The sequence below is a fragment of the Anderseniella sp. Alg231-50 genome (assembly GCF_900149695.1).
Classification (GTDB): Bacteria; Pseudomonadota; Alphaproteobacteria; order Rhizobiales; family Aestuariivirgaceae; genus Anderseniella.
Map to the genome: position 1 here is coordinate 57,321 of NZ_LT703007.1, position 115,343 is coordinate 172,663.

A 115,343-nucleotide genomic window follows, 5' to 3' on the forward strand; every position below is an offset into this window, starting at 1 on the left:
CAACGCCTTGAAGAAGGCATGCGTGAACAGGTGGAAGATCGCCACGCCATAAGCACCCACGCCCAGCGCCACGAACATGTAGCCAAGCTGCGAACACGTGGAATAGGCAATGACCCGCTTGATATCGTTCTGTACGAGGCCGACCGTAGCGGCAAAGAATGCCGTGATTGCGCCGATCACCGTGACTACCGTCAGCGCCGTCGGTGACAATTCGAACATCGGCGACATGCGGGCCACCAGGAAAACACCGGCTGTCACCATGGTCGCTGCATGGATCAGCGCGGACACAGGTGTCGGGCCCTCCATCGCGTCCGGCAGCCAGGTGTGCAGCAGGAACTGGGCGGACTTGCCCATGGCGCCCATGAACAACAACAGGCAGATCACGGTCATCACGTCCAGCTCCCATGACAGGAACTGCATCGTCTTGCCGGTTTGCCCGCCGGCAGCAGCAAAAATGGTATCAAACTCGATGGACTGGAATATCGCGAATGTCGCGAAAATACCCAGTGCGAAGCCAAAGTCACCAACGCGGTTGACGACGAAAGCCTTGATGGCAGCGGCGTTGGCCGACGGTTTCTTGTACCAGAAACCGATCAGGAGATAAGATGCGAGGCCAACACCTTCCCAGCCAAAAAACATCTGCAGCAGGTTGTCGGACGTCACCAGCATCAACATGGCGAAAGTGAAGAACGACAGGTAGGAGAAAAACCGCGGCTGGTTGTCGTCGTGGCTCATATAGCCAATCGAATATACATGAACGAGCGACGATACCGTGGTGACGACAACAAGCATTACCGCCGTCAGCGTATCAATCCGCAGCATCCAGTCCGCAGCCAAGCCGCCGGAACGAATCCAGGTCAGCACTTCAACCTTGTAGGAATTCTCATTTACGGCAACATCAAAAAACGCAATCCACGACAAGGCCGCCGATATCAGCAGCAATGCAGTCGGCAGGAGCTGCGGCCAGGCGGGGCCGTGATGGTGCCCGTCATGACCTGAGGGTTCCTGGGTTCCGCGTAACAGTTTCGTGCCGAAGACACCCGATATCAGGGCGCCGATCAACGGCAGGAAAACGATGAGGAGGAAGATGGTGTTCATGGCGTCAAACTTTCCCCGTCAGCCCTTCATCATGTTGATGTCTTCAACCGCGATCGAGCCACGGTTGCGGAAGTAGGTAACCAGAATGGCCAGCCCGATGGCCGCTTCGCCGGCCGCCACGGTCAGCACCAGAAGTGCAAACACCTGCCCGACCATGTCGTTCAGGAACGAGGAGAATGCCACGAGGTTGATGTTGACCGACAGCAGCATCAGTTCGATCGACATCAAGATGATGATCACGTTCTTGCGGTTCAGGAAGATGCCGAAAATCCCGATCGTAAAGATGATCGCCGCAACTGTGAGGTAGTGTCCCAGTCCGATTGTCATGATCTAAATCCCCTGCCCCGGCTTGACCTTGCGCACTTCAACGGCCGTTGCCGGTCCGCGTGCAACCTGATCAGAAATGTTCTGGCGCTTGACGCCTTCCTTGTGGCGCAGCGTCAGCACGATGGCACCAATCATGGCGACCAGAAGCACCAGGCCTGCTGCCTGGAAATAATAGATATAGCGTGTGTACAGCAGCTGTCCGAGCGCCTCGGTATTGGTGGCAACACTGGCGGCCGGTGCCGGAGCTGCAAGTGCGCCGGCGGCTTCGGGCGAGAATGCCCAGACGCCCAGTACCAGGGCCAGTTCGGTAAACAGGATCAGCCCCACAACCATGCCAAACGGTGCATAGGTCAGCATGCCTTCGCGAAGTTCGGAAAAGTCGATGTCCAGCATCATGACGACGAACAGGAACAGAACCGCTACCGCGCCCACATAAACCACCACCAGTATCATGGCCAGGAACTCGGCTCCCAGCAGGATGAACAGTCCTGAGGCGTTGAAGAACGTCAGGATCAGAAACAGCACTGAGTGAACCGGATTGCGTGAGGCAATCACCATCACTGCCGATGCTATTGCAACGGCGGCAAATAGATAGAAAAACGCGGCAGTTACTGCCATCTCTTCAACCCCTGTCTTGCCGGATCAACCGGCCCTTATCCTCATTCACCGCACGCAGGATCAGCGATACGGTGCATCCGCTGCCATATTCGACGCAATTTCACGTTCCCACCGGTCGCCATTGGCCAGCAGCTTGTCCTTGTCGAACAACAGTTCTTCGCGCGTCTCGGTGGCAAATTCAAAATTCGGGCCTTCCACGATGGCGTCCACCGGGCAGGCTTCCTGGCAAAATCCGCAATAGATACACTTGACCATATCGATGTCGTAGCGCGTGGTGCGCCTGGTGCCGTCATTGCGGCGCGGACCAGCTTCGATGGTAATCGCCTGGGCCGGGCAGATAGCCTCGCACAGTTTGCAGGCGATGCAGCGTTCTTCGCCGTTTGGATAACGCCGCAGCGCGTGCTCACCGCGAAACCGCGGGCTTACCGGTCCCTTTTCAAACGGATAGTTGATGGTTGCCTTGGGCGCAAAGAAATACCGCATCGACATGAAGAACGCGTCGATAAACTCCTTCAGGAACAGCGATTTGGCAGCTTGAGCAAGTTTCATGGGTTCAACTTTCCATTCATCCTCAAGGGGCCACGCCAAAGGCGGTTATGACACCTGCGGTGACCACAACCCAGCCAAGTGAAATCGGCAAAAACACTTTCCAGCCCAGACGCATCAGCTGATCATAGCGATAGCGCGGCACGAACGCCTTGACCATGGCAAACATGAAGAAAACCAGGAACACCTTGGCCATGAACCAGAACACGCCGGGCACCCAGGTAAACGGCACCACGTCTATCGGCGGCAGCCAGCCACCGAGAAACAGGATAGCCGTCATGGCGCACATCAGCGAAATCGATACATACTCGCCCAGCATGAACAGCATGTACGGTGTCGACGAGTACTCGACCATGAATCCGGCGACCAGTTCAGATTCAGCTTCCGGCAAATCAAACGGCGGACGGTTTGTCTCCGCCAGGGCGGAAATGAAAAACACCACGAACATCGGCAACAGCGGCAGCCAGTACCAGTCCAGGAACGATCCCGGCAGTCCCAGCCAGGTACCGATGCCGGTCGACTGGCTCATGACGATACCGGACAGGTTCAAGGTACCGGCACACAACAAGACGGTAATGATGACAAAGCCGATGGAGACTTCATAAGACACCATTTGCGCAGCCGAGCGCAGGGCGCCCAGGAACGGATACTTGGAGTTGGACGCCCAGCCGCCCATGATGACGCCGTAAACACCCAGTGATGAAATAGCGAACAGGAACAGAATGCCGACATTGATGTCTGCAACCACCCATCCGGCGTTCACCGGCACCACAACCCAGGCGGAAAGCGCCAGGATACAGGTCACCAGCGGCGCAATCAGGAACACACCCTTGTTGGCGCCATCTGGAATGACGACTTCCTTGAACACGAATTTCAGCATGTCGGCGAACGACTGGAACAAACCCCACGGCCCGACCACATTGGGACCTCGGCGCATCTGAACCGCCGCCCAGATCTTGCGGTCGGCGTAAACCAGATAGGCGACGATGACCAGCACTGCGATCAGCAGGGCCAGAGACTGCAGCACGATGAAACCGATTGTGAGGAGTATTTCGTTCATGAGACTGTCCTACTCCGCCGCCGCCAGCTTGTGCTGGCCGGCTCGCAATGACGAACATTCCGCCATGATACCGGACGCACGTGCAATCGGGTTGGTCATGTAAAAATCGGTTACCGGAGACACAAACCCTTTCGATGTCATCTTGCCCTTGACCTTGGCCAGTTCATCCAGGGGACCGCTGTCTGCCGGTTGGATACTGTCCAGCGCCGCAAGCTGGGGCGCCGCCTTGTACATTGCAGCGCGCAGATGTTCCAGATTGTCGAACCCGAGTGTCACGTCCATCTTTCCGGCCAGGGCGCGTATGATCGCCCAGTCTTCGCGCGCGTCGCCGGGCGGGAAGTTGGCTCGGCGCGCCATTTGCGCCCGTCCTTCGGTATTCACGTAAGTCGCTGATTTTTCGGTGTAGGTGGCCCCTGGCAGGATCACATCGGCGCGATGCGCACCGGCATCGCCATGCGTGCCCTGATAGACAACAAAGGCATCGCCAAGCGCGTCCATGTCGATCTCATCGACACCAAGCAGGTAAACTGCTTCGATGCTTCCGGCCTTTGCAGCCTTCAGGATGGCGGCCGTATCCTTTCCGCCGGGAAGCGTCGGTAATGCGCAGACATCCAGCGCGCCCACCCTGCCCGCTGCGGTGTGCAGCACGTTTAAGCCGTTCCAGTCGCCCTTGATGACGCCAATAGATTGCGCTGCCTGCATGGCGCTTGCCAGCACGGCTGCACCATCAGGGCGGGACAATGCGCCCTGGCCAATGATGAACATCGGGCGTTTCGCCCGGGATTTCTTGTGCTTGGCCAGATCAGCCAGCGCAGCAGGCCCGTCTCCCAGATAGGTGTAGGGGTAAGTCAGATCAGCACGCTCGCCGATGACACCGATGGTGCAGTCGCCCGCCAGGTAGCGCTTGCGGATGCGGGCATTGAGCACAGGTGCTTCAAGTCTTGGATTGGTGCCGATCAGCATGATGGCATCAGCGTCTTCGATACCGGCAATCGTCGAATTGAAAATATACCCGGCGCGCCCGCCTGCTGCTCCCAGCGGCGACCCGGCTTCGCGGCAATCAAGGTTCTTGACCTCCAGCGCCTCCATCAGCTTTTTCAGTGCGAACACTTCTTCGGTGCCACACAGATCACCCACCAGTGCCGCGGTCTTGTCCGGCCCGGCCGCCTTCAGCTTCGACGCGATCAGCTCAAAAGCTTCATCCCAGCCAGCGGCGCGGAGCTTGCCGTTTTCGCGGACATAGGGTTTGTCGAGACGCTGCGAACGCAGGCCGTCCCAGATGAAGCGCGACTTGTCGGAAATCCACTCCTCGTTGACCTCCTCGTTCAGCCGCGGCAGCACGCGCATGACTTCGCGGCCACGCACGTCCACCCGGATGGCCGAACCGACGGCGTCCATCACGTCAATGGTTTCGGTTTTACGCAGTTCCCACGGACGCGCCTTGAATTCGTACGGCGCCGAGGTCAATGCTCCGACCGGGCACAGGTCAATCACATTGCCCTGCATCTCCGACGTCATGGCCTGCTCAAGATAGGTGGTGATCTCCATGTCCTCACCGCGGCCAATCGCACCGAGTTCCTCGATGCCGGCAACTTCGGTGGTGAACCGCACACAGCGGGTGCATTGAATGCACCGGGTCATGGTGGTCTTTACCAGCGGCCCGATATACTTGTCCTCAACCGCGCGCTTGTTCTCGTCAAACCGGTTCTTGTCGATGCCATAGGCCATCGCCTGGTCCTGCAGGTCGCATTCGCCGCCCTGGTCACAGATCGGGCAATCCAGCGGGTGGTTGATGAGCAGGAATTCCATCACACCTTCGCGGGCTTTCTTGACCAATGGCGAATTGGTGCGGACTTCCGGTGGCTGGCCTTCCGGTCCCGGACGCAGGTCGTTGACGGACATGGCACACGAGGCCTGCGGCTTGGGCGCGCCTTTCACCTCTACCAGGCACATGCGGCAATTGCCGGCAATCGACAATCGCTCATGATAACAAAACCTCGGAATCTCGGCGCCGGCGGCCTCACACGCCTGGATAAGCGTGGTGCCGCTTTCAACTTCGATCTCTGTTCCATCGACTATGAGTTTAGGCATGTGTGCTTTACTCCGCCGCCACGCGCGTCACTGCCCCTTCGGGGTCAGGCCGAGCTGAAAATTCATCAATACGCGCCTCGATCTCGTGCCGGAAATGCCGGATCAGGCCCTGTACGGGCCAGGCAGCGGCATCTCCCAGTGCGCAAATCGTGTGTCCTTCGATCTGGTAGGACACATCGAGCAGCATGTCGATCTCGCGCTTTTCCGCGCGGCCTTCGACCATGCGTGTCAGCACCCGCCACATCCAGCCGGTGCCTTCGCGGCAAGGTGTGCACTGACCGCAGCTTTCATGCTTGTAGAAATAGGCCAGCCGCGCGATCGCCTTGATCATGTCGGTGGAGTTGTCCATCACGATAACCGCAGCCGTTCCCAGCCCGGACTTCAGGTCGCGCAGGCTGTCGAAATCCATATGGCAGTCGCGAATGTCATCGCACGGCACGCACGGCACCGAGGATCCGCCGGGAATAACCGCTTTCAGGTTATCCCAGCCGCCGCGAATACCACCACAGTGCCGGTCAATCAGTTCGCGGAACGGAATACCCATTTCCTCTTCAACCGTGCATGGCCTGTTCACATGTCCGGAAATGCAAAACAGCTTGGTGCCGACATTGTTTGGCCTGCCGATACCGGAAAACCAGTCCGGCCCGCGCCGCAAAATCGTCGGCACAACCGCGATTGATTCCACATTGTTGACCGTGGTCGGCGCACCGTACAAACCGACATTGGCCGGAAACGGCGGCTTCATGCGCGGCTGGCCCTTCTTGCCTTCGAGGCTTTCCAGGAGTGCGGTTTCCTCGCCGCAGATGTAGGCGCCTGCGCCATGGTGCACATAGAGGTCGAAATCCCAGCCATGCTTGTTGTTCTTGCCGATCAGCTTGGCGTCATAGGCTTCGTCAATGGCCCGCTGCAGCGCCTCGCGCTCACGAATAAACTCACCGCGCACGTAAATATAGCCGGCGTTCGCGCCCATGGCGAAACCGGCAATCAGACAGCCTTCCACAAGCGTGTGCGGATCGTGGCGCATGATATCCCGGTCTTTACAGGTGCCCGGCTCCGACTCATCGGCATTGACCACCAGATAGTGCGGCCGCCCGTCGGACTGCTTGGGCATGAATGACCATTTCAGACCCGTGGGAAAACCCGCACCGCCGCGACCGCGCAGACCGGAGGCTTTCACCTGGTCGATGACACCATCTCGACCCAGCTGGATCATCTTTTTGGTGCCGTCCCATGCGCCACGTTTCATGGCGCCCTTCAGGCCCACATCATGCTGGCCGTAGATATTTGTGAATATGCGGTCTTTGTCCTGCAGCATGGTGTCCTACCTCGGCTTCTTGCCGAATACCTTGATGTATTCAGCTTCGCCGCCTTTTGCCAAGGCTTTGGCCTGCCTTACCCAGTCATCGCGCTCAATGCGCCCCTTGAAGGACAATTCGTCATCGACAATGCCGATATCCTTTTTTGTCCATTTGCTGATTTGTGCGAAATGCCAGAAGCCGAGCTTGTTCAGCGTCTGCTCCAGTTTGGGTCCAACGCCTGAAATCAGTTTGAGATCGTCAGCCTTGCCTTTCGGTTTGGCAAGACGCGCGGGCCCGGCTTTCTTTGCAGCGGCGGCCTTGGCCGGTTTTGCCGGGGCCTTCTTGGCAGCCTTTTTCACAGCAGCGGCTTTGGCCGGAGCTTTCTTTGCAGGGGTTGCTTTGGCCGGTGCAGCTTTCTTCGCTGCTTTTGCCGCCAGCTTTCCTGGAGCAGCCTTCTTGGCCGGAACGATTTCCCCGTCAAGCGATGTCAAGCCGCCTTCAGGAGCCGACATGATGCGATCAATCTGCGGACCAGGCTGAACCTTCTGCCCCTTGGCAATCTTGTCGAGCAGTTCTTCCATCGCTTCAGGCGTCAAATCTTCATAGGTATCGGCGAAAATCTGGATCATGGGCGCGTTCACACAGGCGCCAAGGCACTCAACCTCTTCCCACGAAAAATCACCGTCTTCAGACAGCGTGTGCGGCTGTTCGGAAATTTTCCGCTTGCACACGTCCATCAGGCCTTCCGACCCGCGCAACATGCACGGCGTTGTTCCACACACCTGGATGTGTGCTTTTTTGCCAACCGGTGCGAGCTGGAACATGGTGTAGAAAGTAGCGATCTCGTAGACACGGATAAACGGCATGTCCAGCATGCGGCCGACTTCTTCCATGGCCGCTCGCGAAACCCATCCGTCATGCTGTTCCTGCGCCCGCCACAGCACCGGAATGACAGCAGACACCTGCTTGCCCTTGGGGTATTTCTTGATGGTCTGCTTGGCCCAGCTCAAATTCTTCGCCGTGAAGGCGAAGGATGCGGGCTGAACACTATCATCTGCTAAGCGGCGTACACTCACCGGTCGACCTCACCAAACACAATATCGAGAGAACCGAGTACCGCCGACACGTCTGCCAGCATGTGACCACGGCATATGAAATCCATCGCCTGCAGATGCGCAAACCCAGGCGCGCGCAACTTGCAGCGGTACGGCTTGTTGGACCCGTCCGACACCAGGTAGACGCCAAACTCGCCCTTCGGTGCCTCGACACAGGCATATACATCGCCTTCGGGCACTTTGAAGCCTTCGGTGTAAAGCTTGAAATGATGGATCAATGCTTCCATCGATCGTTTCATCTCGCCGCGCGAAGGCGGCACAACCTTGCCGTCAATCGACGACACAGGCCCCTGGCCTTCCGGCGAGTTCATCATCTTGATGCACTGCTTCATGATCTTCAGCGACTGGCGCATCTCTTCCATACGGATGAGGTAACGATCATAGCAGTCGCCGTTCTTGCCGATCGGGATGTCGAAATCCAGGTCCGAATAGCACTCATAGGGCTGCGACTTGCGCAGGTCCCAGGCGGCACCGGAGCCGCGCACCATGACGCCGGAGAAGCCCCAGGCAAAACATTCTTCCAGCGTCACCACGCCGATGTCGACATTACGCTGCTTGAAAATCCGGTTCTCGGTGAGAAGACCTTCGATATCGTCGAGCACTTTCGGGTGATAATCACAAAACGCGTCGATGTCGTCGATCAGATCCTGCGGCAGGTCCTGATGTACACCACCCGGGCGAACAAAAGCCGCATGCATGCGCGAGCCCGATGCACGTTCATAAAACACCATCAGCTTTTCGCGCTCCTCAAAGCCCCACAGCGGCGGGGTCAATGCGCCGACGTCCATGGCCTGGGTGGTCACGTTCAACAGGTGCGACAGAATCCTGCCGATCTCGGAGTAGAGAACGCGGATGAGTTGCCCGCGAATGGGCACGGTAATTCCCATCAGCTTCTCGATGGCCAGCGCATAGGCATGCTCCTGGTTCATCGGGGCGACATAGTCCAGGCGATCGAAATACGGCACCGCCTGCAAATAGGTCTTGGCCTCGATCAGCTTCTCGGTGCCGCGATGCAACAGGCCGATGTGCGGATCGACCCGTTCCACCACCTCACCATCCAGTTCCAGCACAAGGCGAAGAACGCCGTGCGCCGCAGGATGCTGCGGACCAAAGTTGATGTGGAAATTTCTGACTTGTGCCTCAGCCATCAGTTCTTCGCCTTCTCGTCGCCGGGAAGCTCATAGTCTGTGCCTTCCCACGGACTGAGATAGTCAAAGTTGCGGAATTCCTGAACCAGCTTCACCGGCTCATACACAACCTTCTTCTTCTCGTCATCATAGCGCACCTCGACATGTCCCGTCATCGGGAAGTCCTTGCGCAATGGATGACCGGCAAACCCGTAATCCGTCAGGATGCGGCGCAGGTCCGGATGGCCGGAAAACAGGATGCCGTACAGATCAAACGCTTCACGCTCAAACCAGTTGGCGGCCGGGAAAACCTCTACAGCACTTGGTACGGGGGTATCTTCATCAGTCTGCACTTTCACACGGACGCGGGTATTCTGATACGGGCTGAGCAGGTGATACACGACGTCAAAGCGTTTCTCGCGTGCCGGATAATCAACCCCGCAAATGTCGATGAAGCAGACAAACTGGCAACTGGGATCATCGCGCAGGAACCGCAGGACATCGATAATGTTGTCGCCTTCGGTGTGCAGGGTCAGTTCGTCATGGGACATGTCATATTTGACCCCCAGCTGCTGCAGCTCGGAGGCGACATGCTCGCCAAGATCAATCAGGTTTTCATCCATTGGTCAGCGCAGGCCCCTAGCGTTCTATCGTGCCGGTTCGGCGGATTTTTTTCTGCAGTTGCAGGATACCGTAAACCAGCGCTTCTGCGGTCGGCGGACAACCTGGAACATAGATGTCCACCGGCACAATGCGATCGCAACCCCGCACGACCGAATAGGAATAATGATAGTAACCGCCGCCATTGGCACATGAGCCCATGGAGATCACGTAACGCGGTTCGGGCATCTGGTCGTAGACCTTGCGCAAGGCAGGCGCCATCTTGTTGGTCAGTGTCCCCGCCACAATCATCACATCGGACTGGCGCGGGCTGGCGCGCGGTGCAAATCCGAAGCGCTCGACATCATATCGCGGCATGGACGCCTGCATCATTTCAACGGCACAACAGGCCAGACCGAAAGTCATCCACATCAGTGAACCGGTGCGGGCCCAGTTGATCAGGTCATCGCTTGTCGTAACCAGGAAACCCTTGTCGGCAAGCTGGTCGTTGACCGATGAGTAGAATGCTTCCTGTTCCGGTGTCAGCACCGCAGGCGCGGCAGCACCCTTCAATGGCTGGCCGTTCTTGTCGATCAATCCCATTCCAGAGCCCCCTTGCGCCATTCATAGACGAAACCGATGGTCAGGATGGCGAGGAATATCATCATGGACCAGAATCCGAACACGCCGACTTCCTTGAGCGATATCGCCCACGGAAACAGGAAGGCCACTTCAAGGTCGAAGATAATGAACAAAATGGCCACCAGGTAAAACCGGATGTCGAATTTCATGCGCGCATCGTCAAATGCATCGAACCCGCATTCGTAAGCCGACATCTTCTCAGGGTCAGGCCGACGGATGGCGATAACGAACGCCGATGCCATCAGGGCAATACCCAGACCAATGCATATTCCCATGAATATGACGATTGGCAGATAATCCTGCAGTAATTCCGTCATGGTTCAGCACCTGTTGCATGGTGGCCGTTGAGCCACCGCAGCCCCTCTATTCGACTCTGATTGCCTGTTGGGTTGGTACCGCAGTGCAACAAGCGACGCAAGTCTGAATCCCGGCATCAGTATATGGTGGAAAACTGTTTTGTCAGCCGGAGTTTCTGCCATACATCCTGTTTACCGGATTTCCGGGTCGAATGCATCAAAATCAGGAATTTTCAGGAGCGGTAAAATGGCGCGAGTGACGGGGCTCGAACCCGCGACCTCCGGCGTGACAGGCCGGCACTCTAACCAACTGAGCTACACCCGCGCGATGTAAGGCAAACCGGGTCACGACCCGAAGGTTTGCGTTGGTTGGGGTGGATTACTCAGTTCGCTGTCGCAAGTCAAGCGGCCATCGACCGATTATGCCCCTGGCCGAAAAGAAATTGCTCTCTTTGCCATCTTCAGGGGTCATTCGGCTTTTTCCGCTTGATGGCCAGTTTGGGCCCCTCTCCCAGTATACGCACCTCGCGTTGCGGGAACGGAATGGAGATCTTGTTGGCTTTCAGGGTATCCCAGATAACCAGGAGGATGTCGGCGGTGAACTTGTTCCTGCCGTCATCCAGGCCTTCCGACCAGAACTCGACGGCCATATCGACACCGGAATCGCCGAAACCGCGCAATTCAGTGTCCGGGGGCTCCGGGTCGCTGAGCACCGACTTGTGCTTGGCCACGGCCTCGTTCACCAGCCGCATGACCTCGCGGAGGTCACTCTCATAGGCCACGGAGAATTCCACCTCAAAGCGCTGGCGCGGATCGTCGCGGGTCCAGTTGATGAAAGCGGTGGTGATGAACTTTTCATTCGGCACCATGATTTCCTTGCCGTCGAAAGTCTCCAGCGTCGAAGAGCGCATGTTCAGCTCTTTCAGTATGCCGGCCTTGCCATCTTCCATCTCGATGAAATCGCCGACGCCCAGCGAGCGCTCCAGCAGGATGATGATGCCTGAAATGAAATTGGAGGCGATCTGCTGTAGCCCGAATCCGAGCCCGACACCCAGGGCACCGCCGAATACCGTCAGCGCGGTCAGGTCAAGCCCGAGGATCTGCAGCAGCAGGATGAATACAACGATGAACAGCACGATTTCGAACAGCTTGGCAAACAGCTCCCTGGTCGCCTTGTCGAGGTCTTTCTGGTTGCGGATCGCCTTTTGACCCGCTGTCGTCGACAACCTGCCCAGCCAGAACAGCAAGCCACCGAACACCGCTGCCTTGGCGAGGAAGTAAAGCGATATGCGAATATTGCCGACTTCCAGCGAGACGCCATCCAGGAAGGCGCTGGTCTCGTCCCACCAGCCAAACACCTGCAAGGTGGCGATGGGGATACCGATATAAATTGCGGCAGCACGTATGAGCGAGTGAGAGATGAAGCGGTTGATGGCCGCGTACAAGACGCCCACAACCCCGACCGACTGGGCAATCCGCACCAGCCAGGCACTGCCGACCATCGCCAGGCATATCTGTATGGCGATGGCGAGAAACAGCACCGCCAGCACAGGAAACAACAGATCACGCAATGAATGGGCAAAATTCAGCCAGCGGGCAAACCGATGGTCATCGGCGACCGGCTCGCGCAGCAGCCCGACGCGCTTGCGCAACTGGGCAGCAACAATGCGAGCCACGATAACCGCTGTGACAATGGCGCCGATCTGGGCGTAGAATTGGGGGGACGTTGCCCACCCGGCAAGCTTGTCCAGTATCTCCAACCCGGAGGCCTTCAACTCTTCAATTGAAAGCATGGACGAACGCGCCTTCTGACTGGTGGGATGGTGGGCGATGACAGGCTCGAACTGCCGACCCTCTCGGTGTAAACGAGATGCTCTACCAACTGAGCTAATCGCCCCCACTAATCTGAGCGATGTATTAGCGCTCCGCGCCGGTTTGAGCAAGCGCCGTTTTAAATAAATTTGGCCCTGCGTCTTTTCTGAAGAGCACGCAGGGCCTGATATATGCCTGCGACCCGTTTGGGGCCGCGGCTGGATAGTCGGTCGGGTCTAGCCGTTAACAGCCTCCTTGAGGATTTTACCAGCTTTGAACTTGGCGTTCTTGGATGCCGGAATGTCGATGGCACGACCGGTGCGCGGATCGCGACCCGTAGATGCTGCACGTTGGCCCACTGAAAATGTGCCAAAGCCGACAAGGCGCACATCGTCACCCTGCATCAGGGCCTTCTGGATGTTCGCCAGGGTAGCTTCAATTGCCTCGCCTGCTTCACCCTTGGTGAGCTTGGCGTCTTCAGCAACTTTTGAGATGAGATCATTTTTGTTCATGTGAATGAATCCTTTCACCAGATTTCCGACAATAGATACTCAAGTACGAACGCCTCGTGTATTGAAAGTCGCGGATTTCAGCCAATTAATGCAAGGGCCATGCGCAATTGCCTGAAAAACCATCATGTTTACATGCACTTATTGACGCGCAGTTTTATGGCTGGATTTGGCCAAAAACTGGGATTTGCGCATTTTTGACAAATTTGATTCGCGGAACTCCTTGATTTAAAAACACTTTGAAGAACACCAACCGGGCTTTTCCCCGGCAATCCGACCCCCTCTGCAACACCGGTTCATGGCACCTGTCACCAACCGACAATCATGCCGAGTAGTCGACTCGATACCAACAACCAAAAGGCGCGACCAGATGAACTGATCGCGCCCTGAAGTGCATTCTGGTGTTTGAAAGTCGCGGATCAAACAACCCGCGACCGTCAATCAGTGAGCCGTCACGCTTTCTCCGGCAGCCTTGGCGGCATCTGCTGCAGCCTTGGCAGCGGCCTCTTCAGCGGCTTCGTCCCATTCGATGGCCTCTGGTGCCGTTACAAGTGCATGCTTGAGGACTTCGTCTGCATGCGACACCGGGACGATTTCCAGACCGTTCTTAACGTTGTCTGGAATGTCAGCCAGATCCTTGGCGTTTTCTTCCGGGATGAGCACCTTGGTGATGCCGCCGCGCAGGGCTGCAAGCAACTTCTCCTTCAGCCCGCCGATCGGCAAGACCCTGCCACGAAGCGTGATTTCGCCGGTCATGGCCACTTCGCGCCGGATCGGAATGCCGGTCAGCACAGAGGTAATAGCCGTCACCATGGCGACACCGGCGGACGGACCGTCTTTCGGCGTAGCCCCTTCCGGCACGTGCACGTGGATGTCCTTCTTGTCGAACAGAGGTGGCTTGACGCCGATCTCCGTCGACCGCGAACGGACATAGGATGATGCAGCCGAAATCGACTCCTTCATGACATCGCGCAGATTGCCGGTGACGGTCATCTTGCCCTTGCCCGGCATCATCACGGCCTCGATGGTCAGCAATTCGCCACCCACCTCAGTCCATGCAAGCCCGGTAACGACACCGACCTGATCCTCCATCTCGGCCATGCCATAGCGGAATTTCTGGACGCCAAGGAAATCGGCCATATTCTTGGCAGTGACCTTGACCTTCTTTTTCGCACCCTTGGCGAGAACGATCTCCTTCACCGCCTTGCGGCACAGCGTATTCAGTTCACGCTCCAGGTTACGCACCCCGGCTTCGCGGGTGTAGCGGCGCACGACTTCGGTCAGCCCGTCATCGGTAAGCTCGAATTCACCCTTGCCGAGGCCATGGTTTTCAAGCGCTTTCGACAACAGATGCCGGCGGGCGATCTCGAATTTTTCGTCCTCGGTGTACCCGGCGATGCGAATGATTTCCATGCGATCCATCAGCGGACCTGGAATGTTCAGTGAATTGGCCGTGGTCACGAACATGACGTTGGACAGGTCGTATTCAACTTCCAGGTAATGGTCCATGAAGGTTGAGTTCTGCTCTGGGTCCAATACTTCCAGAAGTGCCGACGACGGATCACCGCGGAAATCCATGCCCATCTTGTCGATCTCGTCGAGCAGGAAGAGCGGGTTGGATTTCTTGGCCTTCTTCATAGACTGGATGACCTTGCCGGGCATCGACCCGATATAGGTGCGCCGATGACCGCGGATTTCCGCTTCATCACGCACACCACCAAGCGACATGCGGACGTATTCGCGACCGGTTGCCTTGGCGATCGACTTGGCCAGTGAGGTCTTGCCGACCCCGGGAGGACCCACCAGACACAAGATCGGCCCGCGCAGCTTGTTGGCACGCGCCTGCACCGCAAGGTATTCCACGATGCGTTCCTTGACCTTCTCCAGGCCATAGTGATCCGACTCAAGCACCGCTTCGGCCTGGGCCAGGTCGTTTTTCACACGGGATTTCTTGCCCCATGGTATGGACAGCAACCAGTCCAGGTAATTGCGGACAACCGTGGCCTCGGCAGACATCGGAGACATCTGCTTGAGCTTCTTCATTTCCGCGTTGGCCTTTTCACGGGCCTCCTTGGACAACTTGGTCTTGGTGATGCGCTGTTCCAGTTCGGCCATCTCGTCATGGTCATCGCCATCACCGAGTTCCTTCTGGATCGCCTTCATCTGTTCGTTGAGATAATACTCGCGCTGGGTCTTCTCCATCTGGCGCTTGACCCGTGAACGAATGCGCTTTTCGACCTGCAGTACCGAAATCTCGCTTTCCATCAGGCCGTATACCTTCTCAAGGCGACGGGCGACGGATGCGGTTTCCAGCAACTCCTGCTTTTCGGAGATCTTGATGGCAAGGTGTGCTGCGATGCTGTCGGCGAGTTTGGCGTAGTCGTCGATCTGGGTGATCGATGACACGGCTTCCTGCGGCACCTTCTTGTTAAGCTTCACATAGCTCTCGAACTGCGTCACAGCGGTACGGGCAAGAGCCTCGGTTTCCCCGCCATCGGCATCGGACCCGTCAATCGTGCTGGCTTTTGCCTCAAAGAAATCGGCACGGTCCGTATATGACACGATCTGAGCCCGTTCCAGGCCTTCAACCAGGACCTTCACGGTGCCGTCGGGCAGCTTCAGCAGCTGCAGGATTGAGCCGATTGTGCCCACGTCGTACATCTGATCCGACGCAGGGTCGTCATCGGATGCATTCTTCTGTGCGACCAGCAAAATCCGCTTGTCCTCGCGCATCACTTCTTCAAGTGCGGCGATTGACTTTTCGCGCCCGACAAACAGGGGCACGATCATGTGTGGAAACACGACAATGTCGCGCAGTGGCAAGACTGCGAAAACGTCCTCGATCGTGGCTGTTTTCTTTTTAGTCATTCAATATCCTTTCGGTGGAACCCGAAGCGGCCGAGAGGCCATTTTTCAATTGTGTGCTGGATGTTGTTAACGCCGAACCAAGGCTGCCGGACCAGTCAATCGCCCGTAGCTGCACCGGATACGCCGCATTCCAGCAAATACTGACGTTACTTAGGCACGATTCTATACATGCTTGCAGCACCGTCGATGTCTGTTGGTAAATGGCTGTGGACAGCGCCAGATTCAAGTGTGAATTTATCAACACCCCCCGACAAAACCGAACACGACGACATGCATCGACTGCAACAGGTCAAAAAGAGCCCCGACCTGCATGTTTCCCGGCCAAATCAACCGAGACGGATAAATCAGTTTACCTACACCGGTGTAAGAGCAACGTCATGGAATAAAGCGAACCCATGTTGCCCCGGGCATCAGCCGACCTGAGCAGGCAGCCGTTGACCATTGCGGTCTTCCACGAACAGCTGGCTGCCGTCCTGGACAAAGCTGTCACACCTTGTCAGTCCGGTCGTGAACTGCACGCACACCGAAACATCGCGAATTTGATAGGTGCCCACCGCAATCGCCTGTCCGTTGCGGGTTTCCTGGTATGATCCGGAAGGGCCGTATTCGAGCCGGCGGCCATCTGCCACCACAATGGCTTTTCCGGCCAACATCGAGCGCAGCTCTGTTTCAGACAGTCTCCGCCCGGCCGGGGACGGTGAATATGAACCGGTTGCCAGACCGCCTGCCCCGGGTTTCGGAGCCGGTGCAAACGTCGCCTGTCCCGGAGGTGGTATCCGTGGCGGCTGACCGTATTGCGGCTGATTGGTTGCAACCTGTTGTTGTGGAACCGTTGAAGCTGTCGTTACCGGCGCAGGGTCACTCGATGTGAAACTGCCGATATCCGTTGCGCAGCCACTAGCAAGTGACAGCATGGCGATAGCCGCCAATGTTGTTAATTTACGCAACCCGATTACCCCACATTTTTCAAACCCACTGATCTGAACGCAAAAAGATTCGCCCAGATACGTTCTGGTTTGCCACAGGAATAAGGCCAATGGAAGGCCATTCTGGCCCCCATAACCAGGTTTTTTGGCCCCCAAAACCGGAAACACGGCCTGTTATTCGTTCAACGACCAGTCATAGTGGGAGTCGGAAATACGCCCTGCCCTGGTCAGTTTTTCCGCCAGATCAGGGTTTGCATATTTCAGAAGATGCTGCATCACGCCGTCTTCCGAATTGCCGAAATCATGGGCAAACCAGGAATAGATCGACGAAACCGATATCTTGCCGCGCCCGCTGATTTCGATACCGCGGGTTGAGTTGACGAAGGCTTTTGCACCGGCGTCCAGCTGTGCGGAGGCGGTTTTCCCGGTAAATGCCGACGTCTGCAGGTTGGGGCAACCGACCGATGCACAATTGACGCCATAGTGTATCCGCGGATCCTTCCAGATCGGGCGCAGGATGGCATGTTCAATGTCATCAAGTGTCAGTGGCGTTTCTTCAACGGTGACAAGCTCCTTCTGCCATGGACCGTTCTTGAGAAACCCGGAAATATCAATGTCACGGATTGTCTTCACCGGATAATGATCCAGTACGACCTTTATCGTCACCGCATTGTAGAGATTGATCCAGTATGCCAGTTGCTCGTTCTTGTTGTAACCGGTCACCTCGACCGCCTCGAGAGAGCGGATGTAGTTTTGCAGCGTGGCCTTGTCCGACGCCGACACTTTCCCATAGGCAAAAGTGTTCAGACCTGCCTTGCCCGGCTTGATGTATTTTTTCAGCAACGCAGTCCATTGGCCATGGTCAATCACCCTGGCGTCCTTCGGATTACTCTGCGCCCAGTCGTCCCAGGCTTGCGGCGCTCTTGAGGAAAAACCAAACCCGGACACCACCAGCCAGACGGTTAGAAGGGCAATGATCCGGGTGATGGTTCTGGCACTTGGGGACATGGGACAACGGCTCCTGAACATGGAATGAAACTGGATAAGAGATTAACTGGCCGTCCCGGCATACTTCCAATCACAAGGTTCAAACGATAGCTGAACTTCGTGAGAGCAAAATGGCAGCCCCGCTGATGCGTTTGTGAACCAAGTTGAATTTTGAATTTCGGCGAATTTGGTAGTCTGTGTGCAAGACGGGATGACGAAAATTCATCAAGTCAGCCACGCTTAAAGGAGTTCCTGATGCGCAATATCAAAAATGCCAATGCCGCTTTCGGCGCAATGGCCATTGCCCTTATCGGTGCAATTGCAATTGTCGCGACACCAGTTGCCGCCGCGGTGTCGGCAAAGTCCGGTTTCAGCGAGCAGAAAGTCGAAACACCTGCGGCCACAACTAAAGTTGCGGCCAAGAAGAAGAAAAAGAAAAAGAAGACGCGGACCCGTTATCCTGCGGGCCAGGGCAGCTAGGGCAATCGCAATCAGGGTTTTGAGTGTATCAAAACCTTGCTCTGTCCGATTGTTGCGGGAAACAAGGCAATGACAAGCCAAGGCCGGTTGCAGAAGATCGATAACCGGCCCCCGTTTTTCCTCTGGATTGTTTCAGGCGCGGCACTTTTGTGCTGCGCCTTTGTTCTGGCCAGCGGCAGCGCACACTTCGCTTATGAGCTTGAAGTGGCTGACCGGCCCATCTTCCTGTTTGTAACGGGCTACATGTTTGCCGGCAGCGTCTTCCTGGCAATGGCCTTGTTTCTGATACCTCGCAGCCTGGCTGTACAAAACCCGCTGCCACTGCTGATGCTGATGATGGTTTTCGGCCTTGCCATGCGTGTCGTGCTGTTCGGATCGGTGCCCGTCCAGGAAAACGACTATTATCGATACCTCTGGGACGGCGCCCTCACCGCCCACGGAATCAATCCCTGGAAGTACAGCCCGCAGACAATTTTGTCCGGCAGCGCTGCCGACCCCACCATTGTCATGTTGAAGGCACAGGCCGGCCCGGTACTTGAACGGATCAATTACGGCGAGCTTCGTTCAATCTACCCTTCAGTTTCGCAGGCGGCTTTTGCGGTGGCATACATGATAAAGCCATTTTCCCTGGAGGCATGGCGAGGTGTGCTGCTGTTGCTGGACCTGGTCACGTTCGGCCTGATCCTGTGGCTCCTGTCGGCACTCAACAGACCGCTTATCTGGTCCTGCCTGTACTGGTGGAACCCGGTCGTCATCAAGGAAGTCATGAACTCTGCGCATATGGAACCGGTTCTGCTTGTGCCGTTGCTGGCTGCCCTGGTTCTCTGCATCAAGGCGAGACCCGTAGCTGCAAGTGGTGTTGCGGCACTTGCGGTTGCGGCAAAGGTCTGGCCGGTTTTGATCCTGCCGGCCATCTGGCGGCCGCTGCTGCGACAGCCGGCGAGGCTGGCTGCAGCCATGGGCTCTGCCGGCCTGCTGGTGCTGGCTCTCTACTGGCCGGTAGTCGCTACTCAATTGGACCAGTCATCCGGCTTTGTGGCATTCTCAACCGGCTGGGAGCGGATTTCAGCCGCTTTCCTTGTTCTCACCGCAGCAGCAAACCTGATACCTTCAGCCCTCGTCGAACCAGGCACGCTGGCCCGGCTTCTGACAGCCGCTGTGATCGCGGCAATAGTGTTGTTCAGCAATCGGAAGCCAGCCACAGAGCCCGCGGATACAGTGCATCGCTTTCTAATAGCCGCGGCGGCCATGCTGTTGCTTTCACCGGTGCAACTGCCATGGTACTTCATCTGGATCGCACCTTTCCTGTGCGTCTTCCCCTATCGCGGCCTGCTGCTCATAACAGTGACATTTCCGCTCTACTATGCGTTCTTCAAACTGACGGCGCTAAAGGTTGATGAGAGCTGGCTGCTGGCTCTGGTCTGGGTCATGTGGCTGCCTGTGTGGGCGTTGCTGTTTTACGACTGGTGGACCGGCAAAGAGCTCAAGCCGGACGCCCGTTGTATGGAAAAGGCCACCTGATGCGCCACGGAAGCCAAGTAGCTGTTATCATTCCCGCGTTCGACGAAGCAGACGCCATAGGAAAGGTCATTGATGGAATTCCCGGTTGGGTGGACACCATCATTGTTGCGGACAACGCCTCCAGGGACGGCACGGGCGCAATTGCCGAAGCCCATGGCGCACATGTGGTGCACGAACCTGAACCCGGTTATGGCGCAGCCTGCCTGCGCGGCATTGAAGCGACGTCCGGACATGACATCATCGTCTTCATGGATGGTGACTATTCCGACCGCGGTTATGAAATGCACCTGCTGGTGGACCCGATCGCCGGTGACCTGGCCGACATGGTAATCGGGTCCCGGACCCTGGGCGCAGCCGAAGCAGGTTCGCTTACACCGCAACAGCGCTGGGGAAACTGGCTGGCCTGCAGTCTCATCAGGCTGTTCTGGGGTGCCCGGTATACTGATCTGGGACCATACCGCGCCATTGCCGCTGACAGCCTGACAGCAATTTGCATGCAGGACCGCGCCTTTGGGTGGACCGTGGAAATGCAGCTGAAGGCCATTCTTTACGAGCTGCGCTGGCGCGAAGTGCCTGTCAGTTATTTCAACCGTATCGGTGTGTCGAAAATCTCCGGTACAGTGCGCGGCACCATTCTGGCGGGACATGCAATCATCGGCACAATCGTGCGCACTGCACTGACCGCCAGGCGAGAAAAAACCCGGCCAGAAGCAAGCTGACCGGGTTTTGTAATTCCGTGTATGTGAAAGTCCTGAGATCAGGCGCTGCCAGGGCCGCTTGCAACCTTTGACTTGGATTTTGCGCTCTTGTCCTTGTCCGAATAGATCATCAGCGGCTTGGCTTCTCCGGTTACGACTTCCGCGGAGATAACGACCTCTTCAACACCATCCATTCCCGGCAGGTCATACATGGTATCAAGCAGGATGCCCTCCATGATGGAGCGCAGGCCACGAGCACCGGTCTTGCGTTCGATCGCCTTCACCGCGATTGCGGACAGGGCATCGTCTGTGATGTTGAGATTGACATCTTCCATTTCAAATAGACGCTGGTACTGCTTCACCAACGCATTTTTCGGCTGCGACAGGATTTCGACCAATGCTGCCTCGTCCAGATCCTCAAGCGTCGCGATAACCGGCAAACGGCCGACGAACTCGGGAATCAGGCCAAACTTCAGCAGATCTTCCGGCTCCAGTTCGCGCAACAGTTCGCCGGTCTTCTTGTCGTCTTCTTCCTTCACTTCAGCGCCGAAGCCGATGCCCGCGCCCTTGCCACGTGATGCGATGATCTTGTCCAGTCCGGCAAATGCGCCGCCGCAAATGAACAATATGTTGGCGGTGTCTACCTGCAGGAACTCCTGCTGCGGGTGCTTGCGGCCACCTTGCGGCGGAACCGAGGCAACGGTGCCCTCCATGATTTTCAACAAGGCTTGCTGCACGCCCTCGCCTGACACGTCGCGTGTGATGGACGGGTTGTCAGACTTGCGTGAAATCTTGTCGATCTCGTCGATATAGACGATGCCGCGCTGCGCACGATCAACATTGTAGTCGGCAGACTGCAACAGCTTGAGAATGATGTTCTCGACATCCTCGCCCACATAACCGGCTTCGGTCAGCGTGGTCGCATCAGCCATGGTGAAAGGCACATCAATGATGCGGGCCAGCGTCTGGGCCAGCAATGTCTTGCCGCACCCGGTCGGACCGACCAGCAGGATGTTGGACTTTGCCAGTTCCACATCATTGTTCTTGGCAGCGTGCGCCAGACGCTTGTAGTGGTTGTGAACAGCAACCGACAGCACACGTTTTGCCTGGAACTGCCCGATTACATAATCATCCAGTACCGTGCAGATTTCAGTCGGCGTCGGGACACCGTCACGGGACTTCACCAGCGAAGTCTTGTTTTCCTCGCGAATGATATCCATGCACAACTCAACGCATTCATCGCAGATGAACACGGTTGGTCCCGCAATCAGCTTGCGGACCTCATGCTGACTTTTGCCACAGAATGAGCAATACAGCGTATTCTTCGACTCACCGTCGCCGGACTTTGTCATCTGTACTCCTTCGGTCCACCGTTGAACCGTTGCCTGACGCTTTCAGGCCAAGTTGAAACTCAAACAGTCTGGAACAATTGAGTTCGAGACCGGCAATCTTCGAATCTTTGTATTTCACCATGCTCGACGATGAACAATCAACAAATGATTAACAATCCGCGTCAGTATGAACCGCTTTGTGAACTGCTTACATTAAAAATACGTCGAAAACCGCTATGCTACACAAATGCTGTTCCCGTCATATGCAACTGTCGTTGTATGCAATTCACGTGCCCAATCTGCACCCGAGCGTTCAACAGTCACCGATTGTCACTTCTTGCCATCATCCCCGCCCGTATCGGGCCGCTTTTCGATAACCTCGTCCACAAGGCCGAAATCCTTCGCTTCCACCGCCGTCAGGAAATGGTCACGGTCCAGCGTGTTTTCAATCGTCTCGTAGCTCTGTCCCGTGTGGTTCACGTAAATTTCGTTGAGACGTTTCTTGATCTTGATAATGTCCTGAGCATGGCGCTCGATATCCGATGCCTGGCCCTGGAAGCCGCCGGACGGCTGATGAACCATGACCCGCGAATTCGGCAATGCGAAGCGCATGCCCTTCTCGCCGGCGGTCAGCAGGAGCGATCCCATGGACGCGGCCTGCCCGATCACAGTCGTGGAAACAGCGGGTTTGATGAACTGCATCGTATCATAAATCGACAGGCCGGAGGTGACCACGCCACCGGGTGAATTGATGTACATGGCTATTTCTTTCTTGGGGTTTTCAGCCTCAAGATACAGCAATTGCGCCACGACCAGCGTCGCCATGTGGTCTTCAACCGGACCGGTTATGAAGATGATGCGTTCCTTGAGCATCCGCGAAAAAATATCGTAAGAGCGTTCGCCGCGGTTTGTCTGCTCCACCACCATGGGAACGAGTTGGGCATAGGTTTCAATAGGATCGCGCATCTGTAAGCTGGCCTTGTTTTGAGAACAGGTGAGTGGAAGCCGTCACATAGACAAACGAATCTGTGACGCTTGAATGATGCACAATAGATAGGCGAATTGCCACCGCAGTCAAAGGGGCATGCGGCAACAAATCTCCATATTGGCAAAGAACGAGGTTTCTGGTCTGATAATGCCGGGCCCGGCGGCTCGCGCCGAAACGGTCCAAAACAAAAACGATAAATCATTTTGGGAGGATTTTTGGATGGAACGCCGTAAATTCATCAAGGGAGCCGCACTTGCCGGCACGGCCGCAGCTGCCGCCACGCTTGCCACGCCGGCAATTGCGCAAGCCAAGAAAGAGCTGGTGATCGTTTCCACCTGGCCACGGGACTTTCCGGGACTCGGCATCAGTGCCCAGCGCCTGGCAGCCCGCATTACCGAACTGAGTGAAGGGGCAATCACCACCACATACTTCGCCGCAGGTGAACGTGTGGGCGCATTCGACGTATTTGACGACGTGGCATCGGGCAATTCGCAAGCCTATATCGCGGCTGATTATTACTGGGTCGGCAAACACCCGGCATTTGCCTATTTCACGTCGGTGCCGTTCGGCATGACCTCACCGGAGTGGAATGCCTGGATCAAGTTCAAGGGCGGCCAAGCCCTGTGGGACGAACTGTCCGGCTCATTCGGCCTGAAGGCGTTGCCGTGCGGGGGAACCGGCACCCAGATGGGCGGCTGGTTCAACAAGGAAATCAACTCAGCCGACGATCTCAAGGGCCTGAAAATGCGTATCCCGGGTCTCGGCGGCACGGTGATGTCCAAGCTTGGAGTTTCCACTGTGTCCCTGCCCGGCGGCCAGATTTATGAAAACCTGGTGTCCGGAGCCATCGAAGCAACCGAATGGGTTGGCCCTTACAACGATTATTTCATGAAGTTCTACGAGGCGGCCAAGTTCTATTACACTGCCGGCATGCATGAACCCGGCGGTGGTCTGGCATTCGGCATGAACCAGAAGTTCTGGGAAAGCCTGTCGGATACAGAGAAAGCCATCATCACAGCGGCCTGCAACGAGGAACACGCAGCCCAGCATGAGGAAGCCTCGGCCAACAATGGCGAATATCTCGCCAAGCTGATCAATGATCACGGCGTAGAGCTTCGCTCGTTCAACGAGGATGTCTGGGACACATTCGGCACTGCAGCCAAGGAAGTGTTTGAAGAAACCCGCAACCATTCAGCGCTTGCAGCCAAAATCAACGATGATTTCCAGGCCAAGTTGCGCGAACTTGGCGGGTTCCGCAAAATTGCCGAAATCGAGTTCTCAAACCAGCGCAACCGGGTACTCGGCATATAAGGCCGACCAATCCACCTGGAATGCGGGGAGTTGCGACTCCCCGCTATTCAGGGTCCGGAGCTCAGCGTTAGAACCAATTGGTCAAAATGACACCGTGACCGCTTCGAGCCCTTTGCCGGCGTGAAAACCTATCGGATAAATCGCTCTTCAAACAGGTTGAGCACGCCCGCAAGCCGTTCATCAAGACGATTGCGAACCTCTTGATCTATATCGGTTGGCACAGACTTATAATACGCCTCTGCGATTGAACCCGTCATGCACGCAATTGTATCGCTGTCTCCGCCAATCGAGATCGCTGACCTGACAGCGTCCTCAAAATCGGTACTTTCCCGAAAGGCTACGAGCGCCTGCGGTACAGAACCCTGGCACGTCGTGTCAAAAAAATACTCATCTCGAATGTCGTCGAGCGAAAAATCCAGATCGTAACCGGACAGGTCAATAACAGCGCTCAGTATCGCGTCCTTGCTATGCTCTTTGCGAGCAAGAAAGGTTGCAAGGGCGATGGCTTCCGCCCCTTTGATGCCTTCAGGATGGTTATGTGTGACGGCAGCGCTTTCCGCGGCGTTTGCGAGAACCTCTTCAGCAGTATCAAAAGCATATGCTGCGGCAGTGACACGCATAGCAGAGCCGTTTCCGAAGCTGTTGTAAGCCTCGCGAGAGGTATCCAATGCCCATGCCTTGAACATGTTCCCATAACCGGCGCGGGGATACCACGCATAGAAGCGACGAAAATTCTCGGCTATATCCCGCCCGTGCAAAAGAGCATCGGCCAAAGCCAGGGCCATTACAGTGTCATCGGTGAACACACATTGTTTTTGAAAAAGCGGGAAGTCCTTGGTTTTGATGTTGGCCTGCTCATAGACCGAGCCGATAACATCACCTGCAATTGCTCCAATCATCCTAATTGTCCTGTGTTCCGAAAAATGCCTGCGCATTAGCATTAGTTGAGCGTTTGCCCAATTACACTATAAGAATTTTTAAGATTAATAGGATTGAGCACTACCGAGTTCACCACTGAACTGACGGCAACATTGTCCTGATTGCTGTCCTGCCCCGTATCGAAAGACATTTTCCGTTCAGCAGGCTATCTCGCCTGAACCGTCATCTTCCGGTTATGTATCTTGAACCTTGATCCCGGATTGTTTGGCTATCAGGCCGCCGGCGCGCCAGCCGATCATCATGGCGGCTGCATTGGTGTTGGCAGATATGATCCGGGGCATCACTGATGCATCCGCCACACGCAAACCGTCAACACCGTTTACCTTCAGGTCGGGTCCGACGACACTCATCGCCTCTTCGGCTCCGCCCATCCGGCAGGTTCCGACCGGATGGTACAGGGTATCGGCGCGCTTCCTGATCCAGTTGATGATTTCAGCATCGCCGGTGACTCCGTCCGTATGCAGCTCCTTGCGCCGGATCGATGCAAACGCCTCATGCCGAAACAGCTCCCTGACCCGCTTGAAACCTGCAACCATGCGGTCAACGTCGTCGGTGTGGGTCAGATATTGCGGGTTGATCAGCGGCGCCTGGAGCGGGTTTGCCGAGTGCAGGGAAACCCGGCCTCTGGAATTCGGTTTCAGCAGCGACAGATGGATCGACATGCCATGCCCGGCGTGCATCTTGCGGCCGTGATTGTCGACAATGCCGGGTGCGAAATGCAATTGCAGATCCGGTGTCTCCAGGTCGTCCCGGCTCTTGATAAAGGCGCCTGCCTCGGCAATCGGTGATGTTAGTTTGCCCGTGCGATTTTTACGCCACTGTTTCACGGCATCCATGATTGCCCTGCCACCACCGGCGGACGCGCCGAGTGTCTGCGGACCCGGTTTGGTCTTGTAGGTCATGACGTAGTCGACGTGATCCTGAAGGTTGGCCCCTACTCCCGGCCTGTCGAGCAGCACCCGAATATCATGTGCCAGCAATTCGCGAGACGGGCCGATGCCGGACAACATCAGCAGTTGCGGGGTCTGAAAAACGCCCGCGCACAGGATCACCTCGTGGGTTGCGAGCGCTTCGCGCCATGCCCTGTCCTTGTAATAGCGCACGCCAACTGCATGGCCCTCAGAAATCAGAACAGCGCCGGCCCTCGCCTTGGTCAGTACAGTCAGGTTCTTGCGCTGACTGACGGGCCGCAGGAATGCATCGGCAGATGAGCACCTTTCTCCATCCCTGATCGTGGCGCGATACAGGCCGGACGCCTCTGCATCCAACTCGTCAAATCGTGGAGTCTGCGGCAGGCCGGACGCCGCGCAGGCCTCAAGAAACATGCCTGTCGCGGCAAACGGTTCCGCCTGATCACTTACGGTCAGGCCACCGGTTTCGAGTGCCGCAAACGACGGCTCCACATCGCGCCAGCGCCACCCCGAGACATCCCAGTCGTCATAATCGCGCTCCCGCCCGCGGGAGTAGACCATGGCGTTGATGGCGGATGAACCACCCAGCCCCTTGCCGCGAGGCTGGTAGCCCTTGCGTCCTTTCAGGCCTGGCTGCGGTTCTGTCTTGAAGGCCCAGTTGCTGATCGGCCATGGCAACAGGGCCGCGAACCCCGCGGGGGCACGCAGCAGTGCAGAGGTATTGGTGCCACCTGCTTCCAGCAACAATACCTGAATGTCGGGATTTTCACTTAAGCGTGACGCCAACGCACAACCCGCTGACCCTGCCCCGATGATGATGTAATCTGCTTGCATGGTTGTTGTATTGATACGTCACAGTTGTTGCCTGCACCAAGATCAGGTGATTCTCGGTTGAAACAACCAAAAATCATAAACCTGACCATTTTCAAAGTGATCGGGCACGTTCGAGGGTTCGCTTGAAACCTGGTTGCCATTAGGAGGACATCATGATTGACCGACGCAGTCTCATTACCTGGATCGCAGGCCTCGCTTTTGCAGGACCGGCCATGGCGCATCACGGATGGCGCTGGACTGCAGACGGAAACTTCGAACTCACAGGGATCATAAAGAGCGCCCGCCTGGGCAATCCGCATGGCGTGCTCGAAGTGGACGCGGACGGTGAAATCTGGACGGTTGAGGCGGGCCAGCCATGGCGCCACGAGCGCGCCGGACTGGATGAGAAGCTGCTCGCACCCGGCACCGAAATCAAGGTATCCGGCGGCCGGTCAGCAGATGCGGCCGAAAAGCGGGTCAAAGCGGAGCGCATTACCATAAAAGGCAAATTGTACGACCTGTACCCGAACCGGGACTAGGCGTGGAATACCTGTTCACCGGTCTGGAACAATCAGCGCTGGGCGATGCCATGCGCAGCTGGCGCTGGCTGTACCCGATCATCAACACCGCGCATATTGCAGGTATCGCATTGCTGTTCGGCGCAATCGTTTCACTCGACCTGCGCTATCTCGGGTTTTGGAAATCTGTCGGGGCGGACGGGCTGGCCCGCGTACTGGTGCCGGTGGCGGTGTCCGGTTTCGTGCTGGCGTTACTGGCCGGTGGCATGCTGTTCACAACCGATGCCAGCAAGTATGCCGCCATGCCGCTGTTTCAAATCAAGATGGCGCTTATCGGCCTTGGTGTTCTGAATGCTGCCTACCTTGCACGAAAAAGGGCGACCGCGTGGGTCGCCCTGATCTCTCTCGCCACGTGGACCGGCGCGCTTATCTGCGGACGGTTCATCGGCTACCTTTGATGTCAGACCACCAGATCAGTCAGCCTTCTTCTTGGCGGCTTTCTTGGCCGGTGCCTTCTTGGCAGCGGTCTTTTTAGCAGCGGCTTTCTTGGCCGGCTTTGCATCTGCGCCATGATCGTGATCGGGATGATCGCAGTCTTCGCCATGCTCGTGGTCATGTTCCAGCATGTGCTGCAGTGACTCGCGGCTGACCGAACGCTCGCTGACTGTTGCAGCTTCGGCTATGTGATCGACAACCTTCTGCTCAAACAGCGGTCCGCGGATTTCGACCAGCGCATTCGGATTGTTGCGATAGAACTCGAACACTTCCTTTTCCTGGCCGGGGAACTGGCGTGCCCGATCCATCAGGCCGCGCTGCAGTTCCTCATCGCCAACGGTGACACCGGCGTTCTCGCCGATGGTGCCAATGACCAGGCCGAGACGCACACGGCGTTCCGCAATGGCCTTGTATTCAGCGCGAACCTCTTCTTCAGTAGTGTCCTCGTCGGCAAAGGTCTTGCCCTCACCTTCCATCTCGCGTTCAAGAGCCGCCCAAATCTGTTCAAATTCCTGGTCCACCAGCTTTTGCGGCAGGTCGAACTTGTACTCGGCATCCAGCGCATCAAGCATATCGCGCTTGAGCTTGGCGCCGGACATGTTGCCGAATTCGTCAGCGATGCGTTCCTTGACCATTTCCTTGAGCTTGTCGACGCTTTCCATGCCGAGCTTTTCGGCAAAGGCTTCATCGATATTGGCCGCTTTCGGTTGCTCGATCTTGGAGACTTTCACGTCGAACTCGGCAGGCTTGCCGGCCAGGTGTTCAACACCATATTCGGCCGGGAATGCAACCTTGACGGTTTTCTCATCGCCGGGCTTGGCGCCGACCAGCTGTTCTTCAAAGCCTGGAATAAACGAGCCTGACCCCAGTTCCAGAGGCACGTCATCCGCGGTGCCGCCTTCGAACACTTCGCCGTCTACCTTGCCTACAAAGCTGATGGTGACGCGGTCGCCGTCTTCGGCTGCGCCCTTGGCGCGGTCTTCATAGTCCTTGTACTGGCCGGCAATATTTTCCAGCGCTTCGTCGAGATGCGCGTCGGTCACCTCAACCACCAGTTTTTCGACCTTGAGGCTCTTGAAGTCCTTGATTTCAATATCAGGCACTACTTCGAAGTTCATGGTGAAGGACAGGTCCGCGTCACCGCTCATGACGGCCTGCACGTCCTTTTCGTCTTCCGGCAACACGATCTCCGGCTGGTAGGCAGCCTTGAGGCTCTTTTCGTTCAGGGCCTCGGTGCTCGATGTCTCGATGGACTTCTGAACGACTTCCGCCATCGCGGACTGGCCGTACAGCTTTTTCAGGTGGCCAATCGGCACCTTGCCCGGGCGAAATCCCTTGATTTGGGCCGTGGCTTTCAATTCTTCCAGCCGCTCGTCTACACGAGCCTGAAGGTCTCCCGCCGGAATGACGACTTTAAGCTCGCGCTTGAGGCCTTCATTGAGTGTTTCGGTCACCTGCATGTTATCTACTATCCTTATGAGCCTTGTCATCAAAGGCCGACGCCGGTTCCACCCGGACAATACGAACCTTCAGTTAAATTCAACAGTCCCTGATCGTTTAGTCTCTGGTGCGGGCGGAGGGACTTGAACCCCCACAGCTTTCACCGCTAGAACCTAAATCTAGTGCGTCTACCAATTCCGCCACGCCCGCTTGAAAAGACCAGCGGCGCGCCTTTACCAAGCGCGCCGTACGTCAGCAATCGCGCCGGTGTATAGCAAAGCATGTGCGGGGATGCCAGAGGTTTAGGCATCTGAAATTCAACACTCTGTCAGCTCACTGCAGCGCCAACATAATCTCTTCGGCAGTTGCGTGAGTTTTGGCAGCGCCGCGCTCGTGGACAAATCGCCAGGTTTCACGGCCGTCCGGGCCGAAAACAACCATGGTCGGAATGCGGTCGATGGTGCCAAACGCAGCAGAGATAGCCGCGCTGCCGTCAATCAGCGCAAAGTCGGGCCTGGTGCGGGCAATAAACCTTGCCATGCGGGCGGGGTCTTTCTTGCCACCCCAGGCTTCGAACAGGTTTACACCGATGAAGGTGACCTCCCTGTCGCCAATGGATTCCTGGACTTTAGCCATTTCGTCAAATTCATTGGTGCACGGCGGACACCATGAGGCGAAGAACGCGACCACTACCGGCTTGTCCGTGACGCTTGCAGGTTCAAACGGTTTTGCAGACACCTCCAGCGTGCGGGCGTCTTTCAGGCTTTGCAGGGCGCGCAAACTGTCTGCCGCCAGCGCGACCGGGGCCAGCACGAACATGAACAGCGATATGATAAAGGCGCGTGTTTTCATCGGGCTAGACACTAACACAGCAAAACCGGCATACGCGCTCACAAAGTTGCGAAACCAAGATTACAAATCGTTCAGATTGGTCAGGGACGCGGGAATGCCATCGGGCAAATCCTCCGCTATCAATCCGGGGCCGAACCGGCCGGCCGCATCGCCGTGCAACCAGACGGCGCAGCACGCTGCTTCAAAAGCCGGCAAGCCTTGCGCCAGCAAGCCGAGACACAAGCCCGCCAGCACATCACCGGATCCGGCGGTGGCAAGCCAGGCTGGCGCGCTGGCGTTGATGGCGCTGCGTCCATCACGATCGGCAATCACTGTATCGGCCCCTTTCAGCACGATCACTGCGCCACTTGCTTTTGCAGCTTCCACGGCACGTTCGCATTTTGATTCATGCGGCCCACGCAGGTCTCTGAAAAGCTTGGCAAACTCGCCCTCATGCGGGGTCAGGATAACCGGCCTGTCCGGCAGTGCGCCGATCGCCTCGAACAACAGTTCAGACTGGCCCTCGAAACTGGTCAGGGCATCCGCGTCGAGCACCGCAGCGCAACCGGAGGCGAGAACTCCCAGCACTTTTTCAATCGTGTCATGTCCCACGCCGCAGGCCGGGCCAATGCCGCAGGCAGTAATGCGCTTGTCGCCAAGCAACCCCGCAAGCTCGCCGGCATTATCAGCCTTGCGCAGCATGATTGCCGTCAGATGGCTGGCAAGGACCGGTAGTGCCGGCTCGCCTGCGGCCATCGTCACAAGCCCTGCCCCGACCCTCAGCGCGGACATGGCGGCAAGCCTGGCAGCCCCGGTGTTGCAGGCATCGCCGGACACCATCACAGCGGACCCACGGGAATATTTGTGTGCTGCTGCGCCTGGTACCGGCAGGAACCCGGCGAATTCATCCGGCCCGTTCAGGCAACACCTGGGATCAATTGTGCCCAGCACGTCATCGGAAATGCCGATGTCCACTACATGAAGCGCGCCGCGCCGGCTCCGTCCCGGCTCCAGATAGTGCCCCGGTTTTGCGCGAAAGAACGTGATCGTATGATCGGCATCGACGGCAATGCCACGGATCCTGCCCGATGCACCGTCGACACCGCTGGGCATATCCACCGCCACCCGCATTGCATCGGCTTCGTTCACAGACGTGACAAGATCGGCCAGTTCACCATCAACATCACGCGACAGCCCTGCCCCGAACAGCGCGTCCACGATGAGCACGGCGCCGTCGAGCTTGTCGGCCTGTGCGGGCAGCACCTCACCATTCCAGGCCTTTGCAGCCCTGCCGGCATCGCCCTTGAGCATGGCAGCGTCACCTGCAAGCAGGAGCTTGACCGGCCAGCCTGCCTCGACCAGCAGGCGGGCTATCACAAACCCGTCCCCGCCATTATTGCCCGGCCCGCACACGACACAGACCGGGCACGGCTCACTCAAAGTCCGGATGTATTCGGCACAGGCAAGCCCGGCTGCTTCCATCAGGTCGATACCGGGCACCCCCGCCTTTATGGTGGCGCGGTCGGCCTCATACATCTCATCAGGTGTCAGCAGTTTGCTCATGGGACGCGAGCTTAGCTTAATCAGGAGGGTTTTGTCGCCCTCAGTTCAGCCAGCTCTGCCCTGACGCTGCGCAGTTCTGTCAGGATAGTCGACACTTCCTTGTGCAGGTCTGCCCGGTCAGCCTGTGCCTCGGCCTCGTGCTCTTTCTGCATGGCATCGACAATGACACCGATAAACAGGTTCAGCACGGTAAACGAAGTCACCAGGATGAACGGCACGAACAGAGCCCAGGCGAGCGGGTATTGCTCCATGACCGGGCGCACAATACCCATGGACCAGCTTTCCAGCGTCATGATCTGGAACAGGGAATAGGCGCTTTCACCAAGCGATCCGAACCATTGCGGGAACGAAGCGGCGAACAGCTTGGTGGAGATGACCGAGAATATGTAGAAGATCAGCCCCAGCAACAGCACGATGGAACTCATGCCCGGAATGGCCGCCAGCAGGCCGGTCACCACTCGCCGGATCGCCTTGATGGTGGAAATCAGCCGCAATACCCGCAGAATGCGGAAGGCACGCAACACCGAGAAAGCTCCGGTCGCCGGCATCAGCGCAACCGCGACGATGACAAAGTCGAATATGCGCCAGGGATCGCGCCAGAAGCCTTTGAAATCGACGATCAGCCGGGCTGAGACCTCAGCCACAAAAACGGCCAGTATGGCCTTGTCCAGAAACATCAGCACGTCGCCGAACCGGCTCATCCACCACGGGCTTGTTTCCAGCCCCAGCGTTATCGCATTGAGCACAATCAAGCCTACGATGACCTGTTCGAAGCGAGCGTGATTGACGAGGCTGGCAAGACGTGAGCGGAGCATGACGGATATCTTCTTGATGGTTTAGTGGATCCACGCGAACCTGAGCTATGTGATACCTGATCGCCACGGCGTCAACCGGCGCAGTAAGATCGACCGGTACGCCGGTAAATATCTCTGGCCTATTTCCCGCTATCGTCTCGACGGAAACAAGATATCAGTCGATCATATCTGCCTGTTTTTTGTGCATCTGCCTGCTATTTCATCAGTAAAATTTCCTGATGCGATTCATCTGACCGGTTCAAGTGCCTGTTTTCATGCAGTAATAATGCATCACGGCGATTGGCACGGCTTATGCAATTCGCGGGGTACGTAGATTATCCGGCGCATCCCTGGAACCCGCTCAAGCTGTTGGAGGCAGAATGAAAAAGATCGAGGCCATCGTCAAACCGTTCAAGCTGGACGAAGTGAAGGAAGCCTTGCAGGAAGTCGGCCTGCAGGGAATCACCGTGACCGAAGCCAAGGGCTTCGGCCGCCAGAAAGGTCACACAGAGTTGTATCGCGGTGCTGAATACATCGTCGACTTCCTGCCGAAGGTTCGCATCGAAATCGTGCTCGACGACGGGCTGGTGGACCAGGCGGTTGAAGCCATCCTGCAGGCTGCCCGCACCGGGCGCATCGGCGACGGCAAGATTTTCATTTCCACTGTTGACGAGGCAATCCGCATCCGGACCGGTGAAACCGGTGTAGAGGCCTTGTGATCAGGCCACCGACCACCGCAGTCGCAAACGCAGCGAATTCATAGCAAATCCACCCCTAACCCACTTTAACCGAAAGATGACGAGGGCAAACAGATGGCCAAGACACCTTCTCCTGTTGCAGGAGCAATGAAGTACCTGAAAGACAATGACATCAAATATGTCGACCTGCGTTTTACCGATCCGCGCGGCAAGATGCAGCACGTGACCCAGGACATCTCCACGATCGATGAGGATGTGTGGGCCGACGGCCTGATGTTCGACGGTTCATCGATTGCCGGCTGGAAAGCCATCAACGAGTCAGACATGGTTTTGATGCTGGACCCCGACACCCTTCATGTCGATCCGTTCTATGCCCAGAAGACCGCAGCAGTGTTCTGCGACATTCTCGAGCCCGGCACCGGAGAGGCGTATGAACGCGATCCGCGCACCACGGCCAAGAAGGCTGAGGCTTACGTGAAATCAACCGGCATCGGCGATTCAATCACAGTTGGCCCGGAAGCTGAATTCTTCATGTTCGACGATGTGCGCTTTGCTTCCGATCCGTACAACACCGGCTTCAAGGTAGACTCCACTGAACTGCCGTCCAACATGGATGCGGAATATGAAATGGGCAATATGGGCCACCGCCCGCGCACCAAGGGTGGCTACTTCCCGGTAAACCCGGTCGATTCAGGCCAGGACATCCGCGGCGAAATGCTCGCAGCCATGGCCTCCATGGGCGTCACCGTCGAGAAGCACCACCACGAAGTGGCCGCGGCCCAGCACGAATTGGGCATCAAGTTCGAAACACTGACAAAGTGCGCTGACCAGTTGCAGATCTACAAGTACGCCATTCACAATGTGGCGCACCAGTACGGCAAGTCGGCAACCTTCATGCCGAAGCCCGTGTTCGGCGACAACGGTTCCGGCATGCACGTTCACCAGTCGATCTGGAAAGGCGGCAAGCCCTTGTTTGCCGGCAACCAGTATGCCGACCTGTCGGAAACCTGCCTGTACTATATCGGCGGTATCATCAAGCACGCCAAATCGCTGAACGCCTTCACCAACCCGTCCACCAACTCCTACAAGCGTCTGGTGCCCGGTTATGAAGCCCCTGTCCTTTTGGCGTACTCTTCGCGCAACCGGTCTGCCTCGTGCCGTATCCCGTGGACAGCATCGCCGAACGGCAAGCGTGTTGAAGTCCGCTTCCCGGACCCGACGGCAAATCCCTACCTGGCGTTTTCCGCCATGGTCATGGCCGGCATGGACGGCATCATGAACAAGATCCACCCGGGCGATCCGATGGACAAGGATCTGTACGACCTGCCACCGGAAGAACTGCAGGGCATTCCGACGGTTTGCGCATCGCTTCGCGAAGCGCTTGCATCACTGGATGCAGACCGGGAATACCTGAAGGCCGGCGGTGTGTTCTCCGACGATCAGATCGACGCCTATATCGACCTGAAGATGGAAGAAAACATGCGTTTCGAAATGACACCGCACCCGGTCGAGTACGACATGTACTACTCGGTCTAGAATACACAGCGTTTGCCCGGCCACCTTTGCCGGACGCGACAATCAGGGCTGGTTTCTGCTGTTTGAGCAGGAATCAGCCCTTTTCATTGACAACGATCAGGCCCGTTAACTTTTCGGTAACCAGTATACGTCCTATACTTCGCAAACGGGTTTCTGATTCTGGAAGCGGGGCGGGGCAATGGACGGATTTTCTAAGTTTGGCATATGCATGATCTGCATGCTGGCCCTGGTTCTGCTGGCCATGACACCTAATTCCGCCACGTCGAATGGTGTTGTTGGTTCTGCGGAGCAATTCGGACCGCAAAACAAGCCGCTGTCGAAGCAAACCGACCCTGCCAGGGCTTATGCAATTTACCCGACTGCAAAGCACATACCTGCATAGTCCCCTGCTCAATTCGATATGATCTGCAACTGGTGAGCGTTGAGGCTTGCCAACCCTTGAGTCCTGAGTCAGTTTCCCCGCATCTGAAAACGCACAGGCTCTTCATCCATGACAGACGTTGGCGGCAAGCGCTCTGAACTGCTGAGCGACTGGCGGTTGCTGTTGTTCGGCACGCTGGCTTCGCTGGCGTCCGCGCCAGGCCAAACCCTCGTCATATCCCTGTTCAATGCCGACATTCGCGCCGCCTTCAGTCTCAGCCATGGCGAGTTCGGCACCGCATACATGATGGCAACACTGGCAAGTGCTGTGGTCATTCTGTGGTCGGGCAAGCTGATCGACCGGTATGATCTTCGCGTCGTGTTTGGTGTCACCACCATAGGACTTTGCCTTGCTTGCATGGTGGCCGGCAGCAGCACCGGATGGCTTACACTCCTGCTGGCACTGTTTCTGCTGCGCCACTTCGGTCAGGGCCTTATGAGCCACATCGCCGTGACATCAGTGAACCGCTATTACCAGACCGTACGCGGCAAGGCATCGGCCATAGTCAACCAGGGCTTCACGCTTGCCGAGGCCACCCTGCCCATCACCATTTCGGCCTTGATCGTGGCAATTGGCTGGCGCCAGTCATGGTATGTGCTTGGTCTTGTTGCAGCGTGCATCGTGCTGCCGCTGCTGCTGCTGCTGATTGCAGACCACCGCCGTCGCCATGGGCGTTACCTGGACCGTATGTCTATCCTGGAAGCGGACACGGCCTCCGAGCTGTTCTCCAGGACCCAGCGGCAATGGACCAGGGCAGAGATGCTGCGCGATCCCCGGTTCTACGGTGTGCTGCCTGTCGTGCTGGCGCCGTCGTTCCTCAACACCGGCTTGATGTTTCATCACCAGCACATCGTCGTGTCAAAAGGCTGGCAACTGGAAACCTGGTACCTGCTGCTGATGGCATACGCTGCCTCGTCGATCGTGTTTTCCATGCTGGCAGGCATCATGGTCGACAAGAACGGTGCCCGTTCGCTGATGCCGCTGTTCACATTGCCGATGGTCATGGGCGGGGCAAGCTTGATGGCGGGAAACCACGATGCCTGGATAGTCGGCGTGCTCATCTCGTTTGGCGCTGCCGCCGGCATGACCAGTGCTGTCACCGCGCCATTCTGGGCGGAAGTCTACGGTGTGCAGCACCTGGGTGCGATCAAGGCCGTTGCCACGGCAGTCATGATATTTGCCAGCGCCATGTCCCCTGCCCTGTACGGCGCCATGTTCGACGCCGGCATCACCATACCGGCAATTGGCCTGCTCAACATCGTCATCGTGCTGATTGCGTCTGCATGTGCGTGGCTGGCCTTGCGCAAGTCATGAACGGAGAAGTGTACCGTCCGCCGGCAGATACCGGCCTCAGTGTAATCCACAAGGACGACGATCTGCTGGTGGTGGACAAGCCGTCCGGGCTTTTGTCGGTTCCAGGTAAAGGCGCTGGTCTGGCGGATTGCCTGGAAGCCCGCGTGCGCAAGGTGCATCCCGATGCTTTGACGGTACACAGGCTGGATCGCGACACGTCAGGTGTATTCATCATGGCGATGAACGCCGTCGCACAACGGCACCTGGGTCTGCAGTTTGAACGCAGGCACCTGTCCAAGACCTACCGGGCCATCGTATCGGGTCAGGTACAGGCGGATGACGGCGAAATCGACCTGCCGCTGATTGCCGACTGGCCGAACAGACCGCTGCAGAAGGTGTGTCATGAAACCGGCAAGCCGGCCCTGACCCGGTGGCGCGTGCTGTCGCGCACTGCCACATCGAGCCACCTGGAGCTGGCCCCGCACACCGGCAGGTCCCATCAGTTGCGCGTTCACCTGAAGGAGATCGGGCACCCGATACTCGGAGATCCGCTTTATGGTGATGCCGCTGCCGCGTCACGGCTGATGCTGCATGCCCACACGCTCACGGTCCGGCACCCCACGGGCGGTGCGGTGGAAACATTTTGCGCTCAAGTCCCTTTCTAGGTCGGCAGTTCTCATCCTAGAGTAAGCCTCGTCAGTTCCGGAGGCCGCCTGTGATGCAGAACAAACCCAAGATTTCATCGTCCATACTGGGAAAATGGCAGCGTGTCGTCGACCTCATGTCCAGCGTGACCAGGGTGCCGGCCAGCCTGATCATGAAAACCAGCGCGCCAAGCCATTCGGTGCTGGTGGCAAACCAGAGCGGCGAAAACCCGTACGAGGTCGGCCAATCCTTTGTTCTGAACGAAAACCTGTATTGTCAGGGCGTGCTGGAGGCCGGAGACGAACTGGTGGTCACCGATGCACGCAAGCAAGCCAGGTGGTGCAACAATGACGACCTGGAATTCGGCATGACGTTTTACGTCGGTTACCCGTTGTACTGGCCGGACGGAAGTGTATTCGGCACGATCTGCATTCTGGACCGGCAGGAAAATGACCATGCCGTGGAATGCCGGAACCTGATCGGGGAATTCAAGGGAGTGGTGGAAACCGACCTGGCCCTGCTGACTGAAATCGAGCGCCGCAAGACGGTGGAACAGGAACTCAAGAATACGCTGGAACAGTTGGAAACGCGGGTTGAAAGACGCACGAGGCAACTGAGTGAGGCCAATACGGCATTGCGGGTGTTGCTGGAGCGCGTTGAAACCGCCAGGGCCGAACAGGACGCTGAGCTGTCACGCCAGATCGACAGCCTGATCCTGCCGCAGCTGTCGCGACTGAAGTCGCAGATCGCAGACGACCCGGCCGCAGGCGCCTATCTTGCCGTTCTGGAATCCAACCTCAAGACAATCACATCACCGCTGGCCGGGCAGATGGTATCGGCTCTTGAGCCACTGACACCGACGGAATCAGAAATCGCCCAGATGATTGTGCAGGGCAGAACCACCAAGGACATCGCGCGGATCATGTCGCGCGGCACCAGTACAATCGATTTCCACCGCAACAATATCCGCAAGAAACTCGGCCTTGGCCGGCAACCGGTGAACCTGCGCAACTACCTGTCTTCGCGACTGCAATAGGATGCAGGAATATGGGGATTGCCCCCATATTAGCCCCGTACTTTACCCATAGGAGCGGCATGTTCGTTCACTGTTAGGCTTTGACTGCAGCCTGCGATGCGGCAGGTGGCAGACGGCCCAACAGGAGGAATGACTATGGACAAGAAAGATCTAAAACCCACCTTATTGAACGGTCACAAGGATCAACTGGCGCCCGGTCTGTCGCGCCGGTCCTTCTTCATGGCAGCAGGTGCCGCAGGTGTCGGCATTGCCGCTTCCGTCGGCAGTTCAGGCCAGGCCGCCGCCCAGTCGACCGATTGGACCCAGTCCGGCAACAACAATCACATTCTCGAGCTTCAGGCGAAAAAAGACTTCCCGGCAGGTGAAGTGACGATCGATTATTACGGTCATTGCGCGTTCAAAATCACCTCGCCCGGCGGCGCATCCATCATGCTTGACCCGTGGCGGGACGACCCGTCGGGCGCGTGGGGCCTGTGGTTCAAGAACAAGTTCCCCGAGACCCTTGTCGACATAACCATGTCGACACACACCCACTTCGATCATGATGCCATCGACCGTCCGCAGTCGACAATGGTGCTGGACCGGATGGCCGGTAACTTCGAGTTTGCCGATTTGAAGATCACCGGAATTGCCGACAAGCATGCCTGTGTGGCACCGGGCTGGTATCCCTGGACCGACGCGCTGAAGGAATTTGGTGTCGAGGCCTGCCCGCCCAACAATCCGGGTCACATGGACATGGTGACCTATGTCATCGAGACAGGCGGTATCCGGACCCTGATCTGGGGTGACAACCGGCACAATCCGCCGGAGGAGTTCTGGGCGGCTATCGGCAAGATCGATGTCCTCACCCTGCCGATCGACGGGTCACAGCATATCCTGTCCTATGATCAGGGCAATGCCATCGTGGAGCGCCTCAAGCCGAAGATTGTCATCCCGACACACTATTTGGGTGAAGCGACCACCTACACCCTGTCGACACTGCAACCGGCGGACGAGTGGGTCAAAAGCCAGAAGAGCTTCAAGATGCTGGACGGGCCTTCCATGAAACTGGCGGCAAGCGACGTCGCCGGCATGGACCGTGAATTCATGTATTTCGGGTCCAATGTCCAAACAGCCTGATTGGCTGACGCGAACCAGGCGCGGGCGGATCGGGAAAACCGGTTCGCCCACCTAGGTGGCGGGCCACCAGTCAGGCGGCAGCAGCCCTGTGGTGACCCCGTAAAGCAATGCTGAAACGGTGAGCACCGATACCATGGTTGTAACCAGAACGCAGGCAGTGGCGCGCTCAACCCAGACACCATACTGCTGTGCAATGACAAAAACGTTGGTCGCTGTCGGCAGAGCGGCCAGCAACACTGCCGTGAACACCCATACCGGCTCGAAATTGCCGACATAGCTCAACACGAAATACATGGCTGCGGGATGCACGACCAGCTTGATGGGCACAATGTAACCCAGCGCCAGCGGCGCCCGCTTGAGCGGCCGCAATGCCAGGGTTACACCCATGGCAAACAGCGCACATGGCGCGGCCGCCTGGGCCAGATAATCGATCAGGCGTTCAAGAGGCAGCGGCGCCTGCCACTCCAGAACGGCAAAAGAAACACCGACCGCCGTAGCGAGAATAAACGGGTGAAACAGTATCTTTCGCAGCACATCCACAACCAGGCTGCCGGCAGACTGTTTCCGGTTGCCCGATACTGCGATCAGCGCCGGCGCCAGGGCAAAATGCAGGATGTTTTCAAAACAGAATATGATCGCAACCGGAATGGCTGCCTTTTCACCCAGGGCCAGAATGGCAATCGCCGGGCCCATATAGCCGATATTGCCATACGCACCTGCCAGTCCCTGTATCGTGCCTTCTGCTATATTGCCGCGGCTTGCGACAAGGCCCAGGACGAACGTGAAAATGAAAATCACATAAGTCACGAGGATATTGGACGCGATGAACTCCCAGCTTGCCAGTTGCTCCACCGGTGTCTTCGACAGCAGCTTGAAGAACAGGGCCGGCAGTGCGATGTAGATGATGAACGTGTTGAGCCAACCGGCCTCTTCGAGCGGCTGACGGGTGATGCGCGCCGTCACGAAACCGATCACGATCAGACCGAACAGCGGCAGTATCAGACCCAGAATATGCAGCATGTGCGAGCAGTCCGGTGGTGGAATTAGTTGACGAGAACCAGAGCATTAAGCGATACACCGAAAACTTGCAAACGCACCGATTGCAACCCTCCGATGCGTATGACGTTTCCACATTGGCCTTGAATGGCAAGGCTGATAGGATCAGCGTCAGAAGAGTAGCCACCCCTCGACTTGAGAGACCCTATCCATGACATCATCACGCACCACCAAGGGCCGCGGCCGACTGTATGACAACATACTGGACACGATCGGCGATACGCCGTGCGTGCGCATCAACAGATTGGCCCCGGAGGGAGTCAGGCTCTATGTAAAGGCGGAAGCGTTCAATCCGGCAGCGTCGGTAAAAGACCGTCTTGCGGTGTCGATCATTGAAGAAGCAGAACGCTCCGGCGCATTGAAACCGGGACAGACAGTCGTCGAGGCAACCAGTGGCAATACCGGCATCGGCCTGGCCATGGTGTGTGCTGCCAAGGGATATCCGCTGGTGATTACCATGGCGGAGAGCTTTTCTGTTGAACGGCGCAAGCTGATGCGGTTTCTCGGCGCCAAGGTTGTGCTGACGCCGAAGGCCGAAAAGGGTTTCGGCATGTACAACAAGGCAGTGGAACTGGCCGACGCAAACGGCTGGTTCCTGGCAAGCCAGTTCGAGACGGCAGCCAATGCGACGATCCATGAAAACACCACGGCGCGCGAGATCATGGCGGACTTTGACGGTGACCGGCTCGACTATGTTGTTACCGGTTACGGTACCGGCGGAACGGTTGCAGGCATTGGGCGCGTACTGCGCAAGGAGCGGCCCGACACAAACATCATCCTGTCCGAGCCTGCCAATGCCCAGCTCATCGGATCCGGCACCGCCCAGGGCCGCAATGAAACCGGGCAACCGGCACACAGCCACCCGGCGTTTGAGCCGCATCCGATCCAGGGCTGGACGCCTGATTTCATTCCGCTGGTGCTGCAGGAAGCAATCGACGGAAAATACTATGACGACCTGATCCCGGTGGCCGGACCTGTCGGCATGGAGTGGTCACGCAAGCTGGCTCAGCAGGAAGGCGTCTTCACCGGTGTCTCGGGCGGCTCGACATTCGCCATTGCCGTACAGATCGCCGAGACGGCGCCGGAAGGTACCGTCATCCTGTGCATGCTGCCGGATACCGGGGAACGGTATCTGTCATCACCACTATTTGAAGCCGTGCCCGATTACATGACCGATGAGGAAGTGGCACTGTCGCACTCGACACCCGGGTGCCAGATGCCCAAGGAACAGTAACTGCCAGCCTCTCAATCCGGCTGCAATCCAACCGATCCGCGGTGGTGAGGCGTTATGCCTTGTCATCAGCGCTGCCTCACGACAACAACAGCTCAACGCACTGAAAGTTATCCATGACTGACCCTGTTTACACGCCCCCGAAAGTCTGGAAATGGAACAAGGAGATGGGCGGTACCTGGGGCAGCCTGAACCGTCCGGTTGCCGGTTCGACCCACGACCATGAGCTGCCGGTCGGAAAGCATCCGCTGCAACTTTATTCCCTGGCCACGCCCAATGGCGTGAAGGTCACGGTCATGCTGGAGGAACTGCTGGCACTTGGGCATTCGGGTGCCGAATATGACGCACACCTGATCCGGATCAGAAAGGGTGACCAGTTCGGCAGCGGGTTTGTCGAGATAAACCCGAACTCCAAGATTCCTGCCCTGGTGGATCACAGCACACCAACACCCACACGGGTGTTCGAGTCCGGGGCCATCCTGTTGTACCTGGCCGAGAAGTTTGACGCATTTTTGCCCACGGACTTCACCGCGAGAACCGAGTGCCTGTCATGGTTGTTCTGGCAAATGGGCAGCACGCCCTACCTTGGTGGCGGATTTGGCCACTTCTATTCCTATTCGCCCGACAAGTATGAGTACCCGATCGACCGCTACGCCATGGAGGTCAAGCGCCAGCTTGACGTGCTCGACCGGCACCTGGCGGACAAACAGTTCATGTGCGGCGACGATTTCACCATTGCCGACATGGCCATCTGGCCCTGGTACGGCGCGCTTGTGGCCAACAGGGTCTATCAAGCCGCAGAGTTTCTGAGTGCGCATGAGTACACCCATGTCATGCGCTGGAACAACCAGATCGCGGTGCGCCCGGCGGTAAAACGCGGACGGATTGTAAACCGGGTATCAGGCAGGCCGGACCAGCAGTTGCACGAACGCCACGACGCCAGCGACTTTGAAACCAGAACGCAGGACAAGCTGGCGGCGACAGAATAATCACGCCCCCGGTTGCATTTGCCTCGTCTACTTTGACCTGGAGAACCCGCCAAACAGCAGGAAGTAACCACCCGGCACAAAGAACAGCGTCAGCAGTGATGAAAATGCCAGGCCGCCGATCATCAGGGTCGCCATGGGTTCGAACAGTGCACCGCCATTTATCGCCATCGGCATCAGCCCGAGAATGGTGGTCAGAGATGTCAGCAAAATCGGCGTTACCCGTTTTGTCGACGCCTCAACCACGGCCTCCTTCAACGACAGTGTCTCACGCTCTATGTCTATCTGGTCTATCAGCACAATCGCATTGTTGATGATGATACCGGCCAGCGAAATCATGCCCAGGATGGCAAAGAACGAAAGAGGCTCACCGGTCAGCAGCAGTGCAATCGGGGCGCCGATAACGATCAGCGGAATGGTCATGAAGGTCAACAAGACCCGCCTGATCGAGTTGAACTGGAACATCAGCGCAACCAGCATGATGCCCAATGCCGCCGGCATGCCGCCCAGGAGAAGCTTGTTCACCTTGGACGAATTCTCGGTCTCGCCACCGATGTTGAGTTTGTAATCGTCACCGAGCTTCAACCCGTCAAGGGTCGGCTGCAACAGTGCGACAACTTCATTGGCGGCCAGGGTGTCGCTCTTGCCAAAAATCTTGATGGTGCGCACCTGGTTTTCCCGGCGCAGCTGCGAATACTCCAGCCTTGGCTGGAAAGTCGCGATCTGGTCCAGCGATATCAGGCGCCCACCGGCAGAGATTGACAGATTGGCCAGGTCTTCAAGACTGTCGCGGTAGCCCTCCCCGGCCCGCACCACGATCGGAATCGACTCCGTCCCTTCGCGGTAGGTCGAATAGGTGGTGCCGGAGAAAAACGTGTTCATGATGTTGGAGATATCCTCCGACGTGACACCAAGTTCACGGGCCTTGTCCTGAGCTATGTTGATGATCATCTTGAGGCTCTTGTTGCCCCAGTCGTTCTCATTCTGGACAATGCCGGGTATCTCGGCAAAACCCAGCTCAACCTTCTGGGCCATATCCAGAAGCCGCTCCGCATCGGGCCCGCTGATTTCGATTTCAACAATACCGGATTCACCGCCGCCCATCGACAGCCGCTTGACCTTGAAGCGGCCGGCTGGATGGTTTTCCAGCAGATAGTCCTGCGCCCGCTTCGCCCCGGTGACCGCACCGTCAAATTCGTTGGTGTTCACCAGAATGAAGGCGCTGGCCGGATTGGTGTCGGCCGGGTTCAGGGCAAGATAGAACCTCGGGCCGCCGTCGCCCACGAACACAGTGGTGTTGCGAACCTCCGGATTGGCTTCCTTGTCCAGCAGCCATTTCTCCACCGCCAGCGCTTCCTGCCGGGTGCGGCTGATTGAAGTGCCCTTCGGCATATCCAGGTAGATCAGGTATTCGGCCCGCTCTGCCAATGGAAACATTTCTCTTTTGACACCTGAAAACAGCGTCATGGACCCGACCACGGCGCCATATGTGAGCAGTATGACCAGCGGTGCAAACATCAGGCTCCTGGCCACCGCGGTTCCGTACAGGCGAACCAGAAAACCCTGCTTGCCGGCTGCCTTGTCGGCCTTTTTCCTGGCAAACCAGACGCTCATTGCCGGCAGGATATACATGGCGGTGAGCCAGGACCCCAACAGCATGACGCCGACCACGGCACCGAGCGAAAACGCAAACTCTCCTTCGGTACCTTCCAGGATCAGCATCGGCACGAAGGCCGACACCGTGGTGATGGAAGCAACACCCAATGGCGTGAAGAACTGCTTGCCGGCGGTGAGTGCAGCTTGTTTCGGGTCATCGCCCTCACTTATCCGGCGCTGTATGTCTTCAACAACCACGAGGCCATTGTCGACCAGAAGCCCAAGCGAGATGATCACCGCCGCAATAGATATCTGTTGCAGGTCGATTTCCAGAAACCGCATCCCAGCCAGCGCAAACGTCACCGTGAACGGGACAATGCAGGCAATGATCATGGAGGCCCGCAAACCCAGGAAAATCAGCAGCACCAGCACGACGACAATAAACGTCTGCACAACATTGGACAGCGCGCTGTTGATCGACGCGGTAACGTTGGTTTCCTGGTAGGTGGAGAAGGCATAGGAAATTCCGATTGGCTGCCTTTGCTCAAAGACCGCGACAGAGTCCTGCAACCTCTTGCCGATTTGCTGGATGTCTTCGCTGTCCGACATCTCGACGCTGACCATGATCGCGGGCCGGCCATTGAAGTAAACCGGCTTGGTCGCAGGATCGACATAACCGCGGCGAACCGTCATCAGGTCTTTCAAACGAACAAACCCGCTCAGGCCTTCTACCTTGGTGAGGATATCGCCGACCTCGTCAACCGACCCCAGGTCTCCGTTTGCTTCCAGGATCAAGGTGGTGCCGTTTGCATCAAGCTGGCCTGCCGGGAGAATGACATTCTGCTTCTCCAGATCCTGCAGCACCTGCGGCAACTGGACACCAACCGCGGCCAGTTTGCGGGAGTCGATTTCCAGCCATACGCGTTCTTCCTGAACTCCGAACAGCGAGACTTTGGAGACCCCTTCCACCGTGTACAGATGGGTGCGCAGATCATCTGACGACGACTTGATATCGGCATAGGAGAAGCCTTCTCCGGTAACCGCAATAGTCGAGATTGCCACGTCGCCATAGTTCGTGTTCACGAACGGACCCAGGGTGCCTTCGGGCAATTCCGTCTTAACATCCTCCATACGGTTGCGGATGTCCTGGAACACCGCATCGAGGTCCTGCTTCGACACGCTATCATAGGTTGTCAGCGTGATTACCGTGCTGCCGGTGGTGACCAGGGCATTGATATCCTCGATCTCACCGATCTCCCGCGCCTTGCGTTCGATGGGAACGACGATCAGGTCTTCCATACGATCTGGAGACATGCCCGGGAACTGAGCCGTAATCTGGGCGTTGCGAATTGTAATGGCAGGGTTTTCACGTTTCGGTATCCCGACATAAACGAGCAATCCCTGCACGATCAGGCCGATCATGACGAGAATGGTAAGGCGGGACTTGTTGATGCCAAGAGCGGTAAGCGAATTCATGTTTTGCTCCTGTTACCGCGCGTCAGGAAGCAGTTTGACTTTCTGTCCCTCCCGCAGGAAAGACACCCCGGCAACAGCGACGCGTTCGCCCAGCTTCAGACCCTCGACAATGATAATCGAGTTTTCCCTGACACCACCGACACTGACCTCACGCCGGTGCACGGTGCTCTTGTCCGGATCGAACACGAAAACCGTTGTCTTGCCCGGATCGTCCGGCGCCTTGCCGTTGACCAGTTTCCCGTCAAACGGCAACACCGACAACGGCAGGCTGAAGCCCTGCCCGCTGGGAACCGCAAATTCCATGGCGACTTCAACAGCCATTCCGGCCTTGATCGATGGGTCGGTTTCATCGAGTTTCACAACTACCGGAAATGAAGAAACCGTGTCGGCGCGGGCACCCAGTTCACCAATATGGCCAGCCAGCACCACGGACGGATTGTCGGCCAGGCGCACTACAACCTTCTTGCCCACGACCAACCGGTTCACGATGTCAAAGCTGACCGAAAAACTGGCTTCGAAATCATCCGCCGCATACAGGGTTGCGACTGGTCCGCCCGGCGATACGTTGGTAAAGGACTGCACTTCTACAGAATTCAGTATACCGTCAAACGGCGCAACCAGTGCCGCCTTGGTCAGGTTCTCTTGTGCAGTATCTAGACTGCGTTTGGCCTGTAATACCTGTGATGCTGTTGTGTCGGCTTCGGTTTTGGCTTCGTCAAGCGCGGCTTGCGCAATGACCTTCTTCTTCAGAAGCTCCTGTTTCCGTTTCAGGTTGGTTGCCGCGTTGCGGGCCCGGGATTCGGCTTCCGCGAGAGCAGCCTTTGCTGTTTCCACCTGCAGGTCGAGGGACCTGGGGTCAACCTGGGCAAGCACATCACCCTTTGAAACACGTTGCCCGACATCCAGATTGACTTCCTCCAGCCTGCCGGAAATCTCAAACGACAGCACGGAAGTGGATGATGGCTGCAGCACGCTTGGAAACCGCCGTACTGTGGTCTCCTCGACTTCCTTGATCATCAGCGTCTTCAGCCCGCGCACAGGCGGTTCGATATTTTCAGTAGCCGTATTCTCGTCGCACGCGACCAGGAGCAACATGCAACACAAAACAATTATTGACCGCTTCATTTGAACTGACCCCGGTTTAGCGAAAGAATCCCGTTTCCCAAACTGTCGCACTATCAGTTTTAAATGGCAATTGACTGGCGAGAACACAGGCGAGTGAAATCAGGCCGCCACTACGCCGCGCCAGAGCTGCCCGCCGAAAAGCACTATGAAAGCCAGCCCGGCAGCGAACAGCGCGCGCAGAAACCTCTTGCGCTTCAGTTCACGAAGCTCGGTGACGATAAAAAGTTCCCGCGTGCGTTCGACCGTGGCGTCTGCCTGGCCCAGTTCGTCGAGATAGCTTTTTATTGACGCGTGCCTGCCGGGAGAGAAGTACAACAGTCCGCGAGAGCGGCCATCCAGGGAAGCCAGTTCAGCCGCTGACTTACGGGTCGGATACAGGACAAAGCCGAACAACAAAATGGGTAAGATGACAATTGTCCACCCGACAACAACCAGCAAGATGTCACTGCGCTCCGCCTGTGGCAAAAGTTCACCCAACCCGAAGACGACGCGAAGTGCAAAGATGTAACCGACACCGACAATCTGCGCCTTGGTGTCATAAGCCCTGACGGTCTGCTGCGCCTCCGCCAGCGCCTCCCCGATCAACTTGAAATTGTCAGAAGCAGAGTCCATGGAGCCATGTGCCTGTTCGGTGAGTTCTGAGCGAAAGGGAGATTCTTTTCCTGCGTAGACGGAATTTGGATTAAGGCACAAAATCGGGCTACCTTACAAGCAAGCCCAACAACTGCACGACGCCGGTGGCTTTGAATACCGGACGCTGGACAAGCTGGAAGTACGACAGCAACGCTACCATGGCACGAATTCAGATCACCAACAGCATCTGGCTCTTCGATGATGAGCTGGAGGAAAAGTTCATCCGTTCAAGCGGACCTGGAGGGCAGAATGTCAACAAGGTCTCAACAGCCGTTCAGTTGAGGTTTGACGTCCGCCGGTCGCGCTCCCTGCCGGACCGCGTACGTCAGAAAATTCTCGCCAGCGGTGACAGCCGGCTGACCAATGACGGTGAGCTCATACTGGTTGCCGCACGCCATCGCACGCAGGAGGCCAACCGGCGCGATGCGCTGGAGCGCCTAAAGGAAATCATCACAACCGCCTCCCATGTTCCGCGCAGGCGCATTGCCACGCGACCGACGCTGGGGTCGAAGAAACGCAGGCTGGACGCGAAGACCAAGCGCGGATCCATCAAGAAAAAACGCAGCGGCAAGATTGAGCTGGACTAACGGGTGATCTGAACCGGTTTGCTCTAGTAAGGCATGGCGAACGGCAGGCGTTCCAGAACGACCGAATTGTTCTCCTGCGGGCCGGAACGGTGATGGTCACGCAAGGTGGTTGCGCTGCCAAAATACATGCGCAGACCGCCGAAACCCTGGAACTCATTATACCATGGCCCGCCGGTTTCAAATTCAGACATGCGCGCGCCGGCAAACAATGCCGCATCGGTGCCGAACACCTGGCCTGCCAGATACTCCACCTCGACAGTGGTCGCCCACAGCTCCAGCTCAGGCTGGTTGGTGACGGTCAGCAGCGCATAGTCAAAATCGATCTTGGCGGCAAAGTTTTCGGTCAGATACCAGTTGACGCCGGCATTACCGTACAGGCCGTGCATGTCGTATACCGGACCTTGCAGATCAACATAGCCGACCCGGTTGATGGACGTGACATGGTCATTCCAGAAGTAGTCGGCCCGCACCCCGATGCGGCGCAGATCAGATGATGATTTTGCGGTCGGCGACGAAACCCCTTCAAGGTCACCGATTGCCGCTTCAATTCCGACAATGCCCCAGTTGGGATCGCGCGCATAAAACGCCATCCCCAGATGCCAGTCGGTGGTCTGCTGACCGGACCAGTCGCCGGAAAACCAGTTGTTGGCAATCGACACGTCAGCCTGAAAATCGAACGGGCTGCCATAGGGCCTGATCTGCACGGCGGTTTCGGAAATCGCACTGTGCATGGAAAGGTCGTCGGCACCCGGGGCCGGCGGGATGCCGCGATCGATCCTGGTGAACTGATACTGAGACGCCGTGGTCACCGATACCGACACGGGCTCGGCGCCTGCCGGTCCGGCGAGTGACAAGCCCAACCCCAGGCACAATGCTGCGCACAGCTGCAAGCCGTTTTTCTTCATCTGTTCCTGCTTCCCTCGCAGCAGTTAGTCTGCTGTCGTTGGTTTTGTGGTTCGATCGGCCAGATGGCCGATGGTTGGTTTACTTGTTGCCCGAAGTGCTCATTTTCTCCAGCGTTTCATTGGCCCGCATGGTGACCGCTTCAAAATGGTCCTCAAAATCCGTCATGTTCTTGCGCGGTTCCTTGAAAAAGGAACTTTTTTTCAAAACCCAGCAGAAGAAGTTGTGCAGCATACGGCCACGCCAGCGCATTGGCCGGTCGACGTGAACAATCAGGTTCACCCGCTCTTCATCCGACTTGTTCCAGGAATCGTGGAGATAGGTATCGTCGAGGATCACCATCTCACCCTCTTTCCAGTGCAACACGTCATTGTCCACCCGAATGGCAATGTTGTCCCTGTCTTCGGGCACGATGAGCGGCAAGTGGCAGGTCAATATGCCCTTGGTCACGCCCTTGTGCGCCTTGATGTGAGACTGCGGGCCCAGAATCGAAAACCAAGCCGTCTGCATGCCTGGAATTTTCGCCAGCATTTCCGCAGTGACAGGAGCCTTGGCGCAATTCTTGTTCAGCCGGTTACGGAAACCGAACAACATGAACATCTTCCAGTCGCGAGTGTTCTTGAAGGTGCGCTGATCACTCGACAATTCATGCCATTGCGGCAGATGCTCGCGATGTTGAAGGATGCCCCTGACCTCTTCACGTATCTTGTCGGTATTGTCGATGAGATACTTGAATTCGGGAATATGGTGCCAGTCTATATAGGGTGTAGTCGGGATCGCAGACTGGGCCGCAAGGAAAGTGCCCAGCCGGCGGCTGAACTTCTCGCCATAGCGAACGAATTTCTTCTGCATCGACGCGCGGAAGCTGCCCACTTCGCTTCCGGATCTCTTCATTGAACTTTCATTCATGAAAACACACCCTCAACAGACAACTATCCAAGGTGCTCCCCGAAGGCACCAATGTGTCAAAAATCAGCCTAATGAGCGAAATTACTAACATAACCAAAGGTAATTAGCGACACAAAATCGGCACAGTTGATAAATTCGGGCCGGCTGCCGATGCCATGTATGACGGCGCCTCAGGGAGATTGTCAGGGAAAAGACCAGTTAGTCCAAACAGAGCCGGATTATCGAAATGCCGCGCTACTGCCAGACGCCGGTCCTGACCAGTTTTGGTGATTGCTCTATCAGGGCGCCCGCCAATGACAGCACGCAGCGGGCGTGAACCATCACGTCCACCTGCACATCCACCAGCCGCTGCGCACCATCAAAACCTTCCAGGCGCTCGCCGTCCCAGACGATCCGGGCAGTCCCGGTCAGCGACAACAGGTCTCCGGTTTCAAAGTCTGGAAACACCATACCGACACGTCCGTCATCGGCGATGTTGCCCAGTGTATTGAACAGCCTGTTGCCGGAAAAATCCGGGAATGTCAGCGTGTTACCCGTAGCGACGTGGACGAAGCCGGGCCGGCCACCACGGTGGGATACATCAATACCCGAACTCGGCCGGGTCGAAAATTCACTGGTGCGCGACGAGATGTAAAATGTATCTGCCTGTCTGATGAGATCAACAGCTTCACCGGTGAGGGTTTCGCTGCGCCGAACTTCACCGGCACTGCCTGCCGAGCCTGCCCCACGCGGCTCGACTGACCGTGTCTGAATATATTGCGGACAATTGCCGAAGCTCTGCTCCACGTGCACCGCGAAACCGTCTGCGCCGGCGTCCGCGACAACTCCGTTCATCCGGTTGCGGCGCCGGGTCGGAAGCTCGATGCCCAGCAACCCGACTTTATCACCCGATTTCACCTGTAGCCCAAGCTCCTGCGCCAGCAGCGGCGCAGAAGCGATTCGCAGGGTTGTGTCGTCCGGCGATCTGATAAACCCGGGTTCACCGACACACAGCGTACTCCAGGGCCTGCCGTGCTCGTCAGTCATGCCAACCACCGCAAACGGCAGCATCTCGAAGAATGTTCGATGCTGGTCCGGCATGAACGGCCGAATCATCTGGCTCAGACGCTCCGCCATATCGCGCACGCCGGCCTGTTGCTGAACGGCGATCTCGCCTCCATGGTACACATTGTCAGTTGTCATTGAGCCTGCCCCTCAAGCTGCTTCCGGCTCGGGCGAGCGTACCATGCCGACAAAACCGGGATGGGCTTCAATGCGGGCAAGCCAGGCGCTGATGGCAGGGTATGCTGCCAGGCTCACGCCACCTTCCGGCACATGCGATATGTAGGTGTAACACGCCACGTCCGCGACGCTGATCGTGCCGCCGGCCAGGAAGTCGTTTACCTGAAGGTGCGGCTCCATGGTCGCAAACAGGTTTTCAGTCTTGGTTTTCGCCACTTCATAGTCGAGCGGCATACCGAACAGTTTGGCCAGGCGCGCCGAATTGGGGCCCGCAAACACTTCATTGGAGGCGACAGAAAGCCAGCGCTGAACCTGGGCTGCAGCAAGCGGGTCTTCCGGCAACCACTCACCGCCACCGTACTTTTTAGCCAGATAGACCAGGATTGCGTTTGAATCCGAGACAACGTCACCATTGTCGTCAATCACCGGAATCTGGCCAAACAGGTTGAGTTTGAGAAAGTCAGGCTTCTTGTGGGCTCCATTCATCAGGTCCACGTCGATCTTTTCATAGGGAATGTCCAGAAACGCCAGCATGAGTTCGGCGCGATGGGCATGGCCGGACACGGGCAGACCGTAGAGTTTGACCGGATTGTTGCTGTCGGGAAAATGCTTGTTCATGATAACTTCCTCTGTTGGTGGTGTTGATTATGGCGCAGCCGAATGTCGCTACAGTCCGAGGTCGGACAGGTCCGGATGATCATCAGGCCGGCGGCCCTGCGGCCATCTGAATTTTCTGTCGTTGGCGGCTATCGGCAGGTCGTTGATGCTGGCGTGGCGAACCTGCATCAGTCCGTCTGCATCGAACTCCCAGTTTTCATTGCCGTAAGACCGAAACCAGTTGCCGCTGTCATCATGCCATTCATAGGCAAACCTCACGGCAATGCGATTGCCGGCAAAAGTCCACAGTTCCTTGATCAGGCGATACTGGTTTTCACGTTTCCACTTGGCGGTCAGGAACGCCTCGACCTCGTCGCGCCCGTTGATAAAGTCGGACCGGTTACGCCACCGGGTATTCGGTGTGTAGGCAAGCGCCACTTTGGCCGGATCGCGTGAATTCCAACCGTCCTCTGCCGCCCGGACTTTCTGGAGTGCTGTTGCTTCGGTAAATGGCGGAAGCGGCGGGCGGTTCATGGGTGCATCCTTTTCCTGAAACGATGAAAGACGGGTATCCTGCGAGGTGTGCTGGAGCATCGGCAGAGGTTTATTTACCGATCTGTACAGTTTGAATTCACCATAGACTCCCCAAGCATCTACGCAAGAGGCAAAAACACACAAACATGTGAGCAACAACGCCAAATTTTGAGCGATTACGGTAGCAGGCAGGCATTTTCAGCAAGTTGGCTAGACATTTTTCACATTTTTAGTGTACTGATCAGTCAATTCTGGAGGCATCATATGCGACCATCGAAGCGCGACGAGCTGGTTCACAAGGCCCTGCAGGCGTTTTACCGCAACGGTTTTCACGCAACCGGCATGGACATGCTGGCGGCGGAAACCGGGATATCCAAAACGTCCATGTACAAGCATTTTCGCTCCAAGGAGGACCTTATCCTGGCGGTACTGCGCCTGCGTGACGACATCTTCCGTAACCGGGTCTACCGCCGCATCGAGGAACTTGCCGACAATCCGCGTGACCAGCTGATCGCCATGTTCGACGAATTGCAGGAATGGTTCGATGACCCGGACTTCCGCGGATGTATGTTTATCAAGGCATCGTCTGAATACCAGGATCGCGACCACCCGATCCACAAGCAGTCGGCCGACCATAAGCGCATGCTGGAAACCCACTTCGCAAACCTCGCCAAGGCCGCTGGGTTGGCGCACCCCGATCAGCTGGCAAGGCAACTGCTGCTATTGGCCGAAGGCGCAATCGTCACAGCCCACATGAAGCATACCGAAAGCCCGGCACAGGACGCAAAGCAGGCAGCACTGGCACTTGTATCTGTGCACGAAGCCCCGTCATAAGTTTCCACCCCAATGTCATGGCATCGCGGCTCAGGCCGCCTTGGCCTGCACCAGTTCCCGGTCCAGCGTAACGGTCAGACCATCCAGCTCGGTTGAATAGATCAACTGGCACGACAGCCGCGAACTGTCCGACACGGTCGGCACCTCATCCAGCATGGCGTCCTCGTCATCGCGCGGTTCATGCAATTTTCCCTGCCAGTCACCGTCGACATAGACGTGACACGTGGCGCACGCACAGGCACCGCCACACAGGCCCTCCATGGGCAGGCCGTGCTCGCGGATGATTTCCATCACCCGCCAGCCTTCGACCGCTTCCAGCTCGTGCGCCCTGCCCTCGTGGTCGATCACATTGATCACGCCCATAGTCTTCAAACTCCGTTTTGTTGTGTGCGCACCAACTGTCCGTCGGCGCCTAGATGAATGCCGCATTCGGTCTTGTCCCGCCCGGCCCAGCGTCCGGCTCTCGGATCATCCGCCGAGCCGCCGGCCTTGGTGCAGTCGGCGCAACCGATTGAAAAATACCCCTGCTCGACCAGCGGATGGGTCGGCAGGTCGTGCTGTTTGAGGTAGCCGGCAATGGCCTGAGCGTCATAGCCTGCCAGCGGTTCGCCCTTCACCCTGCCCCTGCCGTCACGGCTGACAGAGACGAGACTGTCGCGGCCTTCACCGTGATAGCGCTTGCGCCCGGACAACACCGCATCGAAACCCTCAAGGGCGTGCTCCAGCGGGCGCACCTTGCGGATGTCGCAGCAGGCGTCCGGATCAGTGCCAGACAGGGTGCCATGCGGATCCAGCAGTGCGACATCGCCAGTGTGAGGCCTGATGATGCGGACATCCTTCAGACCCAAAAGATCGATGATCTTCGAGCGATAGTAGCCTGTCTGCCAGAAGTGCTTGCCGGTATCCAGGAAGATCACCGGTATCGCCTGATCGACACAGGCGACCATGTGCAGAAGCACAACGGAATCCGCGCCGAACGACGACACCAGCGCCAGCCGGTCGCCAAACTCCCGGTGCAGCGACGTGACAAGAACATCGCCTTCCAACCCGTGATGACGGGCAAGATCATGGTCATTGGTCATGGCTTTAAACCGTTTTTGTGAGCTATCCGTAGTGAGGCTGATCCCGCCGGACGCCCGCTTCAGCGAAAGGGCGCGTAGCCAGGCCTCCCGTTGCATAATCGCGCTGATAGGTTGCCGGCACCGTATCGGCATGGCGGACCCATTCTTCCAGCGCGAACCGGTCAGACACCTCGAAACTGTCGACGCCCGACTGCAGCAGGAACCCGTACTGGTCCGGCAGGAAGCTGCCGCGGGCGCGGATGGTGGCGCTGAAATGGTCGGTATGGCGAATGCTGCGGGCCTGCGAAAATGCCCGGCCGTCGGCAAAGCCGGGGAAGTTCAGCGTGACAATGTCGAGCCGGGCCAGATGCGGGGTGAGTTGGTCTACATCGACATCATTGGGCACGTCGACACCGAGACCGCGATGGTCGGCGGGCCAGTCGGCCAGCACCTCTTCAAGGCGGGCCAGCGGCACAATGATCATGCTGCGGTCCGTGGCACTGTCACCATCCTGCAGGTGGGTCCAGGCATCATCAACGAATGTGTTGTTTTCAATTACCGGCATAAAGAGCCTCCTTGAAAGGGGCCGCGCCGAGGCGGCGGTAGGTGTGCAGGAATTCTTCGCCCTGCTCACGCACGTTCAGATAGGTATCGACGACGGTTTCAACCGCGCCGGCAATGTCATCAGCCCCGAAGCCGGGACCAAGGATCTTGCCGATAGATGCATTTTCAGCAGACGAGCCACCGAGCGTGATCTGGTAGAATTCCTTGCCCTTCTTGTCGACGCCGAGAATGCCGATATGGCCGACATGGTGATGGCCGCAGGCATTGATGCAGCCCGATATATTCAGCTTCAGCGGCCCGACATCATGCTGCTTCTTGATGTCGGCGAAGCGGGTTGAAATCTCCTGCGCAACCGGAATCGAGCGGGCAGTCGCCAGCGCGCAGTAATCCAGACCGGGACAGGAGATGATATCGCCGATGAGGCCGATATTGGCTTCCGCCAGACCCTGTTCTTTCAACTTTTCCCAGACCTCGATCAGATCCCTGGTCCGCACATGCGGCATGGTCAGGTTCTGCGCATGGGTGACGCGAACCTCGCCGAAGGAATATTCATCGGCAAGGCTTGCGACAGCGCGCATCTGGCCGGACGTGGCATCACCGGGAATACCGCCGGTCGGCTTGAAAGAGGCATTGACTATGGTGTAGCCCGGCACCTTGTGGGCCGCCGTGTTGGCTGAAAGCCACTGCCGGAAGTCGCGATCGGCCAGTTTCTTTTCCTCGATCTCGGGCACGAAGGCGGCAAGGGTTTCCCACGCCGGCGGTGCGAAGTATGACGAAATACGCGCCAGTTCACGCGCGTCGACCTCGACGGTCTCCTTCGGCGCCTCGGCAAACTCCTTTTCCACGGCGGCGGAAAATGCTTCCGCACCCATTTCGTGGACCAGTATCTTGATGCGCGCCTTGTATTTGTTGTCGCGCCGGCCAATCAGGTTGTAGACCCGCATGACGGCGGTCAGGTACGGCAGCAGGTCGGCTTCAGCCAGCCAGTCGCGCACGGTTACGGCAACCATGGGGGTGCGCCCCTGCCCGCCGCCGACCAGCACTTCCCAGCCACGCTCACCCTTTTCATTCAGGTGCATGCGCAGGCCGATATCATGAACCCGGACAGCGGCCCGGTCGTTGGGCGACCCGGTCACGGCGATCTTGAACTTGCGCGGCAGGTAGGTGAACTCGGGATGCAGGCTCGACCACTGACGGATCAGCTCACACACCGGGCGCGGGTCGGCCAGTTCATCGGCAGCCGCACCGGCATAGGCGTCGGTGGTTGTATTGCGGATGCAGTTGCCGGACGTCTGGATGGCGTGCATCTCGACACCAGCCAGCCTGTCCAGGATGTCGGCGGTTTCCTCCAGCTTTATCCAGTTGTACTGAATGTTCTGGCGCGTGGTCCAGTGGCCATAGCCGCGGTCGTACTTGTCGGCGATATCGGCCAGCACATTGAGCTGGCGCGACGACATGGTGCCGTACGGCACGGCGACGCGCAGCATGTAGGCGTGAAGCTGGTGATACAGGCCGTTCATCAGCCGCATGGGCTTGAACTCGTCCTCGGTGATGGTGCCGTCGAGACGGCGCGCCACCTGGTCGCGGAACTGCGCGACACGGGCATCGACGAAGTTGCGGTCAAACTCGTCATAGCGGTACATGTTGGGTTCTGGCGTCACGTGCACGTTCATTGGTCCACTACCTCGCTTGTCGAAAATCCTTGCGCCACCTGTGCCAGGTCGGCGCGCACTGTCGGGCCCAGCGCCCGGATGCGCTCGCGGATGTGTACCGGGCGCACGGCACCGCCTTCACGCGACACCTCAACCAGGTAGGCACCCATGACGATGTTGGCGTTCTCATCCTTCTGCGCTTCGCCGAGAGCCACGAAACCGGTGTCCTCGCACTTCAGCACGGCTGCGCCGTCAATGCCGCGCACCCATTTTTCATCAGCAGTGCGAAACACCGTGTCACCGGACAAGACTTCGTTGGCGGTCACCACGTATTCACTGCAGTCTTCGGTTACATCGTTCATGACGCGATCCTTTCTTCTGCTGCGGCCTGCGTTTCAATCTGTGCGTCCAGAACATCGGAACGCGCCGGGTCGAGGCCGACATAGATGATGGCCGGACCCTTGATGGCACCCAGAGCCAGTGTTCTGGTCAGCGTGGCGATGGTCCCCACCGCCGTCTTCTGGTCTGGCCGGGTGCCGTTCTCGACCACCACGACGGGTGTGTCTTCGGCAATACCGGCACCCAACAGTTTGCGCTGGATGTGGCCTGCCTGGCGCACGCCCATATAGATGGAGAACGCAGCGCCGGGTTTGGCCAGCGCGGCCCAGTCATGATCCGCCGCGCCATCTCCGGCGGTGCCGGTCATCACGGTGAAGCTGCGGTTTTCACCGCGCCAGGTCAGCGGCAGGCGGATTTCAGCGGCACAGGCCACGGCTGCGGTGATGCCCGGCACCACGTCGACAGGAATACCGGCTGCAACGAGAGCCGCCTGTTCTTCGCCGCCACGGCCGAACACATACGGATCGCCACCTTTCAGGCGCACCACGCGTTTTCCGGCGCTGGCATGTTCTATGAGAATGTCGTTGATGCGGGTCTGGCTGACCGACAGTTTGCCGGGCGCCTTGCCGACATCAATGCGTTCGGCATCACGGCGGGCATATTCCAGCACCCCGGGACCGACGAGACGGTCATAGACGATCACGTCGGCATCAAGCAGGCGGCGCTGCGCCTTCAGGGTCAAAAGGTCGGCGTCGCCGGGACCGGCACCCACAAGAGATACGGAACCGGTTGTTTCGCGTTTATCTCCCGACAGTGCGTCATCCACGGACTGTTCGAAACCGGCTTCAGGATCACGGTCGAACGCGGAACGGATGTCGCCAAAGAAGAACGAGCGCCAGAAATCACGGCGCGGGCTGCCCTTGTCCAGTGCCCGGGCCACACGTGGCCGCAAAGCGGAGGCCTTGTCGACCAGCGATCCGATGGACGGCGGCAGCATGGCTTCCAGGTGGGCCTTGATGCCCTGTCCCAGAACCGGGGCTGCACCTTCGGTGCCGATGGCAATGGTGAGTGATCCGCGGTCCACGATGGACGGCGTCAGGAACGAGCACTTGTCCTGCTTGTCGACCACATTGATCTGGATGTTACGCTCGGTCGCTGCGGCGTGAACCAATGCCTCGTCAGCCTCGTCCAGACCGCAGGCAAACACCAGCGCCGCGCCATGCAGGTCGTCAGCATCGAAGTCGCGCGATATAAGGCAGGCACCGGCAGCATCGATCTCGGTGGAAAGCTCCCGCTCGGCAAACGGCGTAATGACCACAATCCGCGCCGGCGTCTTGGCCATCAGGCGCAGCTTCTGCGCAGCCTCGGCCCCGCCGCCGACAATGACGACGGTCTTTGCTTCAAGGTCCAGAAACACAGGATAGTAGCGCATGGTCAGGTCACTCCAGTCCGTTCGTTAAAACGATCAATTGGAATGACATATAGAACTGTTCGTTAAAAAGAACAAGTCGTTCTTTTACGACAATGAGGTGGCGGCACTCGGATGTGAGGGAAAGCGGGCCGGCTCTAAGTCAACAGACTGCACACCCAGACATCGCATCAACCGCAGGTTGTCTGGTCATATTTTCAGGCTCTAATAGTTGTTTTTCCTAACCCTATTAATGTGATTATTTAATGACGCCTGCCGATTATTCTCAAATTGGCGATCTATTTCTACAAAACAGAACCAATACTGATTTTCCCACTTGACGACAGGCGGCGTAACGTTAACCATTTGCCCCAGCACTTAACTGGGGAGTGAGCGTTGCACATGATTACTGTCTGCGAGAAACCACCGCCTGCTGCGTAAAACACAGTTGATACGCAGGCATGTGATCTGAATGCAGTCGTTTTCCAACATCCGTTTTCTGCTTCAATTTTCGTGCTGTGACGCATTGCAGTCTCACAAGCATGGAGGTTGGCAAATGCTCGAGAGGTCAATTTAGACTTTAGGGACGGTAGTAAGTTTCCCCAACAAAGCAGCGGAGAGGGAAGACCAATGACATTTCAGTTTTCAGATGCGCAAATTGCCGAGATTGACTTGCTTGCTGCGGGAAATGGCAACCCGCCATACAACTTTCCATCGCGGCCCAACTCGGGCGCTTATGATTATATTCTGCACCTGATATCTCAAGGCTCTGATCCCGCAAACGGGCCTGCCGGGGGTGTTGATAATGGTATCTGGAGCTGGTTCTTGGCTGCCGTACAGGCCAATCGTGGTGAGGGAGCGTTCGGTGTATTCATTCGAGAGTATACATCTGAACAAAGTTACATAAGGACCGGCATTACGGTCTCTCAAGAAGATATGAATGGAGCTTCAGATGGGATTGCGAACGACGTATTTAACTTCATTAGGGACAATAAGCGTCTGCCGGACCAGCAGGAAATGGGAGATCTGGATATAAAAGCGGTCGCCAGAGAGTTGCCAAATGTTGGCAACGCCGGTTGGTCGGGCAATATTCTGTTTCCGGCTCTAGGGTCGCCTCAGTTCTTCAATAATGTGATCACCGATGCATCAGACGGTTATGACTTCTTCGCGATGATCCGTTCTGCAACTCATGCTTTATCGGCCGCAACAGGGTCTCCCGTTACGGACATTGTTGAAGGTCTGCAGGTGCTTTGGGGCGTCTCCTTTGGAAATTCCAGCACCATTGAAATCAGTAATCTGCAAGCTGTAGCAGAGAGCGCGACTACGTTTTTCCGGAACCTCTATGGTGAAGAGCTTGTTACGCCTGTCTTCGTAGGCAATATTCTCAGTTCCGCCGTACTGACCTTTGCAAACAGTTTCCTTTTTTCTGACATTGTCCTTGGACGTTCGGGCGCGGATACCCTGCAAGCAACAACTAGAGACAATCTTATTCATGCCGGCGCGGGTAATGATCTTATCATAGCATCTGATGCATCACTTTTTGAGAATCCGTTCTTCGATTCTGATCTGATTGATGGAGGAACTGACTACGATACCGTTTCCTATGCGAATGCTGACCCTATTCAAGTCATCTTCTATGCCAAAGATTCAATCGCTAATTTTGTTGCGGAGATCGACAAGAGTTGGACGCCAGGCGCCGATTATCTTTACAATATTGAGAAAATAGTCGGCTCTTCCTCATCGACTTCACCTGATACCCTCGACTTCTCGAATTCTGAAGCATCGATTCATTACGGCCAGGATTTGAGTACGGGCAAGTATTATTTTTATGGCGATCATGAATTTTCGCTGTATCAAAACAATACCATCTTAGGACTGGACCTTGGCACTGTTGTGAAGCAGGGTAAGGGGTTTCTTGATCCCCAGGTTGAGCTCGAGAGCTTCGAAAATATCATCGGCTCCGGTGGTGCAGATGTGATTTCGGTTGCGTCGACAGGGAGTGAGAATGCCGGTGGGGACCCGATGGCGGCCCTTATGGCCGCTGCGAATTCGTCAGGTGACGCCGGCGCAAGCCTTCTGACCGGGCCCGCCACATACACGGTCGACGGCGGTGACGGCGATGACATCATCCGCGCCGGCAAGACACAGGCAATACTTAAGGGCGGCGAAGGAAACGACACCATCTACACTTCCGGTGCCGTCAACGAGGTCTACGGCGGCGGCGGACACGATCACTTCGAACTGGGACCGAATACTCGAGTAGAAGATGCGACGGACCAGGACACAATCGACTTCGGCGCTTTCTCCCTGACCGGCGGCGTCAGCTTTTCCTGGCAGGAAAGCGGTTACTCATACTGGCAGCCTTTCTCGGCAATTCTGATGGGATTCCCGACACTTGCCAGCAAATTTACCGAGTTCTGGTCGCTCTTTGCGCTCGATGTGAAATTCATGAGCTGGATGCGCTATGGCATGAGCGAGGATGGCTATCTGGTCGCTGAGATGGGCCAGGGCAAAGGCGGGTTTATCGGTGTCGCAGACTATGAGATGAATCTTGACACCGGCCTCGGCACCGGCCTGATCACCGTCTTTTCGGTAGACTATCGCGAGGCGGACGGCTCCAGCCGCGGATTCAAGGGCTTCATCGATCTTGCCCTGCAGCAAGGCTTCGGGGTGCGCGCCGGAAACTTCGACCCGCTGGTGATTGACCTGGACAAGGACGGGCTTGACCTGACCCGGCAGAACCAGCGCGATGTCTATTTCGACCTGGACGCCGACGGATTCGGCGAACGCACCGGCTGGGTGCGTGAAGACGACGGTCTGCTGGCAATCGACCTCAATGGCGATGGCCAGATCAACGATATCGGTGAACTGTTCGGTGATGCGGAAACCTCCGGCCTCACCGCCCTGGCGGCCTATGACAGCAATGGTGACGGCGTGATCGATGCGCTTGATGCCCAGTTCGCCGACCTGCTGATCTGGCAGGACCTCAACCAGAACGGGGTAGTCGATGCAGGTGAGCTGAACGATCTGACCATGCACGGTATCGTGGCGATTTCCCTGACCGGACGTGATCCGGAGGTAACCCTGTCCGGCGGCAATGAAATACGCGAAGTGGCCGACGTCACCTTTGCCGACGGCAGCACCTCGATTGCCGGAGACGTATGGTTCGATGCCAACCAGGTGGACAGCAAGTACCTCGGCGACGTCACCATTTCCGCTGCCGCCCTGGCGCTGCCCAGCATTCGCGGCTTCGGCAACATCAAGGACCTGCGCACCGAGATGACACTGACCGCCACGCTGCTGACGCTGGTGGACGACTTTACCCTGCTGGCAGGTTCGCTTGACTGGCAATCCTACCGAAGCGATGTGGAAAGCATCCTGTATGAATGGGCCGGAGTGACGGCTGAAACAGCAACGCCGCTGGGAAGCGAAGGGTTTGACCTGCGCAAACTGGCATACCTGGAAACCGCAGCCGACATGGAACTGGCACCGCGCGACATCGTCACCGGTGACATTCTGGATACCAATGTCGGCGAACTGCAATTGGTGTGGGAAGAAGCTGTTGCCACGCAAACCGCGCGCCTGCTGTTCCAGGCACAGTATGCCGGATACCTCAGCGGTATCACCTATAACCTGGACAAGGACATCTTCGAGGCCGACAATACCAATGCGCTGGCCGACACGTTCCTGACCTTCTTTGCTGCCCTGCCCATTGATGCCGCACAGGCGCTGACAGCCTGGCAGGATGATTTCGCCCCTGCCCTGGCCGCTGCCATCTCTATCATGGACCGCTCGGACGGCATCGACATGCGCACCGACTTTGTCATCGGCCAACTGGTGCGCGCCCATGACAGCACAGATGCATTGACCCTGGCAGAGCTGGTCGGTGGACTGGGCTATGACAACATTCATCTGGACGGCGCCTTCAACCGCACCGAGGATGGCGGTGTGCACGTTTATGTCGGCACATCGGCAGATGAAACCTACACCGGCGGCAATGGCCAGGACGCCTACATCTTTGAACAGGGCAGCATAGGCCACGACACCATCATCGATGCCGAACCCGGCGCCACCCCGTGGGGCGACCGGTTGCGACTGGTCGACCTCAACCCGGAAGACGTAACTTTGGCGCGCAATGGCGTTGACCTGGTAGTAACGGTCACCGCAACGGGTGAAACCATCACCGTGCAAAACCAGTACACCACGCCGGACTTTGCCCAGTCCGGCCGTCAGGTTTCAGCCAACTGGGGAATTGAAGACATCCAGTTTGCCGACGGCAGCATTTTTGAGGCTGTCGAAATCGGCGAAGCCGTTGGCCGCGGTGTGGATGGCCAGGATGACATCCTGGACGGCACGGCGTTCGATGACCAGCTCAACGGCGGCACCGGTAACGACACCCTGCGCGGCGGCGACGGCGGCGACATGTACGTGTTCGGCCTCGGCAGCGGTCACGACATCATCGAAGACCAGATGCTCAATCCGTTCAACGACCGCCAGGACTTGCTGGTGCTCACCGACGGCCTGTCGCTGGACGACATGCAGTTCACCCGCATCGCGGACAGCGATGACCTGACCATTACCTTCACGACGCCGGGAGCGGAGAACGATTCACTGACGCTGGTCGGCCAGTTTGCCTACTCAACCTACGGCTATGACAATGAATATGCGCTCGATCAGCGGATCGAGGCCTTTGCATCCAACCAGGATGCCCCGGTCGACTGGGGTACTGTGCAACAATGGGTGATCGAAGACTACACGACCTCCGGCGATGATTTGATATACGGCTACGGAACCGGAGACCTGTTCAGCGCCAGCGCCGGCAATGACTGGATGTCGGGCGGAGACAGTGGGGACATATACCAGTTCGGATACGGGTCCGGCCACGACACGATCGAGGACAATCAGCTTTATCAGGAGATATTGCTGAATATCCTGCCAGGCAGTCAGGCCCTTGGCAGCGATGACTATCTCGCCTTCGGCGCAGGCATCACGGCTGCCGATGTCACCTTCAGTGGCGTCGAAGGTACCCGCGACCTGCTGATCTCGATAGACGACGACCCGAACGTTGCGGGTGCGTCCGACACAATACTGATTACCGATCAGTTCAACGGTCTGCGGATCGACCTGTTCAGCCTGTTCGGTATCGCGTGGTTTGATCGTGTGGAACAGTTTGTCTTCAGTGACGGGACGGTGCTCACCTGGGAAGATGTTCTGGATATCGTCACCACCGGTGATGCGAATGACAACAGCCTTGTCGGCGACCATCGTGCCGACACGCTGATCGGCAATGGCGGCAATGATTACCTGTCGGGCGGTGATGACGGTGACACCTACGTCTACAACCTGGGTGACGGCAACGACGTCATCGAAGACAACCAGTACGACGTCATCACCACAGCAGCAGACAAGCTGCAGTTCGGTGCCGGCATCACGTCGAGTGACGTGAGCTTCAGCTTCGGTGCGACCGACAATGACGTGCTGGTCAGCCTGAGTGACGGTTCCACCATCACCCTCACCAACCAGTTGCTCGGATACAACAGCTATATCTTCGACATTATCTGGTCTGACCGCATCGAAACGCTCGAGTTTACCGATGCGCAGGGACAGGTTGTCGACAGCATCGGCTGGGATGCCATCATGACCACCCTGGTGACCCAGCAGCAGACCGCGGGCGACGATACGATCTACGGTATCGACAGCCAGTATGACACCTGGAGTGATGTGATCGACGCAGGCGAAGGCAACGACACCGTCTTTGGCCGCGGCGGACACGACACGATTGACGGCGGAGCCGGCAATGACACAATCGATGGCGGTTGGGGCGACGACACCTACATATTCAATCCCGGCGACGGCATAGACACCATCCAGGACACAGGATCCGGCCTGGACAGGAACGACAAGCTGGTCATTGGCTATAATGTGGCCGATGTCATAGTCACGCGTCCTGCGGGCACCAACGACATCGTTTTGACCTTTGCAGGGTCGACCGATCAGATCACCATCATCAACGCGCTTAGCGGCAAAACCTTCAGCGCTATCGAGACCTACGAGTTTCTTGATGCAACCTGGACACCTGTCAGCATCGCGCAAAGCCTGGTGGACGGCCAGATTACCGAAGGCGCCGATATCATCACCGGGTCAGGCATCATCAACGGACTTGGCGGCAACGACCTGATCTGGGGCGAAGGCCTGGCGGACACACTGTCCGGCGGATTGGGAGATGATTTCCTCGACGGCGGGGCTGGTAATGACACCTACTTGTACAGCGCAGGTGACGGTCACGACACAATCCACGATTTTGGCAATGGAATCGATACCGGCGACCTGCTGCAGATTACCGGGTATACCAGAGCGCAGACAACCATCGAGATCATAGACGGATTGACCCAGATTGACCTCGTGTTCACCGGAACAGGCGACCGGATTTCGCTGATTGACCCGCTTGCCTCGGTCCCATCCTTCAGAGGCATCAACCTGATCGAGTTTGTCGACGAAGGTGTAACCTGGGATACAGCCGATCTCAGTGCCCTGGTCGTGGCGGCCCAGGCTACATCGGGCGATGACCAGATAACCGGTTCCAGTGTCGCCGACATCATTGACGGCGGTGCCGGCGATGACGACATTACCGGCGGCGACGGACAAGATGATATCAGCGGCGGTGCCGGCAATGACCGGCTGGACGGCGGCACCAATAATGATACCTACCGGTTTGGACAGGGCGATGGCCAGGATACCATCACCGAGACCGGCAACGGGCTCGACCATGCAGATAAACTGATTATTTCCGACTATCTCAGCACCCAGACCATCGCCCAGAGAGTTGCAGGAACGGAAAACATCCTGCTGACGTTTGCAGGTTCGACAGACAGCATTACCCTGGTACGTGGGTTGACCGGCAATTACCTGAACCAGATCGAGAGTTACGAGTTCGAGGCCGACGGCACGCTCTGGACCACGTCAGATATGGCCGCCCAGATCCTGCTGCGGGAAGTCACCTCAGGTGACGATGACCTGCAAGGCTTTGATACTGCTGACATCATTTCTGCAGGTGCCGGCAATGACAGCGTCCATGGCCATGGCGGTGCAGATGTATTGTCCGGCGATGTCGGAGACGACTTCATCGACGGCGGCGAAGGAAATGACACTTACCTTTACAATATCGGCGACGGCCACGACACCATCCATGATCAGGGCAACGGCCTGGATACCGCCGATATCCTGAAGATCGGTGGTTATACCAGGGCGCAGACCAGTATCGAGATCGTCGACGGCATGAACCAGATTGACCTGGTCTTCACGCTCGATGGTGACCGGATATCGTTGATCAACCCGCTTGGTTCTTTCGCCTTTGCCAGAGGCATAAACCGGATCGAATTCGTTGATGAAGGCGTAATCTGGGAACTGGCCGATATCAGCGCAGCGGTGATGGCGGTACAGTCCACGTCGGGCGAGGATGTGATTACCGGCTCGGACGTCGATGACATCATCACCGGCGGCCTGGGCAATGACACCATCGATGGCGGCAAGGGTGACGATACCTACATCTACAATGCAGGCGACGGCCACGACACCATCCATGACTTCGGCGACGGCCTGGACTATGCCGATATTCTGAAGATCAGCGGCTATACACGTGCGCAAACGACGGTCGAGATCATCAACGGCATGAACCAGATCGACCTGGTGTTCACGGGAACGGGAGACCGGATTTCGCTGATCGACCCGCTTGCATCAAGCAAATCCTTCAGGGGCATCAACCTGATCGAGTTTGTCGACGAAGGAGTGACATGGGATACAACCGGTCTCAGCGCTGCCGTCATGGCGGTACAGTCCACGTCCGGCGATGACGTGATTGCGGGCTCGGATGTCGATGACATCATCACCGGCGGCCTCGGCAATGATACTATCGATGGCGGCAAGGGTGACGATACCTACATCTACAATGCAGGCGACGGCCACGACACCATTGCCGACAATGGCGACGGCCTCAGCAATGATGACCGACTGATCATAAACGGGTATCTGGTCGAAGACGTTATCGTGACGACGGTCGAAGGCACCAATGATGTGGAGCTCACCTTTACCGGCACCACCGACAAGATCACCCTGCTCAACGCGCTTGCAAGCGGCGTTCACCAGACCATCGATTTTTACGAGTTTGTCGATGGTGTCACCACAACCGTCTGGACCAAGCAGGATCTCATCGACGCGCTTGCAGCCAATGGTCCTCCTGTTGATCCTACCGTCACCCATCCAGGTACACCCGGGCTGGACACCATCAATGGATCATCCAGCGACGACGTCATCCAGGGGCTTGGCGGAGACGATACCTTAAAGGGCAAAGCCGGCGAAGATATCTACATATACGCCTCCGGGGACGGTAACGACATCATTGACGAAGGTGCCTACGGGCTCGGTGACATTCTCAGGTTTACCGATCTCAATGCCGCAGATGTACAGTTGTCCCGGGCAGCCAGCACTCTGCTGATCACCGATCTGACCACCGGACAGGTCATTACCGATAAGTGGCACTTCTTCGTGACGCCCAACAACGGCATCGAGACAATCGAGTTCGCGGACGGCTCGTCCATGGATTATGCAACCATCTCCACCAATGCCTGGATACGCGGCACGTCAGGCAACGAAACCCTCACCGGCAGCTCATCGGCTGACACGCTTATCGGTGGCGCAGGTGACGATACGCTGAAAGGCAAGGCTGGCGAGGACGTCTATGTCTACACCTCCGGTGACGGCAACGACATCATTGACGAAGGTGCATATGGGCTTGGCGACATTCTCAGACTTACCGATCTCAACGCCGCAGATGTGCAGTTATCCAGGTCAGGCAGCACTCTGCTGATCACCGATCTGACCACCGGACAGGTCATTACCGACCAGTGGCACTTCTTCGTAACGCCCAACAACGGCATCGAGACAATCGAGTTCGCGGACAGCTCGTCCATGGATTATGCAACCATCGCCGCCAATGCCTGGATACGCGGCACGTCAGGCAACGAAACCCTCACCGGCAGTTCATCGGCCGACACGCTTTCCGGCCTGGCCGGCAACGATACGCTGAAGGGCAAGGCCGGCGACGATGTCTATGTCTACTCATCCGGTGACGGTGATGACATCATTGACGAAGGCGTTTACGCAATCGGTGACATTCTGCGGTTTACCGACCTCAATGCCGTGGACGTGCAATTGTCCAAGTCCGCCAATGACCTGTTCATCACGGACGTGACGACCGGTCAGGTCATCACCGACAAATGGCACTTCTATTCCATCGCAAACTGGGGAATTGAAACCATCGAGTTCGCCGACGGTTCAAGCTGGACCTATGAAACCATCGGCGCGGTGGCCAGAATCGGAACCACGGCCCTGGCTGACACAGCCTCCGGCACCACCGGCGATGATCTGATCATAGGACTTGGCGGCAATGATACGCTGACAGGCCTTGCCGGTGCCGACACCTTCGTGTTTGCCGCCGGTGACGGATCAGACACGATCACCGACTTCAGTGTGGCCGACGCCGACCGGATTGATGTGTCTGCCTACGGCCTTGCATCGAACACCGGCTTTACCGGCTTCAGCTTTGACGGAACCGATACCATTGTCGACTTCAATGGCATCGATCAGGTCACTGTCGCAGGCATCGATCTTACCACACAGCCAAATCCGGATGATGTGTTCATCTTTGTGTAGGCAGGTGCAGGGTGTGAATACGGCACAACACCACCCTCACAGGACGAAATGAGACTATCGCGCGGGTGAGCAAGGAGCTAAACCCAAGACCAGTTTCCTTGAACCCGCACGAGAGCCTGCCCGCCATGTCATTCGTCATACCTGATCCCATCCGCACCACCCTGCCCGTCGCCGGTACCGCCGACACGTTCCCGGTGCGCCGGGTCTACTGCGTTGGCCGCAATTATGCGGCGCATGCCATCGAGATGGGACACGATCCGGACCGGGAAGACCCGTTCTTCTTTCTAAAGTGCCCGGAGAACATCGTCACTGCCAATGGCAGCGGCGAGATTACTTTCCCCTACCCGTCTGCCTCAAACGATGTCCATCACGAGATTGAAATGATCGTAGCGCTCAAATCCGGCGGCAGGGACATCGCGCTGGATGACGCGCTGGGCCATGTCTATGGCTATGGTGCCGGTCTCGACATGACACGCCGCGACCTGCAGGGCGAAATGAAAAAAGCGGGACGTCCGTGGGAGATCGGCAAGGCGTTTGACCACTCAGCCCCCATGACCGGGCTCGTGCCTGTGTCTCAGGCAGGGCATCCGGACGCGGGAGCAGTCAGGCTCAAGGTCAATGGAGAAGTTCGCCAGCAGGGAGACCTGAACCAGATGGTCTGGAAAGTGCCGGAAATGATTTCCTACCTGTCCGGGCTGTTTGAACTGGCGGCAGGAGACCTGATCATGTCGGGCACCCCGTCAGGGGTCGGCCCTGTGGCGCGCGGTGACCTGATGGAAGGTTTTGTGGAAGGGGTCGGCGGGTTTCAGTGCAGGGTTGTCTGAATGGCGGTGGCCAGGTTCGCGCCCCAGCCAAGCGGGTTGATCAGTCCCATTGCCCAGGCTGCATTAATTGCCACTCCGGCAGACAAATCCGCGATAATCACCCATTTACCGACCTTGAACATTTTGTAGAGCATGTCGAAACCGTGCCTTTTTGATACACCATCGCTACGTCCCATTAAGAACTTAGCAAGGCACGGGCCAGTTGGCACTTTATTGGTGGTCGAACAGCTTTACTCAGCACTTCGTGCTTCGCGCCGTTCTCCAACCCTGAACAACCCTTGTGATGAACTCCTCCGAGACACGAAGTGCCGAGGCAAGGCCGACTGGCCGTCGCACGAAGTGCGCCCCCGCGGAGCGCAGCCGTCAGGCTGCTGGCGTGAGCGGAATAAACCCCGACACGAAGTGCCGGGGCAAGGCCGACCGGCCGCCGCACGAAGTGCGCCCCCGCGGAGCGCAGCCGTCAGGCTGCTTGCGTGAGCGAGACAATGTTTCTTCAAACAGCGCCGGTCTCAACACTCCGGCAGGTTCACCGCGAGACCGCCGAGGCTGGTCTCCTTGTATTTCTCCGACATGTCTTCGCCGGTCTGGCGCATGGCTTCGATGCAATTATCCAGTGGCATGAAATGCTGGCCGTCACCATGCAGCGCAAGCGATGCCGCCGACACCGCCTTGATGGCACCCAGGCCGTTACGCTCGATACAGGGCACCTGTACCAGGCCGCCGACCGGGTCGCAGCTCATGCCGAGATGATGTTCCAGAGCTATCTCAGCAGCATTTTCGACCTGCTCATTGCTGCCGCCGAGGGCTGCACACAGCCCCGCCGCGGCCATTGCGGCGGCTGAGCCGACCTCACCCTGGCAACCCACTTCAGCGCCTGAAATCGATGCATTGTGCTTGATCAGTCCGCCGATGGCGGCAGCAGTGAGCAGAAACGTCCGCAGGCCTTCGTCACTGGAACCGATGCAGTGATCGCGGTAATAGCGCATCACCGCAGGAACTACGCCGGCCGCGCCATTGGTTGGCGATGTCACCACCTTGCCGCCGGCGGCATTTTCCTCGTTCACCGCCATGGCGTAGACCGACATCCAGTCATTGGCCACATGCGGCTGCGCCATGTTTGAACCGCGTTGTTCAACCAGACGCTCATGTATCTTTTTCGCACGCCGGCGCACATTCAGGCCACCGGGCAGGATGCCGTCCTCGCGAAGCCCGCGATCGATGCAGCCCGACATGGTTTTCCAGATACCGTCGAGGCGCTCATTCAGGTGCGACGGATCGATATGAGCCTGCTCGTTGGTGCGCTTCATTTCAGCAATGGTCTTGCCGTGTTTCGCGCCCAGCGCCAACATTTCCTGCGCGGTTGAAAACGGGTACCGGTAACCGGCCTGCTTCTTCGCCGTTTTCAGACCTGCCGGTGTTCGATCCAAATCCGCAAGTTCGTCCGCGGTCAGGATGAATCCGCCACCGATGGAGTAATAGGTTTCCTCCAGCCGCAGGGCGCCGGCAGCATCGAATGCCCGCAGCACCATGCCGTTTGCATGACCTTCCAGCGGCGGCCCGTAGTCAAAAACCAGATCCTCGTCCGGGTTGAACTTCAACGGCTCCAGGCCTTCGGGCTCTACGGTGCGGGATTTCGCAACCTCCGCCAGAGCCGCCTCAGCATGATCAGGATCAATGGTGGCGGGTTCAAAACCGCACAGGCCCAGTATCACTGCCCGGTCTGTAGAATGGCCCTTGCCGGTAAACGCCAGCGAGCCGTGCAATGTGCACTGCACGTGGGACGGTGCACCGGAGCCGGGTATCGGCGTCTTGCCGGAGCGCAGGTCATCCAGGAACCGCGCCGCCGCCGTCATCGGCCCCATCGTATGGGACGAGGATGGGCCGACGCCGATCTTGAAGATATCGAATACGGACAGGAACATGGCGGTTGAGCTCCGGCTAAAGCGCTAGAAGTATCTGAATACTGCATTGGTGCAGTTCAATGTACGACACCAAAATAGCAGATCACGCCACGACCTGCAGGAATGAGGTTCACCTAACTGCAGCATGCATGCGCTGCTTCCTTTCGCGGATCACGCGGGTTGCTTCATCGGAACCATCATGAAACGTCCCGAACCAGCGATCCCACGGCATTTCCTGGTTGCCGTAATTGCACTCGAAAAACCGGTGATGCAGCTGGTGATAGAAGGTGCCCAGCGCCAGTCTTCGCTTGTCCCTGATCAGCAGGTCCTCATAGCCGGTGTGGGTCATGGCCGCACCCAGCGCCTGGTAATGCAGATGGTAGATCACATGGAGCGGATGAGATGCGGCTACCACATGGATCAAGACCGATGAGAAGTACAAAAGATGCTCGACCGGATGCATGGATGCACCGGACCACGGGCCGACGCTGACATTGCGATGATGCAGAGAATGAAAATGCCGGTAGAAAAACGGCACATGCAGCAAGCGGTGTACCCAGTAGAAATGGAAAGCCGACCAGATCGGCACCAATACAAAGAAGGCCAGGAACCATATGGGGTTAGCCGTAAAACTTGTGGTCGGCAGGTATCCGTTGGCCATTGCCCACCAGGTCACCACCTGGAACCCCGTCCAGAACAGGACACCGCTGCCCAGAGACCAGAACATGTTGTCGTGCACCTGGTTTTTGAAGGCAAACGTCCGGCTGCCGCTGGTCATGTCGCGATGGTCGAACTTGAGCTTTTTCCCCTGCCCCCGCCTGATGTAGAAATACCAGTGCAGCGATCCGGCAACGGCCAGCATCAGTCCCATGTTGACCAGCCAGGTCTGGATGATCCAGCCGGGCGCGAATGTCCTTGCATCCTCCAGGCCAGGATAGAGAAAATACCACGCTGCAATCGAGATCAGCAGCAACAGCACCCGTTCGCTCAGTGACAGCCAGTTGCGCGCGAACCAGCGAGCCAGGAATCCGAAATCCGGCGGCCATGCGAAAATAGACTTGTCCGCCAGAGGCAGTTCAGGGTGATAGTTCCACTTGCTGCGCGGTGCGGGTTCGGGTACCCGCTCAGTGGGCATAATCGGAGCCTTCGTCGTCGAGGATGGCCTTCAGTTCGTTCAGATGACAGTCAGCCTGACCGGGATACTCCTCGATCTCGCGCGCGGTTTTTTCTGCCACGTCGTCAGACAGTACTTTCAGTTTGCGGCCGGTCCACAAGGCCTTGATGTAGGTTTCGGCGGCACGTTCAAAATAATACATGCGGTTGAACGCATCGGCGACGGTGTTACCGATGACCATGATGCCGTGATTCCCCATGATCAGCACTTTTTTGGACGGGTCCGACAGTTGCCGGCAGGCACGCTCGGCTTCCTCTTCAAACGCCAGGCCGCCATACTGGTCGTCGATCGCATAGCGATTGAAGAACACTGCGCAGTTCTGGTCGATCGGCGGCAGGCCCGGATCGTCCAGCGTGGCCAGCACGGTTGCATGAATGGAATGTACATGCAGCGCCACCCGGGCATGCGGGCACAACCGGTGAATGGCACCGTGCAGTCCCCATGCAGTGGGGTCCGGCGCGTCCGGCCGGTTCATTGCATCGGGGTCATTGGCATCGAGCAGCAACAGGTCAGACGCCTTGATACGTGCAAAATGCATCTGGTTGGGATTCATCAGGAACTGCGTTCCGTCTTCATTCACGGCGACAGAGAAATGATTGGCGACACCTTCATGCATGTTCAGCCGGGCGGTCCACCGGAAGGCGGCAGCCAGGTCAGCGCGGATTTCCGGGTGATCGAGGCGGTTGGGACGCAATGGCGTGGCGGCAACAGTCATCGGCTTGTCTCCTTCACGATGTCATGACGACGTCATGCTCCGAAGGATGTTTCAATTTTCGTTGGCCCGCAATGAAAAATGCAAGGAGCAAGGTGAAGTTTTCAATCAGGTCCGGCAGCGACCGTTTCGACCTGCTTGCAGGCGAATGCCGCTGCGCCCTCGCCCGCTGCCTTCCCGGTTGCGAAACAGGCCTGCAGCAGGTATCCGCCGGTCGGCGCATCCCAGTCCAGCATCTCGCCACACACGAATACGCCCGGCAGCTTTGTCAGCATGAAATTTGCGCCCACCTCAGCTGCCGCAATACCACCGGCTGACGAGATCGCCCTGTCAATCGAGCGAATCCCCGTAACCTTCACCTTAACCGTCTTGAGACTGTGGGCAAGCTCGTCATCTGTGCGCACAGTCTCCGGATCAACGCAATCGCGCCACACGGATATGGCCTGGGGCGACATCCCGGCAGCCTTGCGCAACCTGTTGGACAACGACTGTTTGCGGGGAACCTTGGCAAGTCTTGCGGCCAGCTGGCTCACATCAAGATCAGGGCGCAAATCAAGTTGCAGGTCACACTGACCCGAGTTCGACAGGGAATCACGCAACTCGCGCGACACTGCATAGATCGCACCGCCTTCAAGTCCTGATCGGCTGATCATGGCCTCACCACGCACCGTGCGCCCGGCCAGCGTCAGGGCAATGCGCTTCAGTGGCGCTCCGGCATGGCGGGCAACGGTCATATCCGACCACTTGCATTCCACACCGGCGTTAGACGCAACCAGCGGTGCAACCTCAATGCCTTTGCCTGTCAGTATCGACACCCAGCTGCCGTCGGCGCCAAGACGCGGCCAACTGGCTCCTCCCAGTGCCAACACGCATACATCAGCGACAACGCGGGAGCCATCTGAAAAACCCAGAACACCGTCATGGCCCCAATCGGTCCAGCGCTGGCGCGTTTCGAATGCGACACCCAGTTCATCCAGTTCGCGCAACCATGCCCGCAACAGGGGCGACGCCTTGAAACTGCGGGGGAACACCCGGCCCGACGATCCAACAAATGTCTCCTCGCCATGGCCATCAGCCCAGGCACGCAGGTCATCCGGAGAAAACCGCTTGATGGCCGGACCAAGCCAGGCGGATGCATCGGCATACCGCTGTAGAAACCCATCAATGGGTTCAGAGTGGGTCAGGTTCAGGCCCCCCCTGCCCGCCATCAGGAACTTGCGGCCAACGGACGGCATGCGCTCAAAGACCGTCACTCGAAGCCCCGCCCTGGCCATGACGTCAGCCGCCATCAATCCGGCAGGGCCAGCCCCGATTACCGCACCCGTTGCCGGGCGCGAAAGCCTAGATGGCATAGCCGCGCTCGAAATACTCTTCTGCGAGCAGCCGGTAGATTTCCACATCATGGGCGCGATTGAGGCCAGTCGATCCGGGCATCACGGTGCGTTGCATTGAAAACCCGAGCTTGCCGGCAATACGGGCTGACGCAAGATTTGGCGCCATGACCTTGCACCACACCTCGGTTGCGTCGAGACGCTCGATGGCCATGGCGCACAACACTTCGCCCATCATGGTTCCGGCACCGGTGTCCCAGACCGTCGGGTCGACACCCCAGCCAACTTCCGCAGCACCACCACCAAGCAGCCAGATAAAACCGTCGGCAATCAGTTCCCCGGTACCTGCATCAACCGCGCACAGCCTGAAATGCCTTCGATTGCGGGATTTCTGCCGGGCCAGATGGCGTTTGAGGACAACATCGATTTCTGCCACCGAGCCGAGTTTCACGGCCAGCCAGCGGTTGTATTCCGGCCTTGTCATGAAGCGCGCCAAAGCCGTGGCATCGCCGGCCTGCCATTCACGAAAGCTGAGACCAGGCATTGTCACCTGCGGCAGTAACAGTTCGGTTGACACTGTATCGTCCTCACATGGAATACTGGGTCCTGACGGGCCTTGAAGAGCTGAGTCTAACTGCTTCTGTCGACATGGTCGAGGCCGCTTTCATCTTCATTGGCCTGTCGCATAAACTCGGTAGTAATCGACAAACGAAAATCCATCGCAATTGCGCCCTTACGAAGGTGAAGAAACAGTGTCGAACATGAACAGTCCATCATTCAGCAACAAGGCAGAGGCGTTCGAGGCCTCTGATGACACACCAACACACATCGTGGACACGGCAACCATTGGCGACGTTATCCAACATCGCTTCGGCCGGCGCGATGTGTTGAAAGGCGCCCTGGCCGTGACGACGGTTTCATATCTGATGGGCGGTGCTGCTTTGCCTGCCTCCGCCACGACGGAGAACACATCATCAGCATTTGACTTCAACGAATTGCAAGCGGGGATTGATGGAAATCACCACCTGGCGGAAGGGTATGAGGCGGACATTTTACTGCGATGGGGTGATGGCCTTTTTGAAGATTCCGAAGCCTTTGATCCACGTTCCCAAACGGCCGCACGCCAGCACCGGCAGTTCGGCTACAACAATGACTATATCGGCATATTCAAGATTGCAGATCGTCCGGACAATCTGCTGATGTGCGTAAACCATGAATACACCAACCCGGAAGTCATGTTTCCCGGCCTGACCGCGTCGCCGAAGGACAATGATTTCTCGGAGATCAATGCCCAGCTGGTAGAGGTCGAAATGGCCGCCCACGGTGTCAGTATCGTGGAACTTGAACAGCGTGACGGCAAATGGCGCGCCGTGCCTGCATCTGCATTCAACCGCCGCATTTCCGCCAGCAATACGGAAATGTCAGCCGACGGCCCTGCTGCCGGGCACCGGCGGCTCCAGACCAGTGCCGATCCGTCCGGCAAACGCATTGTCGGGACCCTGAACAACTGTGCCGGCGGGGTCACGCCCTGGGGTACGTATCTGACTGCAGAAGAAAATTTCCACGGTTACTTCTGGACAGATGAGATGGTGGACAAGGACGACAAGCAGGTGCGCCGGAAAAAGGGGCTCGGTGATGATCAGGCTGACAGCTATGCAAGGTACGGCCTTCCGGGCAACTGGTACAACTGGGGTGCGCACCAGTCCCGTTTCAACGTGGACAAGGAGCCCAATGAAGCAAACCGGTTTGGCTGGGTGGTCGAAATAGACCCGTTTGATCCCTCCTCCACACCGGTAAAGCACACCGCCCTTGGGCGGTTCGCACATGAGGGTTGCGAATGCATTGTGAACGCCGACGGGCGCACTGTGGTGTATTCAGGTGATGATGCGCGGTTTGAATACGTCTACCGCTTCATCTCCGCCAACCAGATCTCGGCTGATCGGGAGGCCAACATGGCACTGTTGTCGGAAGGAACGCTTTCGGTTGCCCGCTTCAATGCAAATGGCACGGTGGACTGGCTGCCCCTGGTTTACGGAAACGGACCGCTTGTCCCCCAAAATGGCTGGGAAAGCCAGGCACAGGTTCTCATCGACGCCAGGCTTGCCGCGAAAGCCCTTGGCGCAACACCGATGGACCGCCCGGAAGATGTTCAACCCAACGAGCAAACCGGCAAAGTTTATGTCATGCTGACCAACAACAACAAGCGCAAGAAAGACCAGATCGACAACGCCAACCCGCGTGCCGACAACCTGTTTGGGCATATTATCGAAATGACGACGCCTGGCGGCGATCATTCAGCGGATCAGTTCACATGGCAGATACTGATCAAGTGCGGAGATCCCATGGTCGCCGATGTCGGTTCCTTGTGGAACCCGGCCACCTCTGCCGATGGCTGGTTCGGGTCTCCGGACAATTGTACAATCGACAATCAGGGCAGACTTTGGGTAGCCACTGATCAAGGCAAGAACTGGCCCAAGACCGGTAAAGCTGATGGCCTGTATGCCGTTGATACGGAAGGCGCAGCGCGCGGCACCGCGAAACTCTTCTTCCGGGTGCCGGTCGGCGCGGAGATGTGCGGCCCCTGTTTTACACCGGATTTCGAAACGGTTTTTCTGCCCGTACAACACCCCGGCACAGACGGCACCAAAGAGTTTGAAGGATTTGAAAGAGAATCAACGTTTGAGGATCCGGCAACCCGCTGGCCCGATTTCTCAAATGACATGCCACCACGTCCATCCATTGTCGCGACCCGGAAAAAAGCCGGCGGGCGGATTGGCGGTTGAGATCGCTGCCTGCTGTATCAGGACTGATACCTTGCGAGGCTCCTGGCTCTCGCAAAGTTCTTTACGTTTTGGCTGGGTGCGCAGACGTTGTTTCGGTCAATTGGAAGCTGGTGCAACGTTCTGCTGCGAGGCGAAGGCGCGTTCAATAGCCACTTTCAGTTGCAGCAACCCTCTACCGCGACTGTCACCGGGCGGCAGCATCAGATAAGCAGCATTTACGTCTTTCATCGCTTCCGGCAGCTTGTTTGTCCGGTAGTACGTCGTCGCCCGATTGACAAACGCGTTGTAGTGATTTGGATCGAGCTCGATTGCTTCGCCAAAAAATTTCAATGCGATATCATAGTTGGCGAGCATGAAGTGGTTTTTACCCATCAGGTTTAACGGAACCGAATTCGTTGGATCCAGTCTTATGGCTTCCAACAGATCCAACATTGCCCGGTCGTGATCGCGCTTGTTGAACAGCGCTCGGGCACGGGCAATGTATATGTTGGCGTCGTCTTTGGTGTTGTCCAGCGCAGTGGTCAGGTCAGTAATGGCATTGTCGAGCTGACCCAGCTGGCCATATGTCACACCGCGCGCCGTGTGAGCATCGACCAGTTGCTTACCGGTCAGGCCCGACTCAATTGCCCGTGAACACGATCCTATCCGCTCAAGCGCGGGTGTCCTGCCAAGGCAGTCCTCAATATCGCTTGCCGCCATCACGGGCGACCCTGAGACCAGTACCGACATTACCAGGCCGGCAAACAGTCCGGACTTCAACAACACTTTTCTAACCAACACGCTATCCTCTACGCCATCATGGATTTCGCCAGCCCCCATGGTACCGGCGAACGACAAAGCACTGCACTCCACTCTCTCATGCGGTTTATTTGCGGAGAAACTTGGGCAGCATTCATATTTGCAATGGTACACGCTCCCAGAGCAAGAAAAAAGGCCGGACTCATATTGTCCAGCCTTGTTTCCAGTCGTGTCAGAATACAGGTTATTGCCGGATCCGCTGTGGTCGGCCTTCCCTGCGCAAGTCCAATTCAGCCCTGTTTCAGTGCAGCTGCCTTGCGGGCGGCAAAATCGGCCTTGATCTGGCGCAGTTGACCTGAGTCCAGCAAATGAGCTGCCTCGGTCTCGAGGCGATGGATCGCGCGCGCTTCACTTATCAGTGAAATGCGGGTCATCAGCCGTGCGAAAAATCCGCGACCCTTGTCATCGGCACGGGCTGTTGTGTGAAATTGATTGATATGAGCTGTAACAGCCATGATCTTCTCCGTCTTCTTTTGCAATGACATCCACAATCGGGTGTCTTGATGCAATTCTTGTAGAGGAAGATCGTGACGATTATGTTGCGTTGCAACGTAAAATGCTGCAACGCAGCAATGCCTGCCATGCATGACTCTCGCAACGGCAGGCTAAAACTGCGGTTCGAGCACGATTACGGTCGGTTTGGCAGGCAAATTATCAGTCGACAGGGTGATCGACCGCGCCTGTTCCCGGCGAATGGCAAAATCATTGCTGAGGTTGGCGACAAATTGTGAAAGAGAATAGTCGCCGAATGCATGCATCGGCAGAATCACCCGCGATCTGAGTTGTTTGATAACGCCCGCCATCTTGTCTATGGGCAGCGTCCAGCTTCCGTCAACCGGCACCATCACAACATCAAGCCGTCCGATCCAGCCCAGGTGCCCTGCTCCCAATTCATGATGCAGGTGACCGAGGTGGCCGATGCATAACCCGGAAATCTCGAAGATGAAGATCGAATTGGCGTCCTTTTCCGGTGCCTGCCATCCTCGAATGTCCGTTGTCACATTGCGGATCAACACATCTCCTACTTCGAGATTATGGTTGCTGCGCCCGCCTTCAGGATTCCACCCGCGCAGAACATGTTCAATGGCCGGGTCCGGACTGTCTGTGAAATGGGTCTCATGCGCCTTGTTCATGGTGACCACACGCGGGATTCCCCTGCGGCCGGTCCAGCCGGCATAGTCGGTGGCGATTGTCACACCCCCCGGACTTTCAATCCAGAATGTCGAATGGCTGACATAACTGATCCGCACTGAACCCGATACCGGCTCACCCTGGACCTGCTTTAAACTGACAAAACGGGCCCTGGGCAGGCTCTCAGCGATCGCGAGGCAATTGCTGGGCGCACGCGCCACACTGCCGGTTTGGGCAAAACCCACTCCTGAGCCAGCCCATGCAGATGCTGCAACAAGCACGACGGCAACCACCAGCGCGCTACAAAACCGGTAGATGTGTCTCACCGAATGGACCCTCCAGCAATTGCCGCAGGTCCGGCAAGTAGTGCCGGATTACGGCTTAGTGAGTTCAATCTTCGCCTTACCGCGAAGCTCTTTGACAATGGCCTGCAATTTGTCAGCTTGCAAACTGACGCGAATACGCTCAGCGACATCTTTCAGCTCGGGGAATGCCTGCTCGCGCTCATCGACCTTCTTGATGACATGAAAACCAAACTGGGTCTGCACCGGTTGTTTGGTGTAGGTTCCCTTCTCCATCGGAAAGACCGCAGCTTCAAAGGCCGGCACCATGCGACCTGAACCGAAAAATCCGAGATCACCGCCACGCGGACCGGAAGGACCGGTTGATTTGGCCTTGGCCAACTCGGCAAAGTCAGCGCCCTTGTCAAGTTCGGCAATTACTGCTTCTGCTTCGGCCTTGGTCTTCAGCAGAATATGGCTGGCCTGAACTTCTTTCTTGCCTGCGACCTGTTTCTTCGCCTCGTCATAGCGGGCCTGGACATCGGCATCCGAGACCAGTTCGGCAGACCGTTTGCGAACAAACGCCTCACGCAATGCCTGTACTTCCAGCCAGGTAATCTGGCGCTTGTAATCGTCTGTCTCGGCAATGCCTTCCTTGCGCGCGGCGTCAGCCAGCAAATGCGACTCCACCAGAATGTTGACGATGAATGCCTGCTGCTGGTCCGGCGCGACCTGGTTCAGGGCGTCGCCAAGCGTCATTCTGGCAAAATCCACGTCCTTGCTTGTGATCACGTGTCCATCGACGGTCGCCAGGGTTTTTGCGTCCTGCGCGTGAACGGTAGACGCGCTGACTATTGCCAGCGCTGCGGCACCTGCAAAGCCTGCACGCAGAAGTACGGAAAAAGACATCAAACATTCCCTTTATAATCATGAACCCTGAATTTTGCGCGGACCATGCCCCGGCTGCAACCGCATTACAATTAAAGAATATGTCATGTGCATGGTGAATTTGCCTCATCCCGCCTGGCTCAGCGGCCGTGACTGCCGCAACTTGGCGTTGTAAGCAACCAGGAAAACGCCGCCGCAAAGGCCCGTATGTTCAAATAAATCATCACCCGAATTCTATCAATGAGGCTTGGTAAGGAACACCACGTCCCTGGCAATGATTTCGCACCCCATCGACAGTTGTTGAGCAAGCACCGCAAATGTCTGTTCGCGGTAAAACACCACATGAGTGGGGTCATGCCGATATCTCCAGTTTTCAAACCGGGCGTCATCGGTCTGGAATATCGTCATCACCGCCAGCAGGCCACCTGGTTTCAGCAATCCGGACAGGCGTTTGAATTCAACAATAGGCTGCTGGAAATGCTCAGCCGTCTCCGTGCAGGTTACGAAGTCGTAGGTGCGCGCCAATGGCGACCTGTCTGCTTCGAAATACGGATCGTAAAGTGACATGTCATGACCGGCGTTGCGCATCATGTCCGCGAGCGCAGCGGCCGGTCCACATCCGTAATCCAACCCCGACGATGCGGGGCGAAGCCGGGAGAGCAGCGGATCTGCCAACTTCGACAAATACGTTCGATAGCCGACATCACCTACATCGTTTTCATGGGTGACATAGTGGGCGTATTCGGCCTCGGAGGTCGGGAAGCGGGACGGTTCAAGAAACGTGGCCTGACAGCCGGTGCAGCGATGATATGCCTTGCCGTCGCGGTCGACCAGCAACACACCGGTTGCATCGCTGCCGCACACCCGGCAATTCAGCGCAGCCACGCGGCATACTCCGGTACCTGGCTCTTCATATCTTGATAAATCCAGACCATCCGGTCCATCTGCCACAACTTGCCCATTACCGTAATCACCAATCCCAGCAATACAGTCCAGGGGTTCAGCACCCACAAACCCCAGATCAGCGGTACAAGACCGGATCCGGCCAGCGTGCCAAGATAAGAAGCCATGCGGCCATGATGGTCGGGTATCGGGTGGACACCTGTGTTAAGCCACACGCGTTCTCCAAATGTTACCTTCGACATCCAGTTGTCGGTCGAAACGGGCTCAGGAAAAGCACGCGGGTTCCAGTACGTCCACACCACCAGCGCCAGAACCGGCAGCAGGCACCACCAACCTATCCAGATCCTCGACCAGATACTCAGCGCCAGCAGCGGCAATATGGGCATCCGTGTCCAGCCCGACCACGGATTGGCATGCCGTGCCCAGGTCGTGTCATCCATGGCCATCAGGCGTTCAAGCTTGCGGGCAATTTTCATAGTCACGCATATGGTGCCAACCCGCTGAGAATATCAAGCTGCAGCAGATTTGCCCGCAGCCCTGGCGCGGCGGTCATTCACCACCGTAATGCGGTTCATGCAGCGATAATGCGGCATATAGTCGGAAACTGCATAATGCTGGGTACAGCGATTGTCCCACATGGCAATAGATCCTGCCTGCCATTTGAAGCGCACCTGATATTCCGGTCGGTCGATGTGATCCAGAAGATAGGCCAGCAAGCGATTGCTGGCTCGCTTTGTCATGCCGACAATGTGCTGGGTGAAGCCTTCGTTCACATACAGGAACCTCCGTCCTGTAACCGGGTGCACCTGCACCACGTTGTGCAAGGCGCTGCCAAAGCGCTGCATGGCTGCGTCAAGGCGCCCGGTATCCGCCTCTCCGACGGTAAAGCTGTTGCGAAAATCCCCCATGTCATGAACAGCTACCTTGTCAGCCAGGTGTGCTTTCATATGCTCGTCGAGTGCGTCATAGGCCGCATACATGCTGGACCAGATGGTGTCACCGCCTGTTGGCGGCACATCACGGGCGACAAGGATGGATGCAAACGGCGGGCTTTGCTTGAAGGTCAGGTCGGTGTGCCAGCCATCCGTATCGGGTGGATTGCTGGCATCATTCGCCAGCATCACAATGCGGTCGAAGCCCGGAACGTGGGCGTACACGGGGTGAGGTTCATCCAGATCACCGAATGATTGTGCAAATGCCATATGCCGTTCCGGCGTCATGTCCTGATCACGGAAAAACACCACCAGATGATCAATCAGCGCCTTATAGATGCGGTCCTGCGATGCAGCGGTCAAAGTGACGCTGAGATCCACGCCGGAAATCTCTGCTCCTATGGCAGTGGTCAAAGGTGAAACGGTGAAGTCACGATCACTCAAGGCTTTGTCCTCTTGTGTATGACATCAGCCTGCCTAGCAGAAACAGATGCTGCAAGTTCGAAGTCGCCATTGTCGGGCTGAAAAGTCCGTTCGTAAGCATCATCAATATTGCGGCGCATAAACGGGTGTTCGACTGGTTCGCGACGGCGCAGGAGCCAGTACCAGGCGACCTGGAGGTAGCCGCCGGGATAGTGGTAGCCGCCATTGTCGCGCAGGGTCTTTGCCTTGTCGAGACGCCAGATGGCCGGCAACTCGGACCACGACATATAAGGGTGGTCGTGATGGACGGCGTGAAAATTGTTGTTGAGAAACAGCAGGCGCATGAACAGACCGGCCTCGATCACTGCTGTACGTTCGGCAACCGTTTCTTCGGCGCGATGTTCGATGAAGGTCCGTATCATCAACAGCGACATGGCCGGATACGCCACAAACAATCCGTAAGCCCACAATGGAATATCCAGCCAGACCAGTAGCGCGACGACCGGCACCACACCTGCGAAGTGTGAAAGATACGCCCGGGCAATTTCCCTGTTTCCGGCACACACCGATTTGAGATCATTGCGCCAGAAACCATACAGGGCCAATGCCGGTCCAACCAGAATGCGACCGCCCAGCGTGCTGTTGATACCCAACAGGGCCTGCATCAACGGGCTGGTGCGATGCCAGTCATGACGGCTGAGATACCAGCTTTCAGGATCGTCATAAGGATCGGTCAGCATGACATTGTTATGGTGGCGAAGGTGGGTTTCGCGAAACCGCCGGTACGGCACGAACAAGCCTATTGCCGGAAACACCAGTGCTTCGTTGAGCGCAGCAGACCGGGTGGGATGGCCGTGCAGTGCCTCATGCTGAAGGGAAGAATGAAAAGTAGCCATTACCATTGCCGGAATGACCCAGAACCATCCCAGCACATCGTGCCAGATGATTGCGGAAAGCCAGATTGTGTAACAGACAGCGAGCGCGACCCAGGTGGGCCATTCGCGAGCTGCCCTGGTGGTCCCCAGCACCGGCATCTTGAATACAATCTAAAAACCACACCGCCGTGAACCCGGCTGCTCGTGCGTGACGCAATGATAGCTCACATTTCCGTGATTGTCACCAAAATGTCAGTAGTTCATCACACTCAGATATCCAGTTCGACATCATCCACGAACTGGGCACGCTCAGTAATGAAATTGAATCGGTCTTCGGGCTTGTTGCCCATCAGTTCCTTGACCACGCGCGCGGTCACCTCAGCTTCACTGGGCGCCATCTGAACCTGCAGCAAGGTGCGGTTGCCGGGCGTCATCGTGGTTTCCTTGAGCTGTGCGGGCAGCATCTCACCGAGCCCCTTGAACCGGGAAATCTCCACCTTGCCGCGACCGGTGAAGTCGCTGGCCAGCAGCTCATCCTTGTGATCGTCATCACGGGCGTAGGCAGACTTGGTGCCCTGCACCAGCCGGTACAGCGGCGGCACGGCCAGATAGAGATGCCCCTGCTCGATGAGCGCCGGTGTAAGTCGATAGAAAAACGTGATTAGCAGCGAGGCTATGTGCGCCCCGTCGACATCGGCATCGGTCATGATGATGACCTTCTCGTAGCGCAAATCATCTTCGCGGTACTTGTCTCCCGTGCCACAGCCCAGGGCCTGCAGGAGATCACCCAGTTGCTGGTTGGCATTCAACTTGTCGCGGGTTGCAGACGCAACATTGAGTATCTTGCCGCGCAACGGCAGGATAGCCTGGGTCTTCCGGTTACGGGCCTGCTTGGCCGACCCGCCGGCTGAATCACCTTCCACGATGAACAATTCAGAGCCTTCGCGACCCGACGACGAACAATCGGCCAGCTTACCCGGCAGGCGCAGTTTACGCACTGCGGTCTTGCGGCCCACGTCCCGCTCGGCGCGGCGGCGAAGACGCTCCTCGGCGCGCTCCAGCACCCAGTCCAGCAGCTTGTCGGCCTGGGCAGGATGGCCAGTCAGCCAATGGTCAAAATGGTCCGACACAGCCTTGTCGACGATGCGCGAGGCTTCTGCCGTGGCCAGTTTTTCCTTGGTCTGTCCCTGGAACTCCGGTTCACGGATAAACACCGACAGCATAATGCCGGCAGACGACATCACGTCATCCGTCGTGATCACCGACCCGCGCTTGTTGCCGGAAAGTTCGGCATAGTTCTTCAGCGAGCGGCTCAAGGCAAACCGAAGCCCCTGTTCGTGGGTGCCGCCTTCAACCGTGGGGACCGTGTTGCAATAGGATGAAACAAACCCGTCAGCGCCGCCGAACCATGCAACGGCCCATTCGACGGAGCCGTGCCCGCCTTCCTTTTTCACCTTGCCGGCGAAAATCTCGTCGGCCACCCGGGGGCGGCCGTGAATAGCCTCTTCGAGATAGTCCTTCAGCCCTCCGGGGAAGTGCAGAACGGTCTTTTGCGGGGTCTCGTCCTTGTCGGTCAGATGGACCGGGTCAACGGACCAGCGAATTTCGACACCGCCAAACAGATAGGCCTTCGACCGGGCCATCTTGAACAGCCGTGCCGGTTTGAACTTTGCACCCTTGCCGAAAATCTGTTCATCGGGTTTGAAACGCACCCGCGTGCCGCGCCGGTTGTGAACCTTGCCTTCGTTGGATATCGGACCCTGGGCAAATCCGCGCGAATAGACCTGGCGATACAGCGTCTGATTGCGGGCAACCTCGACTTCCAGTACTTCAGCCAGCGCATTCACCACCGACACGCCCACACCATGCAGGCCGCCGGATGTTTCATAGACTTTGGAGTCGAACTTGCCGCCGGCATGCAGGGTGGTCAGGATAACTTCGAGGGCCGACTTGTCCTTGAACTTGGGATGCGGGTCGATCGGAATGCCACGGCCATTGTCAGACACACACAGAAAACCGTCAGCGTCATACTCCACTTCGATAAAGGTCGCGTGACCGGCTACCGCTTCATCCATGGAATTGTCGATGACTTCGGCAAACAGGTGGTGCAATGCCTTCTCATCCGTGCCGCCAATGTACATGCCGGGACGGCGGCGAACGGGCTCCAGGCCTTCCAGCACCTCAATGTCGGCGGCGGTATAACCTGCCTCAGCCGCGGGGTGCTTGGATTTCTTTTCAGGCGAAACGGAGGATGCAGCAGCTACTGGTTTTGCAGCAACAGGTGCAGGCTCCGTATTGCCAAACAGGTCAAGTGACTTGGACATTCGTATTCCGGTTGTTCATCATTATCGTGGCGAATCAGCTGGATGCAGTATGGCACGCGCACCACACCAAATGCGAGTTTACCCGACAAAAAGGCCACAAATTAGAGCACCCGGTCCGACCGGTCACGCAGGGTCAGATTGAAACCGGCAAAACCGCGCGGTCCTAGCGCCAGAACCGCGGCAGTAAATTGAGGGTGTCGGACAGGCTCACGGCAAGGTCGACGGCTTCGCTTCGCCTTGCCCCCCAGGCATCAGCGCCGACCAGCCTGTCATGCCCGGTCATCCGGGCTTCATCAAGGTCGTTTATGGTGCCTAAGCGGGTTTGCAGCAATTTGGCGGTCTTGCGCCACGGCGCAATGTCCCTTTTGGCAAACAGCGACCGGGTAAATTCAAGCCAGTATCTCAGCCGCTTCAGGTCCTTGCGAAACGCATGATAGTCGCCGGTTGTTTCAAACACCTGCTCAAGACTGCCTGCCCGGTTCAGTTTCTGCACGGTTTGCTCAACTATGCCCGGCACAATACACAGGCAGGGTTGATCGAGCACCTCGGTATCGCGCCGACGCCAGTGTTCTGCCTGCATCAGTTTCGCAAACTCATCCACGAAGCCAATCATAGCGGCATTGGACAACTGTGCCTGCGCATCACGAACCATCGTTAGTCGATCATGCCGCGCGTCGTGTGTTTCTGCTCCCGCCGCAGCCAACCAGTGCGTGACAACATCATGCTGCCGCAGCGGATGCAGTATCGCCATGGCCAATTTCAAGTTCGTCGCTAGTGGCTTGTATGTTTCCGGCTGCATCCAGGCCCTTATGCCCTTCAGAAAAACGCGCAGCCGGCGAGCCGAAACCCTGGATTTGTGGACCGAACCAACGCTTCCGGTAATCATGAAGACCTGCAGATTGTGCCTCAGGTCCGCAAGGTTTTCATTTGCAATCACGGATATCATACCGGCGCCTGTCATTGCCGGGGCAAGCCGGATGCGGGTTGGTTTGCGCGCCTGCAGTTCAGCCGGGCCGGTCACAGCGTTACCGGCTGCCTGAATCTGAACTGTCATGTCTGGCGCACCTTCATCACGTGTTCCTGGATCAATATCGGGCTCACGGATAAAACAACCCCGCACATTGGGGCAATGTGCGGGGTTGCAGACTCCAGAGAAAACCTGAGGTCGAAGCGAGGGGGAGCTCCAAATACGACAGGTATTAACCGATCGGGCCGGAGGGATTAGCAGGGGATTTGGGGCCCGCCAGCTCCAGATCGATCATTCTCTTTTACACGTCACAAACGCTCAATCTGAATCTCTGCGTTCTATCCGCGTCTACAGCGTGATTACTTTACACTAGCAATCTTCGCTATCAAGTCTCAAAAACTAACAATTTGTTAACCATCGGTCAAATCACGATTTACGTGAGAATAGCTGCCCTATTCGTAAACAGAGCAATCCGCCTTCGACGACTCAAATAAACGGCCCCGCCGGAACCTTTAACCGCGCGGGGCCTATGGCTTTTTTGCCTGTACCCGGTCAGGAAACCGGGCTTTTCATAATACGGGCACGAATGCCCGGAAATTCGGGTTAGTCATATGTCGGAATGGCTGAAATCAGGCTGCATGGCCTAAGCGCACGCGCTTCTTCCCTGTCGACTGATCACAGCAAAGGATGCTTTGGCGGAGTCATTTTTGTAGACCTCCTTGCTTAGCGGATATGTAAATGATGCACATGCAGGCCGGGTGTCGTCAAATCACGAAAAACGTCAGCATACCTTACATTTCATCCAGCCACTGCCGCATCGCAGCATTTACCACTGCCGGAGCTTCCAGGGTGGAAAGGTGGCCGCATCCGGCGACCAGTTCCAGCCTGGCATGTGGAATCTGCCCTGCCACCTCGCGCGCATAATCCGGCGGCGTAATCTCGTCCAGCAGGCCGGTCAAAATCAATGTCGGACAGGAAATACCGGACAGGCCTGCACGATAATCGCGACGGGAGATGATTGCCGCCATCTGGCGCCTGAAAACCGCAACACCGGTGTCGGTCGCCATCTGAACAATCGTATCGCGCAGTTCCGGTTCCAAAGACCTGCCGGCAGCGACCAGCCTGGACAGCAGGATGTCGTAGGTTATGTTCAGATAACGTCCCTCGTCAGCCATCTTGAGCAGGGATTTGCGTCCGGCAAGCTCATCGGCGGTATCGGGTCTGGCCTTGCCGTCAAGCAGCGCCAGCCGGGTCACGCGTTCCGGGGCAACAGCCATGATTTCCAACGCCAGGTAGACACCCATCGACAATCCAGCCAGGGCGAACCGGTCAGGCGCCTGATCCAGGATCTGACACGCGATAGCGTGCATGTCATCTGCACCGGTATGGTCGGCGACAACGACATGGCGGCTGTCACTGAACTCGCTTACCTGTGGTGCAAACAGATCAGCGGTACACATCAGCCCCGGTATCAGCAATAGTGGCTCAGGCATCCCAACCATCCAGCATGAGTTGCGACAGCGCCATATAGTCATCGCGCAGCGGTGTCGACTTCCGCCATGCCATGGCGACCGTCCGCGACGGCTGCGGGTCGGCAAACCGCAACAGCCGGATACGGCTGTCGGGTGCCTGCTCGCGAATACACATTTCCGGCAGAAGCGTCACACCATGGCCGTTTGCAACCATCTGCACGATGGTGCTCAGTGACGACGCCCCCATGGCGCGAGACAGTTTCGACGTGCCGATATTGCAGTAATTCAACACCTGCTCGCGCAGGCAATGCCCCTCGCCCATCAGCAACAACCGGTCTTCACCGATCATTGACGGTGTTGCCCTGATACCGGACTTCATCTGCTGGTCATCGCGCACCGCCAGAAGAAACCTGTCAACGAACAGTTCGCGCACCTCAATTTCCGGCGACTTCAGCGGCAAGGCCGCCACGATCACATCCAGCTTGCCTGCTTTCAGTTCGTCAACCAGGGTTTCGGTCACGGTTTCCCGCAACCGCAGGTCGACATCGGAATAGCGGTCTGCCAGCCGGGTCAGCATGGCCGGCAACAGGTACGGCGCAATGGAAGGAATCGCCCCCAGGCGCAAGACACCGCTCAGCGTGCCAGTGCGCTCCCGGGCAAAATCTTCCAGGTCAGACACCGCCGACAGAATTGCCCTGGCCCGGCGCACTGCCTCTGTGCCTTCTGCGGTAAGGCTTACATGCTTGGGCGACCTTTCCAGCAGCGCCACGCCCCACCGCTGTTCAAGCTCCTTGATTTGCTGGGACAGTGCCGGTTGCGAGACCGAACATTCCAGCGCCGCCTTGCCGAAATGGCTGTGGCGGGCAATGGCTTCCAGGTATCTGAGCTGGCGCAGGGTTGTCATGATCTGGATAATAACAACTTATCAAGTTGTATAGCCATTCGTATTTGAGGTTATTCTTGACTGAACCGCCCACCTGTCAGTTTTGCGAAACAACAACCTCAAGCAGCGCCTGGCGTTTCTCCTCGGTCACAACTTCAATCGCCTCCCTGATCGCCGCAGCAAGGTCAGACCCGTTTTCAATGCGGCGGCTCCATCCCCTGCTGGCGGCCGCGATCATGGCGAAATCCGGGTTCGGTGCCAGTTCCGACATGGGCACCGTGTTGGCACGCGAGGCGTGACCGTCCGGATACATCATCAGTGTCGTCTTGCGCACCGCATTCCAGACGCCGTTGTTGAAAACCACGGTGAGCAGCGGCAAGTTGTTTGCTTCAGCGATCTGGTGGCAGGCGACCGGATTGGCGAACATGTATGAGCCATCGCCGACGCAGGCCACGGTGACCTGGCTGCGATCAGCGAGCGAAGCACCAAGGGCTGCCGGCATGCCCCACCCGAGCCCGCCGGCCAGTGCGTGTGAATGGTACCGGTTGCCGGCGGTAAATCGCATGAACGACGGATCACAGCCCAGTTCGGAAAAGATGCGCGCGTCATCGGGCAGGCAATCCGACAGGGTTTTGCTGACGAAGGCAGCGGTCATGATGCTGCCTTCAGCAATAGTAGCTTTAGAGGCGGCCTCTTCGAGCCGCGCCTGCGAGCGTTTCGACAGATCGGAGTGGCGTTGTTTTACGCTTCCGGCGAACGCATCCTTGTTTTGGGACAGAGCCTTGTCCAGGGCGGCTATAGCGGCTGCCGGATCAGCGGTGAGGTTGACGGCGGAGCGGAACCCCCTGACCGGCACACGGGAAAACAACGGGTCTGCGCCGACCTGGATGACTTTCGCCGCAGGATCGGGTTTCGCCCAGGTTTCAAGCCAGGGCACCATGGCATCCAGCACGATCACCAGGTCGGCGTCGGGCAACAATTGCCCCGGGTCGAACCCCATATGCATGGCGTGATCTGTCGGCAGCACATTGCCGGACGGCCAGAATTCGCAGACCGGTATGGCGAAATTTTCCGCGAAAGACGCCAGTGCATCAGCCAGGCGGCCGTCCGGATCGCCGCGCTGGGCGATGATCATTGGATTTTTTGCAGCTATCATCGCGTCCACGATCACGGCAACTGTGTCCGGATCGGGTGCCGGTGGCGAAGACACCGCATGACGCTGCGGGCCGAACGGCACATCGTCCGGCCATGACCCGCCCAGAGCCTCGCGCGGCAGGCCCAGATAGATCGGTCCCCTCGGCTGGCTCATGGCAATGGCATAGCCCCTGTCGACCAGGTCAGGCCCCTGCTCCGGCAGCTTCAGCTCATATTCCCATTTCACGAACTCCCGCACGATTGCCGACTGGTCGCGCATGTCCTGCCCCCAGTGAATGGGCAGGCTGCGGGCACCGAGTCTGGCGCCCTCGGTCGCCGGCGTGCGGCCAGCCATGAGGAATATCGGAATGTTGTCGCTGGCCGCGTTGATGATCCCCATCAGGGCGTTCGCCAGGCCGACATTGACATGCACCATGACGGCCTGGGGTTTGCCGGTGGCAAGGTAGTAGCCGTGCGCCATGGCAACGGCCGCAGTTTCATGCGGCGCAATAACGGGGGTTGGAATGGGCAGGTCAGCCTGTTGGTTCTTCGAATAGATTTCTATCACGGGAGCAAAGTCGGTCCCGGCATTGGCGAACAGATAGTCGATATCATGCTGCTTCAGCCGGACCAGAATGGCTTCAGCCGCTGTTTCGGGAACAAAGTCTTCGGGCAGTTCAGCCATAACAGCTCTCCGTTTGGATGTATCTCTGCCAGCACGTCAGCGGCGGATGAGATTGGGTAACCAGGTGGTCAGGTCGGGGAACAGGATCAACAGGGCCAGCACCCCGAGTGCAAGCAGAATAAACGGTATGGCCGCGCGATAGACCTCGCCAAGTGATATCTCGGGTGGCGCGACACCTTTCATGACGAAGATCAGCAGTCCGAACGGCGGTGTCGTAAAGCTTATCTCCATGACGACCAGCATCAGGACACCGAACCACAACAGATCAATGCCGGCACTTTGTGCCAGCGGGATGAAGAACGGCAACGTGATCATGATCATGCTGACCTGGTCCATGAATGCGCCCAGCACGAGAAGGACAATCAGCATCGACAGCAACAGTACTATGGTTCCTGAATCCAGGCCGGTGATAACCCTCAGCAGGCCGTCCGCCGCACCGGAAAAGGCCAGTATCTGGGAAAACGTGACAGACGCCGCGATGATGAACAGGATCATCACGGAAATCTTGGCGGTCTCGGCAATGGCCCTTTTCATCGCGGCCAGGGTGAACTTGCCATAAGCAATGGCCGCAATTGCAGAGGCCACGCTTCCCAGGGCTGCAGACTCCGTCGGTGTCGCCCAGCCGCCCAGTATACTGCCGACGACGACAACGAATATCCCCATGAGGGGCAGGACATGGGTCAGCAGTGGCTTCCAGCGTTCCCACAAGGTGGCGGGTTCGACATCGTAGGCGGGTGCGAGAGCCGGATTAGCGCGACAGCGTACGATGATATAGATCAGGAAGCTCGCCGCCATCATCAGGCCGGGAATGATGCCGGCAATCAGCAGCTTGGCAATGGAAATGCCTGCAAGGCTTCCCAGCAACACTGCCAGCGCTGATGGCGGGATCAGCATGGCGATGCTGCCGGTCGCCATGATCGGCCCCATGGCAAGAGTTGGATGATAACCGCGCTTCAGCATGTCCGGCAGCAGTGCGCTGCCGAGCACGGCTGTGTTGGCAATGGTCGATCCGGACAGGGAAGAAAACATGGTTCCCCCGAGCACCGAGACGATGGACAGCCTTCCCGGCACACGGGTGATCAGCTTGTCGATGGCGTTGATGGCGGCGAATGCCACTCCGGTCTGGAACAGGATTTCCCCCATCAGCAGGAACAGAGGGATGGGTGCCAGCGAGAAATTGCTGACCGAGGCGATGGTGTTGCGCACCACCTGATCCAGCCCGACCTCGCCGCCCAGAAACACGAAAGCGCCTATCAGGTTCACGCCCAGGAAGGCGAATGCCACAGGCAGGCCCGTCAGCATCAGCAGCAGCAATGTGCCAAGCAGCAGAAAAAGCGCGGAAGACCAGTCCAATTCTTCCTCCCTATGCTGCCTGCTTCGCCAGCCGCAGGCTGAACTCCGCCATCAACAGAACCCCCGAGACGACGACCACCACAAAGAATGGCCACTCGGGAACCACGAGTTCCTTGAAGATCAGGTCACCACGTTCCAGCGCGTCTGCGGTCACACGCAGCGCATACCAGGTCAGGACACCGGATATCACCAGCCCCAGAACATCCGCCAGGTTGGCGAGCAACCTGCCCGCCGCACGGGGCAATGCGGTCAGCAGCAGATCGACCCGGACGTGGGCGTTCTCGCGCAGGACCCAGGGTGCCGCCAGAAAGGTTGCTGCGAACAGCACATATTCAGACACTTCCAGCAGCCAGGGAAAGTTGCCGAGCCCGAGATTCCGCATGGTCACGTCCATGGTGATCAGGACCGCCAGGCACGCCAGTGCAACCCCAGCCGAAAACCCCAACATGCCGACGAATGCGGCATGCACCTTCGAGATGACCTGCATCGAATGGAATGCTCCGGGTAAGACAGTGGACCGCGGGTGCGGCCCACCTGATGGCGAATGTTACTTGCTCAAGAGTTCTTTCAGCTTCGGGCCGGTTTCCGGGTTGGCCTTGATGAATTCAGCCCAGCCGGTTTCATAGGCCTGCTTGATATAGGCATCGCCTTCCGCACCGCTGAAGGTGATCGTCTCAATGCCTTTTTCAGCCTGCTTCTTCATTTCAGCCGCATTGACCTCCTGGTCCTCACCGCACAGCCCTTCCATGAATCCTGCCGCCTCCTGCAGGATTTTCTGCTGGTCGGCATCGAGCTTGTTCCAGGTATCGTCATTCAGGATCACTTCCACCGAAGCCCGGTAGAAAGCAGGATCGACCCGATACTTGGTAACTTCGTGCCAGCCCAGATCAAGAACCCCCTGGGTCGGCCAGCCATATCCGTCGACCGTTCCGCGTTCAAGCGCCGTGTAGACATCACCCGGCTTGGTCCGGATCAGGCTTGCGCCCATGGCGGAAAAGAAAGCCCGGTAAATCGGCGTGGTGCGGATTTTCAGGTCTTTCAGGTCGCGCTTGTCGATCTTCTTGTTGAGATAGAGATGAAACGGCACACAGTCTTTCTGGCGGGCCAGATGATAGGCATTCATCCGCTTCTTGTGCAGATCGTTGGTAAACGCCCACGCGCCGTTGGCACGTTCTTCAGAGATGGTGAAGGCGGAGAGCTTGAACACGTCGGCTTCCGGCATCAGCTTGGTATAGAACGCGCCCGGCAGGTTGCCGATGTCGACAACGCCGGTCCGGACCGCGTCACCGAGCTGGAACGGGTTCATGACCTTGCCGCCGCCGCCCTTGTAGTCGATCTGCAGCTTGCCTTTACCGAGTTCATTGGCCTTGTCGATGAAGCGCTCAAAATTCTTCGAGAACGTGGTTCCTTCGGCAAATGCACTGACGGCGGACAGGCGCGCTTCTTCCGCGACAGCGGGCACAAACATAAGGGCTGCAAGCGCAACTCCGGCAAACAATCGTTTCATGATTTCCTCCAAGGTTTCTTTTCGTCTTTCTCGTTCAGTTACTGGCCCGGTACGCCTATCGCCACAGGCCGGACCGGTGAGCCTGCGTGGCCCTTCTCGCGCAGCGGCAGGATCATCGTGCACGAGGTCCAGACCTGATCTTTGGCCAGGGCTCCCAGATTGGCATTCTGAATCTGATGGATGCCTGCGACCGCCAGATTGTAATGATGGATAAAGAACGGCAAACCCTGGTCCATGCCCTGGGGCGGCGGGCTCTTGCGGGCAAGCTGGCCATCGGCAACCGGGTCGGTGAACGGATTATCGAGCGCCAGCAGAACAATCTTGCGCTCGGCCAGGTATTTTGCAGCATCGATCGCCAGCCCCGGTCCCTTGCTGTAATAGCTCTTGTCCTTGTCCGGATCAGACCAGTTGTCTCCCCAGCCGGTATAGATATAGACGACATCACCGGGCAGGATGCCGCGCCAGTCAAGCCCCTGGGCGGCGACCATGGCCTCGATGTCAGCTTTGGTCACCAGCGTTCCCGGTTCAAGAGTTTTGCCGCCTCCCATATGCTTTTTCGCGTCCAGCAGGACCGCAGATGTGACGATCGGCGGCACGTTTTCGATGCCGAGCTTCAGCAATGGTGAGTCTGGCGTCGGCTTCACGTCCGCCTGGCTGTGATTGCCGTAATACTGCGCTGATCCCAGCGGCGCCTCGCCCTCGCCATTCCAGGCCTTGTCGTAATAGGCGAAATGGCCCAGCGCATCCATTTGCGTTCCTTGCGCGCCCGGCTCTCCGCCATTGACCTGCTCGCCGTTGAACACATGGCGCGTTCCGGGCAGCGAAACAGACGGCGTATAGGTATAAGACAAGGGGCGGCCGAACGGCGATGCCGGCATGGTGTTGGAGCGCACATGATTGAGCTCATAGACTTTGGAGGCCGTGTTGGCCATGTGGGCGGAACACCTGAGCCACGTCCCGGCACCCAGTGTGTTTGCCATGCCTTTCTGGTCACCGGCCGGCCAGGGCCCGGTCGGCACCAGCGCCTTCGACTGTTCGACCAGGGCCTTCTGCTGGTCCGACGCAGCCTGTGATGAAACCGGCGCTGCAATGAATATACCGAGTGCCAAGACAGTTGCTCCCGCGCAGCGTCCGACCTTTATCCAATCCGCTTTCCTGCCCATGGTGTCCTCCCAATATGTCTGTTTTCTGAAAGTAAATAACAAACACGGCGGGGCGTCCATTTGTTTGTGCCCTGCCAGGTCGGGATAAGGCTGCAGACAGTCAACACACACGCTTGCTTCCTGGTGTGGCAGGCACTAACCGTTAGCAATGCTTACCCGCACGGATATATTGCCTGAGCAAGATTTACCCGATACCGAGGAATTGATCGGGCACGGCCATGACCTGGCACAGGAGTGGCAGGTTCAGCCCGGAGCCTTCCTCAAACACCATGGCGTTCCAAGTGAGGCTGAGTATAAACGCACAGGAACTGCCGCCGGCAATCTTATGCAGCACGCCCAGATCGGATGGCGCGATCCGATCAAATCCCGCGCCGCGTGGGCTGAAATACATGAGCGATGTGCCGCAGACAATGTCACTGTTGACCGGTACGGTATCTGTCTCGACTGGTCGATGGGTATTCCGCGCGATGATCGCGGTGACGCCATGCGCGGCACCGGCCTAATCCTGGACGGACCGGAAGATTTTGTCAGACTGACTGAAGCAGCACCGGTGGCGCCGCATTTCGGGGACTTCGTGCTCGGGTTCCCGGCGTCTGTTGAAAACACCTGTGCTGCTCTCAGCGCCGGGTCCACCAGCATCGGCAACCTCGGGCAGTATTTCACCTTTCGCCTGCAAAACCATTCCGACGATGTGATGTGCACCACAGCAACCCTAACTGCGCTCGCCCTGATCGCCGCACAACCGGTACCGGTACTGGTGCATTCCAACCTGGATGACGGGTTTGCTGCGCTGTTCGGGGACCTGTCGAGTGCGCTCGGCGCGGTACTGCTGGAACGCCATATCGGCGCCCTGATCGGTGTCGAGATGAGCCATTGCTGGGGCCATCATTTTTCCGACCCCGTGCGCCGCCTCGCCTTCCATCTTGCGCTGGCCGTTGTTTCCGACACGCCCGGCACCATGATCTACGGCAACACGACGAGTTACCGGGGATCGCGGGAAGAAAACTTCGCCAGCCTGTCGAGTTACCTCTCCATCGACATTGCCGGGCAGTTGCTGAAACCGACCGGCCACGCGATCAATCCGGTGCCGGTGTCGGAAAACGAACGCATCCCGGATGTTGAAGAAGTCATCGAAGCCCAGTTGTTCGCTGCCCGCCTCGCCACCCACGAGGCCCGGCACATGCCGCTTCTGGACACCACCCCTGCCCGCGCGCTGGCAGACCGGATTACAACTGGCGGCAAAACCTTCTTCGACAATGCCCTGAACTGCCTGACCGCGGCAGGAATTGATACGGACAGCCCGTTCGAGATGTTGCTGGCGATCCGCCGCCTGGGCGGCAGGCGCCTGGAAACGATGTGTGCGACCGCGGACGACAGAATTCCGTCCGACATCGCCGAGGAAGTGGCTGAGATGGCCCAGACCCACTTGTCACGCGTACCGCAAGGAGACCGCCTGGCACTGGCCGGCATGGCTCCGCGCATCCTCACTGCCACCACGGATGTGCACGAACACGGAAAGCTGGTACTGGACGAAGTGTTGTCGAGCGCTGGTGCCACACTGCTCGACGGCGGCACATCCGTCGAACCTCAGGCGCTGGCGGAAGCGGCTCTTGCCGAACAGGCAGACGCCATCGCATTGTCCACCTATAACGGCGTTGCGCTGAATTATTACAATACGTTGCGCCAACAGGTTGGCAATCAGATTCCGGTTCTGATCGGCGGCCGTCTCAACCAGGTACCGGACACCTCCAACACATCACTGCCGGTGGATGTCGGTGACCAGCTCTCAGCGGCGGGTGCCCTTGTCTGCCGAGAAATCGAAGATGCGGTCCCCGCCCTGCTCACTGCTTTGAAGGAAACAAAATGACCACGACAATTGGTATTATCGGCGCCGGCCATCTCATCAAGCACATGATGCCGGCGATGGCCAAAACCGGCTCCCGCTTCCTGGTTTCAGAACGCGGCCGCAAAACATCAGCTGAACTGGCGGAACAGTACGGCGTTGAGGTCCTGTCAGACAACCAGGCAATCGTCGACCGGTCCGATCTGGTCATTGTTGCAGTACGCCCGTTTGACGCCGTGGAGATATGCAAGGCGCTTACCTTCGCCGACGGCCAGACGGTCCTGAGCCTGTGCGCCGGTTTGCCGTCGTCAGACCTTGCCCCTGTCGTTGCCCCGGCTGACCTTGTGATGGCCATGCCGGTAGTTGCAGCCCAGTTTTCCGAAAGCCCCACGCTGATGTTCCCTGAAAACCAGAAATGCCGGGAGCTGCTGGAATCGTGCGGCCCGGTGCTGGCCCTGAAAAAGGAAGACAGCTTTGCGCCGGCAGCAACCATTGCATGCTATTACGGCTGGGTGCAGGAACTGATATCGCAGATGTCCGACTGGGTTTCGGCACAAGGCGTTGACCCTGAAGTTGCCCGGCTGCTCACGGCCCAGATGACCCGTGCAGCGGCCACCACGGTGCGAGAACGCCCGACAACGCCGACCTCGCAACTGGTGTCCGAACTGGCCACTCCGCGCTCGTTCACGCTGAAGGGGCTGGAAGTACTGCATGAAGCCGACGCCTTCACACCCTGGAAGCGGGCTGCCGATGCACTATTGAGAACCGATTAACCCCGTTCAAAATGACGCAAGGCGCAATATACCAAAGAAGGTGGTTATTGACCCTTTTGATGGAGACAAATCCGTCCACTCTGACAGGCGCGGTACGCAGCGCGATGCGGTGCATCGGGCAAGCGCCGCAACGCACCAGACGGACGGATTTGGCCCACCAGAGGCCGGCCTTTCGGGTCCGCCGGGCGTCGTTATGCTCCACTTGTGGTCAACCAGACCAAGGCGTGAAGCATGCCTAGCCGACAAACCCGAAAAACCGGTCAAAAGGGGTCAATAACCACCTTCTTTGGTATAGTTTGACATTTTGGCCGCGAATCCCCATACAAGGCGCATACGTTTCGGCGCCAGGCGTGAGGTGCCGTAAAAGAGGACACAGACATCCGGTCTGGTCCCGGCACATCAACCAGCTACATGGGGCGCGGCGAAAAATATCCGCCAGCCCGTGCAGCGCTTATAGAACGGTCTATAGAACTTAATGACATTCGATACACTTGGCCTTAGCGAAAAGGTCCTCGGCGCGGTCACCGACGCCGGTTTTTCCGAACCTACGAAAATTCAGGCAGAAGCCATTCCACCCGCGCTCGAGCGCAAGGATGTGTTGGGCCTGGCCCAGACGGGTTCGGGCAAGACAGCGGCGTTTACGCTGCCAATGCTCAACATTCTTGAAAAGGGACGCGCCCGCGCGCGCATGCCGCGCACGCTTATCCTGGAACCGACCAGGGAACTGGCAGCACAGGTCCATGAAGCGTTTGAACTGCTCGGCAAGAACCACAAGCTGAACATTGCCCTGCTCATGGGCGGTGTGTCTTTCGAAGAACAGAACCGCAAGATCGATCGTGGCGCAGATGTTGTGATCGCAACACCGGGCCGCCTGCTCGACCATGTGGAGCGCGGCAAGCTGATGCTCACCCATATCGAGATTTTCGTTGTCGATGAAGCAGACCGCATGCTCGACATGGGCTTTATTCCCGATATCGAGCGCGTCGCCAAGCTGTTGCCGATCACCCGGCAGACGCTGTTTTTCTCGGCCACCATGCCGCCTGAAATCCAGCGCCTGACCAACCAGTTCCTGCACAACCCGGTTGAAATCAAGGCGCAGGCACTGTCATCCACGGCAGAAACCATTACCCAGCGCGCGGTCTATGCGCCTTCCGACGACACATCAAAGCGCGATGCGTTGCGCGACCTGATGCGCGGACATGCCGACGATGTCAAAAACGGCATCATCTTTGCCAACCGGAAGACAACCGTCGCGGTCCTGGAAAAATCATTGCAGAAGCACGGGTTTTCCTGCGGTGCATTGCATGGCGACATGGACCAGCGCGCACGACTGAAGACGCTGGATGCATTCCGCAACAACGACATAACCTACCTGATCGCTTCCGACGTGGCCGCCCGCGGTCTCGACATTCCGGACGTCAGCCATGTCTACAATTATGACGTGCCGACGCATTCGGAAGACTACGTGCACCGCATTGGCCGTACCGGCCGTGCCGGCCGGCTGGGCAATGCCTACACGCTGGTGAAGTGGGAAGAGTTTCGGGCGATCAAGGACATTGAAGACCTGATCAAGAAGCCCATCGACTGGGATGGCGAAGCGCCTACCGACGAGGAAATCGCGGAGTCCATAGCCTCAAAAGGCAAACGCCGCCGTGGCAGCAAGTCAGCCGGACCGAAAGCGAAGGCGAAGGCTCCCGCGAAGAAATCGAAACCCAAAAAGGCGGAAGAAAAGGTCGACGTGGCTGAAAAGCAGGAACAATCCAGCGCTGAAGCCAAACCTGAAAAGCGTCACTCAGAAGAAAAGCCGCAGCGCGAGCGCGGCGGCAGAGGCCGTGGCCGAGGCGGCAAAGGCCGTGACAATGATCACGACGACACACCGTCCATGTTCACCGAAGAAAACATGCCGGCCTTCCTGGCACGTCCGGTCATCTAAATATCTGAATACAGCGGAAAGCGGGTCAGCCGCGCTGCAGCACGTCGGCGGATACAGGCGTCAACTCAATAGACTCGCCACATCCGCAGGCGCTGGTCTGGTTCGGATTGTTGAACACAAAGCCTGACCGCAATTTGGTGACTTCATAGTCCATCGTGGTGCCGAACAGGAACAGGATTGCCTTTGCCTCGATCAGGACACGGGCACCCCTGTCTTCGATCACCTCATCAAACTTGTCGGGTTCATCAACGAAGTCCATGGTGTATTCCATACCGGCACAGCCACCGTTCTTGACGCCGATGCGCAGGCCGCCGGTATCCTTTTCGGACCGGGCCATCAGGTGCTTGATCCGCTCAACTGCCGCATCTGTCAATGACAGTACCGCCGGCATGGCGCGGGTGTTTGAGGTATTTACTTCAATAGCAGTCATTTCACCTCACCACATGTTCAGAGCGACACGCGCTTCATCCGACATGCGCGACGGATCCCACGGCGGGTCGAAAACCAGCTGCACATCGACATCCATGACACCTTCGACGGTGCGTACCGCGTCGGCCACCCAGCCCGGCATTTCGCCAGCCACGGGACAGCCTGGCGCGGTCAGCGTCATATCGACCTTCACCGAGCGGTCATCCTCGACATCGATCTTGTAAATCAGCCCGAGTTCAAAAATATCGACCGGAATTTCCGGGTCGTAAACGGTCTTGATCGCCGCGATCATGTCATCGGTCAACCGGCTGAGCTCTTCCTTCGGTATAGCTGATGTTACCGCCGGGTCCTGGTGTTCCGCTTCAACTGTCTCTGGAACAGGTGCGGGAGCGCATGATGTGCTTGTATCAGTCATGATTTAAACCCTATCACATAAACATCTTCTGTGCAGATGTAAGCGCTGCTGCCAGCCGATCAACATCTGCGGTGTTGTTGTACATGCCAAACGACGCCCGGCAGGTTGCTGTCACGCCAAATTTCTGCAAAAGCGGCATGGCGCAATGGGTGCCGGCGCGAACCGCCACGCCGTGCCGGTCGATGACGGTTGATATGTCATGGGCATGCGCACCTTCCATGGCAAAAGAGATAATCGCGCCCTTGGTCGGCGACGTGCCGAATATTTTCAGCGAATTGATGTGCGCCAGGCGCTCGTTGGCATATTGCAGCAGCGATGCTTCGTGTGCCGCGATAGCTTCACGCCCTATACTGTCCATATAGTCAAGTGCAGCCCCCAGTCCAATAGCCTGGACGATGGCCGGTGTGCCTGCTTCAAACCGGTGCGGCGGATCATTGTAGGTCACGCCATCCTCGGTCACCTCGATAATCATCTCACCGCCGCCCTGGTATGGCGGCATCCCGGCCAGCAACTCCTTCTTGCCGTACAAGACACCGATGCCGGACGGTCCGTAGGTCTTGTGACCGGTGAAAACATAAAAATCAGCGTCGAGATCCTGCACATCCACCGGCATGTGGACCGCGCTCTGTGACCCGTCGACCAGCACCGGAATGCCGCGTTCATGGGCAATCGCGATAATCTCCTTGATCGGCACAACTGTCCCGAAAGCATTCGACATGTGGGTAATCGCCACCATTTTGGTGCGCGGTGTCAGTGTCTTGATGAAATCTTCCACATGCAGCGTGCCTTCGTCATCGACCGGCACCCAGCGGATGTTGGCGCCCCGGTGCTCGCGGTGAAAATGCCACGGCACGATATTGGAGTGATGTTCAAGAATGGAAATGACGATGTCATCACCCTCGCCGATGACCATGCCGCCAAAACTCTGGGCGACCAGATTGATGGCATCGGTCGCATTGCGGGTGAAGATCACCTGGTCGGTTGACGGCGCATTGAGGAAGCGGCGGGCGCTTTCACGGGCATCCTCGAAGGCTTGCGTCGCGGTATTCGACAAGTAGTGCAGCCCGCGATGCACATTGGCGTACTCTTCCGAATAGGCGGTCTGGATCCGGTCCAGCACAACTTGCGGCTTTTGCGCTGATGCGCCGTTGTCGAGATAGGTCAGCGGCTTGTCGCCATAGACTGGCTTCGACAGGATTGGAAAGTCCGCCCTGATCTTTTCGACATTATACCCGGATGCGGGCTCAATGGTCTTGGCTATCTCATTCATAAGACATGAACTCCATCAGCGATCCATCGGGATCGCGGAAATAAACACTGGTACCCTGGCCCATTGCGCCGTGTCGCTCGCTCGGGCCTTCCTCGATCTTGATGTTATGCGCCTGCAAGTGTTCGATGGCACCGGAAATCGGTCCGTGCCAGCGAAAGCACAGATCACTGTTGCCGGGCTTCACCGGCAGCTTGGCAACCGGCGAACCATGCTGATCCGGTCCGTGGATGTTCAACTGCTGCTCACCCCAGCGGAACTGGTAGCCATTGCCAAACTCAATCGCCTCAGCTCCCATGACATCAACATAGAACGCCCTTGCCTTGTCCCAGTCGGAGACGTGGATCACACAATGATCGAGGGTGATGCGGGTCATGACACTTGCCTCAGCCCGCCTTCCGCCGTGCCAGCCAGCCTTCGGCCAGTTCACCCAACACGTCTCGGATCGCGTCGCTTTCCACGTCGTCGAAGGCTTCAGCGGCAAAGGCGCCGATCAGCATGGACTTGGCTTCTGTCTCGGAAATGCCGCGTGCGCGCAGATAGAACATCTGGTTCTCGTCCAGATCACCGGATGTCGCACCGTGGCCGCAGACCACGTCATCGGCATAGATTTCCAGCTCGGGCTTGGCATCAAACTCGGCGTCATCCGACAGGAGCAAGGCATGCGATGACTGGTTGCCATCGGTTTTCTGGGCATCGCGGCGAACGATCGCCTTGCCCTGAAACACGCCGCGGGCCGCTTCGTCCATCACGCACTTGAACAGTTCGCGCGACAGGCAGTTCGGCACGGCATGGTCAATCACCAGCCGGGTATCGTTATGCTGCTTGCCGGTGAGCAGGAAGGCGCCGGACACGTGGCTTTCGGTATGTTCACCGGCAAAGGTAATGAACCCCTGCTGACGGGTGGCGTGTCCGCCAATGGTCAGGGTGAAATCCTTCAGGTGGGCACTGTCGGCCAGATGCACTTCGGTATTGGAAAGGTGAATCGCTTCAAGACCTTCCTCCTGCACCTTCACCCGGTCCAGCCGGGCATTGTCTGCGATATGCAGTTGTGTCACGGCATTGTGGACATATTCACCGGCGCCGCCGATATGGGTTTCGATCAGGGTTGCGGATGCACCCTCTTCCAGCACAACCACATTGCGGGTCGTGTAGGTGGCAGCCTGTTCAGCAGTGGTCACGAACAACAGTTCAATCGGCGCGTCCATGCCGGACCCGGCCTTGACCCTGAGACCGGCACCGTCACTCATGTAAGCAAGGTTGAGGGCGGCAATCGGGTCCGTTGATCCCGCGACCAGCTTTTCCGACATCCAGCCCGGCAGGTCACCAGACCCAAGGCGGGCAAATTCAACATCACCGGTGGCCGGCATGGTTGAGCGGTCTGCATCAAAGGCACCATCCACAAACACCAGGCGCGCGCGCGCAACGTCGCCGAACGGCGAAGCCGCAATCAGCGCATCTATGGTGTCGGCAGACGCAGTGGTTCCGGAGACAGGCGGCAACGGGCTGGACATCAACTGGCGCAGGTCCGTCCACTTCCAGTCTTCCATGCGCCGGTGCGGCAAGCCTGTTTCGGCAAACTGCGCAAACGCAGACTTGCGCACATCCGCCAAAGCACCTTGCGGATTGAAGGCGTCCGTATAGGCGTTTTCCGCCGGTGTTTTCATCAAGGTAACTGTCATGACTTCAATCCTGCCTTACGCTGCAAATGCCGCGTAACCGTCCTTTTCCAGTTCAAGCGCCAGTTCCTTGCCGCCCGACTTCACAATCTTGCCGTCGGACATGACATGCACCTTGTCCGGCACAATGTAATCAAGCAGGCGCTGATAGTGAGTGATGACCAGCATGGCGCGCTCCGGAGACCGCAGTGCGTTGACGCCTTCTGCAACGACACGCAGAGCGTCGATATCAAGTCCGGAATCGGTTTCATCCAGAACACACAGGCCCGGCTCGAGCACGGCCATCTGCAGGATTTCAGCACGCTTCTTCTCACCGCCGGAAAAGCCGACATTGACCGGGCGCTTTAACATGTCCGTGGTCACGTTCAGCTGCTCTGCCTTGCCGCGTACCAACCGCATGAAATCAGGCGTGGTCATTTCGCTTTCGCCGCGCGCCTTGCGCTGGGCATTCAGTGCCACCTTCAGGAACTGCATGGTGGCTACACCGGGGATTTCAATCGGATACTGGAACGCCAGGAACACGCCGGCTGCGGCACGTTCGTCGATTTCCATTTCCAGCAGGTCTTCACCGTTGTAGGTGATCGAGCCTTCGGTGACTTCGTAACCGGGACGGCCAGCCAGCACATAGGACAAAGTGGACTTGCCGGAGCCGTTCGGGCCCATAATGGCATTCACTTCGCCTGCATTGATGGTCAGGTCCAGACCCTTGATAATCTGCTTGTCCTCTTCCTCGAGGCTCACATGCAGGTTCTTGATTTCAAGCATTTTCGTAATTCCCTGTTTTCCTAGTCATTCCTGGCAAACGAGTGCGTCACTGCGATTTTGCCGATAATGTTTGCGTTAAATTCAGCCAGATCTTCCGCCGGCACCCAATATTCTTCATGGGTCTTTCCACCCACGACCTTCTTCTCAAACCTGTTCAGATAGTCACTCTCGACTTCGAACTTCGTTACATATCCCTTGCCGTCAGCGTTGTGTTTCACGTTCCAGTCGCGCGCGATCTGCACAGCGTAGTCCTCGTTGGTAACCGGATAGAAAATCGGCTGTTCCGGCAGTCTTGGCGGAAAAGCACTCCAGCTACTGTCTTCAATCAGCTTCAGCTCCTTGCTACCAACCGGTCTGTACAGCACGGTACTCACTTCGGTTGCGTCCCTTTGATCATCTTCATCAACCCGCCTGCGGCCCAAGCGACAAATCCAACTGCTCCGATAATCATCGGCACGTTCAGCCAGGCCCGGCCGCCTTCACTGGTTCCGCCGATTCCGATGTCGAAAACCCAGAACAGAACCCCGAACGGCAGCGTCAGAAGGAATATCTTGCGCGCCTTGGCGGTGAATTCTTCCAGGCTGCCGAAGCGGGGCTGAAACAGACGGTCGAACATGGCTTCGGCTACCCCACACTGCCTTCCAGCGAAATGCCGATCAGCTTCTGGGTTTCGGCCATGAACTCCATCGGCAGCTGCTGCAGCACGTCGCGCACGAACCCGTTGACGACCAGCGCCACGGCTTCTTCTTCGTCGAGGCCGCGCGACTGGCAGTAGAACATCATGTCGTCGGAAATTTTCGACGTGGTCGCTTCATGTTCAAACGTCGCGGTGCGGGTTTTCGATTCGATGTATGGCACCGTGTGAGCACCGCACTTGTCACCAATCAGCAAGGAGTCACACTGGGTGAAATTACGGGCTCCCTTTGCTTTCTTGTGGGTTGTCACCAAGCCACGATAGGTGTTGTCGGAATGACCGGCTGCAATGCCCTTTGAAATGATCCGGCTCGACGTGTTCTTGCCGAGATGGATCATCTTGGTGCCTGAATCGACCTGCTGGTGACCGTTGGAGATGGCGATCGAGTAGAACTCGCCCACCGAATTGTCCCCACGCAGGATGCAGCTCGGATACTTCCAGGTTACTGCGGAGCCGGTTTCTACCTGGGTCCACGACACCTTGGAGTTGTCACCGCGGCAATCGGCACGCTTGGTCACGAAGTTGTAGATACCGCCATTGCCGTCCTTGTCGCCGGGATACCAGTTCTGCACGGTGGAGTACTTGATCTCCGCGTCTTCCATGGCAACCAGTTCAACCACGGCAGCATGCAGCTGGTTCTCGTCACGCATCGGTGCGGTACAGCCTTCCAGGTACGAAACGTAAGAACCCTTTTCCGCTATGATGAGCGTGCGTTCGAACTGGCCGGTGTTTTCCGCGTTGATGCGGAAATAGGTCGACAGTTCCATCGGGCAGCGAACACCTTCGGGAATGAACACGAACGAACCATCGGTGAACACGGCGGAATTGAGCGCCGCATAATAATTGTCACCCTGGGGCACCACGGAGAACAGGTACTTCTTCACCAGTTCGGGATGCTCGCGAATGGCTTCAGAAATGGAGCAGAAGATGACACCGGCCTTGGCAAGTTCCTTCTTGAAAGTCGTCACCACCGACACGCTGTCAAACACCGCGTCCACGGCCACCTTGCCGGAGGCGTAGGATGGGCCGGCATCTTCATCGAGAGTGCTCGGCTCGTCGTGCTTGCGCACGCCTGCCAGAAGCTCCTGCTCTTTCAGCGGAATGCCGAGCTTTTCGTATGTCCGCAGCAGTTCGGGATCAACCTCGTCCAGGCTCTTCGGCCCGGTCTGTCCCTTTGGTGCGGAGTAGAAATAGATGTCCTGGAAGTCGATCTTCGGATAGCTGACCTTGGCCCAGTCCGGCTCATCCATCTTCTGCCAGCGGGCATAGGCGTCGAGGCGCTGTTCCAGCATCCATTCCGGCTCTTCCTTCTTGGCGGAGATGAACTTGATGACGTCCTCCGAGAGCCCCTTGGGCGCGGTATCGGATTCAATAATCGTCTCAAAGCCGTACTTGTACTTGTCGACGTCAATTTCCTTGACGCGCTCGATTGTTTCAATATCAGGCATTCTCGCCTCTCTCCTTACCTGCTAATCACTCAGGCAGCCGCCGCACGCGCCACGTGGCGTCCGGCAATTTTCTGCCAACTATCTGAAAACCTGTTCACATCTTCTACGGTGGATGACCATCCCAGGCTCACCCGAATTGCCGATTTTGTTGTTGCTTCACTTGCGCCCATTGCCTTGAGCACATGGCTGGCCTGAACCTTGCCGGACGAACACGCAGAGCCCGATGACACTGCAATTCCATCCAGGTCGAAAGCCATCAATGCGGTATCGGCTTCAAGACCGGTGAGCGCAAAGCACACGGTGTTGGACAGCCGGTCAACGCCGGTCGAGAACACCACAACCTCACCTGGACCAGACGCCAGGGCTGATTCAAGTTTCGCCTGCAACCCCTTGAAATCAGATTCAGTTTTGCCTGCGGCCCGAACGGCGGCCGCAAATCCGGCGATACCGGCTATATTCTCGGTGCCGGCCCGGCGCCGAAGTTCCTGGCCACCGCCGGCAACCAGCGGGGACACCGGCAATCCATCGCGTATCACCAGCGCGCCGACGCCCTGCGGGCCACCGAGCTTGTGGGCTGAAACGCTGAGCAGGTCCACGCCCAGCAATCCAAAATTCACCGGCAGCTTGCCGAACGCCTGCACCGCATCACAATGCACCAGGGCATCATGTTCGCCCGCCACCGCGACAACATCGCGAACCGGCTGAATGGCACCGGTTTCATTGTTGGCCAGCATGACGGAGACCAGGGCCCGCCCGTCACCGTTGCCAAGCAGATTGCCAAGCGCCGATACATCAACGACACCGTTTTCATCAACCGGCAGTACATCAACCGGAAGGCCGGACACTTTAGCTGCCTCCAGCACACAGGGATGCTCGATTGCCGATACGACAAGACGGTCAACACTCACGCAGCGAAGTGCCTGATTACAGCTTTCCGAACCGCCGCCTGTGAACACAATCGCCGGTGCGATGGTACCGAGCGCGCGCGCAACCTCGTCACGCGCGGTCTCGATCAGCGCACGTGCCTTGCGGCCTTCCTCATGCACCGATGATGCATTTCCCTGAAGCTCAAGCGCGGCAAGCATTGCCTCGCGGGCTTCGGGCCTTATGGGGCTGGTCGCATTATGGTCAAGGTAGGTACGCATGGGCTTCGCTGCTCAACCCTGCGCCATGTTGCTGACGGGGTGTGTCTTGGCACGGCGGATCGAGGCTTCCAGCGCCAGGTTGCGCTGGTTGACCACGTCGCCCAGTGTTACTGCAGACAGGAATCCGTAGACCTGCCGGCCAAGGGCTGCCCACAGTTCATGGGTCACGCACTTTTCGCCTTTTACACAGCCGTCAATGGCATCACCCTGGCAGCGCGTCACCTGCATCGGTTCATCCGACGCCGTCACGATATCTGCAATATTTATGCGGTCAGCCGGGCGCGCAAGCTTGTATCCGCCGCCGGGTCCACGCTGGCTTTCCACAAGACCGGCGCGGCGAAGCTTGGCAAACAGCTGCTCCAGATATTCCTGGCTGATGTCCTGGCGTTCCGACACATCTCCCAGCGGGACCAGCGTGCCTTCAGCCTGAGCGGCTATGTCCGCCATGGCCATCACTGCGTATCTGCCTTTTGTAGAGAGCTTCATGTCGTTACTCGCTGTATCGGCGCAGGAATACGTCCAGGCAAATTGCGCGATGCCCGTAAAGCTTGCATTCCGGCTGTCAAATTGTGTAAGACCCCGCCTAAGCTCCCGTTTCCGGGATACGATTCCGGTGCATGGCGGTTTCTTGAATAGTTCTAAACTGGATATAGAATACCCGACAAGCAGAGTCAACAATTCAATCCCGCCAAATCCAGCGTTTTTGCATCAATTGCAGATGAGGCAGGTCAAATCCTCGTTGCCTCGTCACCTGTGTCCCGGCAACCCTTTTAAAGACAGGACGTCAAACGCATGCCAGAGGTCATTTTTAACGGACCCGCCGGTCGCATTGAAGGCCGCTATCATCACAATCCGGAGCACGGCTCGCCAATCGCCCTGATTCTGCATCCGCATCCGCAATTCGGCGGGACGATGAACAACCCGATCGTGCATGACCTCTATTATATGTATCGCGACCGTGGATTCTCGGTGCTGCGGTTCAATTTCCGCGGTGTCGGCCGCTCGCAGGGCCTGTTCGACAACGGCGCCGGCGAACTGTCCGATGCAGCCGCCGCCCTTGACTGGATGCAGACCTACAACAAGGAAGCGGCAACCTGCTGGATTGTCGGCATTTCCTTCGGTGCGTGGATTTCCATGCAATTGCTGATGCGGCGCCCGGAAATTGCAGGCTTCATCTCAATCGCACCACTGGCAAAGCACTATGACTTCTCGTTCCTGGCGCCCTGCCCGGCATCGGGCCTGTTCGTCAACGGCCAGTATGACACCGTCACCCCGGCTGATTCCATCAATGCCCTTGTCGCCAAGCTGAAGACCCAGAAGGGCATCAAGATCGATCATGAAGTGATGCCCGACACCAATCATTTTTTTGAAGGCAAGATTCCGGAATTGACGGACATCTGTGCGGATTACCTCGACAAGCGTCTCGAGGTGGAACTGAAAGAGGAATAGCCGGGACGACGCCTGACCCTTCCTAGCCCGCGTCGGCAGGAACAAACACCAGTCCGCCGGTTACGGGTTCGCTGGTTCCCGTCGTGCCGGGCCAGGTCAATGGAAGTCCGCGCACGGACCGCACAGCCAGGTATGCCCAGGCTTCCGCTTCTACGGCATCTCCGTCGGTGTGAATGGCTTCGGCCGGCACCACTGGTGCATTTATCAGGCTGGCCAGGCATTCCATCAGAAACCGGTTCTTGCGGCCGCCTCCGCAGATCACCCAATAGGCAGGGGTCTTGCCGCACCAGCTTACGGCATCGGCAATAGTATGCGCGGTAAACATCACCAGCGTCGCTGCTCCGTCGGCAGGGTTCAGGCCGTTTACCGGGTCCAGGTTGAAACCCGCCCGATCCAGTGATTTCGGCGGCGCTTCCTGAAAATACTCATGACGGCGGAGTTCGGCGAGAACATCTTCATCCACCGTGCCGGTTCGTGCCAGTGCGCCGTCGACGTCGACGGGCTTGCCCGTATGCTGCAGGCACCAGTCATCCATCAATGCGTTGCCCGGCCCGGTATCGAAGGCCAGCAACTCACCAGTCTCATCAACGAAGGTTATGTTCCCGACCCCGCCAATATTCACGAAAGCTGTCGGCCTGCCCGGCACGTGGGCCGCCATGGCCGCATGATAGGCGCATGCCAGGGGCGCGCCCTGCCCGCCGTGGACCATATCGTTTGCACGCATATCTGCCACGACCTTCAGCCCCGTTGAATTTGCCAGCGATTGCCCGTCTCCGAGCTGAACGGTCAGCCCGGCCTCCGGACGGTGCAGCACCGTCTGACCATGAAACCCGACCACAATGTCACCTGTCTTGCCAACACCATGCTTGTCGCAGAACCAGTCAATCGCGTCAGCGTGCCAGCGGGTAATGTCTTCCTCGATCGCCGACAGTTTCCCCGGCCGCGAGTCGCGCGCCTGCAAGGCGGCGGAAAGAGCCATCGCCTCACTCAGCATGGCCCTCTGCGCAGCATCATAATCAACTGCCTCAAAAGCCATGGCTTCGACCATGCTTTCACCATCGGTGCGGATCATGGCCACATCGATGCCGTCCATTGATGTGCCGCTCATCAAACCGATTGCCGTGATTGGATTTGCCATTCGTCCTCGTCATGCTATGAGGCGTACATCCTATCACAAGAGTGTTTACATGACCTATAAATCCGACTTTCTCAACGTGCTCGACGAGCGCGGTTTCATTCACCAGTGTTCAGACTTTGACGGGCTGGATGCGCTTGCTGCGAAGCGCGAGGTCATTGCCTATGTGGGGTATGACTGTACCGCGCCATCGCTGCATATCGGCAATTTTCTCAGCATGATGATGCTGCACTGGCTGCAGGAAACCGGCAACAAGCCCATCACCCTGATGGGCGGCGGCACCACCATGGTCGGAGACCCGTCCGGCAAGGACGAAACCCGTGCCATGCGCACGCCGGAAGAAATTGAAGCCAACAAGGCATCGATCAGGGGCGTCTTCAACCAGGTACTTCAATTTGGTGACGGCCAGACCGATGCGATCATGGTCGACAACGCCGACTGGTTGCTGGAACTCAGCTATATCGACATGTTGCGCAATGTTGGCCGCCATTTCTCGGTGAACCGGATGCTGACCATGGATTCTGTTCGCCTGAGGCTGGAACGCGAACAGGAAATGAGTTTCATCGAGTTCAATTACATGGTGTGCCAGTCATACGACTATGTCGAACTGGCCAGGCGGTATGGCTGCAACCTGCAGATGGGCGGTTCGGACCAGTGGGGCAATATTGTCAACGGTGTCGATCTGGGCCGGCGCATGGGGACGCATCAGCTTTATGCCCTGACCACACCTTTGCTGACCACCTCGTCAGGCGCGAAAATGGGTAAAACGGCGCAAGGAGCAGTTTGGCTCAACGCAGAACAGTTCAGCCCGTGGGATTTCTGGCAATACTGGCGCAATACCGAAGACGGTGATGTTGCGCGTTTCCTGAAACTGTTCACCACCTTGCCGATGGATGAGATTGCCAAGCTTGAAAAACTGGACGGCGCAGAGATCAACGAAGCCAAGAAGGTGCTGGCGAACGAGGCGACAGCCCTGCTGCACGGCCGCGATGCCGCCGACGCGGCTGCGGCCACGGCCCAGAAAACCTTTGAGCAAGGCGGGCTGGCACAAGACCTGCCGACGATTTCAGGCAACCCGGGAGATGGTCTTCTGTCGCTGTTTGTGGCTGCGGGACTCGGCGCCAGCAATGGTGAAGTGCGCCGCGCCGTCACCGGCAATTCAGTGAGCGTGAACGATACAAAGATCTCCGACCCCGGTTATATCGCGGGCGAAGCCGACTTCAATGCGGACGGCTTGATGAAAATATCGCTGGGCAAAAAGCGCCATGCACTGGTGAAGCGCGACTGACGCCTGCCATGCACGCCTGGGCCGACCTGACAACAACTCTTACTTGGTGGAATCCAGTTGTTGCTGTCGCGCCCTCTGGTTTTGCTGTGGCGTTGTCTGCCGCAGAACAGATCCGCGCTGTTGCCGGGTACCGCGGGCAGTACCATCGGAATTGGTCTGGCCACCGCCAATATTGAACAAGTTACGGAAAATGCCCGGCGCAATGGCAGACACCGGGTTGACCAGAAAGCGGGGCCTGTTCATGGAGCCTTTCAGAGCGAAATTCAAACCGAACACCCCCTGCCCCTTGCCACCAGTCAGGACGTCACCCAGCACGGGCACGTTTGAAATTGCCGAGTTCAGGGCGTATGCGGGAATAATTGTACCGCCAATATCCATGGCCAGGTCGTTCTTGCGAATAATGCCCTGTGCCGATGCGCCAATGTCAGGGCCCTGGACCAGAGCATCGCCGATACGGACGAAACTGTTGTCGACCGAAAACGGCACCGACAGCCGTGACAAACGCAGGCCATTTCTCCGGGGGCCCGCGTTCCGCCCGGCGCGGCGCGCCGTATTGTCAATCTGTGACAACGCAACCTCATTCCGAACCGAGAAATTGCGGACTTCCAGCAGGCCACGTTGAATGGCGCCCTGGCCGGGATTTCCAAGAATGGCGCCAAAGTCGATGGTGCCGCCAGAAATCTTTGAATAGAGGTTGGTCGCGCGCAATGACGCGCCCGCATCCCTGCCCGTCACCCGCATCCGCCGCTGCCCGTTATTGTCCCGGGTAATCCGCATGGTGATCGGCGCACCGTTCTGATACTTCCCTCTTATTTCCGCGGACTGGACAGCGCCGCCTGACGTTGCCAGCCGACCCTGCAGGTTGTTGATCACTTCGCCCCGGTGGACATAAATACGACTGATATTCGTATTGATGGACACCGGCGGCTCCTTCAGGCTGCTGCGGCCACCGACCTTGCTGGACATCATGCGGGATATCAGCGGCCGGGCATCCAAACTGGCTCCACCAACGCCCAATTGATACGCGCCAGACGACTTGTCTATTTCCAGTGCCAGCTGATTTGTATTGCTGAGGATGAAACGCGGGAACGAGGCATCCTGGAGACTGTTGGTCTTGCGGTTTATGCGCACTTTGCCAAGTATCTTGAGCTGCCCGCCGGTGACGGAAAGCTTGTCGAGCAGGATGAATTTATTATCGTTCAGGCCGACCGTGAAACTGGCCTTGGTGTTCTTGGTCGGCTTGCGGGACCAACCGATGGCATCAACGGCCATGGTCGCCTTGGACAGGTCTGCATCAACCTTTGCCGACACGATCTGCGAACCACGGCGCACCATGGACACTTTCAACCGCGTAGGCCCGGTCAGAAACGGCTCAAGCTCAATTCCCAGCTTTTGTCTGTCGGCATCAGTCAAGGTGGCCGAAATCGTCATGTCTTCATCGGCATTTGAGCTTTTGCTGAGTGGCCGGCGCCATGTCAACCGGGCGTTCTTTTCTCCCAGTTTCGCCGTGCCCTTGCCAGTGATGATGGTGTCATCCAGAAGCAGGTCAATCTGGGCATTGGTAATATCAATGCCCTCTATCGCATTCTTGATCTGTCCATCAACAAGCTTCGCTGTTGCAGAAACGGCAAAATCCGCTGACGTAATGCCGGGTTTGAGAGGCATCGCCAATCTGAGGTCAACCACACCGCGGCCGCTGACGGAGTCCAGGTCGAAACTCGAGCCGCTGACCAGCGCCAGCGGCGGAAGGTCGGCATACTCGTGAAATCCACCAACATCGCCTTCCAAATTCAGATTCAATGTTGCCGGAGAAATCGGCAATGCGAGTTTGGTGATCTGCATGTTCCCGCCGGTGACGCTGAGGGATTTGCCCGACGGCAAGGGGATTGTGCCTTCCTCGACCGCGATACCAAACACCTGGCCGGTCAGATGGAACCGGCCTTTCGCCCTGGACATCGGCGGCAGGTCGTCGGCGTAGGTGAATTCCACACCTGTTGCGTTGAACTTCAGGTCCACCGCATCGACTGGCAAAGGCTCGCCGTCCAATGCCTTCTTGATCTGGTCTCCTGACAGTTTCACCCGGAACTCGGCATCCTCCACGACACCGTCTCTCAGGTTCTCCCGATACCACTTGCGCGATTGTGCCGCTATAACAGGTGGCCACAACTTGCGGATCAGATCGTGGCGAACCGACCTGCCGCGACCAGCCATGTACACCCCCACTGCATCTCCATCGGCCACAAATTGTCCCCGGACCCGCACCCCGCCATCGCTGGACAGTACAAGCAGGTCATCGACCAGAAAACGGCGCTCGTCGAACAGCGCCTGCCCACTCAGTTTGAACTGGTCGATCACACTGCGGTCTGCGCCTGCATTAGGGGTATCGATATTGAGGTTTTGCGCTTCCAGTTCGATGCGGGCGGCAATCACCTCCTGCTGCTCGTTGCGGACCGGTGCAAACCGGCCGTTAAAACGGGCTTCAGCGCCGCGGATGACAAGAGTCGAGTTGTCTATCGACAGGTGACCGGTCTTCGGTTCGAACTTCAGGCGCAGCAAGCCTTCTTCGATCAGAACCGGGTCGGAGATGTATCCCGGAAACGAGACTTTGCCGGCTTTCACGGATAACACACCGGCTCCTGCCAGCATTTCCCCGGTGTTAGACAGGGAAAACTCCATTTCACCTGACATCGGCAGGTCGATATTGGCAAGCTGGTTGAATGCAAACAATTTGCGGGCAACATCGGCCGGAGTGACGCCGTCGACCTTGGCGACAACCTTGAAAACGCTTGAATCGGTGCGATAGGTTGTCAGCACCTCCGTACGCCATGTCGGGCCGTCCGCGGAAATGTCGGCATCCATGAACAGGGCAAAACCGCCTTCGGCGCGCTTGAAGCGAAGGTTAGCGCGAGGAGACAGCCAAAGCTGATTTTGAATTTCATCCTTGAACGAGATTTGCGCCTCGGTGACCTCAATCGCCTCCAGCGATCTGGTGCCCGGATCATTATTCTTATCCTGCAGCAGCTGGTTGATTGTCTCCACGATTGACTGGGTAGAACCACTGTCCTGGCTGTCAGGCTGCACAATCGGTTGTGTTGACTGCTCGCCAACATCCGACTTGCCGGTTGTCTCGGCGTCCGCGGAAAAACCCATCGCGATATTGCCGTCGGCATCGCGCCGGGCCAGAATGCGGGCACCGATAAGTTCGAGCTTCTTGGGCTTTACGTTTCCAGTCAGTATTTCTCCGATATCAACAGCGATTGCTGCGCGCGGCGCGCGCGCAATCAGATTGCCATTGGTATCGCTCAACCGGACATTGGCCAACCGCAATGTCGGATGCCCGCCATTGCTGCCGCGCTCGATCACGACGCCACCCAATTCGACCTTCAGGCCGGGGATAGAGTCACTGACCCTGTCTTCCACCACATCTGTAAGAAATCCAACGCTCAGCGGCCCGGAAGACAGCGCAATCACGACATACACCACCGCCGCGATAAGCATCACGGCGAGTGCAGCTGTTACCCAGGCTATGCCTTTTAGTGCCCGGCTGGCCAAATTTCCGCTCTTTTCTGTTCCGGTGGCAAAGCCCCGAAACCGCTAGTCCCAGCGATGATCATTATCTCCCATGCGAGCATGGAAGTCATTGGGTCCACCTTACACTCGGTTAAGGCCCAATTGTGACCTAATATCATGCGCTTATACAACCCGGTGTAAAAATCGCCATACCATCTACAAAAAACCCAATTTCGGCGTCAAAGAGTGTAAACGACCAGTCCTTTATCAACTATTTACCAAGAAAGTCTCTTTGGCGATGAACACTCAACTAGAATCAGGCCAGGCGATGCCGGAGTTCAACCTTGACGCTGAAGCATCTTCCAGGATTTCCAGTGACGATCTCAAGGGTCACAAGGCAGTGATCTACTTTTATCCCAAAGATGATACACCGGGCTGCACCAAGGAGGCGATCGCCTTTACTCAACTCAAATCCGCCTTCGAGGCAGCCGATACCAGAGTTGTCGGCATATCTGCCGATCCGGTTCACAAGCATGACAAGTTCATTGCCAAGCATGACCTGGACATCACATTGGGTTCCGACCCTGAACTGGACACGCTGAAAGCCTTCGGCGTGTGGGTTCAAAAGGCGATGTACGGGCGCAAATACTTCGGCATTGAACGCTCGACATTCCTGATTGATGCAGATGGCAAGGTGGCCAAGGTTTGGCGCAAAGTGAGAGTAGCCGGTCATGCCGAGGATGTGTTGAAAGCCGCTGAAGCGCTCGACTGATCATAAGTGCAGGCAGCTCTCCGACTTTTTGTTACCACCAGATGAGTTGAACTTTCTTGTGCGATGTTCATAATCGATCCACAAAGCAGCGACAGTAATTTGGCGCAACGCGGAATGCGACAGTAATTGTGGTTTGGCCCATGGCAGGGAGGGCTCATGCGTAACACACGACGGCATACAGGGGGGCGGTATCCGCGTGGATTGTTTTCCCGTCTGGCATATGCGTTTCGCGAGCGGCAGATTTACCTGCGTTCCGAGGGCGAAGTGCAATTCATCACTCTCAGGCCCTGGGTGCAGGTCGCGGTTATTTTTGCCTTCACAGTAGGGCTCTTTTGGGTCGCTTATGCTACCGTCAACGTGGCATTCAAGGATCAGGTTCTGGCGCTGAAGGAGCGCAATCAATATCGCGCGCGGCTCGAGTATGAAGATCGAATTGGAGAAATGCGCTCCACGATTGACAAACTCAACCGACGGCTGTTGCTGGACCAGAAAACATATCTCGCCAAAGTTGACGAAGTGCGGTTTGAGCATGACCGGCTCGTGGATCGTCATCAGCAATTGTCGGATTTTTTCCGGCAAGGGTGGCTGCCCGGCCCCAATGGCACCACAAAACAACAAAAGGGAAGCCTGACA

Annotated in this window: 103 protein-coding genes, 3 tRNA genes and 1 pseudogene (2 of these 107 cut by a window edge); 28 read left to right on the plus strand and 79 right to left on the minus strand. The window is 57.5% G+C overall.

Translation table 11 applies throughout. The features are described from left to right. The 19 genes from nuoL to DHN55_RS20380 all read right to left on the minus strand — a co-directional run. Nucleotides 1-1,089: the 5' portion of an NADH-quinone oxidoreductase subunit L gene (gene nuoL, locus DHN55_RS20290; protein ID WP_443111148.1), read on the minus strand. It extends 888 nt beyond the left edge of the window; 1,089 of the gene's 1,977 nt are visible here — the first part of the coding sequence; the start codon lies at nucleotides 1,087-1,089; the stop codon falls past the left edge of the window. A 27-nt stretch (nucleotides 1,090-1,116) separates the two neighbouring features. Further along, complete coding sequence (gene nuoK / locus DHN55_RS20295; RefSeq protein ID WP_108883383.1) at nucleotides 1,117-1,425, minus strand: NADH-quinone oxidoreductase subunit NuoK; 309 nt, start codon at nucleotides 1,423-1,425, stop codon at nucleotides 1,117-1,119. A 3-nt stretch (nucleotides 1,426-1,428) separates the two neighbouring features. Next, nucleotides 1,429-2,043, minus strand: coding sequence for an NADH-quinone oxidoreductase subunit J (locus DHN55_RS20300; protein WP_108883384.1), 615 nt, complete (start codon nucleotides 2,041-2,043; stop codon nucleotides 1,429-1,431). Nucleotides 2,044-2,103: 60 nt separating this feature from the next. Further along, the gene (gene nuoI, locus DHN55_RS20305; protein ID WP_108883385.1) at nucleotides 2,104-2,592 is read right to left on the minus strand and encodes an NADH-quinone oxidoreductase subunit NuoI; all 489 of its coding nucleotides are present in this window, start codon (nucleotides 2,590-2,592) and stop codon (nucleotides 2,104-2,106) included. Between the two features lie 22 nt (nucleotides 2,593-2,614). Beyond that, entirely contained in the window at nucleotides 2,615-3,649 is a 1,035-nt protein-coding gene (gene nuoH, locus DHN55_RS20310) for an NADH-quinone oxidoreductase subunit NuoH (protein ID WP_108883386.1), read from the minus strand. A 9-nt stretch (nucleotides 3,650-3,658) separates the two neighbouring features. Further along, nucleotides 3,659-5,740: an NADH-quinone oxidoreductase subunit NuoG gene (gene nuoG / locus DHN55_RS20315; RefSeq protein WP_108883387.1), complete on the minus strand. Its 2,082-nt coding sequence runs from the start codon at nucleotides 5,738-5,740 to the stop codon at nucleotides 3,659-3,661. 7 nt (nucleotides 5,741-5,747) lie between these two features. Further along, nucleotides 5,748-7,055 (minus strand): NADH-quinone oxidoreductase subunit NuoF, encoded by a 1,308-nt coding sequence (gene nuoF, locus DHN55_RS20320; RefSeq protein ID WP_108883388.1) that lies wholly within the window; start codon nucleotides 7,053-7,055, stop codon nucleotides 5,748-5,750. Between the two features lie 6 nt (nucleotides 7,056-7,061). After that, entirely contained in the window at nucleotides 7,062-8,114 is a 1,053-nt protein-coding gene (nuoE, locus tag DHN55_RS20325; protein WP_108883389.1) for an NADH-quinone oxidoreductase subunit NuoE, read from the minus strand. Next, nucleotides 8,111-9,301: an NADH-quinone oxidoreductase subunit D gene (locus tag DHN55_RS20330; protein WP_108883390.1), complete on the minus strand. Its 1,191-nt coding sequence runs from the start codon at nucleotides 9,299-9,301 to the stop codon at nucleotides 8,111-8,113. Before DHN55_RS20330 ends, nuoE begins: the two co-directional genes overlap by 4 nt. Then, entirely contained in the window at nucleotides 9,301-9,903 is a 603-nt protein-coding gene (locus DHN55_RS20335; RefSeq protein WP_108883391.1) for an NADH-quinone oxidoreductase subunit C, read from the minus strand. The genes DHN55_RS20330 and DHN55_RS20335 overlap by 1 nt, the downstream gene beginning before the upstream one ends. 16 nt (nucleotides 9,904-9,919) lie before the next feature. Further along, the gene (locus tag DHN55_RS20340; RefSeq protein WP_108883392.1) at nucleotides 9,920-10,483 is read right to left on the minus strand and encodes an NADH-quinone oxidoreductase subunit NuoB; all 564 of its coding nucleotides are present in this window, start codon (nucleotides 10,481-10,483) and stop codon (nucleotides 9,920-9,922) included. Continuing rightward, entirely contained in the window at nucleotides 10,474-10,839 is a 366-nt protein-coding gene (locus DHN55_RS20345; protein ID WP_108883393.1) for an NADH-quinone oxidoreductase subunit A, read from the minus strand. The genes DHN55_RS20340 and DHN55_RS20345 overlap by 10 nt, the downstream gene beginning before the upstream one ends. Nucleotides 10,840-11,066: 227 nt before the next feature. Further along, nucleotides 11,067-11,143: transfer RNA gene (locus DHN55_RS20350), tRNA-Asp, on the minus strand. Between the two features lie 136 nt (nucleotides 11,144-11,279). Beyond that, a complete protein-coding gene (locus tag DHN55_RS20355; protein ID WP_108883394.1) occupies nucleotides 11,280-12,611 on the minus strand; it encodes a mechanosensitive ion channel domain-containing protein in 1,332 nt (443 codons plus the stop codon). A 28-nt stretch (nucleotides 12,612-12,639) separates the two neighbouring features. Continuing rightward, nucleotides 12,640-12,715, minus strand: a tRNA-Val gene (locus tag DHN55_RS20360). Between the two features lie 151 nt (nucleotides 12,716-12,866). Beyond that, on the minus strand, nucleotides 12,867-13,142 hold the full coding sequence (locus tag DHN55_RS20365; protein ID WP_108883395.1) for an HU family DNA-binding protein: 276 nt from the start codon (nucleotides 13,140-13,142) through the stop codon (nucleotides 12,867-12,869). A gap of 438 nt (nucleotides 13,143-13,580) precedes the next feature. Next, nucleotides 13,581-16,007: an endopeptidase La gene (gene lon, locus DHN55_RS20370; protein ID WP_108883396.1), complete on the minus strand. Its 2,427-nt coding sequence runs from the start codon at nucleotides 16,005-16,007 to the stop codon at nucleotides 13,581-13,583. 410 nt (nucleotides 16,008-16,417) lie between these two features. Then, the gene (locus DHN55_RS22545) at nucleotides 16,418-16,954 is read right to left on the minus strand and encodes a hypothetical protein (protein ID WP_337660607.1); all 537 of its coding nucleotides are present in this window, start codon (nucleotides 16,952-16,954) and stop codon (nucleotides 16,418-16,420) included. 153 nt (nucleotides 16,955-17,107) lie between these two features. Continuing rightward, nucleotides 17,108-17,941, minus strand: a complete 834-nt coding sequence (locus tag DHN55_RS20380; RefSeq protein WP_337660608.1) for a DUF547 domain-containing protein — start codon at nucleotides 17,939-17,941, stop codon at nucleotides 17,108-17,110. A 234-nt stretch (nucleotides 17,942-18,175) separates the two neighbouring features. Here DHN55_RS20380 and DHN55_RS20385 point away from each other — a divergent pair, with 234 nt between their 5' ends. From DHN55_RS20385 to DHN55_RS20395, 3 genes are all read left to right on the plus strand, one after another. Then, a complete protein-coding gene (locus DHN55_RS20385) occupies nucleotides 18,176-18,400 on the plus strand; it encodes a hypothetical protein (protein WP_108883399.1) in 225 nt (74 codons plus the stop codon). Between the two features lie 69 nt (nucleotides 18,401-18,469). Further along, the gene (locus tag DHN55_RS20390) at nucleotides 18,470-19,921 is read left to right on the plus strand and encodes a hypothetical protein (RefSeq protein WP_108883400.1); all 1,452 of its coding nucleotides are present in this window, start codon (nucleotides 18,470-18,472) and stop codon (nucleotides 19,919-19,921) included. Beyond that, nucleotides 19,921-20,640, plus strand: coding sequence for a glycosyltransferase (locus DHN55_RS20395; RefSeq protein ID WP_108883401.1), 720 nt, complete (start codon nucleotides 19,921-19,923; stop codon nucleotides 20,638-20,640). The genes DHN55_RS20390 and DHN55_RS20395 overlap by 1 nt, the downstream gene beginning before the upstream one ends. A gap of 38 nt (nucleotides 20,641-20,678) precedes the next feature. On the opposite strand, the gene clpX is transcribed toward DHN55_RS20395, so the two are convergent. Continuing rightward, entirely contained in the window at nucleotides 20,679-21,971 is a 1,293-nt protein-coding gene (clpX, locus tag DHN55_RS20400) for an ATP-dependent Clp protease ATP-binding subunit ClpX (protein WP_108883402.1), read from the minus strand. 309 nt (nucleotides 21,972-22,280) lie between these two features. Continuing rightward, the gene (locus tag DHN55_RS20405) at nucleotides 22,281-22,916 is read right to left on the minus strand and encodes an ATP-dependent Clp protease proteolytic subunit (RefSeq protein ID WP_108883403.1); all 636 of its coding nucleotides are present in this window, start codon (nucleotides 22,914-22,916) and stop codon (nucleotides 22,281-22,283) included. A 241-nt stretch (nucleotides 22,917-23,157) separates the two neighbouring features. On the opposite strand from DHN55_RS20405, the gene DHN55_RS20410 reads away from it, so the two are divergent. Then, entirely contained in the window at nucleotides 23,158-24,249 is a 1,092-nt protein-coding gene (locus DHN55_RS20410; RefSeq protein ID WP_108883635.1) for a TRAP transporter substrate-binding protein DctP, read from the plus strand. Between the two features lie 128 nt (nucleotides 24,250-24,377). Here the strand turns inward: DHN55_RS20410 and DHN55_RS20415 are convergent, their stop codons facing one another. Beyond that, on the minus strand, nucleotides 24,378-25,148 hold the full coding sequence (locus tag DHN55_RS20415; protein WP_108883404.1) for an ADP-ribosylglycohydrolase family protein: 771 nt from the start codon (nucleotides 25,146-25,148) through the stop codon (nucleotides 24,378-24,380). Between the two features lie 213 nt (nucleotides 25,149-25,361). After that, nucleotides 25,362-26,933 carry a GMC family oxidoreductase N-terminal domain-containing protein gene (locus tag DHN55_RS20420; RefSeq protein ID WP_108883405.1) on the minus strand — a complete coding sequence of 524 codons (1,572 nt, stop codon included), beginning with the start codon at nucleotides 26,931-26,933 and terminating at the stop codon, nucleotides 25,362-25,364. 152 nt (nucleotides 26,934-27,085) lie between these two features. On the opposite strand from DHN55_RS20420, the gene DHN55_RS20425 reads away from it, so the two are divergent. Then, nucleotides 27,086-27,451 (plus strand): DUF6152 family protein, encoded by a 366-nt coding sequence (locus tag DHN55_RS20425; protein WP_108883406.1) that lies wholly within the window; start codon nucleotides 27,086-27,088, stop codon nucleotides 27,449-27,451. A 2-nt stretch (nucleotides 27,452-27,453) separates the two neighbouring features. Continuing rightward, nucleotides 27,454-27,888, plus strand: coding sequence for a hypothetical protein (locus DHN55_RS20430; protein ID WP_108883407.1), 435 nt, complete (start codon nucleotides 27,454-27,456; stop codon nucleotides 27,886-27,888). 15 nt (nucleotides 27,889-27,903) lie between these two features. Here the strand turns inward: DHN55_RS20430 and tig are convergent, their stop codons facing one another. From tig to DHN55_RS20455, 5 genes are all read right to left on the minus strand, one after another. Continuing rightward, on the minus strand, nucleotides 27,904-29,385 hold the full coding sequence (gene tig / locus DHN55_RS20435; RefSeq protein WP_108883408.1) for a trigger factor: 1,482 nt from the start codon (nucleotides 29,383-29,385) through the stop codon (nucleotides 27,904-27,906). 105 nt (nucleotides 29,386-29,490) lie between these two features. Further along, nucleotides 29,491-29,575 (minus strand) — tRNA-Leu (locus DHN55_RS20440). A gap of 123 nt (nucleotides 29,576-29,698) precedes the next feature. Next, nucleotides 29,699-30,217: a redoxin family protein gene (locus tag DHN55_RS20445; protein WP_108883409.1), complete on the minus strand. Its 519-nt coding sequence runs from the start codon at nucleotides 30,215-30,217 to the stop codon at nucleotides 29,699-29,701. Nucleotides 30,218-30,277: 60 nt separating this feature from the next. Beyond that, complete coding sequence (locus tag DHN55_RS20450) at nucleotides 30,278-31,759, minus strand: NAD(P)H-hydrate dehydratase (protein ID WP_108883410.1); 1,482 nt, start codon at nucleotides 31,757-31,759, stop codon at nucleotides 30,278-30,280. Nucleotides 31,760-31,779: 20 nt separating this feature from the next. Further along, nucleotides 31,780-32,574, minus strand: a complete 795-nt coding sequence (locus tag DHN55_RS20455) for an ion transporter (protein WP_108883411.1) — start codon at nucleotides 32,572-32,574, stop codon at nucleotides 31,780-31,782. 359 nt (nucleotides 32,575-32,933) lie between these two features. On the opposite strand from DHN55_RS20455, the gene DHN55_RS20460 reads away from it, so the two are divergent. The 7 genes from DHN55_RS20460 (at nucleotide 32,934) to DHN55_RS20490 (ending at nucleotide 39,301) form a co-directional block, all read left to right on the plus strand. Continuing rightward, complete coding sequence (locus tag DHN55_RS20460) at nucleotides 32,934-33,272, plus strand: P-II family nitrogen regulator (protein ID WP_108883412.1); 339 nt, start codon at nucleotides 32,934-32,936, stop codon at nucleotides 33,270-33,272. Nucleotides 33,273-33,365: 93 nt separating this feature from the next. Continuing rightward, nucleotides 33,366-34,787, plus strand: a complete 1,422-nt coding sequence (gene glnA / locus DHN55_RS20465) for a type I glutamate--ammonia ligase (protein ID WP_337660609.1) — start codon at nucleotides 33,366-33,368, stop codon at nucleotides 34,785-34,787. Between the two features lie 178 nt (nucleotides 34,788-34,965). Then, nucleotides 34,966-35,169, plus strand: coding sequence for a hypothetical protein (locus tag DHN55_RS20470; RefSeq protein WP_108883414.1), 204 nt, complete (start codon nucleotides 34,966-34,968; stop codon nucleotides 35,167-35,169). 108 nt (nucleotides 35,170-35,277) lie between these two features. After that, nucleotides 35,278-36,522, plus strand: a complete 1,245-nt coding sequence (locus DHN55_RS20475) for an MFS transporter (protein WP_108883415.1) — start codon at nucleotides 35,278-35,280, stop codon at nucleotides 36,520-36,522. Then, nucleotides 36,519-37,166: an RluA family pseudouridine synthase gene (locus DHN55_RS20480; protein ID WP_108883416.1), complete on the plus strand. Its 648-nt coding sequence runs from the start codon at nucleotides 36,519-36,521 to the stop codon at nucleotides 37,164-37,166. The genes DHN55_RS20475 and DHN55_RS20480 overlap by 4 nt, the downstream gene beginning before the upstream one ends. A 53-nt stretch (nucleotides 37,167-37,219) precedes the next feature. After that, nucleotides 37,220-38,182 (plus strand): LuxR C-terminal-related transcriptional regulator, encoded by a 963-nt coding sequence (locus tag DHN55_RS20485; protein WP_108883417.1) that lies wholly within the window; start codon nucleotides 37,220-37,222, stop codon nucleotides 38,180-38,182. 135 nt (nucleotides 38,183-38,317) lie between these two features. After that, nucleotides 38,318-39,301: an MBL fold metallo-hydrolase gene (locus tag DHN55_RS20490; protein WP_108883418.1), complete on the plus strand. Its 984-nt coding sequence runs from the start codon at nucleotides 38,318-38,320 to the stop codon at nucleotides 39,299-39,301. Nucleotides 39,302-39,352: 51 nt separating this feature from the next. Here DHN55_RS20490 and DHN55_RS20495 read toward each other — a convergent pair whose 3' ends face one another. Continuing rightward, nucleotides 39,353-40,321 carry an AEC family transporter gene (locus DHN55_RS20495; RefSeq protein WP_108883419.1) on the minus strand — a complete coding sequence of 323 codons (969 nt, stop codon included), beginning with the start codon at nucleotides 40,319-40,321 and terminating at the stop codon, nucleotides 39,353-39,355. A 187-nt stretch (nucleotides 40,322-40,508) separates the two neighbouring features. Between DHN55_RS20495 and DHN55_RS20500 the strand changes: the two genes are divergently transcribed. Both DHN55_RS20500 and yghU read left to right on the plus strand, forming a co-directional pair. Next, nucleotides 40,509-41,591 (plus strand): pyridoxal-phosphate dependent enzyme, encoded by a 1,083-nt coding sequence (locus DHN55_RS20500; protein WP_108883420.1) that lies wholly within the window; start codon nucleotides 40,509-40,511, stop codon nucleotides 41,589-41,591. A 113-nt stretch (nucleotides 41,592-41,704) separates the two neighbouring features. After that, the gene (gene yghU / locus DHN55_RS20505; RefSeq protein WP_108883421.1) at nucleotides 41,705-42,577 is read left to right on the plus strand and encodes a glutathione-dependent disulfide-bond oxidoreductase; all 873 of its coding nucleotides are present in this window, start codon (nucleotides 41,705-41,707) and stop codon (nucleotides 42,575-42,577) included. A 27-nt stretch (nucleotides 42,578-42,604) separates the two neighbouring features. On the opposite strand, the gene DHN55_RS20510 is transcribed toward yghU, so the two are convergent. The 3 genes from DHN55_RS20510 to DHN55_RS20520 all read right to left on the minus strand — a co-directional run bounded on the left by DHN55_RS20510 (nucleotide 42,605) and on the right by DHN55_RS20520 (nucleotide 47,383). Beyond that, the gene (locus tag DHN55_RS20510; protein ID WP_108883422.1) at nucleotides 42,605-45,646 is read right to left on the minus strand and encodes an efflux RND transporter permease subunit; all 3,042 of its coding nucleotides are present in this window, start codon (nucleotides 45,644-45,646) and stop codon (nucleotides 42,605-42,607) included. A 12-nt stretch (nucleotides 45,647-45,658) separates the two neighbouring features. Then, nucleotides 45,659-46,741 (minus strand): efflux RND transporter periplasmic adaptor subunit, encoded by a 1,083-nt coding sequence (locus DHN55_RS20515; RefSeq protein WP_337660610.1) that lies wholly within the window; start codon nucleotides 46,739-46,741, stop codon nucleotides 45,659-45,661. Nucleotides 46,742-46,870: 129 nt separating this feature from the next. Next, complete coding sequence (locus tag DHN55_RS20520) at nucleotides 46,871-47,383, minus strand: hypothetical protein (protein WP_108883424.1); 513 nt, start codon at nucleotides 47,381-47,383, stop codon at nucleotides 46,871-46,873. A 179-nt stretch (nucleotides 47,384-47,562) separates the two neighbouring features. Between DHN55_RS20520 and arfB the strand changes: the two genes are divergently transcribed. Beyond that, complete coding sequence (gene arfB, locus DHN55_RS20525; protein ID WP_108883425.1) at nucleotides 47,563-47,991, plus strand: alternative ribosome rescue aminoacyl-tRNA hydrolase ArfB; 429 nt, start codon at nucleotides 47,563-47,565, stop codon at nucleotides 47,989-47,991. Nucleotides 47,992-48,014: 23 nt separating this feature from the next. Here arfB and DHN55_RS20530 read toward each other — a convergent pair whose 3' ends face one another. The 5 genes from DHN55_RS20530 to DHN55_RS20550 all read right to left on the minus strand — a co-directional run bounded on the left by DHN55_RS20530 (nucleotide 48,015) and on the right by DHN55_RS20550 (nucleotide 52,155). Further along, the gene (locus tag DHN55_RS20530; RefSeq protein ID WP_108883426.1) at nucleotides 48,015-48,896 is read right to left on the minus strand and encodes a hypothetical protein; all 882 of its coding nucleotides are present in this window, start codon (nucleotides 48,894-48,896) and stop codon (nucleotides 48,015-48,017) included. Between the two features lie 79 nt (nucleotides 48,897-48,975). Then, nucleotides 48,976-49,788 (minus strand): aspartyl/asparaginyl beta-hydroxylase domain-containing protein, encoded by an 813-nt coding sequence (locus DHN55_RS20535; RefSeq protein WP_337660611.1) that lies wholly within the window; start codon nucleotides 49,786-49,788, stop codon nucleotides 48,976-48,978. A 249-nt stretch (nucleotides 49,789-50,037) separates the two neighbouring features. Beyond that, nucleotides 50,038-50,985, minus strand: coding sequence for a pyridoxamine 5'-phosphate oxidase family protein (locus tag DHN55_RS20540; protein WP_108883428.1), 948 nt, complete (start codon nucleotides 50,983-50,985; stop codon nucleotides 50,038-50,040). 12 nt (nucleotides 50,986-50,997) lie between these two features. Beyond that, nucleotides 50,998-51,642 (minus strand): glutathione S-transferase N-terminal domain-containing protein, encoded by a 645-nt coding sequence (locus DHN55_RS20545; RefSeq protein WP_108883429.1) that lies wholly within the window; start codon nucleotides 51,640-51,642, stop codon nucleotides 50,998-51,000. 48 nt (nucleotides 51,643-51,690) lie between these two features. After that, nucleotides 51,691-52,155 carry a DUF1348 family protein gene (locus DHN55_RS20550; protein WP_108883636.1) on the minus strand — a complete coding sequence of 155 codons (465 nt, stop codon included), beginning with the start codon at nucleotides 52,153-52,155 and terminating at the stop codon, nucleotides 51,691-51,693. A 264-nt stretch (nucleotides 52,156-52,419) separates the two neighbouring features. On the opposite strand from DHN55_RS20550, the gene DHN55_RS20555 reads away from it, so the two are divergent. Continuing rightward, nucleotides 52,420-52,989, plus strand: a complete 570-nt coding sequence (locus DHN55_RS20555; RefSeq protein ID WP_108883430.1) for a TetR family transcriptional regulator — start codon at nucleotides 52,420-52,422, stop codon at nucleotides 52,987-52,989. 30 nt (nucleotides 52,990-53,019) lie between these two features. On the opposite strand, the gene DHN55_RS20560 is transcribed toward DHN55_RS20555, so the two are convergent. Genes DHN55_RS20560 through cysG form a run of 6 tightly spaced genes read right to left on the minus strand, consistent with a single transcriptional unit; the run spans nucleotide 53,020 to nucleotide 58,037 of the window. Further along, entirely contained in the window at nucleotides 53,020-53,352 is a 333-nt protein-coding gene (locus DHN55_RS20560; protein ID WP_108883431.1) for a 2Fe-2S iron-sulfur cluster-binding protein, read from the minus strand. A gap of 5 nt (nucleotides 53,353-53,357) precedes the next feature. Further along, on the minus strand, nucleotides 53,358-54,071 hold the full coding sequence (locus DHN55_RS20565) for a phosphoadenylyl-sulfate reductase (protein ID WP_337660612.1): 714 nt from the start codon (nucleotides 54,069-54,071) through the stop codon (nucleotides 53,358-53,360). 22 nt (nucleotides 54,072-54,093) lie between these two features. Next, a complete protein-coding gene (locus tag DHN55_RS20570; protein WP_108883433.1) occupies nucleotides 54,094-54,615 on the minus strand; it encodes a DUF934 domain-containing protein in 522 nt (173 codons plus the stop codon). Further along, the gene (locus DHN55_RS20575; RefSeq protein WP_108883434.1) at nucleotides 54,602-56,257 is read right to left on the minus strand and encodes a nitrite/sulfite reductase; all 1,656 of its coding nucleotides are present in this window, start codon (nucleotides 56,255-56,257) and stop codon (nucleotides 54,602-54,604) included. Before DHN55_RS20575 ends, DHN55_RS20570 begins: the two co-directional genes overlap by 14 nt. Nucleotides 56,258-56,283: 26 nt before the next feature. Continuing rightward, nucleotides 56,284-56,628, minus strand: coding sequence for a DUF2849 domain-containing protein (locus tag DHN55_RS20580; protein WP_108883435.1), 345 nt, complete (start codon nucleotides 56,626-56,628; stop codon nucleotides 56,284-56,286). Beyond that, the gene (cysG, locus tag DHN55_RS20585; RefSeq protein ID WP_108883436.1) at nucleotides 56,625-58,037 is read right to left on the minus strand and encodes a siroheme synthase CysG; all 1,413 of its coding nucleotides are present in this window, start codon (nucleotides 58,035-58,037) and stop codon (nucleotides 56,625-56,627) included. Before cysG ends, DHN55_RS20580 begins: the two co-directional genes overlap by 4 nt. A 1,146-nt stretch (nucleotides 58,038-59,183) precedes the next feature. Here cysG and DHN55_RS22650 point away from each other — a divergent pair. From DHN55_RS22650 to DHN55_RS20595, 3 genes and pseudogenes are all read left to right on the plus strand, one after another. Then, nucleotides 59,184-59,525, plus strand: a pseudogene (locus DHN55_RS22650) (hypothetical protein); the annotation flags it as partial. A 381-nt stretch (nucleotides 59,526-59,906) separates the two neighbouring features. Beyond that, nucleotides 59,907-67,721 carry a calcium-binding protein gene (locus DHN55_RS20590; protein WP_337660613.1) on the plus strand — a complete coding sequence of 2,605 codons (7,815 nt, stop codon included), beginning with the start codon at nucleotides 59,907-59,909 and terminating at the stop codon, nucleotides 67,719-67,721. A gap of 125 nt (nucleotides 67,722-67,846) precedes the next feature. Continuing rightward, nucleotides 67,847-68,545, plus strand: coding sequence for a fumarylacetoacetate hydrolase family protein (locus DHN55_RS20595; RefSeq protein ID WP_108883438.1), 699 nt, complete (start codon nucleotides 67,847-67,849; stop codon nucleotides 68,543-68,545). Here the strand turns inward: DHN55_RS20595 and DHN55_RS22550 are convergent. The 6 genes from DHN55_RS22550 to DHN55_RS20620 all read right to left on the minus strand — a co-directional run bounded on the left by DHN55_RS22550 (nucleotide 68,527) and on the right by DHN55_RS20620 (nucleotide 74,207). Beyond that, nucleotides 68,527-68,679, minus strand: a complete 153-nt coding sequence (locus DHN55_RS22550; RefSeq protein ID WP_337660614.1) for a hypothetical protein — start codon at nucleotides 68,677-68,679, stop codon at nucleotides 68,527-68,529. The genes DHN55_RS20595 and DHN55_RS22550 overlap by 19 nt on opposite strands. A 375-nt stretch (nucleotides 68,680-69,054) precedes the next feature. Then, nucleotides 69,055-70,467, minus strand: coding sequence for an L-serine ammonia-lyase (locus DHN55_RS20600; RefSeq protein WP_108883439.1), 1,413 nt, complete (start codon nucleotides 70,465-70,467; stop codon nucleotides 69,055-69,057). Nucleotides 70,468-70,576: 109 nt separating this feature from the next. Further along, complete coding sequence (locus DHN55_RS20605; RefSeq protein WP_108883440.1) at nucleotides 70,577-71,581, minus strand: sterol desaturase family protein; 1,005 nt, start codon at nucleotides 71,579-71,581, stop codon at nucleotides 70,577-70,579. Further along, nucleotides 71,571-72,335, minus strand: coding sequence for a class II aldolase/adducin family protein (locus DHN55_RS20610; protein ID WP_108883441.1), 765 nt, complete (start codon nucleotides 72,333-72,335; stop codon nucleotides 71,571-71,573). Before DHN55_RS20610 ends, DHN55_RS20605 begins: the two co-directional genes overlap by 11 nt. 101 nt (nucleotides 72,336-72,436) lie before the next feature. Next, entirely contained in the window at nucleotides 72,437-73,684 is a 1,248-nt protein-coding gene (locus DHN55_RS20615) for a TIGR03862 family flavoprotein (protein WP_108883442.1), read from the minus strand. Further along, nucleotides 73,674-74,207: a GNAT family N-acetyltransferase gene (locus tag DHN55_RS20620; protein WP_337660615.1), complete on the minus strand. Its 534-nt coding sequence runs from the start codon at nucleotides 74,205-74,207 to the stop codon at nucleotides 73,674-73,676. The genes DHN55_RS20615 and DHN55_RS20620 overlap by 11 nt, the downstream gene beginning before the upstream one ends. A 217-nt stretch (nucleotides 74,208-74,424) precedes the next feature. Here DHN55_RS20620 and DHN55_RS20625 point away from each other — a divergent pair, with 217 nt between their 5' ends. After that, on the plus strand, nucleotides 74,425-76,446 hold the full coding sequence (locus tag DHN55_RS20625; protein ID WP_108883444.1) for an alkaline phosphatase PhoX: 2,022 nt from the start codon (nucleotides 74,425-74,427) through the stop codon (nucleotides 76,444-76,446). A gap of 96 nt (nucleotides 76,447-76,542) precedes the next feature. Here DHN55_RS20625 and DHN55_RS20630 read toward each other — a convergent pair whose 3' ends face one another. The 17 genes from DHN55_RS20630 to DHN55_RS20710 form a co-directional block, all read right to left on the minus strand. After that, nucleotides 76,543-77,226, minus strand: a complete 684-nt coding sequence (locus tag DHN55_RS20630) for a tetratricopeptide repeat protein (RefSeq protein WP_337660616.1) — start codon at nucleotides 77,224-77,226, stop codon at nucleotides 76,543-76,545. 248 nt (nucleotides 77,227-77,474) lie between these two features. Beyond that, a complete protein-coding gene (locus DHN55_RS20635) occupies nucleotides 77,475-77,699 on the minus strand; it encodes a hypothetical protein (protein WP_337660617.1) in 225 nt (74 codons plus the stop codon). A gap of 150 nt (nucleotides 77,700-77,849) precedes the next feature. Beyond that, nucleotides 77,850-78,701, minus strand: a complete 852-nt coding sequence (locus tag DHN55_RS20640) for an MBL fold metallo-hydrolase (protein WP_337660618.1) — start codon at nucleotides 78,699-78,701, stop codon at nucleotides 77,850-77,852. Nucleotides 78,702-78,749: 48 nt separating this feature from the next. Then, entirely contained in the window at nucleotides 78,750-79,565 is an 816-nt protein-coding gene (locus DHN55_RS20645; protein WP_108883447.1) for a peptidylprolyl isomerase, read from the minus strand. Nucleotides 79,566-79,781: 216 nt separating this feature from the next. Continuing rightward, nucleotides 79,782-80,429: a class I SAM-dependent methyltransferase gene (locus tag DHN55_RS20650; protein ID WP_337660619.1), complete on the minus strand. Its 648-nt coding sequence runs from the start codon at nucleotides 80,427-80,429 to the stop codon at nucleotides 79,782-79,784. Then, on the minus strand, nucleotides 80,417-80,923 hold the full coding sequence (locus DHN55_RS20655; protein ID WP_108883448.1) for a DUF6653 family protein: 507 nt from the start codon (nucleotides 80,921-80,923) through the stop codon (nucleotides 80,417-80,419). Before DHN55_RS20655 ends, DHN55_RS20650 begins: the two co-directional genes overlap by 13 nt. Nucleotides 80,924-80,956: 33 nt before the next feature. Beyond that, the gene (gene tauD / locus DHN55_RS20660) at nucleotides 80,957-81,823 is read right to left on the minus strand and encodes a taurine dioxygenase (RefSeq protein WP_108883449.1); all 867 of its coding nucleotides are present in this window, start codon (nucleotides 81,821-81,823) and stop codon (nucleotides 80,957-80,959) included. Then, nucleotides 81,820-82,836 (minus strand): fatty acid desaturase, encoded by a 1,017-nt coding sequence (locus DHN55_RS20665; RefSeq protein WP_108883450.1) that lies wholly within the window; start codon nucleotides 82,834-82,836, stop codon nucleotides 81,820-81,822. The genes tauD and DHN55_RS20665 overlap by 4 nt, the downstream gene beginning before the upstream one ends. Nucleotides 82,837-82,946: 110 nt before the next feature. Next, nucleotides 82,947-85,001, minus strand: coding sequence for a DNA topoisomerase IV subunit B (gene parE / locus DHN55_RS20670; protein WP_108883451.1), 2,055 nt, complete (start codon nucleotides 84,999-85,001; stop codon nucleotides 82,947-82,949). Nucleotides 85,002-85,164: 163 nt separating this feature from the next. Next, entirely contained in the window at nucleotides 85,165-86,055 is an 891-nt protein-coding gene (locus DHN55_RS20675) for a CHAD domain-containing protein (protein WP_108883452.1), read from the minus strand. Nucleotides 86,056-86,759: 704 nt separating this feature from the next. Beyond that, nucleotides 86,760-87,461: an alpha/beta fold hydrolase gene (locus DHN55_RS20680; RefSeq protein ID WP_108883453.1), complete on the minus strand. Its 702-nt coding sequence runs from the start codon at nucleotides 87,459-87,461 to the stop codon at nucleotides 86,760-86,762. Further along, complete coding sequence (locus DHN55_RS20685) at nucleotides 87,454-88,344, minus strand: LysR substrate-binding domain-containing protein (protein ID WP_108883454.1); 891 nt, start codon at nucleotides 88,342-88,344, stop codon at nucleotides 87,454-87,456. Before DHN55_RS20685 ends, DHN55_RS20680 begins: the two co-directional genes overlap by 8 nt. Before the next feature lie 76 nt (nucleotides 88,345-88,420). Next, nucleotides 88,421-90,142: a thiamine pyrophosphate-requiring protein gene (locus DHN55_RS20690; protein WP_108883455.1), complete on the minus strand. Its 1,722-nt coding sequence runs from the start codon at nucleotides 90,140-90,142 to the stop codon at nucleotides 88,421-88,423. Between the two features lie 36 nt (nucleotides 90,143-90,178). Next, complete coding sequence (locus DHN55_RS20695; protein ID WP_108883456.1) at nucleotides 90,179-91,495, minus strand: TRAP transporter large permease subunit; 1,317 nt, start codon at nucleotides 91,493-91,495, stop codon at nucleotides 90,179-90,181. Nucleotides 91,496-91,505: 10 nt separating this feature from the next. Further along, nucleotides 91,506-91,982: a TRAP transporter small permease subunit gene (locus DHN55_RS20700; protein WP_108883457.1), complete on the minus strand. Its 477-nt coding sequence runs from the start codon at nucleotides 91,980-91,982 to the stop codon at nucleotides 91,506-91,508. A gap of 60 nt (nucleotides 91,983-92,042) precedes the next feature. Then, nucleotides 92,043-93,002 (minus strand): TRAP transporter substrate-binding protein DctP, encoded by a 960-nt coding sequence (gene dctP / locus DHN55_RS20705; protein ID WP_337660620.1) that lies wholly within the window; start codon nucleotides 93,000-93,002, stop codon nucleotides 92,043-92,045. Between the two features lie 38 nt (nucleotides 93,003-93,040). After that, nucleotides 93,041-94,111, minus strand: a complete 1,071-nt coding sequence (locus tag DHN55_RS20710) for a cyclase family protein (protein WP_337660621.1) — start codon at nucleotides 94,109-94,111, stop codon at nucleotides 93,041-93,043. A gap of 223 nt (nucleotides 94,112-94,334) precedes the next feature. Here DHN55_RS20710 and DHN55_RS20715 point away from each other — a divergent pair, with 223 nt between their 5' ends. The 3 genes from DHN55_RS20715 to DHN55_RS20725 all read left to right on the plus strand — a co-directional run bounded on the left by DHN55_RS20715 (nucleotide 94,335) and on the right by DHN55_RS20725 (nucleotide 98,714). Then, nucleotides 94,335-96,032 (plus strand): hypothetical protein, encoded by a 1,698-nt coding sequence (locus tag DHN55_RS20715; RefSeq protein ID WP_337660622.1) that lies wholly within the window; start codon nucleotides 94,335-94,337, stop codon nucleotides 96,030-96,032. Further along, complete coding sequence (locus tag DHN55_RS20720; RefSeq protein WP_108883459.1) at nucleotides 96,029-96,781, plus strand: NAD(P)-binding domain-containing protein; 753 nt, start codon at nucleotides 96,029-96,031, stop codon at nucleotides 96,779-96,781. Before DHN55_RS20715 ends, DHN55_RS20720 begins: the two co-directional genes overlap by 4 nt. Nucleotides 96,782-97,256: 475 nt before the next feature. Then, nucleotides 97,257-98,714: a DEAD/DEAH box helicase gene (locus DHN55_RS20725; RefSeq protein ID WP_108883460.1), complete on the plus strand. Its 1,458-nt coding sequence runs from the start codon at nucleotides 97,257-97,259 to the stop codon at nucleotides 98,712-98,714. A 25-nt stretch (nucleotides 98,715-98,739) separates the two neighbouring features. On the opposite strand, the gene sufA is transcribed toward DHN55_RS20725, so the two are convergent. Genes sufA through DHN55_RS20780 form a run of 11 tightly spaced genes read right to left on the minus strand, consistent with a single transcriptional unit; the run spans nucleotide 98,740 to nucleotide 107,042 of the window. Further along, the gene (gene sufA / locus DHN55_RS20730) at nucleotides 98,740-99,144 is read right to left on the minus strand and encodes a Fe-S cluster assembly scaffold SufA (RefSeq protein ID WP_337660623.1); all 405 of its coding nucleotides are present in this window, start codon (nucleotides 99,142-99,144) and stop codon (nucleotides 98,740-98,742) included. 6 nt (nucleotides 99,145-99,150) lie between these two features. Continuing rightward, entirely contained in the window at nucleotides 99,151-99,558 is a 408-nt protein-coding gene (locus tag DHN55_RS20735) for an SUF system Fe-S cluster assembly protein (RefSeq protein WP_108883461.1), read from the minus strand. Between the two features lie 13 nt (nucleotides 99,559-99,571). Next, a complete protein-coding gene (locus tag DHN55_RS20740; RefSeq protein ID WP_108883462.1) occupies nucleotides 99,572-100,828 on the minus strand; it encodes a SufS family cysteine desulfurase in 1,257 nt (418 codons plus the stop codon). Continuing rightward, entirely contained in the window at nucleotides 100,821-101,201 is a 381-nt protein-coding gene (locus DHN55_RS20745; protein WP_108883642.1) for a VOC family protein, read from the minus strand. The genes DHN55_RS20740 and DHN55_RS20745 overlap by 8 nt, the downstream gene beginning before the upstream one ends. 10 nt (nucleotides 101,202-101,211) lie before the next feature. After that, on the minus strand, nucleotides 101,212-102,507 hold the full coding sequence (sufD, locus tag DHN55_RS20750; protein WP_108883463.1) for a Fe-S cluster assembly protein SufD: 1,296 nt from the start codon (nucleotides 102,505-102,507) through the stop codon (nucleotides 101,212-101,214). A gap of 15 nt (nucleotides 102,508-102,522) precedes the next feature. Then, nucleotides 102,523-103,269, minus strand: a complete 747-nt coding sequence (sufC, locus tag DHN55_RS20755) for a Fe-S cluster assembly ATPase SufC (RefSeq protein ID WP_108883464.1) — start codon at nucleotides 103,267-103,269, stop codon at nucleotides 102,523-102,525. A 20-nt stretch (nucleotides 103,270-103,289) separates the two neighbouring features. Beyond that, on the minus strand, nucleotides 103,290-103,643 hold the full coding sequence (locus DHN55_RS20760; protein ID WP_108883465.1) for a hypothetical protein: 354 nt from the start codon (nucleotides 103,641-103,643) through the stop codon (nucleotides 103,290-103,292). Further along, complete coding sequence (locus DHN55_RS20765; protein ID WP_108883466.1) at nucleotides 103,640-103,885, minus strand: hypothetical protein; 246 nt, start codon at nucleotides 103,883-103,885, stop codon at nucleotides 103,640-103,642. The genes DHN55_RS20760 and DHN55_RS20765 overlap by 4 nt, the downstream gene beginning before the upstream one ends. An 8-nt stretch (nucleotides 103,886-103,893) precedes the next feature. Continuing rightward, on the minus strand, nucleotides 103,894-105,411 hold the full coding sequence (gene sufB / locus DHN55_RS20770) for a Fe-S cluster assembly protein SufB (protein ID WP_108883467.1): 1,518 nt from the start codon (nucleotides 105,409-105,411) through the stop codon (nucleotides 103,894-103,896). Nucleotides 105,412-105,440: 29 nt separating this feature from the next. Further along, nucleotides 105,441-106,556, minus strand: a complete 1,116-nt coding sequence (locus DHN55_RS20775) for an aminotransferase class V-fold PLP-dependent enzyme (RefSeq protein WP_108883468.1) — start codon at nucleotides 106,554-106,556, stop codon at nucleotides 105,441-105,443. 12 nt (nucleotides 106,557-106,568) lie between these two features. Next, on the minus strand, nucleotides 106,569-107,042 hold the full coding sequence (locus tag DHN55_RS20780; protein ID WP_108883469.1) for an Rrf2 family transcriptional regulator: 474 nt from the start codon (nucleotides 107,040-107,042) through the stop codon (nucleotides 106,569-106,571). Nucleotides 107,043-107,348: 306 nt separating this feature from the next. Between DHN55_RS20780 and DHN55_RS20785 the strand changes: the two genes are divergently transcribed. Continuing rightward, the gene (locus tag DHN55_RS20785) at nucleotides 107,349-108,005 is read left to right on the plus strand and encodes an alpha/beta fold hydrolase (RefSeq protein WP_108883470.1); all 657 of its coding nucleotides are present in this window, start codon (nucleotides 107,349-107,351) and stop codon (nucleotides 108,003-108,005) included. Between the two features lie 22 nt (nucleotides 108,006-108,027). Here the strand turns inward: DHN55_RS20785 and DHN55_RS20790 are convergent, their stop codons facing one another. Then, complete coding sequence (locus DHN55_RS20790; protein WP_108883471.1) at nucleotides 108,028-109,143, minus strand: anhydro-N-acetylmuramic acid kinase; 1,116 nt, start codon at nucleotides 109,141-109,143, stop codon at nucleotides 108,028-108,030. Between the two features lie 49 nt (nucleotides 109,144-109,192). Here DHN55_RS20790 and tyrS point away from each other — a divergent pair, with 49 nt between their 5' ends. After that, nucleotides 109,193-110,428: a tyrosine--tRNA ligase gene (gene tyrS, locus DHN55_RS20795; RefSeq protein ID WP_108883472.1), complete on the plus strand. Its 1,236-nt coding sequence runs from the start codon at nucleotides 109,193-109,195 to the stop codon at nucleotides 110,426-110,428. A gap of 39 nt (nucleotides 110,429-110,467) precedes the next feature. Here the strand turns inward: tyrS and DHN55_RS20800 are convergent, their stop codons facing one another. Then, nucleotides 110,468-113,929, minus strand: coding sequence for a hypothetical protein (locus DHN55_RS20800; RefSeq protein ID WP_443111147.1), 3,462 nt, complete (start codon nucleotides 113,927-113,929; stop codon nucleotides 110,468-110,470). A 307-nt stretch (nucleotides 113,930-114,236) separates the two neighbouring features. Here DHN55_RS20800 and DHN55_RS20805 point away from each other — a divergent pair, with 307 nt between their 5' ends. Further along, nucleotides 114,237-114,710, plus strand: a complete 474-nt coding sequence (locus DHN55_RS20805) for a redoxin domain-containing protein (protein ID WP_108883474.1) — start codon at nucleotides 114,237-114,239, stop codon at nucleotides 114,708-114,710. 156 nt (nucleotides 114,711-114,866) lie between these two features. Next, nucleotides 114,867-115,343 carry the 5' end (the start) of a peptidoglycan DD-metalloendopeptidase family protein gene (locus tag DHN55_RS20810; protein ID WP_108883475.1) on the plus strand. Its footprint extends 819 nt past the window's final position, so only the first 477 of its 1,296 coding nucleotides appear in the window; its start codon is at nucleotides 114,867-114,869; its stop codon lies beyond the right edge, outside the window.

What these genes read in the sequence shown, in the direction of transcription:
- DHN55_RS20420 (WP_108883405.1), bottom strand. Translation starts at nt 26,933, where the DNA reads ATGCAAGCAGATTACATCATCATCGGGGCAGGGTCAGCGGGTTGTGCG.
- DHN55_RS20480 (WP_108883416.1), top strand. Translation starts at nt 36,519, where the DNA reads ATGAACGGAGAAGTGTACCGTCCGCCGGCAGATACCGGCCTCAGTGTA.
- DHN55_RS20355 (WP_108883394.1), bottom strand. Translation starts at nt 12,611, where the DNA reads ATGCTTTCAATTGAAGAGTTGAAGGCCTCCGGGTTGGAGATACTGGAC.
- DHN55_RS20615 (WP_108883442.1), bottom strand. Translation starts at nt 73,684, where the DNA reads ATGCCATCTAGGCTTTCGCGCCCGGCAACGGGTGCGGTAATCGGGGCT.
- DHN55_RS20600 (WP_108883439.1), bottom strand. Translation starts at nt 70,467, where the DNA reads ATGTTCCTGTCCGTATTCGATATCTTCAAGATCGGCGTCGGCCCATCC.
- DHN55_RS22550 (WP_337660614.1), bottom strand. Translation starts at nt 68,679, where the DNA reads ATGCTCTACAAAATGTTCAAGGTCGGTAAATGGGTGATTATCGCGGAT.
- nuoH (WP_108883386.1), bottom strand. Translation starts at nt 3,649, where the DNA reads ATGAACGAAATACTCCTCACAATCGGTTTCATCGTGCTGCAGTCTCTG.
- DHN55_RS20385 (WP_108883399.1), top strand. Translation starts at nt 18,176, where the DNA reads ATGCGCAATATCAAAAATGCCAATGCCGCTTTCGGCGCAATGGCCATT.
- DHN55_RS20300 (WP_108883384.1), bottom strand. Translation starts at nt 2,043, where the DNA reads ATGGCAGTAACTGCCGCGTTTTTCTATCTATTTGCCGCCGTTGCAATA.
- DHN55_RS20455 (WP_108883411.1), bottom strand. Translation starts at nt 32,574, where the DNA reads ATGCTCCGCTCACGTCTTGCCAGCCTCGTCAATCACGCTCGCTTCGAA.
- DHN55_RS20460 (WP_108883412.1), top strand. Translation starts at nt 32,934, where the DNA reads ATGAAAAAGATCGAGGCCATCGTCAAACCGTTCAAGCTGGACGAAGTG.
- DHN55_RS20495 (WP_108883419.1), bottom strand. Translation starts at nt 40,321, where the DNA reads ATGCTGCATATTCTGGGTCTGATACTGCCGCTGTTCGGTCTGATCGTG.
- lon (WP_108883396.1), bottom strand. Translation starts at nt 16,007, where the DNA reads ATGACTAAAAAGAAAACAGCCACGATCGAGGACGTTTTCGCAGTCTTG.
- tig (WP_108883408.1), bottom strand. Translation starts at nt 29,385, where the DNA reads ATGCAGGTGACCGAAACACTCAATGAAGGCCTCAAGCGCGAGCTTAAA.
- DHN55_RS20475 (WP_108883415.1), top strand. Translation starts at nt 35,278, where the DNA reads ATGACAGACGTTGGCGGCAAGCGCTCTGAACTGCTGAGCGACTGGCGG.
- DHN55_RS20735 (WP_108883461.1), bottom strand. Translation starts at nt 99,558, where the DNA reads ATGACTGATACAAGCACATCATGCGCTCCCGCACCTGTTCCAGAGACA.
- parE (WP_108883451.1), bottom strand. Translation starts at nt 85,001, where the DNA reads ATGTCCAAGTCACTTGACCTGTTTGGCAATACGGAGCCTGCACCTGTT.
- sufC (WP_108883464.1), bottom strand. Translation starts at nt 103,269, where the DNA reads ATGCTTGAAATCAAGAACCTGCATGTGAGCCTCGAGGAAGAGGACAAG.
- DHN55_RS20780 (WP_108883469.1), bottom strand. Translation starts at nt 107,042, where the DNA reads ATGAAGCTCTCTACAAAAGGCAGATACGCAGTGATGGCCATGGCGGAC.
- DHN55_RS20555 (WP_108883430.1), top strand. Translation starts at nt 52,420, where the DNA reads ATGCGACCATCGAAGCGCGACGAGCTGGTTCACAAGGCCCTGCAGGCG.
- DHN55_RS20515 (WP_337660610.1), bottom strand. Translation starts at nt 46,741, where the DNA reads ATGTTGCTCCTGGTCGCGTGCGACGAGAATACGGCTACTGAAAATATC.
- DHN55_RS20790 (WP_108883471.1), bottom strand. Translation starts at nt 109,143, where the DNA reads ATGGCAAATCCAATCACGGCAATCGGTTTGATGAGCGGCACATCAATG.
- DHN55_RS20445 (WP_108883409.1), bottom strand. Translation starts at nt 30,217, where the DNA reads ATGAAAACACGCGCCTTTATCATATCGCTGTTCATGTTCGTGCTGGCC.
- glnA (WP_337660609.1), top strand. Translation starts at nt 33,366, where the DNA reads ATGGCCAAGACACCTTCTCCTGTTGCAGGAGCAATGAAGTACCTGAAA.
- DHN55_RS20620 (WP_337660615.1), bottom strand. Translation starts at nt 74,207, where the DNA reads ATGCCTGGTCTCAGCTTTCGTGAATGGCAGGCCGGCGATGCCACGGCT.
- DHN55_RS20745 (WP_108883642.1), bottom strand. Translation starts at nt 101,201, where the DNA reads ATGACCCGCATCACCCTCGATCATTGTGTGATCCACGTCTCCGACTGG.
- DHN55_RS20520 (WP_108883424.1), bottom strand. Translation starts at nt 47,383, where the DNA reads ATGGACTCTGCTTCTGACAATTTCAAGTTGATCGGGGAGGCGCTGGCG.
- DHN55_RS20575 (WP_108883434.1), bottom strand. Translation starts at nt 56,257, where the DNA reads ATGTACCGCTATGACGAGTTTGACCGCAACTTCGTCGATGCCCGTGTC.
- DHN55_RS20785 (WP_108883470.1), top strand. Translation starts at nt 107,349, where the DNA reads ATGCCAGAGGTCATTTTTAACGGACCCGCCGGTCGCATTGAAGGCCGC.
- DHN55_RS20610 (WP_108883441.1), bottom strand. Translation starts at nt 72,335, where the DNA reads ATGACTGTTGCCGCCACGCCATTGCGTCCCAACCGCCTCGATCACCCG.
- DHN55_RS20725 (WP_108883460.1), top strand. Translation starts at nt 97,257, where the DNA reads ATGACATTCGATACACTTGGCCTTAGCGAAAAGGTCCTCGGCGCGGTC.
- DHN55_RS20700 (WP_108883457.1), bottom strand. Translation starts at nt 91,982, where the DNA reads ATGCAGGTCATCTCGAAGGTGCATGCCGCATTCGTCGGCATGTTGGGG.
- DHN55_RS20625 (WP_108883444.1), top strand. Translation starts at nt 74,425, where the DNA reads ATGAACAGTCCATCATTCAGCAACAAGGCAGAGGCGTTCGAGGCCTCT.
- tyrS (WP_108883472.1), top strand. Translation starts at nt 109,193, where the DNA reads ATGACCTATAAATCCGACTTTCTCAACGTGCTCGACGAGCGCGGTTTC.
- DHN55_RS20675 (WP_108883452.1), bottom strand. Translation starts at nt 86,055, where the DNA reads ATGACAGTTCAGATTCAGGCAGCCGGTAACGCTGTGACCGGCCCGGCT.
- cysG (WP_108883436.1), bottom strand. Translation starts at nt 58,037, where the DNA reads ATGCGCTACTATCCTGTGTTTCTGGACCTTGAAGCAAAGACCGTCGTC.
- DHN55_RS20395 (WP_108883401.1), top strand. Translation starts at nt 19,921, where the DNA reads ATGCGCCACGGAAGCCAAGTAGCTGTTATCATTCCCGCGTTCGACGAA.
- DHN55_RS20550 (WP_108883636.1), bottom strand. Translation starts at nt 52,155, where the DNA reads ATGAACCGCCCGCCGCTTCCGCCATTTACCGAAGCAACAGCACTCCAG.
- yghU (WP_108883421.1), top strand. Translation starts at nt 41,705, where the DNA reads ATGACTGACCCTGTTTACACGCCCCCGAAAGTCTGGAAATGGAACAAG.
- DHN55_RS20540 (WP_108883428.1), bottom strand. Translation starts at nt 50,985, where the DNA reads ATGACAACTGACAATGTGTACCATGGAGGCGAGATCGCCGTTCAGCAA.
- DHN55_RS20490 (WP_108883418.1), top strand. Translation starts at nt 38,318, where the DNA reads ATGGACAAGAAAGATCTAAAACCCACCTTATTGAACGGTCACAAGGAT.
- DHN55_RS20665 (WP_108883450.1), bottom strand. Translation starts at nt 82,836, where the DNA reads ATGCCGGTGCTGGGGACCACCAGGGCAGCTCGCGAATGGCCCACCTGG.
- DHN55_RS20330 (WP_108883390.1), bottom strand. Translation starts at nt 9,301, where the DNA reads ATGGCTGAGGCACAAGTCAGAAATTTCCACATCAACTTTGGTCCGCAG.
- DHN55_RS20605 (WP_108883440.1), bottom strand. Translation starts at nt 71,581, where the DNA reads ATGCCCACTGAGCGGGTACCCGAACCCGCACCGCGCAGCAAGTGGAAC.
- DHN55_RS20340 (WP_108883392.1), bottom strand. Translation starts at nt 10,483, where the DNA reads ATGGGATTGATCGACAAGAACGGCCAGCCATTGAAGGGTGCTGCCGCG.
- DHN55_RS20570 (WP_108883433.1), bottom strand. Translation starts at nt 54,615, where the DNA reads ATGCCGGTAATTGAAAACAACACATTCGTTGATGATGCCTGGACCCAC.
- nuoF (WP_108883388.1), bottom strand. Translation starts at nt 7,055, where the DNA reads ATGCTGCAGGACAAAGACCGCATATTCACAAATATCTACGGCCAGCAT.
- DHN55_RS20535 (WP_337660611.1), bottom strand. Translation starts at nt 49,788, where the DNA reads ATGAAGAGATCCGGAAGCGAAGTGGGCAGCTTCCGCGCGTCGATGCAG.
- sufA (WP_337660623.1), bottom strand. Translation starts at nt 99,144, where the DNA reads ATGACTGCTATTGAAGTAAATACCTCAAACACCCGCGCCATGCCGGCG.
- DHN55_RS20680 (WP_108883453.1), bottom strand. Translation starts at nt 87,461, where the DNA reads ATGCCTGAGCCACTATTGCTGATACCGGGGCTGATGTGTACCGCTGAT.
- dctP (WP_337660620.1), bottom strand. Translation starts at nt 93,002, where the DNA reads ATGAAACGATTGTTTGCCGGAGTTGCGCTTGCAGCCCTTATGTTTGTG.
- DHN55_RS20685 (WP_108883454.1), bottom strand. Translation starts at nt 88,344, where the DNA reads ATGACAACCCTGCGCCAGCTCAGATACCTGGAAGCCATTGCCCGCCAC.
- DHN55_RS20530 (WP_108883426.1), bottom strand. Translation starts at nt 48,896, where the DNA reads ATGAAGAAAAACGGCTTGCAGCTGTGCGCAGCATTGTGCCTGGGGTTG.
- DHN55_RS20740 (WP_108883462.1), bottom strand. Translation starts at nt 100,828, where the DNA reads ATGAATGAGATAGCCAAGACCATTGAGCCCGCATCCGGGTATAATGTC.
- DHN55_RS20655 (WP_108883448.1), bottom strand. Translation starts at nt 80,923, where the DNA reads ATGAAAATTGCCCGCAAGCTTGAACGCCTGATGGCCATGGATGACACG.
- DHN55_RS20380 (WP_337660608.1), bottom strand. Translation starts at nt 17,941, where the DNA reads ATGTCCCCAAGTGCCAGAACCATCACCCGGATCATTGCCCTTCTAACC.
- DHN55_RS20510 (WP_108883422.1), bottom strand. Translation starts at nt 45,646, where the DNA reads ATGAATTCGCTTACCGCTCTTGGCATCAACAAGTCCCGCCTTACCATT.
- nuoK (WP_108883383.1), bottom strand. Translation starts at nt 1,425, where the DNA reads ATGACAATCGGACTGGGACACTACCTCACAGTTGCGGCGATCATCTTT.
- DHN55_RS20390 (WP_108883400.1), top strand. Translation starts at nt 18,470, where the DNA reads ATGACAAGCCAAGGCCGGTTGCAGAAGATCGATAACCGGCCCCCGTTT.
- arfB (WP_108883425.1), top strand. Translation starts at nt 47,563, where the DNA reads ATGGCACGAATTCAGATCACCAACAGCATCTGGCTCTTCGATGATGAG.
- DHN55_RS20545 (WP_108883429.1), bottom strand. Translation starts at nt 51,642, where the DNA reads ATGAACAAGCATTTTCCCGACAGCAACAATCCGGTCAAACTCTACGGT.
- DHN55_RS20485 (WP_108883417.1), top strand. Translation starts at nt 37,220, where the DNA reads ATGCAGAACAAACCCAAGATTTCATCGTCCATACTGGGAAAATGGCAG.
- DHN55_RS20415 (WP_108883404.1), bottom strand. Translation starts at nt 25,148, where the DNA reads ATGATTGGAGCAATTGCAGGTGATGTTATCGGCTCGGTCTATGAGCAG.
- DHN55_RS20500 (WP_108883420.1), top strand. Translation starts at nt 40,509, where the DNA reads ATGACATCATCACGCACCACCAAGGGCCGCGGCCGACTGTATGACAAC.
- DHN55_RS20565 (WP_337660612.1), bottom strand. Translation starts at nt 54,071, where the DNA reads ATGACCAATGACCATGATCTTGCCCGTCATCACGGGTTGGAAGGCGAT.
- DHN55_RS20365 (WP_108883395.1), bottom strand. Translation starts at nt 13,142, where the DNA reads ATGAACAAAAATGATCTCATCTCAAAAGTTGCTGAAGACGCCAAGCTC.
- DHN55_RS20470 (WP_108883414.1), top strand. Translation starts at nt 34,966, where the DNA reads ATGGACGGATTTTCTAAGTTTGGCATATGCATGATCTGCATGCTGGCC.
- DHN55_RS20450 (WP_108883410.1), bottom strand. Translation starts at nt 31,759, where the DNA reads ATGAGCAAACTGCTGACACCTGATGAGATGTATGAGGCCGACCGCGCC.
- nuoG (WP_108883387.1), bottom strand. Translation starts at nt 5,740, where the DNA reads ATGCCTAAACTCATAGTCGATGGAACAGAGATCGAAGTTGAAAGCGGC.
- clpX (WP_108883402.1), bottom strand. Translation starts at nt 21,971, where the DNA reads ATGACAAAGTCCGGCGACGGTGAGTCGAAGAATACGCTGTATTGCTCA.
- DHN55_RS20345 (WP_108883393.1), bottom strand. Translation starts at nt 10,839, where the DNA reads ATGACGGAATTACTGCAGGATTATCTGCCAATCGTCATATTCATGGGA.
- DHN55_RS20690 (WP_108883455.1), bottom strand. Translation starts at nt 90,142, where the DNA reads ATGGCTGAACTGCCCGAAGACTTTGTTCCCGAAACAGCGGCTGAAGCC.
- DHN55_RS20635 (WP_337660617.1), bottom strand. Translation starts at nt 77,699, where the DNA reads ATGGCTGTTACAGCTCATATCAATCAATTTCACACAACAGCCCGTGCC.
- DHN55_RS20410 (WP_108883635.1), top strand. Translation starts at nt 23,158, where the DNA reads ATGGAACGCCGTAAATTCATCAAGGGAGCCGCACTTGCCGGCACGGCC.
- DHN55_RS20775 (WP_108883468.1), bottom strand. Translation starts at nt 106,556, where the DNA reads ATGCGTACCTACCTTGACCATAATGCGACCAGCCCCATAAGGCCCGAA.
- DHN55_RS20765 (WP_108883466.1), bottom strand. Translation starts at nt 103,885, where the DNA reads ATGTTCGACCGTCTGTTTCAGCCCCGCTTCGGCAGCCTGGAAGAATTC.
- sufB (WP_108883467.1), bottom strand. Translation starts at nt 105,411, where the DNA reads ATGCCTGATATTGAAACAATCGAGCGCGTCAAGGAAATTGACGTCGAC.
- DHN55_RS20560 (WP_108883431.1), bottom strand. Translation starts at nt 53,352, where the DNA reads ATGGGCGTGATCAATGTGATCGACCACGAGGGCAGGGCGCACGAGCTG.
- DHN55_RS20595 (WP_108883438.1), top strand. Translation starts at nt 67,847, where the DNA reads ATGTCATTCGTCATACCTGATCCCATCCGCACCACCCTGCCCGTCGCC.
- DHN55_RS20805 (WP_108883474.1), top strand. Translation starts at nt 114,237, where the DNA reads ATGAACACTCAACTAGAATCAGGCCAGGCGATGCCGGAGTTCAACCTT.
- DHN55_RS20580 (WP_108883435.1), bottom strand. Translation starts at nt 56,628, where the DNA reads ATGAACGATGTAACCGAAGACTGCAGTGAATACGTGGTGACCGCCAAC.
- DHN55_RS20405 (WP_108883403.1), bottom strand. Translation starts at nt 22,916, where the DNA reads ATGCGCGATCCTATTGAAACCTATGCCCAACTCGTTCCCATGGTGGTG.
- DHN55_RS20425 (WP_108883406.1), top strand. Translation starts at nt 27,086, where the DNA reads ATGATTGACCGACGCAGTCTCATTACCTGGATCGCAGGCCTCGCTTTT.
- sufD (WP_108883463.1), bottom strand. Translation starts at nt 102,507, where the DNA reads ATGACAGTTACCTTGATGAAAACACCGGCGGAAAACGCCTATACGGAC.
- nuoI (WP_108883385.1), bottom strand. Translation starts at nt 2,592, where the DNA reads ATGAAACTTGCTCAAGCTGCCAAATCGCTGTTCCTGAAGGAGTTTATC.
- DHN55_RS20645 (WP_108883447.1), bottom strand. Translation starts at nt 79,565, where the DNA reads ATGTCTTTTTCCGTACTTCTGCGTGCAGGCTTTGCAGGTGCCGCAGCG.
- DHN55_RS20335 (WP_108883391.1), bottom strand. Translation starts at nt 9,903, where the DNA reads ATGGATGAAAACCTGATTGATCTTGGCGAGCATGTCGCCTCCGAGCTG.
- DHN55_RS20720 (WP_108883459.1), top strand. Translation starts at nt 96,029, where the DNA reads ATGACCACGACAATTGGTATTATCGGCGCCGGCCATCTCATCAAGCAC.